Annotated in this window: 103 protein-coding genes, 2 pseudogenes and 1 riboswitch (1 of these 106 cut by a window edge); of the genes and pseudogenes, 71 read left to right on the plus strand and 34 right to left on the minus strand. The window is 72.8% G+C overall.

Annotation, left to right across the window (positions count from 1 at the left end; genetic code table 11):
- Positions 1-521: 521 nt before the first annotated feature.
- Together ACIBSW_RS14635 and ACIBSW_RS14640 are read right to left on the minus strand one after the other, a co-directional pair.
- The gene (locus ACIBSW_RS14635) at positions 522-1,190 is read right to left on the minus strand and encodes a response regulator (protein ID WP_023359837.1); all 669 of its coding nucleotides are present in this window, start codon (positions 1,188-1,190) and stop codon (positions 522-524) included.
- 7 nt (positions 1,191-1,197) lie between these two features.
- Positions 1,198-2,895, minus strand: coding sequence for a GAF domain-containing sensor histidine kinase (locus tag ACIBSW_RS14640; RefSeq protein ID WP_354717086.1), 1,698 nt, complete (start codon positions 2,893-2,895; stop codon positions 1,198-1,200).
- A gap of 634 nt (positions 2,896-3,529) precedes the next feature.
- On the opposite strand from ACIBSW_RS14640, the gene ACIBSW_RS14645 reads away from it, so the two are divergent.
- The gene (locus tag ACIBSW_RS14645; protein WP_354717084.1) at positions 3,530-3,982 is read left to right on the plus strand and encodes an SRPBCC family protein; all 453 of its coding nucleotides are present in this window, start codon (positions 3,530-3,532) and stop codon (positions 3,980-3,982) included.
- Positions 3,983-4,143: 161 nt separating this feature from the next.
- Here ACIBSW_RS14645 and ACIBSW_RS14650 read toward each other — a convergent pair whose 3' ends face one another.
- Positions 4,144-4,269, minus strand: a complete 126-nt coding sequence (locus ACIBSW_RS14650; protein ID WP_354717082.1) for a hypothetical protein — start codon at positions 4,267-4,269, stop codon at positions 4,144-4,146.
- A 1,444-nt stretch (positions 4,270-5,713) separates the two neighbouring features.
- On the opposite strand from ACIBSW_RS14650, the gene ACIBSW_RS14655 reads away from it, so the two are divergent.
- The 4 genes from ACIBSW_RS14655 to ACIBSW_RS14670 are packed head-to-tail and all read left to right on the plus strand — an operon-like array spanning position 5,714 to position 9,540.
- A complete protein-coding gene (locus tag ACIBSW_RS14655) occupies positions 5,714-6,664 on the plus strand; it encodes an ROK family glucokinase (protein ID WP_354717080.1) in 951 nt (316 codons plus the stop codon).
- Positions 6,665-6,685: 21 nt separating this feature from the next.
- Entirely contained in the window at positions 6,686-7,372 is a 687-nt protein-coding gene (locus ACIBSW_RS14660; RefSeq protein ID WP_354717077.1) for an endonuclease/exonuclease/phosphatase family protein, read from the plus strand.
- A gap of 48 nt (positions 7,373-7,420) precedes the next feature.
- Entirely contained in the window at positions 7,421-8,767 is a 1,347-nt protein-coding gene (locus ACIBSW_RS14665; protein ID WP_354717075.1) for an NAD(P)-binding domain-containing protein, read from the plus strand.
- Complete coding sequence (locus ACIBSW_RS14670) at positions 8,764-9,540, plus strand: alpha/beta fold hydrolase (RefSeq protein ID WP_354717074.1); 777 nt, start codon at positions 8,764-8,766, stop codon at positions 9,538-9,540. The genes ACIBSW_RS14665 and ACIBSW_RS14670 overlap by 4 nt, the downstream gene beginning before the upstream one ends.
- On the opposite strand, the gene ACIBSW_RS14675 is transcribed toward ACIBSW_RS14670, so the two are convergent.
- Together ACIBSW_RS14675 and ACIBSW_RS14680 are read right to left on the minus strand one after the other, a co-directional pair.
- The gene (locus ACIBSW_RS14675; protein ID WP_354717072.1) at positions 9,529-10,944 is read right to left on the minus strand and encodes a trehalose-6-phosphate synthase; all 1,416 of its coding nucleotides are present in this window, start codon (positions 10,942-10,944) and stop codon (positions 9,529-9,531) included. The two genes, ACIBSW_RS14670 and ACIBSW_RS14675, sit on opposite strands and share 12 nt — an antisense overlap.
- 59 nt (positions 10,945-11,003) lie before the next feature.
- Positions 11,004-11,846 (minus strand): DUF308 domain-containing protein, encoded by an 843-nt coding sequence (locus ACIBSW_RS14680; RefSeq protein ID WP_354717070.1) that lies wholly within the window; start codon positions 11,844-11,846, stop codon positions 11,004-11,006.
- A 201-nt stretch (positions 11,847-12,047) separates the two neighbouring features.
- Here ACIBSW_RS14680 and ACIBSW_RS14685 point away from each other — a divergent pair, with 201 nt between their 5' ends.
- Positions 12,048-12,758: a lysophospholipid acyltransferase family protein gene (locus ACIBSW_RS14685; RefSeq protein ID WP_354717068.1), complete on the plus strand. Its 711-nt coding sequence runs from the start codon at positions 12,048-12,050 to the stop codon at positions 12,756-12,758.
- A 5-nt stretch (positions 12,759-12,763) separates the two neighbouring features.
- Here ACIBSW_RS14685 and ACIBSW_RS14690 read toward each other — a convergent pair whose 3' ends face one another.
- Positions 12,764-13,456 (minus strand): Crp/Fnr family transcriptional regulator, encoded by a 693-nt coding sequence (locus ACIBSW_RS14690; protein WP_354717066.1) that lies wholly within the window; start codon positions 13,454-13,456, stop codon positions 12,764-12,766.
- A gap of 236 nt (positions 13,457-13,692) precedes the next feature.
- On the opposite strand from ACIBSW_RS14690, the gene ACIBSW_RS14695 reads away from it, so the two are divergent.
- The 4 genes from ACIBSW_RS14695 to proC all read left to right on the plus strand — a co-directional run bounded on the left by ACIBSW_RS14695 (position 13,693) and on the right by proC (position 17,237).
- Positions 13,693-14,586, plus strand: a complete 894-nt coding sequence (locus tag ACIBSW_RS14695) for a phosphotransferase (protein ID WP_354717064.1) — start codon at positions 13,693-13,695, stop codon at positions 14,584-14,586.
- A gap of 16 nt (positions 14,587-14,602) precedes the next feature.
- Positions 14,603-15,109 carry a polyadenylate-specific 3'-exoribonuclease AS gene (locus ACIBSW_RS14700; RefSeq protein WP_354717062.1) on the plus strand — a complete coding sequence of 169 codons (507 nt, stop codon included), beginning with the start codon at positions 14,603-14,605 and terminating at the stop codon, positions 15,107-15,109.
- A gap of 226 nt (positions 15,110-15,335) precedes the next feature.
- Entirely contained in the window at positions 15,336-16,364 is a 1,029-nt protein-coding gene (locus ACIBSW_RS14705) for a 6-phosphofructokinase (protein ID WP_184996571.1), read from the plus strand.
- A 69-nt stretch (positions 16,365-16,433) separates the two neighbouring features.
- Entirely contained in the window at positions 16,434-17,237 is an 804-nt protein-coding gene (proC, locus tag ACIBSW_RS14710; RefSeq protein ID WP_354717059.1) for a pyrroline-5-carboxylate reductase, read from the plus strand.
- Here proC and ACIBSW_RS14715 read toward each other — a convergent pair.
- Both ACIBSW_RS14715 and ACIBSW_RS14720 read right to left on the minus strand, forming a co-directional pair.
- Positions 17,234-17,911, minus strand: coding sequence for a DUF429 domain-containing protein (locus tag ACIBSW_RS14715; protein WP_184996569.1), 678 nt, complete (start codon positions 17,909-17,911; stop codon positions 17,234-17,236). The two genes, proC and ACIBSW_RS14715, sit on opposite strands and share 4 nt — an antisense overlap.
- Positions 17,912-17,918: 7 nt before the next feature.
- A complete protein-coding gene (locus tag ACIBSW_RS14720) occupies positions 17,919-18,389 on the minus strand; it encodes a glutathione peroxidase (RefSeq protein ID WP_354717057.1) in 471 nt (156 codons plus the stop codon).
- Positions 18,390-18,612: 223 nt separating this feature from the next.
- Here ACIBSW_RS14720 and ACIBSW_RS14725 point away from each other — a divergent pair, with 223 nt between their 5' ends.
- The 3 genes from ACIBSW_RS14725 to ACIBSW_RS14735 all read left to right on the plus strand — a co-directional run bounded on the left by ACIBSW_RS14725 (position 18,613) and on the right by ACIBSW_RS14735 (position 22,531).
- Positions 18,613-20,031 carry a glycosyl hydrolase family 18 protein gene (locus ACIBSW_RS14725; protein WP_404799359.1) on the plus strand — a complete coding sequence of 473 codons (1,419 nt, stop codon included), beginning with the start codon at positions 18,613-18,615 and terminating at the stop codon, positions 20,029-20,031.
- A gap of 81 nt (positions 20,032-20,112) precedes the next feature.
- The gene (locus ACIBSW_RS14730) at positions 20,113-21,519 is read left to right on the plus strand and encodes a class II 3-deoxy-7-phosphoheptulonate synthase (RefSeq protein ID WP_354717053.1); all 1,407 of its coding nucleotides are present in this window, start codon (positions 20,113-20,115) and stop codon (positions 21,517-21,519) included.
- A complete protein-coding gene (locus ACIBSW_RS14735) occupies positions 21,512-22,531 on the plus strand; it encodes a GntG family PLP-dependent aldolase (RefSeq protein WP_354717051.1) in 1,020 nt (339 codons plus the stop codon). Before ACIBSW_RS14730 ends, ACIBSW_RS14735 begins: the two co-directional genes overlap by 8 nt.
- Here the strand turns inward: ACIBSW_RS14735 and ACIBSW_RS14740 are convergent.
- From ACIBSW_RS14740 to ACIBSW_RS14755, 4 genes are all read right to left on the minus strand, one after another.
- Positions 22,528-23,472, minus strand: a complete 945-nt coding sequence (locus ACIBSW_RS14740) for a helix-turn-helix transcriptional regulator (protein ID WP_354717049.1) — start codon at positions 23,470-23,472, stop codon at positions 22,528-22,530. The genes ACIBSW_RS14735 and ACIBSW_RS14740 overlap by 4 nt on opposite strands.
- Positions 23,473-23,494: 22 nt before the next feature.
- Entirely contained in the window at positions 23,495-24,355 is an 861-nt protein-coding gene (locus tag ACIBSW_RS14745; protein WP_354717047.1) for a deoxyribonuclease IV, read from the minus strand.
- Complete coding sequence (pknB, locus tag ACIBSW_RS14750; RefSeq protein WP_354717045.1) at positions 24,346-26,304, minus strand: Stk1 family PASTA domain-containing Ser/Thr kinase; 1,959 nt, start codon at positions 26,302-26,304, stop codon at positions 24,346-24,348. Before pknB ends, ACIBSW_RS14745 begins: the two co-directional genes overlap by 10 nt.
- Positions 26,305-26,459: 155 nt before the next feature.
- Entirely contained in the window at positions 26,460-27,242 is a 783-nt protein-coding gene (locus ACIBSW_RS14755; protein ID WP_354717043.1) for a hypothetical protein, read from the minus strand.
- A 93-nt stretch (positions 27,243-27,335) separates the two neighbouring features.
- Between ACIBSW_RS14755 and ACIBSW_RS14760 the strand changes: the two genes are divergently transcribed.
- The 3 genes from ACIBSW_RS14760 to ACIBSW_RS14770 are packed head-to-tail and all read left to right on the plus strand — an operon-like array spanning position 27,336 to position 28,406.
- Positions 27,336-27,713 (plus strand): Rv2175c family DNA-binding protein, encoded by a 378-nt coding sequence (locus ACIBSW_RS14760; protein ID WP_354717042.1) that lies wholly within the window; start codon positions 27,336-27,338, stop codon positions 27,711-27,713.
- 7 nt (positions 27,714-27,720) lie between these two features.
- Complete coding sequence (locus ACIBSW_RS14765; protein WP_354717040.1) at positions 27,721-28,047, plus strand: lycopene cyclase domain-containing protein; 327 nt, start codon at positions 27,721-27,723, stop codon at positions 28,045-28,047.
- On the plus strand, positions 28,044-28,406 hold the full coding sequence (locus ACIBSW_RS14770; protein WP_354717038.1) for a lycopene cyclase domain-containing protein: 363 nt from the start codon (positions 28,044-28,046) through the stop codon (positions 28,404-28,406). The genes ACIBSW_RS14765 and ACIBSW_RS14770 overlap by 4 nt, the downstream gene beginning before the upstream one ends.
- 1 nt (position 28,407) lies before the next feature.
- Here ACIBSW_RS14770 and ACIBSW_RS14775 read toward each other — a convergent pair whose 3' ends face one another.
- On the minus strand, positions 28,408-29,466 hold the full coding sequence (locus ACIBSW_RS14775; RefSeq protein WP_354717291.1) for a polyprenyl synthetase family protein: 1,059 nt from the start codon (positions 29,464-29,466) through the stop codon (positions 28,408-28,410).
- Between the two features lie 63 nt (positions 29,467-29,529).
- Here ACIBSW_RS14775 and metF point away from each other — a divergent pair, with 63 nt between their 5' ends.
- From metF to ACIBSW_RS14815, 8 genes are all read left to right on the plus strand, one after another.
- Positions 29,530-30,444 carry a methylenetetrahydrofolate reductase [NAD(P)H] gene (gene metF / locus ACIBSW_RS14780; protein ID WP_354717036.1) on the plus strand — a complete coding sequence of 305 codons (915 nt, stop codon included), beginning with the start codon at positions 29,530-29,532 and terminating at the stop codon, positions 30,442-30,444.
- Positions 30,441-31,109 carry a CDP-alcohol phosphatidyltransferase family protein gene (locus ACIBSW_RS14785; RefSeq protein WP_354717034.1) on the plus strand — a complete coding sequence of 223 codons (669 nt, stop codon included), beginning with the start codon at positions 30,441-30,443 and terminating at the stop codon, positions 31,107-31,109. The genes metF and ACIBSW_RS14785 overlap by 4 nt, the downstream gene beginning before the upstream one ends.
- A gap of 223 nt (positions 31,110-31,332) precedes the next feature.
- A complete protein-coding gene (locus ACIBSW_RS14790) occupies positions 31,333-31,776 on the plus strand; it encodes an HNH endonuclease (protein ID WP_354717032.1) in 444 nt (147 codons plus the stop codon).
- A 91-nt stretch (positions 31,777-31,867) separates the two neighbouring features.
- On the plus strand, positions 31,868-32,347 hold the full coding sequence (locus ACIBSW_RS14795) for a MarR family winged helix-turn-helix transcriptional regulator (RefSeq protein ID WP_354717030.1): 480 nt from the start codon (positions 31,868-31,870) through the stop codon (positions 32,345-32,347).
- A 47-nt stretch (positions 32,348-32,394) separates the two neighbouring features.
- Positions 32,395-33,981, plus strand: coding sequence for an MFS transporter (locus ACIBSW_RS14800; protein ID WP_354717028.1), 1,587 nt, complete (start codon positions 32,395-32,397; stop codon positions 33,979-33,981).
- A gap of 96 nt (positions 33,982-34,077) precedes the next feature.
- Entirely contained in the window at positions 34,078-34,578 is a 501-nt protein-coding gene (locus ACIBSW_RS14805; RefSeq protein WP_354717026.1) for a hypothetical protein, read from the plus strand.
- A gap of 77 nt (positions 34,579-34,655) precedes the next feature.
- The gene (locus tag ACIBSW_RS14810; protein WP_354717024.1) at positions 34,656-35,879 is read left to right on the plus strand and encodes an MFS transporter; all 1,224 of its coding nucleotides are present in this window, start codon (positions 34,656-34,658) and stop codon (positions 35,877-35,879) included.
- A gap of 100 nt (positions 35,880-35,979) precedes the next feature.
- Positions 35,980-36,606 carry a TetR/AcrR family transcriptional regulator gene (locus ACIBSW_RS14815; RefSeq protein WP_354717022.1) on the plus strand — a complete coding sequence of 209 codons (627 nt, stop codon included), beginning with the start codon at positions 35,980-35,982 and terminating at the stop codon, positions 36,604-36,606.
- A 5-nt stretch (positions 36,607-36,611) separates the two neighbouring features.
- On the opposite strand, the gene ACIBSW_RS14820 is transcribed toward ACIBSW_RS14815, so the two are convergent.
- From ACIBSW_RS14820 to ACIBSW_RS14830, 3 genes are read right to left on the minus strand one after another with little or no spacing between them, the layout of a single operon-like run.
- A complete protein-coding gene (locus tag ACIBSW_RS14820; protein WP_354717020.1) occupies positions 36,612-37,355 on the minus strand; it encodes a succinate dehydrogenase/fumarate reductase iron-sulfur subunit in 744 nt (247 codons plus the stop codon).
- On the minus strand, positions 37,355-39,289 hold the full coding sequence (locus ACIBSW_RS14825) for a fumarate reductase/succinate dehydrogenase flavoprotein subunit (protein ID WP_354717019.1): 1,935 nt from the start codon (positions 39,287-39,289) through the stop codon (positions 37,355-37,357). Before ACIBSW_RS14825 ends, ACIBSW_RS14820 begins: the two co-directional genes overlap by 1 nt.
- A gap of 2 nt (positions 39,290-39,291) precedes the next feature.
- The gene (locus ACIBSW_RS14830) at positions 39,292-39,936 is read right to left on the minus strand and encodes a succinate dehydrogenase cytochrome b subunit (protein ID WP_354717289.1); all 645 of its coding nucleotides are present in this window, start codon (positions 39,934-39,936) and stop codon (positions 39,292-39,294) included.
- Between the two features lie 179 nt (positions 39,937-40,115).
- Between ACIBSW_RS14830 and ACIBSW_RS14835 the strand changes: the two genes are divergently transcribed.
- A complete protein-coding gene (locus ACIBSW_RS14835) occupies positions 40,116-41,039 on the plus strand; it encodes a LysR substrate-binding domain-containing protein (RefSeq protein WP_354717018.1) in 924 nt (307 codons plus the stop codon).
- A gap of 2 nt (positions 41,040-41,041) precedes the next feature.
- Here the strand turns inward: ACIBSW_RS14835 and ACIBSW_RS14840 are convergent, their stop codons facing one another.
- The 10 genes from ACIBSW_RS14840 to ACIBSW_RS14885 all read right to left on the minus strand — a co-directional run bounded on the left by ACIBSW_RS14840 (position 41,042) and on the right by ACIBSW_RS14885 (position 49,491).
- Positions 41,042-41,416, minus strand: coding sequence for a type II toxin-antitoxin system VapC family toxin (locus ACIBSW_RS14840; RefSeq protein WP_354717016.1), 375 nt, complete (start codon positions 41,414-41,416; stop codon positions 41,042-41,044).
- On the minus strand, positions 41,413-41,664 hold the full coding sequence (locus ACIBSW_RS14845; RefSeq protein WP_354717015.1) for a type II toxin-antitoxin system prevent-host-death family antitoxin: 252 nt from the start codon (positions 41,662-41,664) through the stop codon (positions 41,413-41,415). Before ACIBSW_RS14845 ends, ACIBSW_RS14840 begins: the two co-directional genes overlap by 4 nt.
- 25 nt (positions 41,665-41,689) lie before the next feature.
- Positions 41,690-43,150, minus strand: a complete 1,461-nt coding sequence (locus ACIBSW_RS14850) for a phytoene desaturase family protein (RefSeq protein WP_354717013.1) — start codon at positions 43,148-43,150, stop codon at positions 41,690-41,692.
- Entirely contained in the window at positions 43,147-44,241 is a 1,095-nt protein-coding gene (locus ACIBSW_RS14855; RefSeq protein ID WP_354717011.1) for a glycosyltransferase family 2 protein, read from the minus strand. The genes ACIBSW_RS14850 and ACIBSW_RS14855 overlap by 4 nt, the downstream gene beginning before the upstream one ends.
- Positions 44,238-44,987 (minus strand): carotenoid biosynthesis protein, encoded by a 750-nt coding sequence (locus ACIBSW_RS14860; protein ID WP_354717009.1) that lies wholly within the window; start codon positions 44,985-44,987, stop codon positions 44,238-44,240. The genes ACIBSW_RS14855 and ACIBSW_RS14860 overlap by 4 nt, the downstream gene beginning before the upstream one ends.
- A gap of 2 nt (positions 44,988-44,989) precedes the next feature.
- Positions 44,990-45,571, minus strand: a complete 582-nt coding sequence (locus ACIBSW_RS14865) for a GNAT family N-acetyltransferase (protein ID WP_354717007.1) — start codon at positions 45,569-45,571, stop codon at positions 44,990-44,992.
- Positions 45,568-46,269 carry a monooxygenase gene (locus ACIBSW_RS14870; protein ID WP_354717005.1) on the minus strand — a complete coding sequence of 234 codons (702 nt, stop codon included), beginning with the start codon at positions 46,267-46,269 and terminating at the stop codon, positions 45,568-45,570. The genes ACIBSW_RS14865 and ACIBSW_RS14870 overlap by 4 nt, the downstream gene beginning before the upstream one ends.
- 9 nt (positions 46,270-46,278) lie before the next feature.
- Positions 46,279-47,694, minus strand: a complete 1,416-nt coding sequence (locus ACIBSW_RS14875) for a glycosyltransferase family 39 protein (RefSeq protein WP_354717003.1) — start codon at positions 47,692-47,694, stop codon at positions 46,279-46,281.
- Between the two features lie 76 nt (positions 47,695-47,770).
- Positions 47,771-48,259: a YbaK/EbsC family protein gene (locus ACIBSW_RS14880; protein WP_354717001.1), complete on the minus strand. Its 489-nt coding sequence runs from the start codon at positions 48,257-48,259 to the stop codon at positions 47,771-47,773.
- Positions 48,260-48,687: 428 nt separating this feature from the next.
- Positions 48,688-49,491: an SDR family NAD(P)-dependent oxidoreductase gene (locus ACIBSW_RS14885; protein WP_354716999.1), complete on the minus strand. Its 804-nt coding sequence runs from the start codon at positions 49,489-49,491 to the stop codon at positions 48,688-48,690.
- An 875-nt stretch (positions 49,492-50,366) separates the two neighbouring features.
- Between ACIBSW_RS14885 and ACIBSW_RS14890 the strand changes: the two genes are divergently transcribed.
- The 11 genes and pseudogenes from ACIBSW_RS14890 (at position 50,367) to ACIBSW_RS14940 (ending at position 64,552) form a co-directional block, all read left to right on the plus strand.
- Positions 50,367-50,882 (plus strand): SAV_6107 family HEPN domain-containing protein, encoded by a 516-nt coding sequence (locus ACIBSW_RS14890; protein WP_354716997.1) that lies wholly within the window; start codon positions 50,367-50,369, stop codon positions 50,880-50,882.
- A gap of 358 nt (positions 50,883-51,240) precedes the next feature.
- Positions 51,241-51,915, plus strand: coding sequence for a hypothetical protein (locus ACIBSW_RS14895; RefSeq protein ID WP_354716995.1), 675 nt, complete (start codon positions 51,241-51,243; stop codon positions 51,913-51,915).
- 42 nt (positions 51,916-51,957) lie between these two features.
- A pseudogene (locus tag ACIBSW_RS14900) lies at positions 51,958-52,707 on the plus strand (hypothetical protein); the annotation flags it as partial.
- Between the two features lie 572 nt (positions 52,708-53,279).
- Complete coding sequence (locus ACIBSW_RS14905; RefSeq protein ID WP_354716993.1) at positions 53,280-55,358, plus strand: DNA polymerase Y family protein; 2,079 nt, start codon at positions 53,280-53,282, stop codon at positions 55,356-55,358.
- Between the two features lie 50 nt (positions 55,359-55,408).
- Positions 55,409-58,750, plus strand: coding sequence for an error-prone DNA polymerase (locus ACIBSW_RS14910; protein WP_354716991.1), 3,342 nt, complete (start codon positions 55,409-55,411; stop codon positions 58,748-58,750).
- Between the two features lie 69 nt (positions 58,751-58,819).
- Positions 58,820-59,371, plus strand: a complete 552-nt coding sequence (locus tag ACIBSW_RS14915; RefSeq protein WP_354716989.1) for an SSI family serine proteinase inhibitor — start codon at positions 58,820-58,822, stop codon at positions 59,369-59,371.
- 69 nt (positions 59,372-59,440) lie between these two features.
- Entirely contained in the window at positions 59,441-60,187 is a 747-nt protein-coding gene (locus ACIBSW_RS14920; RefSeq protein WP_354716987.1) for a methyltransferase domain-containing protein, read from the plus strand.
- Complete coding sequence (locus tag ACIBSW_RS14925) at positions 60,184-61,338, plus strand: nucleotide pyrophosphatase/phosphodiesterase family protein (protein ID WP_354716985.1); 1,155 nt, start codon at positions 60,184-60,186, stop codon at positions 61,336-61,338. The genes ACIBSW_RS14920 and ACIBSW_RS14925 overlap by 4 nt, the downstream gene beginning before the upstream one ends.
- A gap of 9 nt (positions 61,339-61,347) precedes the next feature.
- Positions 61,348-62,643 carry a DNA polymerase IV gene (locus ACIBSW_RS14930; protein WP_354716983.1) on the plus strand — a complete coding sequence of 432 codons (1,296 nt, stop codon included), beginning with the start codon at positions 61,348-61,350 and terminating at the stop codon, positions 62,641-62,643.
- Positions 62,644-62,734: 91 nt separating this feature from the next.
- Complete coding sequence (locus ACIBSW_RS14935; RefSeq protein ID WP_354716981.1) at positions 62,735-63,121, plus strand: DUF3040 domain-containing protein; 387 nt, start codon at positions 62,735-62,737, stop codon at positions 63,119-63,121.
- A gap of 381 nt (positions 63,122-63,502) precedes the next feature.
- A complete protein-coding gene (locus tag ACIBSW_RS14940; protein ID WP_354716979.1) occupies positions 63,503-64,552 on the plus strand; it encodes a tetratricopeptide repeat protein in 1,050 nt (349 codons plus the stop codon).
- 91 nt (positions 64,553-64,643) lie between these two features.
- Here ACIBSW_RS14940 and ACIBSW_RS14945 read toward each other — a convergent pair whose 3' ends face one another.
- From ACIBSW_RS14945 to ACIBSW_RS14955, 3 genes are read right to left on the minus strand one after another with little or no spacing between them, the layout of a single operon-like run.
- Complete coding sequence (locus ACIBSW_RS14945; RefSeq protein ID WP_354716977.1) at positions 64,644-67,109, minus strand: DUF3488 and transglutaminase-like domain-containing protein; 2,466 nt, start codon at positions 67,107-67,109, stop codon at positions 64,644-64,646.
- Positions 67,110-67,122: 13 nt separating this feature from the next.
- Positions 67,123-68,412 carry a DUF58 domain-containing protein gene (locus ACIBSW_RS14950; RefSeq protein ID WP_354716975.1) on the minus strand — a complete coding sequence of 430 codons (1,290 nt, stop codon included), beginning with the start codon at positions 68,410-68,412 and terminating at the stop codon, positions 67,123-67,125.
- A gap of 1 nt (position 68,413) precedes the next feature.
- The gene (locus tag ACIBSW_RS14955) at positions 68,414-69,463 is read right to left on the minus strand and encodes a MoxR family ATPase (RefSeq protein WP_354716973.1); all 1,050 of its coding nucleotides are present in this window, start codon (positions 69,461-69,463) and stop codon (positions 68,414-68,416) included.
- A 397-nt stretch (positions 69,464-69,860) separates the two neighbouring features.
- Here ACIBSW_RS14955 and leuS point away from each other — a divergent pair, with 397 nt between their 5' ends.
- The gene (leuS, locus tag ACIBSW_RS14960) at positions 69,861-72,683 is read left to right on the plus strand and encodes a leucine--tRNA ligase (protein ID WP_404799332.1); all 2,823 of its coding nucleotides are present in this window, start codon (positions 69,861-69,863) and stop codon (positions 72,681-72,683) included.
- 31 nt (positions 72,684-72,714) lie between these two features.
- Here the strand turns inward: leuS and ACIBSW_RS14965 are convergent, their stop codons facing one another.
- The 4 genes from ACIBSW_RS14965 to ACIBSW_RS14980 all read right to left on the minus strand — a co-directional run bounded on the left by ACIBSW_RS14965 (position 72,715) and on the right by ACIBSW_RS14980 (position 75,982).
- On the minus strand, positions 72,715-73,056 hold the full coding sequence (locus tag ACIBSW_RS14965; protein ID WP_404799333.1) for a hypothetical protein: 342 nt from the start codon (positions 73,054-73,056) through the stop codon (positions 72,715-72,717).
- A 176-nt stretch (positions 73,057-73,232) separates the two neighbouring features.
- Positions 73,233-73,991, minus strand: a complete 759-nt coding sequence (locus ACIBSW_RS14970) for a VTT domain-containing protein (RefSeq protein WP_354730502.1) — start codon at positions 73,989-73,991, stop codon at positions 73,233-73,235.
- 64 nt (positions 73,992-74,055) lie between these two features.
- Positions 74,056-74,772, minus strand: a complete 717-nt coding sequence (locus tag ACIBSW_RS14975) for a glutamine amidotransferase (RefSeq protein ID WP_354730500.1) — start codon at positions 74,770-74,772, stop codon at positions 74,056-74,058.
- The gene (locus ACIBSW_RS14980) at positions 74,762-75,982 is read right to left on the minus strand and encodes a MurT ligase domain-containing protein (protein WP_354730506.1); all 1,221 of its coding nucleotides are present in this window, start codon (positions 75,980-75,982) and stop codon (positions 74,762-74,764) included. Before ACIBSW_RS14980 ends, ACIBSW_RS14975 begins: the two co-directional genes overlap by 11 nt.
- A 449-nt stretch (positions 75,983-76,431) precedes the next feature.
- A riboswitch (cyclic di-AMP (ydaO/yuaA leader) is annotated at positions 76,432-76,622 on the plus strand.
- A gap of 39 nt (positions 76,623-76,661) precedes the next feature.
- Here ACIBSW_RS14980 and ACIBSW_RS14985 point away from each other — a divergent pair.
- The 27 genes and pseudogenes from ACIBSW_RS14985 (at position 76,662) to ACIBSW_RS15115 (ending at position 108,222) form a co-directional block, all read left to right on the plus strand.
- Positions 76,662-77,435: a C40 family peptidase gene (locus tag ACIBSW_RS14985; protein ID WP_354730498.1), complete on the plus strand. Its 774-nt coding sequence runs from the start codon at positions 76,662-76,664 to the stop codon at positions 77,433-77,435.
- 420 nt (positions 77,436-77,855) lie between these two features.
- Positions 77,856-78,287, plus strand: coding sequence for a division/cell wall cluster transcriptional repressor MraZ (gene mraZ, locus ACIBSW_RS14990; protein WP_184996522.1), 432 nt, complete (start codon positions 77,856-77,858; stop codon positions 78,285-78,287).
- A gap of 254 nt (positions 78,288-78,541) precedes the next feature.
- Positions 78,542-79,609 carry a 16S rRNA (cytosine(1402)-N(4))-methyltransferase RsmH gene (rsmH, locus tag ACIBSW_RS14995; protein ID WP_354730496.1) on the plus strand — a complete coding sequence of 356 codons (1,068 nt, stop codon included), beginning with the start codon at positions 78,542-78,544 and terminating at the stop codon, positions 79,607-79,609.
- Positions 79,606-80,196: a hypothetical protein gene (locus ACIBSW_RS15000; RefSeq protein WP_354730494.1), complete on the plus strand. Its 591-nt coding sequence runs from the start codon at positions 79,606-79,608 to the stop codon at positions 80,194-80,196. The genes rsmH and ACIBSW_RS15000 overlap by 4 nt, the downstream gene beginning before the upstream one ends.
- 3 nt (positions 80,197-80,199) lie before the next feature.
- The gene (locus ACIBSW_RS15005) at positions 80,200-82,611 is read left to right on the plus strand and encodes a penicillin-binding transpeptidase domain-containing protein (RefSeq protein ID WP_404799334.1); all 2,412 of its coding nucleotides are present in this window, start codon (positions 80,200-80,202) and stop codon (positions 82,609-82,611) included.
- A gap of 54 nt (positions 82,612-82,665) precedes the next feature.
- Positions 82,666-84,180 (plus strand): UDP-N-acetylmuramoyl-L-alanyl-D-glutamate--2,6-diaminopimelate ligase, encoded by a 1,515-nt coding sequence (locus tag ACIBSW_RS15010; protein ID WP_354730222.1) that lies wholly within the window; start codon positions 82,666-82,668, stop codon positions 84,178-84,180.
- On the plus strand, positions 84,177-85,574 hold the full coding sequence (gene murF / locus ACIBSW_RS15015; RefSeq protein WP_354730220.1) for a UDP-N-acetylmuramoyl-tripeptide--D-alanyl-D-alanine ligase: 1,398 nt from the start codon (positions 84,177-84,179) through the stop codon (positions 85,572-85,574). Before ACIBSW_RS15010 ends, murF begins: the two co-directional genes overlap by 4 nt.
- The gene (gene mraY / locus ACIBSW_RS15020; protein ID WP_354730218.1) at positions 85,571-86,674 is read left to right on the plus strand and encodes a phospho-N-acetylmuramoyl-pentapeptide-transferase; all 1,104 of its coding nucleotides are present in this window, start codon (positions 85,571-85,573) and stop codon (positions 86,672-86,674) included. Before murF ends, mraY begins: the two co-directional genes overlap by 4 nt.
- Positions 86,675-86,738: 64 nt before the next feature.
- Positions 86,739-88,175, plus strand: coding sequence for a putative peptidoglycan glycosyltransferase FtsW (locus ACIBSW_RS15025; RefSeq protein ID WP_354730216.1), 1,437 nt, complete (start codon positions 86,739-86,741; stop codon positions 88,173-88,175).
- Positions 88,175-89,284, plus strand: coding sequence for an undecaprenyldiphospho-muramoylpentapeptide beta-N-acetylglucosaminyltransferase (murG, locus tag ACIBSW_RS15030; RefSeq protein ID WP_354730214.1), 1,110 nt, complete (start codon positions 88,175-88,177; stop codon positions 89,282-89,284). Before ACIBSW_RS15025 ends, murG begins: the two co-directional genes overlap by 1 nt.
- Positions 89,285-89,315: 31 nt before the next feature.
- Complete coding sequence (gene murC, locus ACIBSW_RS15035; protein ID WP_354730212.1) at positions 89,316-90,734, plus strand: UDP-N-acetylmuramate--L-alanine ligase; 1,419 nt, start codon at positions 89,316-89,318, stop codon at positions 90,732-90,734.
- Positions 90,735-90,857: 123 nt separating this feature from the next.
- Positions 90,858-91,628, plus strand: coding sequence for an FtsQ-type POTRA domain-containing protein (locus ACIBSW_RS15040; protein WP_354728441.1), 771 nt, complete (start codon positions 90,858-90,860; stop codon positions 91,626-91,628).
- A 261-nt stretch (positions 91,629-91,889) separates the two neighbouring features.
- Positions 91,890-93,017, plus strand: coding sequence for a cell division protein FtsZ (gene ftsZ, locus ACIBSW_RS15045; RefSeq protein WP_354728439.1), 1,128 nt, complete (start codon positions 91,890-91,892; stop codon positions 93,015-93,017).
- Between the two features lie 7 nt (positions 93,018-93,024).
- Positions 93,025-93,750, plus strand: a complete 726-nt coding sequence (locus ACIBSW_RS15050) for a YggS family pyridoxal phosphate-dependent enzyme (protein ID WP_404799360.1) — start codon at positions 93,025-93,027, stop codon at positions 93,748-93,750.
- 268 nt (positions 93,751-94,018) lie between these two features.
- Positions 94,019-94,723, plus strand: a complete 705-nt coding sequence (locus ACIBSW_RS15055; protein ID WP_354728437.1) for a cell division protein SepF — start codon at positions 94,019-94,021, stop codon at positions 94,721-94,723.
- A gap of 23 nt (positions 94,724-94,746) precedes the next feature.
- Complete coding sequence (locus ACIBSW_RS15060) at positions 94,747-95,052, plus strand: YggT family protein (protein ID WP_354728435.1); 306 nt, start codon at positions 94,747-94,749, stop codon at positions 95,050-95,052.
- A gap of 58 nt (positions 95,053-95,110) precedes the next feature.
- A complete protein-coding gene (locus ACIBSW_RS15065; protein ID WP_184996509.1) occupies positions 95,111-95,932 on the plus strand; it encodes a DivIVA domain-containing protein in 822 nt (273 codons plus the stop codon).
- 43 nt (positions 95,933-95,975) lie between these two features.
- A pseudogene (locus ACIBSW_RS15070) lies at positions 95,976-96,170 on the plus strand (hypothetical protein); the annotation flags it as partial.
- Between the two features lie 918 nt (positions 96,171-97,088).
- Positions 97,089-97,367 (plus strand): DUF167 domain-containing protein, encoded by a 279-nt coding sequence (locus tag ACIBSW_RS15075; RefSeq protein WP_354728442.1) that lies wholly within the window; start codon positions 97,089-97,091, stop codon positions 97,365-97,367.
- Positions 97,364-98,875: a potassium/proton antiporter gene (locus ACIBSW_RS15080; protein WP_354728433.1), complete on the plus strand. Its 1,512-nt coding sequence runs from the start codon at positions 97,364-97,366 to the stop codon at positions 98,873-98,875. The genes ACIBSW_RS15075 and ACIBSW_RS15080 overlap by 4 nt, the downstream gene beginning before the upstream one ends.
- A gap of 284 nt (positions 98,876-99,159) precedes the next feature.
- Positions 99,160-99,582, plus strand: coding sequence for a TraR/DksA family transcriptional regulator (locus tag ACIBSW_RS15085; protein ID WP_354728431.1), 423 nt, complete (start codon positions 99,160-99,162; stop codon positions 99,580-99,582).
- A gap of 8 nt (positions 99,583-99,590) precedes the next feature.
- Positions 99,591-100,166, plus strand: coding sequence for a signal peptidase II (gene lspA / locus ACIBSW_RS15090; protein ID WP_354728429.1), 576 nt, complete (start codon positions 99,591-99,593; stop codon positions 100,164-100,166).
- A complete protein-coding gene (locus tag ACIBSW_RS15095) occupies positions 100,163-101,089 on the plus strand; it encodes an RluA family pseudouridine synthase (protein WP_354728427.1) in 927 nt (308 codons plus the stop codon). The genes lspA and ACIBSW_RS15095 overlap by 4 nt, the downstream gene beginning before the upstream one ends.
- Positions 101,090-101,116: 27 nt before the next feature.
- Positions 101,117-102,145, plus strand: a complete 1,029-nt coding sequence (locus ACIBSW_RS15100) for a hypothetical protein (RefSeq protein WP_354728425.1) — start codon at positions 101,117-101,119, stop codon at positions 102,143-102,145.
- Between the two features lie 202 nt (positions 102,146-102,347).
- Positions 102,348-103,826 (plus strand): AAA family ATPase, encoded by a 1,479-nt coding sequence (locus ACIBSW_RS15105; RefSeq protein ID WP_354728423.1) that lies wholly within the window; start codon positions 102,348-102,350, stop codon positions 103,824-103,826.
- A gap of 84 nt (positions 103,827-103,910) precedes the next feature.
- On the plus strand, positions 103,911-107,447 hold the full coding sequence (gene dnaE / locus ACIBSW_RS15110; protein ID WP_354728421.1) for a DNA polymerase III subunit alpha: 3,537 nt from the start codon (positions 103,911-103,913) through the stop codon (positions 107,445-107,447).
- 43 nt (positions 107,448-107,490) lie between these two features.
- Positions 107,491-108,222: a DUF2567 domain-containing protein gene (locus ACIBSW_RS15115; protein WP_354728419.1), complete on the plus strand. Its 732-nt coding sequence runs from the start codon at positions 107,491-107,493 to the stop codon at positions 108,220-108,222.
- Here the strand turns inward: ACIBSW_RS15115 and ACIBSW_RS15120 are convergent.
- Positions 108,137-108,847: an LON peptidase substrate-binding domain-containing protein gene (locus ACIBSW_RS15120; RefSeq protein ID WP_354728418.1), complete on the minus strand. Its 711-nt coding sequence runs from the start codon at positions 108,845-108,847 to the stop codon at positions 108,137-108,139. The two genes, ACIBSW_RS15115 and ACIBSW_RS15120, sit on opposite strands and share 86 nt — an antisense overlap.
- 148 nt (positions 108,848-108,995) lie before the next feature.
- Between ACIBSW_RS15120 and hisD the strand changes: the two genes are divergently transcribed.
- The 7 genes in view from hisD to priA are tightly spaced (at most 31 nt apart) and all read left to right on the plus strand, a layout consistent with a single transcriptional unit that may run on beyond the window.
- The gene (gene hisD / locus ACIBSW_RS15125) at positions 108,996-110,306 is read left to right on the plus strand and encodes a histidinol dehydrogenase (protein ID WP_354728416.1); all 1,311 of its coding nucleotides are present in this window, start codon (positions 108,996-108,998) and stop codon (positions 110,304-110,306) included.
- Positions 110,303-111,367 carry a histidinol-phosphate transaminase gene (locus ACIBSW_RS15130; protein WP_354728414.1) on the plus strand — a complete coding sequence of 355 codons (1,065 nt, stop codon included), beginning with the start codon at positions 110,303-110,305 and terminating at the stop codon, positions 111,365-111,367. The genes hisD and ACIBSW_RS15130 overlap by 4 nt, the downstream gene beginning before the upstream one ends.
- Positions 111,364-111,975 (plus strand): imidazoleglycerol-phosphate dehydratase HisB, encoded by a 612-nt coding sequence (hisB, locus tag ACIBSW_RS15135; protein WP_354728413.1) that lies wholly within the window; start codon positions 111,364-111,366, stop codon positions 111,973-111,975. Before ACIBSW_RS15130 ends, hisB begins: the two co-directional genes overlap by 4 nt.
- The gene (locus ACIBSW_RS15140; RefSeq protein ID WP_354728411.1) at positions 111,972-112,139 is read left to right on the plus strand and encodes a hypothetical protein; all 168 of its coding nucleotides are present in this window, start codon (positions 111,972-111,974) and stop codon (positions 112,137-112,139) included. Before hisB ends, ACIBSW_RS15140 begins: the two co-directional genes overlap by 4 nt.
- Complete coding sequence (gene hisH / locus ACIBSW_RS15145; RefSeq protein WP_354728409.1) at positions 112,139-112,777, plus strand: imidazole glycerol phosphate synthase subunit HisH; 639 nt, start codon at positions 112,139-112,141, stop codon at positions 112,775-112,777. The genes ACIBSW_RS15140 and hisH overlap by 1 nt, the downstream gene beginning before the upstream one ends.
- Positions 112,774-113,094, plus strand: coding sequence for a hypothetical protein (locus ACIBSW_RS15150; protein ID WP_354728408.1), 321 nt, complete (start codon positions 112,774-112,776; stop codon positions 113,092-113,094). The genes hisH and ACIBSW_RS15150 overlap by 4 nt, the downstream gene beginning before the upstream one ends.
- Positions 113,095-113,125: 31 nt before the next feature.
- On the plus strand, positions 113,126-113,812 hold the 5' portion of the coding sequence (gene priA, locus ACIBSW_RS15155) for a bifunctional 1-(5-phosphoribosyl)-5-((5-phosphoribosylamino)methylideneamino)imidazole-4-carboxamide isomerase/phosphoribosylanthranilate isomerase PriA (protein WP_354728406.1). The gene runs 39 nt beyond the window's last position; only the first 687 of its 726 coding nucleotides appear in the window; it begins with the start codon at positions 113,126-113,128; the stop codon falls past the right edge of the window.

Raw genomic sequence — 113,812 nt, forward strand, 5'->3', positions numbered from 1 at the left:
TGATGGCATGTCGTGCCTGGCGCCAGATCATCCGGCCTGAGGTCGAACGGCCGGAGACCGCGGCCAGGCCGCGCTTGATGGCATGTCGCGCCTGGCACCAGATCATCCGGCCCGAGGCCGAACGGCCGGAGACCGCGGCGAGACCGCGTTGATGGCAGGCCGCGCTTGATGGCAGGCCGCACCTAGCACCAGATCACCCGGCCCGAGGCCGAATGACCGGCGGCCCCGGCCAGGCCGCGTCTGACGGCGGGCCGCGTCTGACGGCGGGCCGCGTCTGACGGCGGGCCGTGCTTGGTGGCGGGTTGTGCTTGGTGGCGAGCTGGCTGATTCAAGGGGGGCCGTGGGGGATTTGGGTGGTGGGTGGGGTGAGTAGAGGGGCCGGTGGTGGGTGGGGGCGGTGGTGTTTCGACGGGCCTGAAATTGAGTAGGTCCAGAATCGCCCAGGATGTCGGGAGCGTGCCTGGAAAAGTGGATCCGCCCGCCGCCCCGGTGTGGGGTGACGGGCGGATGCCGGGTGGAGATCAGAACTTCGGGGCGTCCGGTGCCTCGAGCAGGCCGAGGCGGAGGGCGGTCATCAGGGCCTGTGCGCGGTTGGCCGCGCCGAGCTTCTCGTAGAGCTTCGAGATGTGGGTCTTGGCCGTGGACTCGCTGACGAACAGCTGCTTGGCGATGCCGGCGACGCTCATGCCGTCGGCCAGCAGGCGCAGGACCTGGCCCTCGCGCGGCGACAACTGTGGGCCCGAGGGCGCCAGGCGTCGCTTCATCGCCTCGGCGAGGTCGGCGGCGGTGAACGCGCTCGGTGCCGAGGCGGCGTGCCGGGCGGCGGCGACGACCTCGTCGGCGGGGGCGGTCTTGGGCACGAATGCGCTGGCCCCGGCCTCGAGGGCGCCGAAGAGCTGGTCGTCGCCCGCGTACATGGTGAGCACCACGATGCCCATGTTGGCGTTGTTCTTGCGCAGGGCGCGGGTGGCCTCGAGGCCGCTGCCGTCGGGCAGGCGCAGGTCCATGATGACCACGTCGGGCTGGAGTGCGCCGGCCTGCCGGACGGCCTCGGCGGCCGTGGCGGCTTCCCCGACGACCTCGAACTGCCGGTCCCGCTCGAACGCGTGCCGCAGCCCCTTACGGATCAGGTCGTGATCGTCGACGAGCAGCACCTTGGTGCGGGTCGTCGGCATCGGACTGGTCGACATGCTCGGGTTACTCCCCTTCTGGTGCGGAAACGCTATCCCGCACGCTATCGCGCCGAGCCGAGGTTCCGAGCACTACCGCAACGGTTGTCCCGCTGGGGTGTCGCGGTCTGATCTCCAGCCGGCCCCGGATACGTTCCGCCCTCTCGGCCATGATCGCAAGGCCGTAGCGGCCGTCTGGTCGATCATCGGCGAAGCCCTTGCCGTCGTCGGTGACCTCGATCTGCGCGTACGGCGGGTCGACCGTGCACGTCACCCAGAGGTTGGAGGCGCCGGCGTGTTTGCGGGCGTTGGTGATCGCCTCCTGGGCGATGCGCAGGAGCTCAGCCTCCGTCGCGGCGGGCAGGCGGGCGGTGGACTCGTCGAAGGTGAAGTGCACCCGCAGGCCGGCCGACGTGCCCAGGGTGCGGGCGTACTCGGCGATGGCCGCGGCGAGGCCGCCGTTGCGGTCCACCTCGGAGCGCAGCTCGAACAGGCTCAGCCGCAGCTCGGTGATCACCCGGGTCACCTCGCCGCGCAGCGTGCGCAGCTCCTCGGCCGTCTCGTCCGCGCCCTCGGGCAGGGTCGCCTGCGCGTTGTCGATGCCGTAGCCGACCATCACGAGCTCCTGGGCGACGCCGTCGTGGATCTCGCGGGCCAGCCGCTGACGTTCCTCATTGGTCGCCAGCGAGCGGACGTCGTCGAAGAGCAGCGCCGCCTCCAGCCGCAGCGCGGCCGGGCCGGTCACCTCGGTGACCCGGGCGACCACCGCCGACGGGTACGCGTTCGTGACGTCGGCCTCGAGGATCACCAGGCCGATCGTGCGCACCCCCGCGACCAGCGGCACCACCAGCGACGAGGCGTCGCCGCCGCGGTGCGACCGGGCCTGCGAGCGCGAGGCGGTCTGCGGCTGCTGCGAGGCCCAGGCGTCGGCGATCGCCGAGTCGGCGTCGAGGGTGACCTCCCAGTCGACCCGCTCCGCGCCGGTCTGCGCCAGCACGACGAGGCGCCCGCCGCCGCTCGCCGACAGCACGGCGGCGCGGTGGCCGGGTGCGACGGCGCGCAGCTCCTCGAGCAGGTGCTCGGAGATGCCGCCCGGGTCGAGGGTCGCGCCCGGCAGGGAGCGGGCGACGCTGCGTAGCTGGGTGAGCAGGCGGGTGGCCTCCGCGTAGGGCTGTGGCTTGTTCTCCACCGGGGCCATGAGTTGGCGCATCGTGTCGGCCGCGAAGGTGATGATCGCGCCGAGCACCAGCCATTGGCCGCCGGCGGCCAGGTAGCCGGGCTGGGTGATGATCTTGTCGCCGGTGGCGTCGCCGGACAGGATGCCGCCGACGACCATCGAGACGGCCGCGACCCCGAGCAGCGCGGCGCCCTCGGTCGGACGACGGCGCAGCGCCGCGGCCAGCAACGGGACTGCCAGGTAGGGCAGCACCGCCTCGGCGCCGAAGCCCGCGTCGACGGTGCCGGTCGCGTTGGCCGCGGCGGCGACCGAGCCGGCGGCCAGGCCGGTGATCGTGACCTCGGCGAACCGGCCGAGCGGCGCGAAGATGCGGTGATCCGGGCAGAAGATGGCCGGCAGGGCCGCGACCAGCAGTAGGGCGATCCAGCGCAGCTGGCCGATGTCGTGGGTGGCGATCAGGGTGAGGACGGCGACCAGGGCGAGCATGACTAGGCGGGCCGCCACCGCGAGCGGATGGATGCGCTCGGGAACGCGGGCTGAGGCTGGCACGTGACGGATCGTAGCCGCACCCTGTGACAACGGCCCACTGGCGCGGCACGCCCGGCCCTGCCGGGGCCGCGGAGATCGGGATTCGGGCCGCCGTCTTGCCGGGGTGGGGGTGTGGTGGTGGGGCGCCGTCTTGCCGGGGTGGAGGCGTGGAGGTGGGGACGCTGGCTTGCCGGGGTGGAGGCGTGGAGGTGGGACGCTGGCTTGCCGGGGTGGAGGCGTGGTGGTGGGGCGCTGGCTTGCCCGGGGTGGGGGTGTGGTGGTGGGGCGCTGGCTTGCCGGGGTCGAGGCGTGGTGATGGGGGCGCCGCCTTGCGGGGGTTGGGGTGTGGTGACCGGGCCGCCGCCTTGCCGGGTGGGGGTGTGGTGATGGGGACGCCGCCTTGCCGGGTGGGGGTGTGGTGATGGGGACGCCGCCTTGCCGAGGTGGAGGCGTGGTGATGGGGACGCCGCCTTGCCGAGGTGGAGGCGTGGTGATGGGGGCGCCGGCTTGCGGGGGTGGGGTGTGGTGATCGGGATGTCACCTCGTCCGGCTCTGGCGTATGGGTGCGGGACCGGGGCCGGGGCTGCGGATCCGACCCGGCGAACCGCGGTCCCGGTCGCCCGGATCCGGGTCCGCACCGGGTAGCCTCCCAGCCATGGCGGACAGCTCGACGCAGTCGATCCAGGTCCACGCGCCCCTCGATCAGGTGGCGGCGGTGATCTGTGACTTCCCGCGGTACCCCGAATGGGCGGACGCGATGAAGCAGGTCGAGGTCATCGAGGAGTACGAGGACGGCTACGCCGCCAAGGTCCGCTTCGTCATGGACGCGGGCCCGCTCTCCGACGACTACACCCTGGACTACGCGTACGCGGAGGATCTGTCCCGGATCGAGTGGCACCTAGTTGCGCCGTCGAAGATGCAGCGGACCCTGAACGGTTCCTATGACCTGACCGACAATGGAGACGGCACGACCACGGTGCAGTACATGCTCGAGGTAGAACTCTCCATCGGCATGCTCGGCATGTTCCGCCGCAAGGCCGAGAAAATGATCATGGACACGGCGCTGAAGGAGCTCAAGCGGCGGGTCGAGAGCCTCGCCGAGGCGTAGCCGGTCCGACGGGCCGGGCCCGTCGGCGGCCGCGAGCAGGGGGAGCAGAGATGCCAGGGACCACGGGAACGGCACGCCAGGAGGCCGAGCGGCTGGTCGCCACGGTGCTCGCGATGGTCGCGGAGAGCGGCGCGGGTGCCGCGCGGCCCGGCCGCGACGATTCATCCGGTACGGCCGGACTGGGCGACCTGCTGTCCGGCGTGGTCGGTCAGTTCCTCGGCGGCGATCGTGCTGAATCCGGCGGCGCTGAGCAGCAGAACACCGGACAGCAGAACGCCGGGCAGCATCGCGGCTGGGCCACGGGTAGCGCGGAGTGTTGCGTGTGCCCGGTGTGCCGGGCGATCGCCGGGCTGCGCAACCCGAGCGCGGAATCCGCCGAGCGGCTGGCCACCGGCGCGGGCGACGTGGCGAGCGGCCTGGCGAGGATGCTTCGCGGTCTGTCGGCGATGTCCAGCGCCGCCGGTGTCCGGCCTCGGCCGCAGCCGGCGCCCCGCCCGACGCCCACACCGGACGAGGCCTGGTCGGCGGCGACCCGCGGCGGCACCGCCCGCCCGCCGGAACGCGTCCCGACGGAGCAGGACGTCCGCGAGGGAGCCGACCCGTGGACGGCGGCGACCCGGACTCCCCGCCCCGCCCCTGAGCCGAAGCCCGCGGCGGCGGCGCCGGACGGTCCGGCCGACGCCGGTGCGGATGTGGACGATGCCGGGCCGGTCGCGGGAGCCCGGCCGGCCGGTGACCCGTGGGCGGCCGCGACCCGGGCACCGGGGCGACTCGCGCCGACCCGGCGACCCGGAGCGCCGACGCGACCCGCCGCACCCGAGCCGTCGGCGGCAGCCGGACGATCCCCGGCGCCGAAGCGGTCCGTCACCCCTGAGCCATCTGCGTCATCCGAGCGGCCTGGGACATCTGGGCGGCCCGCGGCGTCTACGCAGGCTGTGACGCCCGGGGCGGCTGCGGCTTCTGGCACGGCTGTCGTGCCTGAACGGTCTGAGGTGCCTGAGCAGGTTGTGGCACCTGGGGAGCCGGCAGTGGGGGTGGCCGAGCACCTGGTGGCGCCTGAGCCATCGGCGGTATCTGAGCGGCCTGGGACGCCTGGGCAACCTGCTGCATCCGGGCGGCGTGCGGCCTCTGGGCGGCGTGCGGCGCCTGGGAAGCCAGCGGCGCCTGCCACCGCTGTGGTATCTGAGCAGGCCGAGGCACCCGACGCGCCTGTGGCGCCTGAGCAGTCGGCGGTGCCTGAGGGCGCTGTGGTGGCTGAGGAGGCTGGGGCTGTTGTGGGGCGGCAGCGGGCTGGGGCGGCGAGGGCTCGTGGGGACGCTCCCGGCGCTGCGGCAGAGGGCGTGCCGACCGGCGTGACCGCCACCGGTGCGGCGGCCCGGCCGGCCGCGGGCCGGGAGGGAAACCCGGAGCGGGAGCAGGTCGAGGGCGCCGATGCTGCGGTTGAGGGCGCCGGTGCGCGTAAGGAAAAAGGATCGGAGGAAGTGAAGTAAGGCAGGGGTCATCGCTGTAGCTCGTTGGCAACGTGATTGGCGCCACCATGGTCATCGCTGTTGGAACCCGGCAAATAGCGACACGAGGGTTTGTACCGGTGTGGCGGAGATGCCCAGCGTGGATCATGATGTTCCGGGCACTGAGCCGGTCGCTTCGGCGGCCGAGGACCGGGGCGGTGGTGCGGGCGACGACGCCCGGCCGCGCGACCCGGTGTAAGACAACAAGAGGGGAACTGGCGGCGTGACGCTGACCATCGGGATCGACGTCGGCGGCACGAAGGTGGCCGGCGGGGTGGTGGACGAGCAGGGCGTGGTGCTGGCGCAGACCCGTCGTGAGACCCCGGCGCACGACCCGGCGGGCACCCGGGACACGATCGTGGCGGTGGCCGCCGAGCTGGCCGCCGCGCATCCCGAAGCGAAGGCCGTCGGTATCGGCGCCGCCGCCTGGATCGACGCCGCGGGGGCGACCGTGCTCTTCGCGCCGAACCTGGCGTGGCGGGACGAGCCGGTGCGCGACTACGTCTCCAAGGCCGTCGGGCTGCCGACCGTGCTGGAGAACGACGCCAACGTCGCCGCCTGGGCCGAGTTCCGCTACGGCGCCGCGCGGCAGGCCGACGACTCGATGGTGATGATCACGGTCGGCACCGGGATCGGTGGCGGGGTCGTGCTCAACGGGGCGTTGTGGCGGGGCGCGAACGGTGTCGCCGGCGAGCTGGGGCATGTTCTGTCCGTGCCCGACGGTCATCCGTGCGGGTGCGGGCGGCTCGGGTGTCTCGAGCAGTATGCGAGCGGCAACGCCCTGGTCCGCTTCGCGCGGGCCGGGGCGCGGCAGGAGCCCGGGCGGGCCGAGCTGCTGCTCGAGCTCGCCGCCGGCGACGCCGGTGCGATCAGCGGGCGTATGGTCACCGAGGCCGCGCAGCGCGGCGACGGTGTCGCCCGGGACGCGTTCGCGCAGATCGGCTACTGGCTCGGGATGGCGATGGCCGACCTGGCGCAGGTCTTCGACCCGCAGGTGCTGGTGGTCGGCGGCGGGGTCATCGACGCGGGCGACCTGCTGATGGGGCCGACCGAGCGGACCTATCGCGACCAGCTGGCCCAGCGGGGGCGGTTCCCGGTCGCCGAGATAAAGGCGGCCGAGACCGGCAACACGGCGGGCGTGCTCGGCGCCGCCGACCTGGCACGACGGATCTGAACCGACGACGAGGAGCACGACGTGTCCGGGGTCCCGCTGCGGGTGTTGAGCTACAACGTGCACGGGCTGCGCGACGACCGGGCGGCCCTGACCGGGCTGGTCCGGGACATCGACCCGGACGTCGTGATCGTGCAGGAGGCGCCGCGCCGGTTCCGCTGGCGGCACAAGTGCGCGGCGCTGGCCGACGAGCTCGGCATGGTGGTCGCCGCCGGTGGGCTGCCGTCGCTGGGCAATCTGCTGCTGGTCAGTCTGCGGGTGCGGGTGCACGAGACCTGGTGCCTGCGCTACCCGCTGACGCCCGGGCGGCACCTGCGCGGTGCGGCGTTCGCGCGCTGCTCGGTGCGGGGCGGCCGGTTCACCGTCGCCGGCTCGCACCTGGCCACCGACGCGGGTGAGCGGCCCGACCAGGCCGCCCGCTGGAAGGAGGCGCTGTCGGCCGTCGAGGGGCCGCTGATCGCGGGCGGTGACCTCAACGAGGGGCCGGGCGGCGGTGCCTGGCGCACGGTCGCGGACGGCCTCGTCGACACCGGCGGAGCCGCCTGTTCGTCGCTGACGTTCCCGGCGACGCTGCCCCGGCTGCGGCTCGACGCGTTGTTCGTATCGCCCGATATCGACGTCTCGCGGTACGAGGTCGTCGACACCGAGCGGGCCCGCCGGGCCAGTGATCATCTTCCGGTCCTGGCGGAACTCGGGCTGCCCGCTTCGTAGCTCTATCGCGCGCTTCCGAGTTGGGTTCGCGTCTGCGAGTATCTGCGGGTGCAAGACACCTCAGACATAGCGGACCGGCACGACGCGGTCTGTGTGATCGGCGCGGGCGGCAGCGGCCTTGCGGCGATCAAGAACCTGCGTGAGCAGGGATTCTCCGTCGACTGCTACGAGCGCGAGACGTCCGTCGGCGGCGCCTGGAACTGGCGGCACGACCGCAGCCCGGTGTACGCGAGCACGCACCTGATCTCCTCGCGCCCGCTCACGGAGTTCCCCGACTTCCCGATGCCGGACGACTGGCCGGACTACCCGCACCACAGCCAGATGCTGGCCTACCTGGAGCGCTACGCGCGGCACTTCGGGCTCGGCGACAGCATCTGGTTCGGCACCGAGGTCGTGTCCGTCGCGCCCGTCGGTGACGGCCGCTGGGACGTGACGACGCGCAGCACCGGCGGCGGCGCCGAGCGGATCCAGCGGTACGCGGCCGTCATCGTCGCCAACGGGCACAACTGGTCGCCGAAGCCGCTGCCGGTCGACACGTCGGCGTACCGGGGGCAGGTGATCCACGCGTCGGCGTACAAGGACCCCGCGCAGCTGCGCGGCAAGAAGGTGCTGGTCGTCGGCGGCGGCAACACCGGCTGCGACATCGCGGTCGAGGCCGCACAGCAGGCCACCACCGTCTGGCACTCGACCCGCCGCGGCTACTGGTACGCGCCCAAGTACGTGCTGGGCCGCCCCGCCGACCAGGTCAACGACAAGCTGCTCCAGCTGCGCCTGCCGCTGCGGCTGCGCCAGTGGATCTACCACCGCACGCTGCGGCTGACGGTCGGCGACATCACCCGGTTCGGGCTGCCCCGGCCCGACCACCGCCCGTACGAGAGCCACCCGGTGGTCAACAGCCAGCTCGTCTACTACCTGGGCCACGGCCGGATCACCCCGCTGCCGGACGTCACCGGGATGGACTCCTCGACTGTGGAGCTCGCCGACGGGCGGCGCGTCGAGCCCGACCTGATCATCACGGCGACGGGATACCTGCCGCGGTTCGAGTTCCTCGCCCCCGAGCTGCTCGACATCGACGAGGACGGCCGGCCGGACCTGCACCTGCACGCGTTCGCCCGCAAGCACCCCACGCTCGCCGTGATCGGCCTGCTGCAGCCCGACGCCGGGCTGTTCCCGCTCGCGCACTGGCAGAGCGTCGCCGTGGCCCGCTGGCTGCGGCTGCGGCTCGCCGATCCGGAACGGGCGGCCGCGGTGCAGCAGAAGGAGTCGACGCGGCCGGTGCGGTCGTGGTCCCAGCTGCGGGTCGTGCGGTCGTCGCGGCACTGGTTCGAGGTCAGCCACACCAGCTACCTGCGCGCCCTCGAGGGCCTGCTGAAGCAGATGGAGGGTGCGGCATGACCCCGCAGGTGCTGCGTTTCGAGGACTGGACGGCGCCGGTGCCGGCGGTCGAGCGGGAGGTGGTCGAGGCGCTGCCGGAGAGCCCGGGCGACCTGCCGCCGGTGCTCTTCGTTCCCGGGATCGGGCACGGCGCCTGGGCGTTCGCCGAGCACTGGCTCGCGCACACCGCCTCGCGGGGCTTCGCGGCGTACGCGGTGAGCCACCGGCCCGAGGGTTCGCTGCGCGCTTACGTGCACGACGTGGTCCAGGTGGCGGCGAGCCTGCCGCGCCAGGCCGTGCTGGTCGGCCACGGCGCCGGCGCGCTGCTGGTGTCGCACGCGCTGACCCGCTATCCGGCCCGGGCCGCGGTCCTGGCCGCGCCGGTGCCGCCGGGCTGGGCGGCGCTCGGCGCGGCGCTGCGGGCCAACCCGTTCGGCACGCTTCCGGCGTTGTTCGGCGCCGCGCCCCGGCTGAGCCGCCGGCAGCTGTTCGGCGCCGACCTGGCGGAGGCGGAGGACTACCGCGCGCGTCTGGTGCGGGCACCGGCCCGGATCTACCGGCAGGTGCTGTTCGCCAAGCCGGCGGGTGCGCCGGTCGGCGCGCCGCCGACCCTGGTCGTGGGCAGCCCGGACGACCGGGTGGTGCCGCGCTCGGCGCTGGACCGCGCGGCGGCCCGGTACGGCGGCGCCCCGCTGCTGTTCCCGGGCATGAGCCACGACCTGATGCTGGACACCAAGTGGCAGGAGCCGATCGACGCGATCCTGGACTGGCTCGGCAAGGAGCTAGCGGCGTAGCAGGCCGGCCGCCAGCCGGCCGGTGTGGTCGAGGGCGGTCAGGTACGCGCGGGCCCAGGCCAGGATGTCGTGGGTGGCGAGGTGTTCGCGCATCGCCGTCATCCGGCGTTCCAGGTCCGCCTGGTCGGCGTCCATCGCCTGCAGCAGCGTGGTCTTCAGCCCGTCGACGTCGTGCGGGTTGACCAGGAACGCGTCCTCGAGCTCGGCCGCCGCCCCGGCGAACTCGCTGAGCACCAGCGCGCCGGTGTTCGCCGCGCGGGCGGCGACGAACTCCTTGGCGACCAGGTTCATGCCGTCGCGCAGCGGCGTCACCACCATCACGTCCGCGGTCTGGTAGAGCGCGGCCAGCTCGGCGCGGTCGAACGACTGGTTCAGGTAGTGGATCGCGGGTTCGCCGACGCGGCCGTACTCGCCGTTGATCCGGCCGACCTCGCCCTCGATCCGGTCCCGCAGCACCCGGTAGCTGTCGACCCGCTCCCGGCTCGGGACGGCCACCTGCACCATCACCGTGTCGCGGACCTTGACCCGGCCGTCGCGCAGCAGCTCGCTGTACGCCGTCAGCCGGTGCTCGATCCCCTTTGTGTAGTCGAGCCGGTCGACGCTGAGCAGCACCCGCCGCGGCTGTCCCAGGTCGGCGCGCAGCTGCTCGGCGTGGCCGACGACGTCGGGCCGGGCGGCGAGCGCCTGCATCTCGGCCACGTCGATGGAGATCGGGAACGCGCGGGTGCGCACCACCCGGCCGTCGAGGGTGATCTGGTCGTCGGTGGTCCGGGCGCCGAACAGCTTCACGGCGAGCTGGGCGACGTTGTGTGCCGCCTGTGGTCGCTGGAAGCCGACCAGGTCCGCGCCGAGCATCCCGCGCAGCAGCTCGGAGCGGCGGGGGAGCTGCATGAACAGCTCGGGTGGCGGGAACGGCACGTGCAGGAAGAAGCCGATCAGCACGTCCGGGCGCAGCTCGCGGAGCAGCTGCGGCACGAGCTGCAGGTGGTAGTCCTGCACCCAGATCGCGGCGCCGGGCTCGGCGACCTCGGCCGCCGCCTCGGCGAAGCGGCGGTTGACGTCCCGATAGGTCTCCCACCAGCCGCGGTCGAAGACCGGCTGCTCGACGGCGTCGTGGTACAGCGGCCAGAGCGTCGAGTTGGCGAAGCCCTCGTAGTAGCCGCGCAGCTCCTCTTCGGACAGCGCGACGGGCCTGATCCGCAGGGTGCCGATGTCGGGCAGGGCGGGCGCGGTGTCGATGCCGCCGTCCCAGCCGACCCACGTCGCGGGGGTCTGCTGCAGGATCGCGTGCAGGGCGCTGGCGAGGCCGCCGGGGCTGCGCCGCCACTCGCAGGCACCGTCGGGGGCGGCGTTGTCATCCAGCGGAAGACGGTTGGCGACGACCACGAGCGAGCTCTGGCGCATCCACGAGAGGCTACGCGATGACTACCGAGCGAAACAATGATGCTGGATTATGTCGCTTTTCATACGACCGCGCCGTCATCGAAGTCATCGTCGTCGTCACCGGAGCGCAGTCGCCAGACCAGCGTCACCGCGCCGCCGACGATCGCGGTGAAGCCGATCAGCGTCACGTAGTTGCGGTCGATCGGCAGCAGCCAGGGGAAGAGGAAGAGCACGAAACCGAGGACCACGCCGAGCACGCCGGCGACGGCGTACTTGGAGATGTGCGGCAGCGGCGGCGGGGGCGGGGGCGTGTAGCGATCGTCGTCGCTGTCGTCGTCGATGCCGGTGCCGAACGTGTCCAGCCCGTCGCGCAGCGACGGCTCGTCGGTGCGGCGGCGGTTCAGCGAGATGCCGGAGATGTCGGTCGCCGACGGAAGCGTGCCGCCGGGCTGGCGCGGCCGATCGGGCCCGTCGCTCTTCGGCGGATCGGGCGCCCGGGTCGGGTCGACGCCCTCGGCGGCCGGCCACGGCGGCGCGGTCGGGTCGACGGCGGTGTGGAAGCCGGCCACGATCTTGGCCCACTCGGCGTCGACGTCGCTCTGGTCGCCGCCGGTGCGGGTGCCGGCCCGGGGCGCGGGCGGCGTAGGGTCGGCGCCGCCGGTCAGCTTGTCGAGGTGCTCGCGGGCGGTGTCGAGGTGGGTGCGGTCGACGTAGAGCCGGTCCGTGGGCCGAGCGGGGAACGTGGTCGCGCGCAGGATGGGGTTGAGATCGGCGGACGGTTGCAGGTAGGCGGCGATGCCGCCGGCCGCCAGCACGTCGAGCAGGTGTTCACCCACGCGCGGATCGACGTCGCCCGCGACCGCGTAGTCGGCCGCGTCGAGTCCGTTGTCCCGCCGCCCGCGACGGGCGCCACCCGCTGACACCCTGCTTCACTCCTCGCTCCGCGCCGTCGCGCGTCGTGTCCGCCCCATCCGGCGGAGCCGTCCGGCCGTGTTGCGCCGGCCCCGACCGTGTCTTGAATGGTGACACGACAGACGCCGGTTGCGGGAGTGCGTTGTGGCGTGCCGCTCCCGCTTCGTACGCTTTCCTCTGCCCACGACCGTGGCGCGCGGGAAAGGACTTCGGTGTTCTACTGGCTGCTCAAGTACGTGGTGCTCGGACCCGTCCTAAAATGTCTGTTCCGCCCCGATGTGAAGGGGCTCGACCACGTTCCGGCATCTGGCCCGGTGATCCTTGCCTGCAACCACCTCTCATTCTCCGACTCGATCTTCACACCGCTGCTGGTGAAACGGCGGGTGACGTTCGTCGCCAAGGCGGAGTACTTCACCGGTAAGGGCATCAAGGGCTGGCTCATGCGGCAGTTCTTCGTCAGTACGGGCACCATCCCCGTGGACCGTTCGGGTGGCAAGGCGGCCCGGGCCGCGCTGGACACCCAGTTGCGGGTGCTGCGCTCGGGCAACATCGCCGGCATCTACCCGGAGGGCACCCGCTCGCCCGACGGGCGGCTCTACCGCGGCAAGACCGGCGTCGCCCGGCTGGCGCTGGAGAGCGGCGCGCCGGTCGTGCCGGTCGCGCTGCTCAACACCGACGAGATCCAGCCGACGGGCAAGCTCATCCCCAAGATCAAGCGGGTCAAGGTCCGCTTCGGCGAGCCGCTGGACTTCTCCCGCTACGCCTCCTCACTCGGCGACCGCTTCGTCGAGCGCGCGGTGACCGACGAGATCATGTACGAGCTGATGACCCTCAGCGGCCGCGAGTACGTCGACGTCTACGCCGCCAGCCTCAAGACCGCCATCGTCGCGCCGACGCCCGCCAGGACGCCCGTGAACGACTAGACCTTTTACCGGTCAGCCATGCCCGCTCGGCGGCGCAGGGCTGAGACGTCGGTGACCACGATGCGGCGGCCCTCGGTGCGCAGCCAGCCCCGGCTCGCGAAGGAGCCGATGGCCTGGTTGACGCTCTGCCGGGAGCCGCCCGCCATCTCGGCGAGCTGGCTCTGGTTGAGCTCGATCGTGATCATCGGCGCCTGGTTCTCGCCGGCCAGCCGCACCAGCGTCTTGGCGACCCGGCCCGGCAGGTCGAGGAAGACGTGGTCGGCGTTCTGCTCGGTGAGTCGGCGGATGAGCGCGCCGACCGAGCGCATCACCGCGTCCAGGATGCGGGGGTTGGAGTGCACGAGGTCGATGAAGGCGACCCGGGAGAGGGCGAGCGCCTGGCTGTCCTCGATCGCCTCGGCCGAGGCCGAGCGGGTCAGGGCGTCCAGAAGGGACACCTCGCCGAGCACGTCGGGCGGGCGCACCACGGTCAGGACCGCGCGCTCGCCCGTCGGCGCGGTGCGGAAGACGGCGATGGCGCCGCGCCGGAGGATGATCAGGGAGTCGCCGGGGTCGTGCTCGACGAAAAGGATCTGACCCTTGCGGTAGGTCCGGGGCACTGCGGCGGCGATGACCCGCTGCCGGACGTCAGGCTCCAGGCCGGCGAACATGTCCACGCCTGTGAGCGCGTCACCCTGCTCTGCTAGGCGATGATCCACGGTAAAGTCCCTCTCCCCGGTCGGGACCACCCGTGGACGTAGTTGTCCGGCGCCGGCCCCACGACGCGAACGATCACTCTTAGCATGAAGAGCGCTGTCGACGCCATTTGATACATCCAGCAGACGCATACGATCATCCCGCGCTCATCGCTTTCTGTACACCCTCCAATCGCCTTGCGTGACTATCGCCCACGGTGTCCGTTGGCATTACGGTCTGTACCGGGATAATCGCCGCCGTGCGGGATGACGACCTTCTTCGATCGACGTTGCGCGACCGGTGGCACCTCGTGCCCGCGGACATCACGGCGCTGACCGGGGGAATCCTGTCGCGCTGCTGGGACGTGACCGCCGGCGGGGTGCGCTTCGTGGTCCGCCTGGCCGACCCGGCCGCCCGCCTGCCCGTCGAGGCGGGGCTGGCCGCCGCGGAACACCTGCGGGGCACCGGGGTCGAGGCGGGTGAGCCCGTGCGTACCCTCTCGGGTGGCCTCACGGCGGAGACGCCGGCCGGCGCGTTCGCCGTGCTCCGCAGGGCGCCGGGCCGGACCCTGGACGGCCGCGACCCGATCGACCAGCAGTTCTGGGGCGACCGTCTGGGCGCGGTGCACCGCGCGCTCCAGGGCTTCCACCACCCGGGCCTGCGCCGCTGGAACCTGCTCGACCCGGACGCCGCGCACCTGGCGATCGAGCCGTGGCTGCGCCCGGCGATCACCGACGCGGTCACGGCGATGACCCGGCTGACGGTGATGGACCGGCTCACCTACGGCGTGCTGCACGGCGATCCGGCGCCCGAGACCTTCCTGGTCGACCCGGCGACGGGCCGGGCGGGCCTGCTGGACTGCGGCGCGAGCGGCACCGGCCCGCTGCTCTACGACGTCGCGGCGGCGGTCGTCTACGCGGGCGGCACCGAGACGGCGGCGGAGCTGCTGGACGGCTACCTCGCGGCCGGCCCGGTCGACGAGGGCGAGCTGCACGCGGCGCTGCCGGTGCTGCTGCGCTTCCGCTGGGCGGTGCAGGCGGACTGGTCGGCGCGGCGCCTGGCCCGCGGCGAGTGCGACGGCGCCGGCGAGGGTGCCCGCGCGGTGCTCCTGCGGGCCAGGGAGGCCCTGGCGGAGACGACCGGTCGGCCATAGGCAAGGATGGTCGGCGATGGCCTACCGGTATTTCTATGACTGCGAATTCATCGAGGACGGCCGCGTGGTCGACCTCGTGTCGATCGGCGTCGTCGACGAGTTCGGCCGCGAGTTCTACGCGGTCTCGACCCAGTTCGACGACTCACGGGCGGTGCCCTGGGTGCGCCGCAACGTGCTCGACAAGCTCCCGTCCCCGGCGGACCCGGCCTGGCGCTCGCGCGAGCGCATCCGCGACGACCTCTACGAGTTCCTCCGCGAGCCGGTGCGGGGCCGCGACGAGCAGATCGAGCTGTGGGCCTGGTACGCGGCCTACGACCACGTGGCGCTCGCCCAGCTGTGGGGCGCGATGCCGGCGCTGCCGCGCGAGATACCCCGCTTCACCAAGGACCTGCGCCAGCTCTGGGACGAGCTGGGCCGGCCGGCGCTGCCGACGGCGCAGGGCCGCCACGACGCCCTGGTCGACGCGAAGCACAACCTCGCGCGCTGGCATGCCATGACCGAGGCCAGATCCGTCGCGAGGTGACGGGAAGTGACCGTCGGCCGGCGGCCCTCGCGGGTGCCGCCGGCACCGGAAACCCTTTGTTCGTCAGGAATATTACCCGCGAGTAACCGCGGGGCGCTTTGGTCCGGGCCAGGCCCGACGACTACAGTGCGTTTGCGGCCCGCCCCGGGACCCGGCAGTGCAGCCGGACGACCGATTCCCCAGGGAGACGGGCATCTCGCGACCCGATCAGGGAGGACGAGTAATCATGCGTATCGGCGTGCTCACCGGCGGCGGCGACTGCCCCGGTCTGAACGCGGTGATCCGGGCTGTGGTCCGTAAGGGCGTAGCCACTTACGGACACGAGTTCGTCGGATTCCGCGACGGGTGGAAGGGACCCCTCGAGGGCCTCACGAAGCCCCTCGGCATCGCCGAGGTCCGGGGAATCCTGCCGCGCGGCGGCACCATCCTGGGCTCTTCCCGTACCAACCCCTTCAAGATCGAGGGCGGTGTCGAGCGGATCAAGGCCAACCTGGCCGAGCAGGGCGTCGACGCGCTGGTCGCGATCGGCGGCGAGGACACCCTCGGCGTCGCGACCAAGCTCAACGACCTGGGCGTGAACGTCGTCGGCGTGCCGAAGACGATCGACAACGACCTCAACGCCACCGACTACACCTTCGGCTTCGACACCGCGGTCAACATCGCGATGGAGGCCATCGACCGGCTGCACACCACGGCCGAGTCGCACCACCGCACCCTGGTGGTCGAGGTCATGGGCCGGCACGCCGGCTGGATCGCGCTGCACGCCGGCCTCGCCGGCGGCGCCAACGTCATCCTGCTGCCGGAGCGCAACTTCGACGTCGACCAGGTCGCCACGTACGTGACCAAGCGCTTCCAGGTCGAGTACGCCCCGATCGTCGTGGTCGCCGAGGGCGCGCAGCCGCTCGAGGGCCAGATGGTGCTGCACAACCAGGAGCTCGACGCGTTCGGCCACGTCCGCCTCGGCGGCATCGGCCAGTGGCTGGCCCAGCAGCTGGAGGAGAAGACCGGCAAGGAGGCCCGCACGGTCGTTCTCGGTCACATCCAGCGCGGCGGCACGCCGAGCGCGTTCGACCGGGTGCTCGCCACCCGGTTCGGCCTGCAGGCGATCGACGCCGTGCACGAGGGCGACTTCGGCAAGATGATGGCGCTGCGCGGCACCGACATCGTCCGGGTCCCGCTCGCCGACGGCACCGGTGAGCTCAAGACCGTGCCGATCGAACGGTACGACGAGGCCGAAGTCTTCTTCGGCAGCTGAGTTCTGTATTCGGTGGAAAGGGCGGGCGTGACGAAACGCCCGCCCTTTCTTTCTTGATCGGGAGGACGCATGACTGTCGTCGCGGTGCTCGGCGCCGGCAAGATCGGTGAGCTGGTGCTGTCCGGCCTGCTCCGCGCGGGCTGGCCGGCGGCGAAACTGCTCGTCACCGCCCGCCGCGAGGCCCGCGCCGAGGAGCTGCGGGAGCGCTACGGCGTACGGGCGGTGGACAACGCGACCGCCGTCGCCGAGGCGGACGTGCTGGCCATCGCGGTGAAGCCGCAGGACGCGGACGCGCTGCTGAGCGAGATCGGCCCGAAGATCCCCGCGGACAAGCTGATCATCTCGCTCTGCGCGGGCCTGCCGACCGGCTTCTTCGCGGCCCGGCTGCCGGAGGGCACCCCGGTCGTGCGGGTCATGACGAACACCCCGGCGCTGGTGGACCAGGCGATGACGGCGATCTCGGCCGGCCCGCACGCGACCGGCGAGCACCTGGCCGTCGCGGAGGAGATGTTCAAGCCGCTCGGCGCGACCATCCGGGTGCCGGAGTCGCAGCAGGACGCCGTCACGGCGCTGTCCGGCTCGGGCCCGGCCTACTTCTACCTGCTGGTCGAGGCGATGATCGACGCCGGGATCCTGCTCGGGCTGCCGCGCCAGGTGGCGCACGAGCTGATCGTGCAGACCGCGATCGGCTCCGCGATCATGCTGCGCGACTCAGGTGAGCACCCGGTGAAGCTGCGCGAGGCCGTCACGTCGCCGGCGGGCACGACGATCTCGGCGATCCGCGAGCTGGAGAACCACGGCGTGCGCGCGGCCCTGCTGGCCGCGCTGGAGGCGGCGCGGGACCGCGCGCGGGAGATCGCCGCTCAGGCCTAGTACCAGATGGCGATGCGGGTGCCGTTGTTCTCCTCCGGAGGGCTCGGATGGCTCAGCGCCGCACCCGTCGCCATCCGGTGCGCGCTCCACGCCACCGCGGCGGCGTCCAGCACGTCGTCCGGCGGCGCCTGACCCGCCGGGCCGAGGTGGTCGGGCAGCACGATGCCGTGCCGGGCCAGCAGCTCCCGGCGCCGGGCCTGCCCGGTCCAGGTCTTCTTCGCGTACGCGAGCGGCTCGCCCGCCATCTGCCGGAACGACACCTCGGGGTGCGCCTCGAAGAGCAGGCCCGGGTGCCGTTCCCAGATGGCGTTGGCCTCGAGCAGCTTCGGCCGCAGCGCCCAGGACTGGCGGCTCAGCCCGGCGCCGGTCAGCTCGCGGCAGAGCCGGTTGGCGGCGGCGAAGTCGCCCTCCTGCCACACGGCCTTCGGCGGCACCCGGAAGACGCTGCTGCGCCGCGGGCCGAGCTGGTCGGCGGCGAGGGTGTCGGCCGCGCGCCAGCGGTCGGGGAGCATGCCGAGGGGGATGTCGACGCCGATCACGGCCGCGCCGGAGCTGCCCGCGACGATCTCGTAGAGCGTGGACGCCAGCATCGCCCGGCCGAAGGCACCGTCGCGCAGCTCGACGCCGACCCAGCCGAGGGCGTACGCGTCGACGCCGATCACGTGGATGCTCATCGGCAGCTCAGCGGGGGAGCAGCTTCTCGACGACGGCGACCAGCTCGCCGTCCCCTGGCTCGGTCCGTGGCCCGAAGCGGGCGGCGACCTCGCCGTCGGGTGCGACCAGGAACTTCTCGAAGTTCCAGCCGATGTCCGGGCCGTCGCCGACCAGCTCCCGGTAGAGGCGGTGCCGTCCGGGCCCGTTGACCTCGACCTTCTCGGTGATCGGGAAGGTGACGCCGTAGTTCACCTGGCAGAAGTCCTCGATCTCGGTCGCGCTGCCCGGCTCCTGGCCGCCGAACTGGTTGCAGGGGACACCGAGGACGACCAGGCCCCGGTCCGCGTACCTGCCGTAGAGATCTTCCAGGCCGGTGTACTGGGGGGTGAGTCCGCACTTGGAGGCCACATTGACCACCAGGACGACCTGGCCGCGATAGCGGTCCATATCGGCCGATCCGCCCGAGAGTGCGTCGATGTCGACGTCAAAGATGGTCATGACCGCAGACTACGCGCAGTGGCTAAGTGAGTGCACGCCGTCGCTTCCAACTCGGAAAAGTTAACGTCGCGTCGATTCCGCGTTGACCTTCTTGACTGAAGTTCATAGATATGACTACCGTCTCTTCAACTTCCCTTTGGAAGGTTTCCTAACTGTTCTTGAGGAGACTGCAGTGAAGATTTCCCTCCGCAGCGCTCTGTGCGCCGGGGCTGCCGTGGCGGTCATGACCGCCGGGCTGCCCATGGCGCAGGCGTCGGCTGCCGCTGCCTGTGCCACCCCCTGGAGCTCCACGGCGGTCTACACCAAGGACATGACCGCTTCACAGTCCGGCCATAACTACACCGCGAAGTGGTGGACCCAGAACGAGAGCCCGGCCACGCACAGCGGCCAGTGGGACGTCTGGATCGACAACGGCGCCTGCGGCGGCACCACGCCCCCGACCACGCCCCCGACCACTCCGCCCACCACGCCCCCGACCACGCCCCCCACGACTCCGCCCACCACGCCGCCGACCACGCCGCCGGGTGGCAAGGCAGTCGTCGGCTACTTCGCACAGTGGGGCGTCTACGGCCGCAACTACCACGTCAAGAACATCGTGACCAGCGGCTCGGCCTCGAAGCTGACCCACATCCTGTACGCCTTCGGCAACACCACCGGCGGCCAGTGCACGATCGGTGACTCGTACGCCGACTACGACAAGGCCTACACCGCGGCGGACAGCGTCGACGGCGTCGCCGACACGTGGGATGCCGGCGCGCTGCGCGGCTCGTTCAACCAGCTGCGCAAGCTCAAGAAGGCGTACCCGAACATCAAGGTGATCTGGTCGTTCGGCGGCTGGACCTGGTCCGCCGGCTTCACCCAGGCCGCGGCGAACCCGACCGCGTTCGCGAACTCCTGCTACAACCTGGTCAAGGACTCCCGCTGGTCCGACGTCTTCGACGGCATCGACATCGACTGGGAGTACCCGAACGCCTGCGGCCTCTCCTGCGACGCCAGCGGCCCGGCCTCCTACAACAACGTGATCAGCGCGCTGCGCACCAAGTTCGGCCAGAACTTCCTGGTCACCTCGGCGATCTCGGCCGACGGCTCGAACGGCGGCAAGCTGGACGCGGCCGACTACGCGTCGGGCATCGCGAAGCTGAACTACGTCTTCCCGATGACCTACGACTACTTCGGCGCCTTCGCACCGCAGGGCCCGACCGCGCCGCACTCGCCGCTGAACTCGTACGCCGGCATCCCGCAGCAGGGCTTCTGGTCCGACGCGGCGATCCAGAAGCTGAAGAGCAAGGGCGTACCGGCCAGCAAGATGCTCCTCGGCATCGGCTTCTACGGCCGTGGCTGGACCGGCGTCACCCAGGCCGCGCCGGGCGGCACGGCGACCGGCGCGGCGCCGGGCACCTACGAGGCGGGCATCGAGGACTACAAGGTCCTCAAGAACAGCTGCCCGTCGACCGGCACCGTCGGCGGCACCTCGTACTCCAAGTGCGGCAGCAACTGGTGGAGCTTCGACACCCCGGGCACCATCGCCGGCAAGATGACCTACGCGAAGAACCAGGGCCTCGGCGGCGCGTTCTTCTGGGAGTTCTCCGGTGACACCAGCAACGGCGAGCTCATCACCGCGATCAAGAACGGCCTCGGCTAGGTATTGATCGCCAGTTCCTAGAGAGTGGGGCGCCGGGATCCTCCCGGCGCCCTCTTTCTGTCGACGATTAGGCTTTCCGTCATGCGCCGAGAGTGGCATCAGCTCAGTCATCCCGGGGTCGGCGCCACGGCCCTGCAGACCTCCCGTCCGTCCACCGACTCCGCCGAGGACGAGGCCCTGGGCCTGGACCGGTGGCGTTCCCTGCCGCGGGTGCAGATGCCGCCGTGGCAGGACGCCGACGAGGTCGCGTCGGTCTGCCGGGTGCTCGACACCGTCCCGTCGATCGTCGCGCCCTACGAGGTCGACCAGCTGCGGCACCGCCTCGCCGAGGTGTGCGAGGGGCGGGCGTTCCTGCTGCAGGGCGGCGACTGCGCCGAGACCTTCGCGGACAACACCGAGAGCCACCTGCTCGCCAACGCGCGCACGCTGCTGCAGATGGCGGTGGTGCTGACCTACGGCGCGTCGATGCCGGTGGTGAAGGTGGCCCGGGTCGCCGGGCAGTACACCAAGCCGCGGTCGTCGCCGACGGACTCGCTCGGGCTGCCGGCGTACCGCGGCGATCTGATCAACTCACTGGAGGCCAACGAGGCCGCCCGGGTCGCCGATCCGCAGCGCATGATCCGGGCGTACGCGAACTCGGCCGCCGCGATGAACATGCTGCGGGCGTACCTGTCGGGCGGCCTGGCCGACCTGGCCGGCCTGCACGACTGGAACAAGGACTTCGTCCGGGCCTCGCCGGCCGGCGAGCGTTACGAGGCGATCGCCCGCGAGATCGACCGGGCACTCGACTTCATCCGGGCCTGCGGCATGACCGAGGACGAGGCGCTGCGCACGGTCAGCCTGTACTGCTCGCACGAGGCCCTGGCGCTGGAGTACGACCGCGCGCTCACCCGGGTCTCCGACGGCAAGGCGTACGGCCTGTCGGGTCACTTCCTGTGGATCGGCGAGCGCACCCGGCAGCTCGACCACGCGCACATCGACTTCATCAGCCGCATCGCCAACCCGATCGGCGTCAAGCTCGGCCCGGGCACCAGCCCGGAGACCGCCATCGAGCTGTGCGAGAAGCTCAACCCGGAGAACGAGCCGGGCCGGCTCACGCTGATCAGCCGGATGGGCAACGGCAAGGTCCGCGACACCCTGCCGCCGATCGTGGAGAAGGTCACCGCCAGCGGCGCCAAGGTCGTCTGGCAGTGCGACCCGATGCACGGCAACACCCACGAGTCGTCGAACGGCTACAAGACCCGGCACTTCGACCGGGTCGTCGACGAGGTGCTCGGCTACTTCGAGGTGCACCGCGGCCTCGGCACCCACCCCGGCGGCATCCACGTCGAGCTGACCGGCGAGGACGTCACCGAGTGCCTGGGTGGCGCGCAGGGCATCGAGGACCTCGATCTGCCGGACCGCTACGAGACCGCCTGCGACCCGCGGCTCAACACCCAGCAGTCGCTCGAGCTCGCGTTCCTGGTCGCGGAGATGCTCCGTGGCTGACCTGCGCTCGGACACCGTCACCCGGCCCACCGCCGGGATGCGCGCGGCGATGGCGGCCGCCGAGGTCGGCGACGACGTCTTCGGCGACGACCCGACGGTCATCGCGCTCGAGCGGCAGGTCGCCGGGCTGTTCGGGCACGAGGCGGCGCTGTTCACGCCGACCGGCACGATGGCCAACCAGATCGCGCTGCAGCTGGTCGTGCCGCGGGGCGGCGAGCTGCTCGCCGGCGGCGACGCGCACGTCGTCGCGTTCGAGCTCGGCGCGGCCGCGGCGATCGGCGGCATCTCCACCCGTACCTGGCCCGCGGTCGGCGCGGACCTCGACGTCGATCAGATCGACGCGATGATCCGGCCGGCGGGCTACCCGTCGGTGCCGACGCGGGCGATCGCCGTCGAGCAGACCCACAACGTCGGCGGCGGCACGGTGGTCGGCCTGGACGCGCTGCGCGGGCTGCGCGCGGTGGCGGACCGGACCGGCGCCGCGCTGCACTGCGACGGCGCCCGGATCTGGCACGCGCACATCGCCGACGGCGTGCCGCTCGACGTGTACGGCCGGCTCTTCGACACGCTGTCGGTGTGCCTCTCCAAGGGCCTCGGCGCGCCGGTCGGCTCGCTCGTGATCGGCAGCGCCGAGAAGGTCGCGCAGGCCAGGGTGATCCGCAAGCGGCTCGGCGGCGGGATGCGCCAGGTCGGCATCCTGGCGGCGGCCGGGCAGTACGCGCTCGATCACCACCTGTCCCGGCTCGCCGAGGACCACGCGCGGGCGTGGCGGCTGGCCAAGGCGCTCGAGCCGTACGGCGTGGTCGAGGCGGACCGGGTCCGGACCAACATGGTGCTGCTGGACCTGAGCGCGGCCGCGCTGGACGCTCCGTCGCTCGCCGCGGCGGCGGCGGAGCGCGGCGTGCTGATCGCCGCGATGCTGCCGCGCACCGCGCGCCTGATGACACACCTCGACCTCACCGACTCCGATGTGGAGCAGGCGGCGGCGGTGCTGGGCGAGCTGCTCTCCTAGTCCTTCTTGGGGTCGCCGGAGACCAGGCGCAGGCCCGGCCGTTGCCGGTCCTTTCTTTTCGGATCGGGTCGGCCAGGATCGGCGGTCAGGACCTGGCCGAACACCGCGTACCGGTGCACGCCCTGCGGTCCCGGGGTCGTCAGCCGGGCGAGCGCGGCCGAGGCCGCCAGGTCCGCGGGCAGGTAGACGACCAGCCGCTGACCGTCGTCCGCGGGCAGCTCGAGCGTCTCGTAGGCCAGGCGGATCTCGCGGGCCTCGGGGTGGTGGAAGCGCGTGACGCCGTTGGCGCGGGCCGGCCCGGACACCGTGTCGTACCGCCGGGCGAACGCGTCGCCGGCCGTGACGGTCAGCTCGTCGACCAGCGCCGCGACGTCCGGGTCCGCGTGGAACGGGCCCTGCTTCAGCGCGGCGACCAGCTCGTCCGCGACCTTCTCCCACTCGGGGTACACGGTCCGGGCCCGGGCGTCGGTGAACACGAAGCGGAGCAGGCTGGGCGGCGTGCCGTCCAGCAGCCCGGCGGCGCCGGCCACCGTCGCGTAGCTCACCGTGTGTGCCAGCGCCTCGCCCAGGTGGTTCAGCAGCACCGCCAGGGACGGCTCGAGCGTCTGCAGCAGGGCCAGTACGGCCGGCCGTATCTCCCGGGCGGGACCGGCCTTGCCGTGGCCGGCGAGACCGGCCATGCCGAGCCGGTAGAGCTCCGCCCGCTCGGCCGGGGTGAGCCGCAGCGCGTCGCCGAGCGCGCCCAGCACCGGCGCCGACGGGCGGTGGTCGCGGCCCTGCTCGAGCCGGGCCAGGCACGCCACGCTGATCCCGGCGAGCGCGGCTACTTCGGAGCGGCGCAGCCCGGGCTTGCGGCGGTCCCCGTCGGGCAGCCCGACCTCGACGGGGTCGATCGCCACCCGCCGGGCTCGCAGGAACAACCCGAGCTCGTTGCCGCTCACCTCAGGAGCCTAGCGCCTGTACCTACGGCCGGAGACCCTTGAGGACGGCGATGTCGGCCGCGTGGCCCTCGTGCTCCTTGCTCGGCGTCTCGACGATCACCGGAACGCCCGCGGTCGCCGGGTGGGCCAGCAGCTCGGCGAACGGCGCCGTGCCGATCCGGCCCGCGCCGATGGTCTCGTGGCGGTCGCGGGTCGAGCCGCACTCGTCCTTGGAGTCGTTGGCGTGTACCAGCTGGAGCCGGTCCGGGCCGACCGCCGCCACCAGGGCGTCCAGGGTCTCCGTCATGCCGCCGGGCCGGGCCAGGTCGTGCCCGGCCGCCCAGGCGTGGCAGGTGTCGAAGCAGACGCCCAGCCACGGGTGCCGCTCGACCGCGGCCAGGTACGGCCCCAGGTCCTGCACCTTCGACGCCAGGCTGCGCCCGCCGCCCGCGCTGGGTTCCACCAGCAGCCGCGGCAGGCCCCGGTCGGCCGCTGTGTCCAGCAGCGGCAGCAGCGCCTCGCGGAGCCGGTGCAGGGCCTTGCCGCCGGGGTCCTCGTCGACGGAGCTGCCCGCGTGGAAGACGACCGCCGTCGCGCCGATCGCGGCGCCCCGGTGCAGCGCGTGCTCCAGCGTCTGCACCGACCGCTCGACGGTCAGCTCGGTCGGCGAGCCGAGATTGACCAGCAGCGAGGCGTGGATGTACGCCGGCAGCCCGCGCTCGCCGCAGCCGTCCCGGAACAGGGTGTCCTGCTTCGGGTCGCCCGGCGGCAGCGCCCAGCCGCGCGAGTTCGAGACGTAGACCTGCAGCGCCTCGGAGCCGGCCGCGTCCACGTACGGCAGAGCCGCCTTGGCCAGACCACCCGATGTCTTGGTGTGCGAGCCGACCGGTCGGCTTACCGGCACGCCAGCGCCACTTCGGTCTGCGGCGGCACCGGGGTGCCGGGAGGCGGGTTCTGGCCGACGACCACGCCGTTCGGGTTGCCGTCCAGGCGGGCCCGCAGGTTCTGGCCCTGGAGCGCCTGCTGCGCCAACGGGCACAGCTGGTTGGCGAGGTTCGGGACGGCGATCCCCGGCGGGCCCTTGCTGACCTGGAGCTTGATCTCGTCGTCCTGCTCGGCGCCGCTGCCCGGCTTCGGCGACTGGCCGATGATCTGGTCGGCGGGCGCGTCGTCGTCCTTGTATTCCTCGACCACGCGGAGCCCGAGCCGCTCCGCCTCCGTGCGGGCCTCGTTGATGTTCCGGCCCTGGAAGTCCGGCACGGTGATCGGCGCGCGGCCCTTGCTGACCACCACGGTGACGGTCTGGCCGGGCTTGAGCTCCGTGCCGGCCTTCGGGTCGGTGGAGATGACCACGCCCTCCGGCACCGAGTCGCTGTACTTGCCGGTGCCCTGCTTGAACTTCAGCTTCGTGCCCTCGATGTCGCCGCGGGCCGCGGCGGTCTCCAGGCCGACGACGTCGGGCACCGGGTAACGCTCGGGGCCCAGCGAGAGCGAGACGGTGACGATGCCGCCCTTGATGATCTTCTCGGCGGGCGGCGGGTCCTGGCTCAGCACGACGTCCTTGTCGACGGTCTCGCTGAACGCGCCGGTGCCGATGCGCAGCTCGAAGCCCTCCTTCGCGGCGGCCGCCTCGGCCTGCGCCCGGGTCATGTTCACCAGCTGCGGCGCGTCGGTGTAACGGCCGAGCGTCACCCACCAGGTGCTGCCGACGACGGTGAGCACCATCACGACGACCGCGGCGAGGATCAGGATCCGGCGCCGGTCGGCGCCCACGTTGCCGACCAGGGTGCCGCCGCCGGCGGGCGGCCCGCCGGCGCGGCGCTGCCCACGGGTGCGGGGCGCCTGCTCGGGCAGGCGGGCCCAGGGTGGCCGGTCGCCGGGCAGGGCGGTGGTGACGGCGGGCACGAGCGTGGTGGCGTCGCCGGCCGGCGGGCGCGCCGGCACCTGGCGCAGCAGCGCGGTCTCCACGTTCGCCGCGCCGAGGTCGTCCCGGACCACCTGCACCTCGGCGAGCATCGCGCCCGCGTCGGTGGGCCGGGCTCCCGCGTCGCGGCGGGTGGCCCGGGTGACCAGGTCGTCGAGCACGGTCGGCAGACCCTTGACGATGCCGGACGGCGCCGGGACGTCGTTGTCGACGTGCTGCCAGGCGACCTCGACCGGCTCGCCGTCCTCGTACGGCACCCGGCCGGTGAGCATCTCGAAGAGCACGATGCCGGCCGAGTAGACGTCGGTGCGGGCGTCCGCGTGCCCGTCGGTGACCAGCTCGGGCGCGACGTACGCGACGGTCGCCATCAGCTGGCCGGCGTCGTCGCTCGAGCTCGCCTCGACGGCGCGGGCCAGGCCGAAGTCGGCCACCTTCACCACGCTGTCGACGAGGTTGGCGATGCCGCCGCTGGGCGCCTCGGCGACCAGCACGTTCTCCGGCTTCACGTCGCGGTGCACCAGGCCGGCGCGGTGCGCGGCGGCGATGGCGGCGAGCATCTGCTCCAGGATCGCCAGCGCCTCGACCGGGTTGAGCCGGCGGCGCTGGGTGAGCAGGTCGCGCAGCGTGCGGCCCTGCACGTACTCCATCACCAGGTAGGGCAGGCCCTGGTGGCGCCCCTGGTCGTACACGGCGACGACGTTGGGGTGGGTGAGCCGGGCGATCGTCTTCGCCTCTTCGGTGAAGCGATCGACGAAGTGCACGTTCGTCGCCTGCGACGGGTGAATGATCTTCAGTGCGACGGTCCGCTCGAGCCGGTCGTCCACCGCCGTGTACACGGTCGCCATGCCACCACGGGCGACCCGGCCGGTGATCCGGTAGCGCCCGTCAATCGTCGTGCCGATCAATGTGTCGGCGACAGTCGTGTCCATCGGCGTGAAGTGTATGTGTCCGTGCGGGCGTGGCAGACGAGGATCCTCACAGCTGAGACCTAACGGGTATAACGCAGGGCGTTGACCAGGGCATTCAGGAGAAAACGACGCGCGCGGCCGAGGCCCCACAAGTCGTTTTATCACTACAAATCGGATCAGTGCCTGTGTGCGCGCCGTGCTCGGCTCCGGCGCTCGCCGGTGCCGGCCGGCTCGGCGGACGTGCTCGGCGTGGCCGTCGTGGTCGGCTCCTCGGACGGCGACGCGCTGTCGGACGGCGACGCGCTCGGCGACGCGGTGGCCGACGGGCTCTGCGGCGTCGGCACCGGCGCGGTCGGCGTCGGCACCGGCGGGATCAGGCAGCACTCGGTCGGCGGGGTCGCCGGCGTGACGCCGACCACCGTCGTCCGCGGCCGCGGTGGCGTCGCCGGCCGCCGCGCCGCCACGGCACCGGCCTGCGGCGGGATCCGGACCGTGCCCGGCGCCGCCGTCGCCGGCGCCGGCCCGTCGGGCGCGCCCGGCACGACGCCGCGGCCGAGCCCCGAGTGGGACTGGTCGTCGGAGCGGGCGCCCGGCGGCTCCCCGGCCGCCAGCGGGTACGGCTCCGCGCCCGCCGGCCGGTCGGCGACCAGCGCGTCGATCCCGGTGACGACGGCGTAGTAGCTGCCCGCGGCGCCCGCGACGGCGAGGGCGCCGAACGCCGCCACCGCGGCCAGTCGGCGCGACCTCGGCACGACCTCATCGCCGTACGAGGTACGCAGCCCGCCGGTGCCGAGGCCACCGAACGTGCTCATCCCGGTCGAGGTCACGTCCTGGTAGCCGGCGCCGGAGTCCGGTACCGGGGCCGCCTTCCCCGTGTCCGGGCCCCGCCGGCCCAGGTCGTAGCGCACCGAGCGCCAGGCGCCGGCCACCTCGTTGCGGGCTCTCCGCCACAGGGTCATCGGGACACTTCTCCGATCTCGAGCAGCCGGGGCGTTCCCGGTTCCGCATGCTCCGCTTGGTCAGCCGCGGAGCGGGCATGGCACGCTGGTCGGGTGACCGATTCAGTAAGCGTGGGTGACGCGGCGGTGCCGCAGCCCGCCGGCCCGACCGAGTGGATCAACCTGCCCGACGTGGCGGACAGGCTCGGCTTGTCGATCAGCAAGGTGCACCAGATGATCCGCGACGGCGCGCTGCTCGCGGTCCGGCGCGACGGCATCCGTGTGGTGCCGGCGGAACTGGTGGCCAACAGCACCGTGCTCAAGCACCTCCCCGGCGTCATCACCTTGCTTCGCGATAACGGGTACAACGACGAAGAAGCGCTCCGGTGGCTCTATGAGCCGGACGCGACGGTCGACGGCTGCGGCGCCAAGGGCCTCGGCGGCGACCGCGCCCGCGAGGTCAAGCGGCGCGCGCAGGCGCTCGGCTTCTGACGACCGCATGGGGCATCTTGCGTACCTGGCGGTGCTCGCGGGATGCCTGGCGGCGGCCCTGTGGCTGGAGCCGGTGCTGAAGGTCAACGTGTTACGCCGGTGGCGGCGGCTGCTGCTCACGCTGCTGCCGGTGGTGGTCGTCTTCGTGCTCTGGGACCTGGCGGCGATCGCGGCCGGGCACTGGAGCTTCGACCCGGAGCAGATCACCGGCGTGCTGCTGCCCGGCGGGCTGCCGATCGACGAGGTGCTGTTCTTCCTGGCGGTGCCGACCTGCGCGATCCTCGGCTTCGAGGCGACCCGGGCCGTGCTGCGCCGTCCGGCGGGTGACGAATGACCTACACGGCCGCCGCGGTGCTCGGCGTGCTCGGCGCGCTGGCCGTCGACCTGTTCGTGCTGCGTACCCGGCTGGTGACCCGGGTCGTGTTCTGGGCGACGTACCCGATCATCATCGCGTTCCAGCTGCTGTCGAACGGGATCCTCACCGGCCGCCGCATCGTGATCTACAACCCGGACGCGATCCTCGGCCTGCGGCTGGTGTACGCGCCGGTCGAGGACCTGCTGTTCGGCTTCGCGATGGTGTTGCTGACGCTCTCGGTCTGGGTGTGGCTGGGCCGGCGCGGCGTGCAGCGCACCCCGGCGGCGGGCGAGGGCAGCGGGCTGCTGCGCCGGCTGCGCGACCGCGCCGGCGCCTGATTCACACCGCGCGCCGGGTGGCCGCGTCCGCGAGTTCGAGCAGCACGGCCCGGGCCTCGGCGTCGAGCTCCTCGGTGCGGGTGAGCGCGGCGAGGGCCTGCCCGGTCAGCGACGAGATCCGCTCCTCGGTCCGGTCCAGCGCCCCGCTGTCGCGGATGATCGCGCGCAGGCGCTCGACGCCCGCGTCGTCCAGCTCCGGGTCGCCGAGCCGGGACTCCAGCTCGGCGCGCTCCGCCGGCCCCAGCGCCGCGTGCGCCGCCGCGACCAGATATGTCCGCTTTCCCTCGCGCAGGTCGTCGCCGGCCGGCTTGCCGGTCTGCGCCGGGTCGCCGAAGACGCCGAGGACGTCGTCGCGCAGCTGGAACGCCTCGCCCAGCGGCAGCCCGTACCCGGAATAGGCCGCCGAGACCGGCTCCGGCGCGCCGGCCAGGGCCGCGCCGAGCAGCAGCGGCCGCTCGACGGTGTACTTCGCCGACTTGTACCGGGCCACCTTGCCCGCCCGCTCCAGCGACGTGTCCCCGGTGGCCTGGGTCAGCACGTCCAGGTACTGGCCGACGGTCACCTCCGTGCGCATCGCGTCGAAGACCGGCCGTGCCCGGGCGAGGTCGGCCAGCTCGACGCCCGAGGAGTGCAGCAGCTCGTCCGACCAGACCAGCGCCAGGTCGCCCAGCAGGACGGCCGCGTTGTCGCCGAAGCCCGCGGCGTCGCCGCCCCAGCCCGCCTCCGCGTGCCGCGCCGCGAAGCGGCGGTGCACCGACGGCTCGCCGCGGCGGGTGTCGGAGCGGTCCATCAGGTCGTCGTGGATCAGGGCGCTCGCCTGCACCAGCTCCAGCGCCGAGACCGCCGTCACCACCTGGTCGGAGTCGACGCCGCCGGCGCCGCGGTAACCCCAGTACGCGAACGCCGGGCGCAGCCGCTTGCCGCCGCGCAGCACGAACTCCTCCAGGGCGTCGGCGACGTCGGCCAGCACCGCGTCGATCGTCAGGAGCCGGACACGCCGGTCGGCGAGGAAGGCGGCGAGGGCTTTGTCGACGCGCGGCCGCAGGCCGGCGCGTTCCAGCGGGGAGCTCACGGGGCAAACCTAGCGGGTCGGTACGCCGGCGCCAGCCGGTACAGTCTTGGTGTGTCTCTCGGACTTCCTTCGCGGCTACCGACGTCTCCGGCGATCGGTGAGCTCATCCGTCGTCCGGATCCGACGTTCTCCTTCGAGTTCATGCCGCCCAAGACGCGCGAGGGCGAGCAGCTGCTCTGGCAGACGATCCGGGAGCTGGAGACGCTGCGCCCGGACTTCGTCTCGATCACCTACGGCGCCGGCGGCAGCACCCGGGACACCACCGTCGCGGTGACCGAGCGGGTCGCGACCGAGACGACGCTGCTGCCCATGGCGCACCTGACCGCGGTCGGCCACTCCGTCGCCGAGCTGCGCAACGTCATCGGGCGGCTGGCCGGCGCCGGCATCCGCAACGTGCTCGCGGTCCGGGGCGACCCGCCCGGCGACCCGATGGGCGAGTGGGTGCGCCACCCCGACGGCGTGCTCTACGCCGAGGACCTGGTGCGGCTGCTGCGCGAGTCCGGCGACTTCAGCGTCGGGGTCGCGGCCTTCCCCTACAAGCACCCGCGCTCCGCCGACGTCGAGACGGACACCCGCAACTTCATCCGCAAGTGCCGGGCCGGCGCCGACTTCGCCATCACCCAGATGTTCTTCGAGGCCGACGAGTACCTGCGGCTGCGCGACCGGGTGGCCGCGGCGGGCTGCGACACGCCCATCGTGCCCGGTGTGATGCCCGTCCTGAGAATGGCGACCATCACTCGGGCCGCGCAGCTCTCCGGCGCCCCGTTCCCGCGGGCCCTGCAGGCCCGCTTCGAGCGCATCGCGGACGACGCGGACGGCGTACGCCGGCTCGGCATCGACCTGTGCGGCGAGATGTGCCAGCGGCTGCTCGACGAGGGCGTGCCCGGCATCCACTTCATCACCATGAACCGCTCGACGGCGACCCGCGAGGTGTGGCAGCGGCTGGCCGCCAACGTCCCGGTGTGACCTGGCAGGAGTTCGCCACGGCCTGGTCCGGGCTGCACGGCGGCTTCGACCCGGACCGCGCCACCCCGCTGGTACGCGGCTGGATCCGGCTGGCCTACCGCGGCGGCGTCCTGCTCGCCCGGCTCGGCGTCGGCCCGTCGGCCGTCACCGCGTCCGGGCTGGCGCTCTGCCTCGGCGTGCCCGCCGCCGCCCTGCTCGGCCCCGCCGGGCTGCTCCTCGGCGCCCTGCTGGTGCTGCTCGCGGCCGGCGCCGACGGCCTCGACGGCGCCGTCGCCGTGGTCACCGGCCGTACCTCCCGCCTCGGATTCGTCTACGACTCGGTGGCCGACCGCCTCGGCGAGCTGGCCTGGCTCACCGCGTTCTGGATCGCGGGCGCGCCGGGCTGGCTGGTCGTGGCCGGCGGCGCGGTGAGCTGGCTGCACGAGTACATCAGGGCCCGGGCCGCCGCCGGCGGCATGCCGGGCCTGGGCGTGGTGACGCTGGGCGAGCGGCCCACCCGGGTGTCGGTGGCGGCGTGCGGCCTGCTGATCGCCGGCCTCGCCGGCCTCGCGCACCCGGCATGGGCGCCGACGGTGATCGTCGCGGCGGCCGTCGCCTGGGCCGCGCTGGGTCTGGCCGGCCTCGCGCAGCTGACTGCCGCGGTACGCGCCGAGCTGTCCCGCTGACCGATCTTTATTCAGTTGTCCACGATGGCCACCGCACCTACCTTCTTCACCAACGACGTGTTCCGGATCACCGGAACCAAGGGAGATCACGTGACGGCCGACCGGTACGGGAATGGGGCAGCGGGCCCCGGCTGACGCCTTGCGCGCACGCCGGTCGCCGCTCGTCTCCATGCTCGGAGGCGGGCGGCTTTCGCGTGTACGGGAACAGGGGGAGGTGGCCGCGATGAGTGTGGTCCTGGTTCTCAACGCCGACTTCGGGCCGCTGCACCGGGTCAGCGTCCGGCACGCCATCCGCATGCTGTTCCGCGAGGTGGCGGTCGTCGAGGAGGCGCGGCCGGACGCCAGCATCGGCGTCTTCCCGATCCCGACCGTCGTCCGGCTGGTCAGCTACGTGGTGACCCGCTGGCGGCACAGCCGCGGCCCGGCCTGGTCCCGCGGCGGCGTGCTGACCCGCGACGGCCGCACCTGCGCCTACTGCGGCGGCGCGGCGTCCACCATCGACCACGTCCTGCCGCGCTCGCCTGGCGGTGGCAACACGTGGCTCAACACCGTCGCGGCCTGCGGGCGCTGCAACCAGCGCAAGGGTGACCGCACGCCGGCGGAGGCGCGGATGCCGCTGCGCCGGGCGCCGACTGCGCCCGGCTGGGCGGCGCTGGCCGCGCGCTGAGGACGACGGCCGGCGGGTTCACACGGGGGTCCGTCGGTCGTCCATCAGCGAAACCATCCGGTACGGGATGATCCCGCGCTATCGTTCGGGCATGTCCTCCGCCGCGCCCGAGCGCACCGTCCGCGACCTGACCGGCCTGCTCAACATGGCCGGCCACGCCCTGTCCAACCGGCTGGCCGCCGCGCTCGCCGACGTCGATCTGACCCCCCGCATGCAGTGCGTCCTCCTGCACGCGCTGGAGGAGGAGCGGACCCAGATCCAGCTCGCGGCCCTCTCCGATCTCGACAAGACGACGATGGTCGGCACCGTCGACGACCTGGAGCGGCGCGGGCTGGCCGAGCGCCGCCCGTCCGCGACCGATCGCCGGGCCCGGATCATCGCGGTGACCGAGGCGGGCCGGGCGGCGGCGCTGCAGGGGCAGCGGATCGTCGACCGGGTGCATGCCGAGGCGCTGGGCGCCCTGCCCGAGTCGGAGCGGGACGCCTTCGTGGCGGCGCTGGTCCGGCTGGTCGGCGAGGGCGCCGATCCTGGGCCCCGGCCGGTGCGCCGCGCCCGGCAGCCCGCCCAGTAGGTGGCAAGTAGATAGTCTGCAAGCGGACTATCTGCTACGGTCGGATCATGGCTGCTTCCGTACCGTCTCGTGACCGCCGGCGCGCCGCCGCGCTCGCCGTGCTCTGCGCGATGGCGCTGATGATCGTGCTGGACAGCACGATCGTTGCCGTCGCCGTGCCCGCCATCCAGGCCGACCTGGGCTTCTCGCCGACGGGCGTCGCCTGGGTCGTCAACGGCTACCTGATCGGCTTCGCCGGGCTGCTGCTGCTCGCCGGGCGCCTCGGCGACCTCTTCGGCGCCCGCCGGGTGTTCCTCGTCGGGCTGGTCGTCTTCACCGCGGCGAGCCTGCTCTGCGGCCTCGCCACCACCGCGCCGCTGCTGGTCGGCGGCCGCTTCGTGCAGGGCGTCGGCGGCGCGCTCGCGTCCGCGGTGATCTTCTCGCTGATCGTCGGGCTCTACCCGGAGCCCACCGCGCAGGCGCGGGCGATCGGGGTGTTCAGCTTCACCCAGGCCGGCGGCGCCGCCCTCGGCTTCGTCGCGGGCGGCCTGCTGACCGATGCCGCCGGCTGGCCGTGGATCTTCCTGGTCAACGTGCCGATCGGTGTGGCCGTGCTGGTCGCGGCGCTGCGGGTGGTGCCCGGCGCGGCGGGGTCCGGCCCGCGCGGCGGCCTGGACGCAAGCGGCGCGGCGCTGATCACGCTGGGCCTGTCGCTCGGCGTGTACGCCATCGTGGACGGTGGCCTCTGGTACGGCGTGGCCGCGCTGCTCCTGGTCGCGGGCTTCCTCGTCCGCCAGCGGTACGCCCGCAGCCCGCTCGTCCCGCTGCGGATCCTGCGCCGCCGTCGGCTGCTGGGCACCACCGCGGCGGTGGTGCTGATCTTCGCGACCGGCATCGGCTTCCAGTTCGTGAACGCGCTGTTCCTGCAGCGGGTACTCGGCCTGGACTCGATCGGCACCGGCCTGGCGTTCCTGCCCACCCCGATCGTGATCGGCGTGCTGTCGCTGTTCGTGGCGCCCCGGGTGATCGCCCGGTTCGGCGCCCGCCCGGTGCTGCTGGCCGGGCTCGGCGTGCTGGCCGCGGGCCTGGCGTTGCTGGCCCGAGCGCCGGCCGACGCTCGGTACGCGACCGACGTGCTGCCGTCGCTGATCATCATGGGCCTGGGCATCGGCGTGGTCATCCCGGCGATCATCATGCTGGCGATGGCCGGTGCGGAGCCGCGCGAGACCGGGCTGGTCTCCGGGCTCACCAACACCGCGCAGCAGGCCGGCGGCGCGCTGGGCCTGGCGGTGCTGGCGGTCGTCGCGGCCCGGGTCACGGACGCGAGCCTGGCGTCCGGGTCGGGCGAGGTCGCCGCCCTGCGCGACGGCTACAGCCGGGCCTACCTCACCGCCGCGGCATTCGTGGCCGCCGCAACCGTCATCACCGCCCTGCTGCGGTCGCGCCCGCCGTCGCCAGTGGACGCGATCCCAGGCGGAGGCCCGGGAACGGCGCCGGATGTTCAACCGCCCACCGCCGCTGCGGAGGCCGCTGGCGCTGAGGCCGCTCGCGCAGAGCCCGCTGGTCTGGAGGCGGCGGGCGCGGAGGCTGCTGGCGCGGGACGGGTGCCCGCCGCGACGCTGTCCAAGGCCGCGTGCGAGACAGGCGCCCGATAGCGCGGGCCCGCCTCGACGCCCGTCAACAGCGCGCGGGATTGAAGCCCGGGATAGCGCGGCCCGCATCCTCGGTCATGTCAACGTACTGTTGACGCCGTGACCGAGGATGCGCCGCCGGCTCCGGACCTCGGGCGGCTCGCGGAGATCGGCGCCGCGCGGGCCCGCCTCGACGAGCGCGAGCTCGAGCTGATCGACCGGGCCCGCCAGGCGGGCGCGACGTGGGTCCAGGTCGCCGCCGCGCTCGGCCTGGCCAGCCGCCAGGCCGCCGAGCAGCGCCGCCAGCGCCTGATCGCGGCCGCCCGCTCGCGCCGCCACGACCAGGACCTCCGGTACGCACACAGCATCGTGATCCTCCGCGTCGCGGTCGGCGACCTGCACCGCGGCATCGCCGCCGACCGCCGCTGGGACGCCCGCTTCACCCGCGCCGCCCTGGTGCGCGCGACGGTCGCGACGGCGCTCGACGCCCCGCCCGGCGGACTCTTCGCCCTCGCCGAGCAGGCCGCCGCCGACCTGGACCGGGTGGCGGCGGACCGGTTGCCCGGACACGTCCGCGTCGCCCTCGACGGCCTCCGGCAGGCACTGTCAACGGATCATTGACAAAACGTCCGGCTCTTGCAGCCGGATTCGCTCAACTTCCAGGATGTGAGTCACTTCGACTCAATCCTGGGGGCGGAATGCGGCGCAACGCGGTCCTGTTCGTGGCGATCTCCCTGCTGTCCGGCTTCGGCAGCAGCGCGATGTCCCTGGTCGCGGGCATCTGGATCCTCGACCTCACCGGGTCGGCGAGCCTCGCCGCGCTGGCCGGGCTCTGCGTCTACGCCCCGACTCTGGCCGGGCCGTGGCTCGGCGGGCTGCTCGACCGGGTGCCGTGCCGCCCGCTGATGGTCGCCACCAACCTGCTGCTCGCCGCGGCGCTGCTGAGCCTGTTCGCGGTCCGCTCGCCCGCGCAGACCTGGCTGATCTTCGGCGTCTCCACCGCGTACGGGATCAGCTATGTCCTGCTGGATGCCGGCGAGTCGGCGCTGCTGCCGTCCGCGCTGCCGCCGGGTGAGCTCGGCGACGTCAACGGCTGGCGCTCGAGCGCGCAGGAGGGCATGAAGCTGATCGCCCCGCTCGCGGGCGCGGGCCTCTACGCCTGGCGCGGCGGCCCGGCGGTCGCGGCGCTGAGCGCGGCGATGCCGGTCCTGGTCGCCGCCCTGTACGCGGCCCTGCGGCTGCGGTCGGCGCCGGTGATCGCCGGTGCGCCGCGCGAGCGCGGTGTCCGCGCCGGGCTGGCGGTGCTGGCGGGCACCCCGCTGCTGCGCTGGACCGTCGCCCTGGCCGCGGTCGCGATCGCGACGTCGGGCTTCGCGACCGCCGCGCAGTTCCAGGTGGTGACGGCGGACCTGGGCCTGGCGGCCACGTTCCTCGGGGTGCTGCTCAGCGCGCAGGGCGCCGGGTCCATCGTGGCGGGTCTGGTGGCCGGCCGGGTGATCGCCCGGCGCGGGGTGGTGTTCGTCGCGGTGGCCGGCGCGGCGCTGTTCGCGGCCGGCCTGCTGGCCCGGTGCCTGCCCTGGTGGCCGGCGCTGGTGGTGGGCGCGGTGATCGGCGGCATCGGCCTGCCGTGGACGCTGATCGCGGCGGTGACCGCGGTGCAGACCCACACGCCACGGGAGATGCTGGGCCGGGTGTCGGCGACGGCGAACACCGCGATGTTCGGCCCGATCGCCCTGGCGACCCCGCTCGGCGCGGCCGCCGTCCACCTCGGCGCCCGCCCCGCCCTGCTGATCGGCGCCGCCGGCTGCCTGGCCGCAGCGATCTTCGTCGCCCGCCGCCGGATCCCGTCCGGCGTGCCCTTCCCTGGATCCGAGCCGAACCGGGCCGCCGAGCCGGACCGGGATGCCGAGCCCGCGCGGTGATCTGGAATTCAACCGAGGCCCGGAGCTGCCGGTCGCGCCACGTCGAAAGGCTCCGTGAACGGCCGGCTGATAGCCTCCGGCGAGAGCTGAGGAGGGCCGGATGGCGGCGGGTGCGGGGGTGCGCCGGGAGCGGGCCGCGCAGACCGAGGCCGAGCTCAAGGCCGCCGCGGTGCGGGTCTTCGACCGGCTCGGTTACCTGAACGCGAAGATCACCGACATCACCGCCGAGGCAGGCCGCGCGGCGGGGTCGTTCTACAACCACTTCGCCAACAAGGAGGCCCTGCTCGAGGCGCTGCTGACCGACCTGCTCGCCCAGGGCGACGCGGCCGCGGCCGACGCTCGGCACGGCGACGACTTCAGCGACCGCGACGCGGTGCGTTACCACGTGGCGAGCTACTGGCACTTCTACTCCGAGCACCGCACGCTGCTCGGTGCCCTGCAGCAGGCCGCCACCGTCGACGAGTCCTTCGCCGAGCGGGCCCGGGCCCTGGTCGAACCCGACATCCACCACATCGCCGACCACCTGGTCCGCGCGCGGGAGGCCGGCCTGCGGCTGCCCGGCGATCCGGTGGTGGTGGCGACGGCCTTCACCACGCTGATGCCGGCCTTCGCCGCGATGTGGCAGTCGGGACAGGGCTCGGCGCTCGGTCGCGACCTCTCCGACGCCGAGGCGATCGAGACGCTGACGTCCCTCTTCTACTCGGCGATCGGCGGGGTCGATTCGTAGCCGGCCTACTTCTTGCCGAGGCTCTTGCGGTAGTCGTTGTTGAGGCGGCCGATCAGCGTCAGCGGAATGCCCTTGGGGCAGACCGTCGTGCACTCGCCGGCGTTGGTGCAGCCGCCGAAGCCCGCGTCGTCGTGCGCCTCGATCATGTCGATCACGCGGCTCGCCCGCTCCGGCTGACCCTGGGGGAGCAGGCCGAGGTGCGCGACCTTGGCCGCGGTGAACAGCATTGCGGAGCCGTTGGGGCAGGCCGCGACGCAGGCGCCGCAGCCGATGCAGGTGGCCGCCTCGAACGCCGCGTCCGCGTCCGGCTTGGGCACCGGGGTGGCGTGCGCGTCCGGCGCCGTTCCGGTCGGCGCGGAGATGTAGCCGCCGGCCTGAATGATCTTGTCGAACGCGGTCCGGTCCACCACCAGGTCCTTGATGACCGGGAACGCCGCCGCCCGCCACGGCTCGACGTCGATCGTGTCGCCGTCGGCGAAGTGGCGCATGTGCAGCTGGCAGGTGGTGGTGGCCTTCTCCGGGCCGTGCGCCACGCCGTCGATCACCATGCTGCACGCGCCGCAGATGCCCTCGCGGCAGTCGTGGTCGAAGGCCACCGGGTCGTCGCCGTCGAGGATCAGCTTCTCGTTGAGGACGTCGAGCATCTCCAGGAAGCTGGCGTCCGGCGAGATGTCCTTGACGTCGTAGCTGACCATGCGGCCCTTGTCGTCGGGGCCCTGCTGGCGCCACACGCGCACCTGGATGTCCATTACTTGTAGCTCCGTGTGCTCGGGTGGACGTACTCGAAGTTGAGCTGCTCCTTGTGCAGCGTGGGCGACTCGTCGCCGTACTCCCAGGCCGCGACGTAGCTGAACTCGTCGTCCTGGCGCATGGCCTCGCCGTCCGGGGTCTGGCTCTCGGCGCGGAAGTGGCCGCCGGCCGACTCGGCGCGGTGCAGGGCGTCGATGCACATCAGCTCGCCGAGCTCGAAGAAGTCGGCGACGCGGCCGGCCTTCTCCAGGTTCTGGTTGAGCTGCTCGCCGGTGCCGGGCACCTTCACCCGGGTCCAGAACTCGTCGCGCAGGCCGCGGATGAGCCCGATGGCCTTGGTCAGGCCCTCCTCGGTGCGCTCCATGCCGCAGTACTCCCACATGATGTGGCCGAGTTCGCGGTGGAACGAGTCGACGGTGCGGTCGCCGTTCACCGCGAGCAGCTTCGCCAGCCGGTCCTCGACCTGGCTGCGCGCCGCCACGACCTCCTCGTGGCTCTCGTCGATCTTCTCGAACGGGCCGGCGGCGAGGTAGTTGTTGATGGTGTTCGGCAGCACGAAGTAGCCGTCCGCGAGGCCCTGCATCAGCGCGGACGCGCCGAGCCGGTTGGCGCCGTGGTCGGAGAAGTTCGCCTCGCCGATCACGAACAGGCCCGGGATCGTCGACTGCAGGTTGTAGTCGACCCAGAGGCCGCCCATCGTGTAGTGCACGGCGGGGTAGATGCGCATCGGCACCTCGTACGGGTCCTCGCCGGTGATGCGCTGGTACATCTCGAAGAGGTTGCCGTACTTGGCCTCGACGGCCTTGCGGCCCAGCCGGTCGATCGCGTCGGCGAAGTCCAGGTAGACGCCGAGCCCGCCGGGGCCGACGCCGCGGCCCTCGTCGCAGACGTTCTTGGCCGCGCGCGACGCGATGTCGCGGGGTACCAGGTTGCCGAACGACGGGTAGATCCGCTCCAGGTAGTAGTCGCGGTCGTCCTCGGCGATCTCGGCGGCCGGCTTGCCGCAGTCCTCGCGGCGCTTGGGCACCCAGACCCGGCCGTCGTTGCGCAGCGACTCACTCATCAGGGTGAGCTTGCTCTGGTGGCTGCCGGACTCGGGGATGCAGGTCGGGTGGATCTGCGTGTAGCAGGGGTTCGCGAACAGCGCGCCCTTGCGGTGCGCCCGCCAGCTCGCCGTGACGTTGCAGCCCTTGGCGTTGGTGGACAGGAAGAAGACGTTGCCGTACCCGCCGGAGGCGAGCACGACGGCGTCCGCGAGGTCCGTGGTGATCTCGCCGGTGACCAGGTCGCGGACGACGACGCCGCGGGCCTTGCCGTCGACGATGACCAGCTCGAGCATCTCGTGCCGGGCGAACATCTCGATGTTGCCGAGCCCGATCTGGCGCTCCATCGCCTGGTACGCGCCGAGCAGCAGCTGCTGGCCCGTCTGGCCCCGGGCGTAGAACGTGCGCGACACCTGGGTGCCGCCGAACGAGCGGTTGTCGAGCAGGCCGCCGTACTCGCGGGCGAACGGCACGCCCTGCGCCACGCACTGGTCGATGATGTTCACGCTGACCTGGGCGAGCCGGTACACGTTGGACTCGCGGGCGCGGAAGTCGCCGCCCTTGACCGTGTCGTAGAAGAGCCGGTGGATCGAGTCGCCGTCGTTGCGGTAGTTCTTGGCGGCGTTGATGCCGCCCTGCGCGGCGATCGAGTGCGCCCGCCGCGGGCTGTCCTGGTAGCAGTAGGAGCGCACCCGGTAGCCGGCCTCGGCGAGGGTCGCCGCGGCCGAGCCGCCGGCCAGGCCGGTGCCGATGACGATGACGCTCAGCTTGCGCCGGTTGGCCGGGTTGACCAGCTTGCCGGCGAACTTGTGACGCTCCCAGCGGGTCTCGATCGGTCCGTCGGGCGCGGCGGTGTCGGCGATGTCCTCGCCGTCGTTCCAGAACGTCATGATCAGTCCACCAATCCGGTGAGCACGGCGAACGGCACCGAGAGGTAGCCGACCACCAGGACGACGGAGAGCAGCAGGGCGGCGCCGCGGGCGATGCGCTCGCCGCGGGCGGTGCGCTGGCCGAGGGTGCGGACCGCGCTGAACAGGCCGTGCCGCAGGTGGAAGCCGACGGCCACGATGGCGAGCGTGTAGAAGAGCGTCACGTACCAGCGGTCGGGCGCGAAGTCGGCGACCACGTTGGCGTGCGGGTGCTGCCGGTCGCCGACCGGGTTCAGCGTCCCGGTGGTCAGGTCGAGGATGTGGAAGATGACGAACAGCAGGATGATCACGCCACCCCAGCGCATGGTCCGGGCGGCGTAGCTGCCCTGGATCTTGGGGCGGTGCGCGTAGCGGACCGGGCGCGCCTTGCGGGCCCGGCGGGCCAGGACGGTCGCGGCGGCGATGTGCGCGACCACGGCGAAGGTGAGCCCGCCGCGCTGGAGCCAGAGGTACCAGTCCTGCGGCAGCAGCGGGGTGCCGATGGTGCGCAGCCAGTGCGCGTAGTGGTCGAACGTCTCGGCGCCGAAGAAGATCTTCAGGTTGCCGATCATGTGGGCGTACAGGAAGCCCACGAGCAGCAGGCCGGTGACGGCCATGAGGATCTTCAGCGCGATCGAGGACCGTGCGCCGCCGCGACGGGCCCCGGCGGCCGGCGTCGCCTTCTTCGCCGGTCGCAACGTCACCTTTGGAGTTGGAGTGCTGATGTCTACCGCCACACCTGGGACGGTAAGAAGCATTGGGTGATTCGTCTAATGCATGATTGAGCGACTCGTCATAGCTGTAGGCTATGGAAGTGCAGCTCCAGCAGCTCCGATACTTCCTAGCAGTAGTAGAAACCCGGCATTTCACCCATGCTGCGGATTCCTTGGGCGTCTCACAGCCGACTTTAAGTAAGCAGATTCACACCCTCGAGGAGTCGCTCGGCGCGCCGCTCTTCGAGCGCGCCCGCGGCGCTGTCGGGCTCACCGCCGCCGGCGAGACCCTGCTGCCCCTCGCGCGCCGGATGGTCGCCGACGCGGACGCCGCCCGGGACGCGGTGCAGGAGATCGTCGGCCTGCGCCGCGGGCGGGTCCGGGTCGGCGCGACGCCCAGCCTCTGCTCGTCGCTGGTACCCACGGTGCTGTACCGGTTCCGCGCCGAGCATCCGGACATCGAGCTGCACGTCAACGAGGGCAGCTCGCAGGACCTGATCGCCGACCTGCTCGCCCGCGACCTCGACCTGGCCCTGATCGTCCAGCCGGAACACGGCGTCGACGAGTCCCTGCACACCGCGCCGCTGCTGCAGGAGAGCCTGGTCGTCGCGTCGGTCCGCGCCGGCCCGCCGCCGACGCCGCGGGTGCAGCTCGAGCTGGACGAGCTGCGGGACCAGCCGCTGGTGATGTTCCGGCCCGGCTACGACCTGCGGGACGTGACGCTCGAGGCGTGCCGGCGCGCCGGCTTCACGCCCCGGTTCGCGGTCGAGGGCGGCGAGATGGACGCGGTGCTGGCGTTCGTCGAGGCCGGGCTGGGCATGGCGCTGGTGCCGAGCATGGTGCTGGTGAACCGGCCCTTGCTACGGGCGACGCCGCTCGCGCCGCCGGGGATGCGCCGGACGATCGCGCTGGCACACCGGCGCCGGGCGGTGCTCCCGCACGCGGCCGAGGCGCTGCGCGCGACCCTGCTGGACCACATCGCCACCGGCGAACTCCCGATCGGCGTCCAGCCCCTCTAGCGTCACACCTTGAGAATGTCCACGTCGTACAGCGCGATCGACTCGTCCCGGGAGACGAGCGTGAAGCCTTCGGTGATCGCCTGCGCCACCAGCATCCGGTCGAACGGATCACGATGATGAGGTGGGAGCCGGCCGGCCGCGATCGCGTGGACGTGGGACACGGGTAGTTCACTGAAGCCCATGTCCCGCACCTGCTCGGCGAGACCGGCCGGGCCGGCGAGCTTCCCGGTCGCCTGCTTGATGGTGATCTCCCACAGGCTGACCGGAGAAAGGAAGATGTCCGGGTCGTGGCGTAGCCGGTCGAGGAACTCCTCGCCGAGGGCGGCGTCGCCGGTGATGGCCCACAGTGCGATGTGGGTGTCGAGCAGCAGAGTCATTCGCCGAGGCCGAAGTCCGCGGCGATCTCGGCGTTGGTGCGCGGTGAATCCCAGTCGCCCGACAGGTCCAGCCGCCCGGCAAGGGAGCCGACGGCAGTCCGGTTGACCCGGCGCACCAGTGGCACGACGCGTGCCACGGGAATGCCGGCCCGGTCGATGACGATCTCTTCGCCCCGTTCCACCCGCTCGATGATGCGGGACAGGTGAGTCTTGGCATCATGCATGTTGTAGTGAACCGCCTCTGACATCGCTCCGTCCCCCTTAGCTAACAGCTTAGCCGCTACCGTCAGGCGATGCCCGGTCGATCGCATCGGCGACGATTTTTGCGGACAGGGTGACCATCGGGAGGCCGCCGCCGGGGTGGGTCGAGCCGCCGACCAGGTACAGGCCGTCGACCGGGCCGCGGTTCCCCGGGCGCAGCAGCCCGCCGGCGGTCCCGTAGATCGTCCCGCCCGGTGCGCCCGCCGCCTCCTGCAGGTCGGCCGGGGTCCGCGTCTCGGCGAACAGCAGCCGGTCGCGGACGTCCAGGCCGCGCCCCGCCAGCACGTCGAGAATGTGCGCCGCGTACGCCGAGGACAGCCCCGGCCGCCGCCAGTCGACCGCGCCGTACGCCGTGCCGTGCCGGGGCGCGTTCACCAGCACGAACCACGCCTCCGTGCCCGGCGGGCGCACCGCCGGATCCTCGGCGCGGGTCACGAAGATCGTCGGGTCCGAGGCGGGCCGGGCGCGGGCGCCGGTCGCCGGTGCGCCGAAGACCGCGTCGAACTCGGCGTCGTAGTTCCGGGGGAAGAACACCGTGTGGTGCGCCAGCTCCGGCGTCCGCCCGCGCACGCCGAGCAGCAGCACGAAGCCCGCCAGGCTGCGGTCGGCGAGGGCGCCGAGGCGGGCCGGCGCCGGCAGCAGGTCCCGGTACACCGTCAGGGCGTCGGCATTGGACACCACGAAGTCGGCTGGCACGACCTCGCCCGTGCCGAGGCGGATCCCGGTCACCCGCCCGGCGGACGTGCGAATGCCCGCGACCGGCGACGAGGTCGTGATCTCCACGCCGAGTTCGCGGCAGCGGGCGAGCAGCGCCGCCGACAGGACGCCGAGGCCGCCCGGCAGGTACCAGCCGCCGAAGGCCAGCTCCGCGTACGGGATCGCGGCCAGCGCCGCCGGTGCGCGGCGCGGATCGGCGCCCGTGTAGGTCGCGTACCGGTCGAGCAGCATCCGCAGCCGGGGGTCGCGCAGGTAGCGCCGGCCCAGCCCGCGCAGCGAGCGCCACGGTGCGATCGCGGCCAGGTCGCCGACCCGCCAGGACAGCGCGGCGAGCGTCGCCGGCGTGACCTCGCGTTGCAGCACCGAGCGCCAGGACGCGCGCCAGATCCGCTCGGCCCGGACCCAGAAGCGTGCCCAGTCGGCGCCCGCCGCCGCGCCGAACGCCTCCTCGATCCGGGACCGGAAGACCTCCGGATCGGAGCTCGAGTCCAATACCGAGCCGTCCGGGAAGACGTGCCGCACCACCGGATCCAGCGCCGTCGGCGATAGGCGGAGCCCCAGGTCCGCGAAGACCCCGGGCAGGGTCAGCAGGCTCGGGCCGGTGTCGAAGCGGAAGCCGTCGCGCTCGTAGCTCCCGAGCTTGCCGCCGACGGCCGGCGCGCGTTCGTGCACGGCCACCCGGTGCCCGGCCGCGGCCAGCCGCGCGGCCGCGGCCAGCCCGCCGACCCCCGCGCCGATCACCGCGATCCGGCTCATACCGGCCTGCCGCGCCAGGTCAGCAGCCCGCGCCGGCGCAGCGCGAACGAACGCGCGACCAGCCACCCGAAGATCAACACCGAGATCGGATGCGCCAGCGCGTCGGGCCAGGCCCGCCCGCCGGTCGCCCTCGCCGCGACCACCCGGCCCAGAACACCCATCCCGTACGCGCACAGGCTTGCCGCCGCGAGCCAGGTGGCACCGGCTCCCGCCGCCAGCAGGGCGGCAAGCGGCGGTGCCGCGTACAGGATGAGGAGCAGGACCACGACGGCGGCCGCGCCGGCGGGTGAGCCGAAGGACGCGTGCAACGACTTGCTGTAGCCGTCCCGCAGGTCCCGCCACGTCGGGTACATCAGGCAGTCGGCGAACGCCGAGGCGTCCGCGAGCGCGATGCGGCCGCCGGACCGCTTGACCGCGCGGGCCAGCCCGATGTCCTCCAGCACGTCGCCGGCCACGGCCGCGTGCCCGCCGGCCCGCTCGTAGCCGGCCCGGTCCGCGACCAGCCACTGCCCGCCGGCCGCCGCCAGCGACGGCCGCGGCGAGCGTTCCATCGCGCGCAGCGGCAGGAACGTCAGCCAGGACCACTGCAGCAGCGGCTGCACGAGCCGGCCCGCCCCGACGATCCGCGGGTACGGCGACAGCAGGTCGACCCCGCAGCCGCGCAGCAGTGCGACGCCGCCGGCGATCGCGTCCGGCGCGAGCACGACGTCCGCGTCGACGAAGACCAGCACGTCGGCGTCGCCGGCGGCCTCGGCCAGCCGGGCGCAGGCGTACGGCTTGCCGAGCCAGCCGTCCGGCGGCGGCGCGCCCGTCAGCAGCCGCACCCGGTCGCCGGCGACGGCGCGGACCACGTCCGCGGTGCCGTCGGACGAGCCGTCGTCCAGCACGACGATGTCCAGGTTCGGCACGCCGGCCTGGCGCAGCAGGGCACGCAGGCACGGCGTCACCCGCGCGGCCTCGTCGCGCAGCGGCAGCAGCACGGCGACGCGTTCCGTGGTGGTCTGCCCGGCGGCGGGGCGCCGCAGCAGGGCCGCGTTCACGATCGTGTGCGCGGTCAGCGCCGCCGGCGCCAGCAGGGCGAGCCAGATCACCGGCGGGACAGCCGTACCAGAAGGGGCAGCACGACCGCGCCCATCAGGACGCCGCCCCACAGCGCCGAGGCCGGCAGGCCGAGGAAGACCGCGTGGGCGAGCACGCTGGAAGCGTACGTCCAGATCCAGAGGGCGAGCAGCGGCGCGTCGCCGTCCGCGGCGACGGCGGCCCGCGGGCCCGCCGCGGCGGCGAACACGGCCATGAGCAGCAGCGCGAAGCCGAGCCAGCCCAGGTAGTTGCCGATCGGGATGCCCGGAACGCCGGGCAGCGCGGGCGTCGGCGAGCGCCAGGTCCAATAGCCCTCGGCGACCATCTGCGGGTCCAGGAACAGGTCCCAGGCCGCCAGCCCGGCGCCGGCGACCGCGATCCGGGCGATCCGGGACCGGGCCACCCGCAGCGCCGCCAGCCAGGCCGGCCAGGCCATCCAGGTCCAGGCCAGCGGGATGATCAGCGGCACGCCGAGCAGCTTGGGCCCGAGCCGGCCCGAGTAGTCGTAGATGCCGAACGGGAAGCCCGTCGCGACGCCGAGCGCCTCCACCGCGAAGCCGCACAGGGTCGTCGTGGCGATCAGCGCGCCCGCCGTCCGCACACCCCGGGTGAGCAGCGCGTGCGAGACCGACAGCAGGTAGCCGAGCACGACGGTCAGCACGGTCAGCGCGGCCCGGCTGCCGCCGCCGGTCAGCGGGTAGCAGATCTGGGTCAGGATCAGGGCGCCGAGCAGCGCCCAGGGTATGGCCCTGGCCACCGTCAAATGCCGACGGTTCCGGGCGCGTCCTCGGTCGCCGGACGGCTCGCGAGCGGCAGCTCCCGGCCGAGGATCGCGAACGCGCGCTCGTCGCCGGGGAAGATGAAGTCGCGCAGCACGTCCACGAAGCCGAACCGGCGGTACAGCCGCCAGGCCCGGGACCGCTCCTCGTCCGCCTCGGGCGTGGACAGCAGCACGGTCGAGCCGTCGGCCATCGACAGCAGCGCCCGCAGCTGCCGGGCGCCGATGCCGTGGCCCTGCGCGCTCGGCCGGACGTGCAGCTCGACCACCTCGAAGCAGCTGCCGAGCCAGTACCGCCGGGCCGGCTCGTCGAGGGCGGAGCGGACCTGGTCGTGCCACCACTGGCCCGGCCCGGAGACGTAGCCGTAGCCGAAGCCCGCGAGGTGCCCGTCGGTGGTCAGGGTGGCGACGGCCCGGAATCCGGCCCGCCGCACGTGCGCGCCGATGTAGCCGCGGCGGGTCTGCAGCAGCTCGGCGCGGTAACCCATCGCCTCGCCGTAGACGCTCACCACGTCGTCCAGCCGCCGGAGCATGTCGTCCGGCTGCCAGGGAACGAGCCTCATCGCTCTCCTTCCTGCCAGCCCAGCACGGCCCTGTCGCCGCTGATGCCGCGCACCGCGAACCGGGCGAACAGCTCCTCGGCGTACCACCGGGCGGCCGGCGTGCGTGCGATCACCGCGCGGTGCTCCGGCTGACGGTACGCGAAGGCGGTCAGATCCGTCTCGCTGCGCCAGAGGCTGACGGTGCCCTGCCAGCCGATCGGCGCCTCGCCGATGCCGAAACGGGCGAGCAGGCCCGGCGCCGCGGCCAGCTCCCCGGCCACCGGCGCGATCGCCCGCCAGAACGTCAGGGCCCTGGCCGGGCGCAGCCGGGCCCGGGTCAGCGCGAGCACCGGTCCGTCGGCGCGGCCGCCGCGCGGGTCGCCGAACGGCGCCCGGCCGGACCAGCGGCCGCGGCTGGCCAGCGGGGTCAGGTCGACCCGGGCGGCCTGCTCCGCGAGCCGGTCCCACCCGGCCCCGACCGGCCCCAGGTCGCCGCCGGCCGGACTGTCCCAGGCCAGCACGGCCGCGTACCGGGTCAGGTCGGCGTCGCCCGGTCCGAAGCTCGTCCCGGTGGCCGTGCCGAGCAGCTTGCCGAAGCGCACGCCCGGCAGCGCCCGCAGCCGACCGCGATCGCCCGCCATCCGCAGCAGCGCGCCGCCGAGCGCGCGCCGCGGCACCCGCCACACGTGCAGCGTGACCAGCGGCGGTACGGCGCTCATCAGGCCAGGCTACGGAGCGCTCTTGAGCCGGAGCTCGGTGACCCTGATCCGGGGGAACGCGGTCTCGCCGATCTTTTCGTAGCGGGCCTCGATCACCGGGCCCTGTTCCGGCGGCAGCAACACGCTCAGCGAAGGCCCCCGCGGATCGGTCGAGACGACCCAGATCCGGGTGATGCCCGCCAGGCAGGCGGCCGGGTCCCGGCAGGACCGCTGCCGCCACGACCAGGCTGGTGTCCGCGACGGATCGATGAGCGCCTCCCGCGGCCGCCGCTCGGGCGGCAGGTCACGCCACTCGTAGCGGAAGCCGCGGTACGCGTACTGGTAGCCGGCGAAGACGACGGCGTCGCCCGGCTGCTGGTGCGCCCGGATGAACGCGGCCGCCGGGCGGAACCCGAACTCGGTCAGAATCCCGTCGCCGCGGATCAGCACCTGCTGGTCCCAGCTCACGAACGTCAGCCCGGCCAGCGTCGCCGCCAGCACGGCCGCGCCGGCACCGCGGGCGCCGGCCTCGGCGGTCAGGCGCCGCAGCGCGTACGCGGCGGCCAGCACCCAGGCCGGAATCGTGAAGAGCAGGTAGCGCGGGTAGAAGAACGAGAACTCGTGGAACGTGTAGTACGCGAGCACCGCCGGGAGCAGCGCCCAGACGGCCAGCAGCGCGGCGAAGACGCGGGCCTTGAAGGCCAGCCCGGCCAGCGCGGCGAGGCCGAGCACCAGGAAGAAGCCGGCCGCGGCCGGGCTCATGAACAGGTCGGCGGGGAACAGCTGCACGCGCTCCCAGGTCGGGTCGGGTACCCAGCTGATCTGGCCGCCCTGCCGCCGCCCGACGAGCACCAGCGGCGAGCTGACGAGCACGGCGGACCCGGCCGCGACCGCCCAGCCGATCAGGATCCGCCGCCGCCGCTCGCGGTCCGCCCGGGCCGCCGCCACGACGGCGATCAGGTGTGCGGCCAGCGCCATCAGCGCGACGAGGTGGCTGGCGGCGACGAGTGCGACGGCCAGGCCGTAGTAGAGCCAGCGCAACGCGGACGGGCGCTCCAGCGCGCGGAGCAGCAGCAGGACCGCGGCGACCGAGGCGAGCACGGCCATCGCGTACGGGCGGGCCTCCTGGCCGTAGCGGGTGACCGCCGGGACGGCCGCCAGCAGCAGGCCGGCGAAGAGCCCCGCGGTCGCGTCGAACAGCCGCCGCCCGACCAGGGCGGTCAGGGCGGCGGCGCCGGCGATGCACAGCGCGGAGGGCAGCCGGAGCGCGACGGCCGAGTCGCCGAACACGGCGACCCACCCGTGCAGCACGACGTAGTACGGCACCAGCACGAAGTCGACGGTCTCGGCGAACCTCCACAGGTCGGGCAGCGACAGCGAGGCCGCCCACCAGGTGGCGTGCTCGTCGCGCCAGAGCTGCCGCTCCCCGATCCCGATCAACGTCACGATCAGCGTGACCACGAACGGCGCGGCGGCGAGCGTCAGCGTCTCCCGCCGCCCCCTTATGTCGGTGTCGATGGCGCTACGCCACGTCTATCGCGGTGCCGCCGGTGACGCGGAGCAGCTCGGCGTACGTGATCGGGAAGACCACCTGGGGCACCCCGCCCGCGGCCCAGATCTCCGGGTAGCCCGCGAGGGCGGTGTCGACAAGGGTGCGCACCGGCTTCGGATGCCCGAGCGGCGCGACGCCGCCGATCGGCTGTCCGGTGTGCAGCCGGACGAACTCCGGCGTGGCCCGCCCCAGCTTCGCCAGCCCCAGCGCGGCCGCGACTTTCCGGGTGTCGACCCGGTGCGCACCGGAGGTGAGCACCAGCAACGGCTCGCCGTCCGCGTCGAAGATCAGCGAGTTGGCAATCTGTCCTACCTCGACGCCGAGCGCGGCGGCCGCCGCCGGCGCCGTGTGCACGCCCTCGTCGAAGACGGTCATCCGCGGCGAACCGCCGTCGGCGGTGCGGGCGTCCGCGTTGACCAGCGCGGCCTCGACGGCCTGCACGTTGGGGTGGCTCTCCATCGGACCATTGTGCCCGGTGCGATGGGCGATTTTGGACCCAGCCCGATTGCCGCCGCGAGATTCGCGCCGAGCGCTCGTCCGGGAAGAGCGCCCACCAACTCCCTAGACCCTTTTTCCCTTACGCGGGCCGGGGTCGACAACCGCAGCAGCGGCGTCCTCGACCCACTCACGGTCCGAACTCCGCCTGCGGTGCGCGGAGGTCCGGGCCGGGCACCGGTGGCGGCGCCCGGCGGTCGGCGCGCTCCCTGCCGCACTCACGCTGGCTGCGCCGACGGCTGTGCGTCACCTGGGCTGGGGAGAGAATCTCGACAGCCGGTCCCTGGTGGCTTTCTTCGACGAGGCGTCGTTCAAGGCACAAAGCACCGTCTTCTGGGCGGCCTGAGCGCGATGGTCAATGGGCGATCATCGCGGCCCGCCGCCTCGCGGTGTCACACGCCGACGGCGGTGGCGCTGGCGTCCCAGAGCCGGGCGGCGAGCTCCGGGTCGGCGGCCCGGCGGTCCGGCGCGGTCACCCGGTGCCCGACGTAGTAGGCGCCGTCGGTGACCTCCGCGGTCGTCAGCCAGCAGAGCAGCGCTCCGGCCTTCTCGGAGCTGGTGAGGAACGGCGCGAACCGGTAGAAGAACCTCATCACCGCGCCGGTGCCGAAGTTGCTGCGCACGATGCCCGGGTGGAACGACACCGAGGTGATGTCGGGCCAGCGTCGGGCCGCCTCCGCGGCGAAGAGGATGTTCGCGGCCTTGCTGGCCCCGTACGCCTGCCACATGCTGTGGCCCTGCGCCGACCCGGTGAAGTCATCCGGATTCGCCCGCCCACCGCGATGCGCCTGCGACGCGGTGTTCACCACCCGGCCGCCGCGCAGCGCGTCGCGCAGCAGGTTGGTGAGCAGGAACGGAGCCAGGTGGTTGCCCTGCATCGTGGACTCGAAGCCGTCCGCGGTGCGGACATAGGACCCCGGCATGCCGCCGGCATTGTTCGCCAGGACGTCGATCGACGGGTACGCCGCCAGCACCTTCGCCGCCAGCTCACGCACCTCGTCGAGCGACTCGAAGTCGGCGCGGAACTCGTCCGGCTCCGGCCCCGTCGCGGCGGCCCGGATCTGCGCCATCGCGGCACCCAGCCGGCTCGGGTTGCGGCCGACCACGATCACCTGGTCGCCCTGCGCGGCAAGCTGCTCGGCCGCGGCCAGGCCGACACCCGAGCTGGCCCCGGTGATCACGACGGTGCGCGGCATTCCGTACTCCCTTGGTCGTCGGTGCGGCAGCCGCACCACCGAGCATTCTGGCACCGGTCTCACAAAAAGGATCGACAACATGCCATCCACGGCGGCCGGACGCCCCAGCGCGCCCGCCGCCGCCTCATGCCGGCCGCGCAGCACGCCTGCCCGATCTGAGCCTGGTCCAAGTCTGGTCCGCTTCGAGCCCTCGACCCGGGTCCGACCCGAGTCCGCTCCGGGCTCGGGCTGAGTCCGGTCCAAGCTTGGTCTGAGTCCGGTGCGAGCCCGGTCCGCGCCGGCTCGAGGTGGTTGCCTTCTTCGGCGCGACCGACGCTTTGAGCCCCGGTCCAGGCCGTGCCCCACCGAGCCCGGGCCCGAGCCCGGCCGGGCTCGGCCGTGCGGATCCGGTGGGCGTGCGGCGTCGCCGAGGTTTCCCCGCCCGTGACCTGCGGATCTCCGGCCGTCGGCCCGGCCCGTCGTAGATGATCTCCGGCCGTTCCGGCCGTCGCCGCGTGTGTTGCTTTTTTGTCGGACCCACGGTGTACTCTCATCCGTAGTTAGAACGAGTGTTCGATTGGTTCGAACTCCTGTGCCAGGCGATCGCTCGGGCTGACTGACCAAGGAGCCACGTTTCGCGGCGGGCTCCCGCGTGCGACGCCCGCGAAGCGCCGCACGCTAGGTCCGGGCATTCGCGGGCCCGGACCGGCACGAGGCAGGACCGCCGTTCGCCGCCCTCGACCCCCGGGCGGCGGGCGGCGGACCCGCCGGCAAGCCCGGCCGGGTGTGGTGTGGGGAAGCTTCACACCCGGCCGGCTGCCACAACCGCTGTGCCTTCCTCCGCAGCGGGATCGGTTCGACCAGCACGTCGGATGCGACACACGCGAGGAGAGACCATGGTGAGCAACCCGGCTTACCCGGTGCCAAGGCAACCGAGCCCAGGCCTGCTGGCGCACGCACACGCGCCAACGGCCGCGGCCCAGGCGGCGCCGACGGTTCCGGCCAACCTGCTGCCGAGCCGCACGCCCGCCCAGCTGCTCGCCATCGCCCGCCAGGGCCTGGCGGAAGCGGCACGCACCCGTCCTGACGGCCTGCGCTACGCGGCGGCACACCTGGCGGCGCTACGCGCGGCGGCGGCGGTGCTCGCGGCCCGGGCCAGGCCGGCGGCGCCGACCAAGCGCGGCCGGGTGACCAGCGCCTGGTCCCTCCTGGTCCTGGTGGCACCGGAGTTCAGCGACTGGGCGAGCTATTTCGCACTGGGCGCCGCCAAGCGCTCGGCCGCCGAAGCGGGCATCCCCCGGGTGGTCACCGAACGCGAGGCAGACGACCTGCTGCGCGCGGCGGAGCACTTCGTCTCGCTGGTCGAATCGGTGCTGGGCCTGGCCTACCAGCCGACCCTCGAGGCCGCCTGACCACCCGGCCCCGGCCGTCGCCCCCCGATCACCGGATCGGGCCGACCCGCCGCGCAGCCAAGTCGGCAACGCCGATGTCGAGCCGTCCGACCCACCCGGACCGGGACGACCATCGCCTCGCAGCACCGCGCGAGCGCAACCGGCCCCGCTACGTCGAGGACGCACCGGATCGGCGGCCTGCCGCCCGCGCACGCAGGTCTCACACGGCGCCGAATACGACCCGGATGTGCTTCCGCAGCCAGCACGGCCCCAGGCCGCGCGCTTGGCGGGACTCCCAGGATCCACCTGCGGGTCCTCAACCCGGTCGCCGGCCGCTCCACCCAGAGCCACCGCGACGCTCCCCAGAAGCGAGCCACTCATGACACAGCCGCCGCCGACCCGGACGCCGCCGACGTCGTCGACCCGGACGCCGCCGCCGTCGTCGACCCCGGCGACGCCGAGCTGGACGCCGACGACGCCAACCCCGCCGCCGACCCGGATGCCGCAGCCGACGTCGTCGACCCGGATGCCGCCGCTGTCGGTGTCCTGGACCGCGCCGCCGTCGTCGATCCGGATGCCGCCGCTGTCGACCCCGGCGACGCCGAGCTGGACGCCGACGACGCCAACCCCGCCGCCGACCCGGACGCCGCAGCCGACGACGTCGACCCAGATGCCGCAGCCGACGACGTCGACCCGGATACCGCAGCCGACGACCTCGGCGATGCCGAGCTGGATGCCGACGACGCCAACCCCGTCGTCGGCCCGGATGCCGCCGCCGTCGTCGACCCGGATGCCGCCGTCGTCGACCTCGGCGACGCCGACCCGGACGACGGCGACGCGGTCCAGGACGCCGACGCCGACCCCGCCGCCGTCGTCGACCCGGATTACGCGGCCGTCACGCCCGTCGGTCTCGTCGGTCCGTGCCCGTGCCCGTGCGACGCCGACGGTGGGGTGTCGGTTTGGCCTGGTCGGTCGGTTTGGCCGGTTTGGCCTGGTCGGCCGGGTCGGCTGGTTTGGTGTTCGGACTTATGTCGTGGCCCCGGGTGGGCCGTGACCTTGAAGATCAACTTCGATGGATGTAAGGCGGGGCGGGGAAATGGCCGGGCGCATGATCAACGGTGCTGCGGCCCTTGCTGACCTGATCCGTCCGGTCGGCGAGGCGGACGGTTTCGGGACCCACCGGGTGCTGCCGGTGTTGCCGGAACTGAGTGGCCTGCTTCCGAGCCGGAGCCTCCGCCGGGGTACCACCATCGCCGTCGCCACCGGCCGTTCCTCCGAACTCGATGGATTCGCGCACGGGGCGCGCCGCAACTCATCGAGGTCCTTGGTGGGGAGTACCTCGCTGTTGCTGGCATTGATCTCGGCGGCGTCCCGCGCCGGATCGTGGTGCGCGGTTGTCGGCGTTCCCGCGCTGGGCGCGCTTGCCGCTGCCGAGAGCGGGATCGCCCTGGACCGGCTCGCGCTGGTGCCCGACCCCGGTCCTGAGTGGCCCACCGTGGTCGCCGCCCTCATCGACGGGGTGGACGTGGTGGTCATCGCCGTGCCCGGGCAACTCTCCCCGTCGATCACCAGCCGGCTCGTGGCCCGGGCGCGGCAGCGCGGCTGCGTGCTGGTGCCCTACGGGCGGTGGGACGGCGCCGATGTGACGTTGCAGGTCACGCACGGACAGTGGGAAGGACTCGGCGCAGGCCACGGCAGGCTGCGCCGCCGCAAGGTCACCGTCGTCGCCCGTGGCCGGGGCGCGGCCGCCCGGCCCAAGGAGATCACCATCTGGATGCCGGGAGTCACCGCCTCACCCCCGAACGACCCGGACCCCACCTCCGGCATCCCACCCCGCCGCCCCACCACCATCTCCCCGACCTCGCCTCCAGCCGCCGATGACGGCCCGGCCCCCACAGGGACGGCCGGAGAGGGCCGAGTTTCCGCGATGGCCGCGGGGGTGAGCCGGGTTCGTGTGGGGGTGGCCGGCGAGGGTCGGTTCTCCACGGGAGTGGCCGGGGAGGACCGGGCTTCTGCGAGGTTCGCGGGGGAGGGGCGAGTTTCTGCGGGGGTGAGTCGGGTCTCTGTGGAGACGGTTGGGGAGGGCCGGGCTTCTGCGGGGTTCGCGGCGGAGGAGCGGGCTTCTGCGGGGGTGGCTGAGGAAGGTCGGGTCTCTGTAGGGGTGGCTGGGGAGGGCCGGGCTTCTGTGGGGGTGGGGAATGAGGACCGGGTCTCCGCACGCTCCGGACGGCTTGCCTCTGTTACGCGTATCTCGCCTGCGGCGGCGTCTTCGGCGGGTGCTGCCGAGCTGGGTTCGCCGGGGGCTGCGGATGGGTGGGGCGACGGCGGGCAGGCGGAGCTGTTCTCGGTGGGTTTCGGGTGAGTGGGGGCAGCGCCGGAGTGCGGACCCTGCTCGTCTGGTGTCCGGACTGGCCGGTCATGGCCGCCGAGATCGTGGATGGGGTTCCCGCCTCCGAGGCCGTTGTCGTGCTGCGGGGGAATCGGGTTCTTGCGTGTTCCGAGGCCGCGCGCGCCGAGGGGGTGCGGCGCGGGCTTCGGCGGCGGGAGGCGCAGAGCCGGTGTCCTCACCTTGTCGTGGTCGAGCACGATCCTGGGCGGGACGCTCGGGCGTTCGAGCCGGTCGTCGCCGCGGTCGAGGAGGTTGCGGTCGGGGTCGAGGTCATTCGGCCCGGGGCCTGTGCGCTTGCCGCGCGTGGGCCGGCCCGGTACTTCGGTGGCGAGTTGGCGGCCGCTGAGCGGATCGTCGAGCAGGTGGCTCAGGCCTGTTCCGTGGAGAGCCAGGTCGGGATCGCGGACGGGGTCTTCGCCGCCGGGCTTGCGGCGCGGGCGGGGCAGGTCGTTGCTGTTGGGCGTACCCGGGAGTTCTTGGCGGGGGTGCCCGTCGAGGCGCTGGAGCGGCCCGATCTGGCCGACCTGCTGCGGCGGTTGGGGATCAAGAGCCTGGGGGACTTCGCGGCGTTGCCGGCCTCCGATGTGCTGACCCGCTTCGGGTTCGACGGGGCGCTTGCGCATCGGCTGGCCGGCGGGCTCGACTATCGGCCGCTGGCGGTGCGGCGGCCGCCGCCGGACCTGGACGTCCAGGACACCTATGACGAGCCGCTCGAGCGGGTCGACGTGGCCGCGTTCGCCGGGCGCGTGCTGGCCGAGCGGCTGCACGACCGGCTCGCCGCGCACGGGCTCGCCTGCACGCGGCTCGGCATCGAGGCGGTCACCGCCGACGGGCAGGAACTGCACCGGGTCTGGCGGCACGACGGCATGCTCACGGCCGCGGCCATCGCCGAACGCGTACGGTGGCAGCTCGACGGCTGGCTCACCGGCGCCCGGCGCGGCGCACCCAACCGGCCGACCGCGGGGCTGGTTCGGCTGCGGCTCGTGCCAGAAGGGGTGCTCGTCCACCTCGGGCTGCAGCCCGGGCTCTGGGGCGACGCCGGCTCCGAACGGGAACGAGCCCATCGCGCCCTGAGCCGCATCCAGGGTCTGCTCGGCCCGGAGGCCGTGGTCACCGCCGTGCTCGGCGGCGGGCGGTCCGCGGACGACCAGGTTCGCCTGGTGCCCTGGGGCGACGAGCGCGAGCCCGCGCGGCCCGGCGGTGACCTGGTCACGCCGCTGCCGGCGTCCGGCGCGGTCGCGGTATCGCCGGCCGAGCCGCCCGGTCTCGTCGCGCTGGCATCCGCCCCACCGTCGGTCGACGGCTTCACCCGGCCGCCGGCCGATGGTCATTTCTCACCGGCCGTTGAGGACCTTGCCCCGCAACCGGCCGGCGGTTCCGCTTTGCCGTCGGCTAGGGGCTCGGTCCCACCGGAGGGCCTCGACCCCTCGCCGGCCGGAGGTGGGGAGCGGGGGAAGGCGCGGCGTGGGCTGAAGGTGGTGCCCGATGCCGCCCCGCTGGAGATCTCGCGCGATGTCGAAGAGGCAGGCCCAGCGACCGCGGAACGGGATGCGCGGGAAGTAGGCGCGACGTCGCCGAGGAGCGTTGGGCGGTCCGATGCCGCACAGGACGAGGCACGGAAGACGGTCCAGGGGAGCGCGGCCCAAGCAGCGGCGGAAGCGGACGAGGGGCCGGAGCAAGGAGCGGGGCCAGCGGAGAAGGCAGGGGGCGGGCAGGGAGTGGGGGGTGGGAGGGGGCGGGGGGTTAAGCGGGTTGTGCCGTTGGCGCCGTGGCCTGGGCGGGTGCCTCGTCCTGCGCCTGCGTTGGTTCTTCCGCAGCCGCTGCCTGCCGTGGTGCTGGACGCCGGTGGGCAGCCGGTCGGGGTCAGTGCTCGGCTCGAGCTCTCCGGTGAACCCGCGTTTCTGCTGATTGAGGACGGCGGTTCGGCCGGGGACGGCGGGCGGGTGGAGATCGTCGGGTGGGCCGGGCCCTGGCCGGTCGACGAGCGTTGGTGGGCGCCCGTCGAGGCGCGGCGCCGGGCCCGTTTCCAGATCGCCGTCGTCGACGGCCGGGCGTTTCTGCTCTCCCTGGTCTCCGGGCACTGGGCCGTGGAGGCCATCTATGACTAGTGCGGTTTCGTGCCGCCGTCCTTCGAGAGCTGATCGGCGGGTTGTTCGCGATGGGGTTTCATAATCCGCGGATGCCGTGGTCCGCGCTCGAGGGCACGCTCTCCGGCAAGCGGCATCTGCACGTCGTCGACCCGCTCGCCGTCGACGCGGACGGTGGGGACTCGCCCGCCTGGAGCCGGAAGCGGCAGCCCTATCAGGCACCCGCGCTGCTCCGGACCCACAGCCCGGACCGGTACGCCGAGCTGCACTGCCACACCAACTTCAGCTTCCTGGACGGGGCCAGCCATCCCGAGGAGCTTGCCGAGGAGGCCGCCCGGCTCGGGCTCACCGGGCTCGCGGTCACCGACCACGACGGCTTCTACGGGGTGGTGCGGTTCTCGCAGGCCGCGCGGGAGCTCGGCCTGCCGACCATCTTCGGCTCCGAGCTCTCCCTCGACCTCACCAGGCCGCAGAACGGCGAGGCCGATCCCGAGGGCCGTCACCTGCTGGCCCTCGCGCACGGCCCCGAGGGGTACGCCCGCCTCGCGCGCACCGTCTCCCGCGGTCAGCTCGACGGCGCGGAGAAGGGCAAGCCGGCGTACGGCGAGCTGGAGGACGTCGCCGCGGTCCTGCGTGATCACGTGCTGGTGCTCACCGGATGCCGCAAGGGCAGCGTTCCCCGGGCGCTCGCGCGGGGCGGCGTCCCGGCCGCGGCGTACGAGCTGGATCGGCTCGTCGATCTCTTCGGGCGCGGCAACGTCGCGGTGGAGCTCACCGATCACGGCGACCCCTACGACGACGACCGGAACGACGCGCTTCACGAGCTCGCGCTCGGGCGGCGGCTGCACATCGTGGCCACCAACAACGTGCACTACGCGACCCCGGCCCGGCGCAGGCTCGCCACCGCGCTCGCCGCGGTCCGGGCGCGGCGCAGCCTGGACGACATGGACGGGTGGCTGCCCGCCGCCGGCACCGCCCATCTGCGCAGCGGTACCGAGATGAAGCGGCGGTTCGCCGCCTATCCCGGTGCGGTCGAGAACGCCGCGATGTTCGGCGAGGATCTCGCGTTCGACCTCAATCTGGTCGCGCCGAGGCTTCCCGACTTTCCCATTCCGGAGGCCGGGCACAGCGAGATGAGCTGGCTGCGGGAGCTGACCATGCGCGGCGCGCGGGAGCGGTACGGGCCGCCGCAGGCACACCCCAAGGCGTACGCGCAGATCGAGCACGAGTTGCGGATGATCGAGGAGCTCGATTTCCCGGGGTACTTCCTGGTCGTCTACGACATCGTGAAGTTCTGCCGCGACCAGAACATCTACTGCCAGGGCCGGGGGTCGGCGGCCAACTCCGCGGTCTGTTACGCGCTGCGGATCACCAACGTGGACGCCGTCGAGTACGACCTGCTCTTCGAGCGGTTCCTCGCCCCCGAGCGGGACGGGCCGCCCGACATCGACGTGGACATCGAGTCGGACCGCCGTGAGGAGGTCATCCAGTACGTCTACCGGCAGTACGGGCGGGAGCACACCGCGCAGGTCGCCAACGTCATCTCCTATCGGCCGCGTTCCGCCGTACGGGATATGGCCAAGGCCTTCGGGTTCTCGCCCGGGCAGCAGGATGCGTGGAGCAAGCAGATCGACCGGTGGGGCAGCGTCGCGTCGGTCGACGTCGACGAGATCCCCGAGCAGGTTCTCGCGTTCGCCAACGAGGTGCAGAGCTTTCCGCGGCATCTGGGCATCCACTCCGGCGGCATGGTCATCTGCGATCGGCCGATCATCGAGGTGTGCCCGGTGGAGTGGGGGCGGATGCCGGGGCGCACGGTGCTGCAGTGGGACAAGGACGACTGTGCGGCGATCGAGTTGGTCAAGTTCGACCTGCTGGGGCTGGGGATGCTCTCGGCGCTGCACTACGCGTACGACATGATCGAGTCCGACCTGGACATCAGCACGATGCGGTTGGACGACGACGAGGTCTACCGGATGCTGTGCCGGGCCGATTCCGTCGGGGTCTTCCAGGTGGAGAGCCGCGCGCAGATGGCCACGCTGCCCCGGCTCAAGCCGGACAAGTTCTACGACCTGGTGGTGGAGGTCGCCCTGATCCGGCCGGGGCCGATCCAGGGCGGGTCGGTGCACCCGTACATCCGGCGCAAGAACGGGCTCGAGGAGCCGACCGTGCCGCACCCGCTGATGGCCAACGCGCTGGCCAAGACCCTCGGCGTGCCGCTGTTCCAGGAGCAGCTCATGCAGCTGGCGATCGACGTGGCCGGCTTCGATCCGGCCGAGGCCGACCAGTTGCGCCGCGCGATGGGCTCGAAGCGGTCGGTGGAGAAGATGGAGCGGATCAAGGCCCGGCTCTACCAGGGCATGGCCGAGCGTGGCATCACCGGGGAACTCGCCGACGACCTGTTCGTGAAGCTGTCCGCGTTCGCCAGCTACGGCTTCCCGGAGAGCCACGCGATGAGCTTCGCGTATCTCGTCTACGCCAGCGCCTGGCTCAAGCGCTACCACCCGGCGGCCTTCTGCGCCGCGCTGCTCAACGCGCAGCCGATGGGCTTCTACTCGCCGCAGTCGCTGGTGGACGACGCCCGCCGGCACGGGGTCGAGGTGCGCCGGCCGGACATCAACGCGAGCGACGCCGCGGCGGTGCTGGAGTCGACCGCGCGGACCCGCTGGTGCAGCGAGCGCGACGAGCCGCCGCACGCCTGGGGGCTCGGCGGTCCGGCCGTGCGGATGGGGCTGGCCAGCGTCCGCCGGCTCGGCGACGATCTGGCGCACGCCATCGAGGACGAGCGGCGCGCGCACGGCCCGTACCGGGACATGGCCGATCTCGCGCGCCGGACCGGATGCACGACCGCCCACCTGGAGGCCCTCGCGACCGCCGACGCCTTCGCGGGTTTCGGTCTCTCGCGGCGCGAGGCGCTGTGGGCGGCGGGTGCCGCCGCCCAGGACCGGCCGGACCGCCTTCCGGGTACGGTCACCGGCACCGAGGCGCCCACCCTGCCGGGCATGGCCGACGTGGACAAGCTCGTCGCGGACGTCTGGGCCACCGGGCTGTCGCCGGACGCGCACCCGGCGCAGTTCATCCGGGGCGAGTTCGAGCGCGCCGGGGCGCTGCCGATCGCGCGGCTGGGCCGGGTCGAGGCCGGCACCCGGATCCGGGTCGGCGGCATCGTCACCCACCGGCAGCGGCCGGCGACGGCGGGCGGGGTCACCTTCATCAACCTCGAGGACGAGACGGGGATGCTCAACGTCACGTGTTCGCCGGGGCTGTGGCAGCGCTACCGGAAGGTGGCCCGGACCAGCGCGGCGCTGATCGTGCGGGGGCGGCTGGAGAAGGCCGAGGGGGTGCTCAACCTGGTGGCGGACCGGCTGGAGGCCGTCGCCCCGCCGGTCACCCCGGCGTCCCGCGACTTCCGGTGAGTGGGCGCTATATTTCCCGTTTTGCGCGCTTTTAAGTGTGATGCACGTATTCATCAGGGGGAGTTCGTCATGATTCGCGCCGTCGCCGCATTGGCCGCCGCAGCACTCCTGCTCACGGCCGATCCCGCCGCCGCCGCGGCGGCGATCGGCGGCCGGGTCGCCGCGGGGACCGGCAGCCCGGGAGCGGCGGCGATCAGCGCGGCGGCCGGGACGAAGGCCACAGCCAGGAAGAACGCCGCGGCCGCCGGCCGAGCCGTGGCCGAGGGCCTGGCCGCGGCCGGGAGCGCCGCTGCGGCCGGGAGTGGCGCCACGGCGGCGCGGAGGAAGACCGAGCTGACCCTGAGCTACATGGCCTTCAACGGGTACGCGACCGCGGTCGTGCTGCGCTGCCACCCGGCCGGCGGCACCCACCCGAAGAAGGCCAAGGCCTGCCGCCTGCTGACGAAGGTCGACGGCGACCCGGGCCGGCTCAAGCCCGCCGCGACGATGTGCACGCTGGAGTACGCGCCGGTCACCGCGCAGGTCAAGGGCGTCTGGCAGGGCCGTCCGGTCGACTGGTCGCGGAAGTTCGGCAACCGCTGCGAGATGAACCGGACCACCCGCGTGCTCATGGCGTTCTGACCGGCGCCTCGCCGAGTGGCGGGCCGCCGCTCCCGCCCCACGGCGGCACGCGGCCGATACGCTGCGCAGGTGGACACCGCATCGACGCGTACCCCCCGATCTCCCGTCACCGTGCGTACCGCAGCCGTCTGGGCGGTGCTGCGGCGTGAACTAGAGCGCAGCGCCGGACGGTCGCTGACCGTGCTCGACGTCGGCGGCGGGACGGGCGGGTTCGCCGTACCGCTCGCCGAGGCCGGACACTCCGTCACCGTCGTCGACGCCAGCCCCGACGCGCTCGCCGCCCTGACCCGCCGCGCCGCCGACGCGGGCGTGGCCGACCGGGTCCGGGCGGTGCAGGGCGACGGTGACGCGCTCGCCGGCCTGGTCGCGCCGGCCAGCGCCGACCTGATCCTGTGCCACGCGGTGCTCGAGGTCGTCGACGACCCGGCCGAGGTGGTCGCCGCCATCGCGACCGCCCTGCGCCCGGGCGGCGCGCTCAGCCTGCTCGTCGCCGGGCGGGCCGCGGCGGTGCTGGGCCGCGCGGTCAACGGCCACCTCGGTGCGGCGTCGGCGCTGGTCGACGACCCGGCGGGCCGCGCGGGCAACCGGGACACCCTGCGTCGGCGCTACGACGCCGAGACCGCGTCGGCGCTGCTCGCCGCGGCCGGCCTCACGATCGAGGAGATCCACGGGGTACGCGTGCTGGCGGACCTCGTGCCGGCGGCGGTGGTGGAGGCCGACCCGGAGGCGATGCTCAACCTCGAGCTGGCGCTCTCGGCCCGGCCGCCGTTCCGCGACATCGCCTCCCAGCTGCACCTCTTCGCGCGGCGCCCGTGACCGATCTGCTGCCGCCGGAGGCGTTCGAGCCGGTGCGCCCGGCGTACGGGGGCGGCAGCCTGGCCGACCTGCTGCCCAGCGTGTGCGCGCTGCTCGGGGTGCCCGGCACGGCGGACGTGCTGGGGCTGGGGCCCCAACTCGAGGGCGTCGACCGGATCGCGGTGCTCCTGGTCGACGGGCTGGGCAGCTACCAGTTGCCGCTCGTGGCCGCGTACGCCCCGATCCTGAAGGATCTCCCGGGCCGGGACCTGACCGTGGGTTTTCCGTCCACGACCCCGGTCAGCCTGGTCACGCTCGGCACGGGCGCGGCGCCGGGCGCGCACGGGATCCTGGGCTTCACGCTGCGCCTGCCGGACGGCGGCATCCTCAACCACATCCAGTGGGGCACCGACCCGGACCCGGCGCAGTGGCAGCCGGTGCCGACCTGCTTCGAGCGGGCGGCCGCGGCCGGCGTGAGCGTCACCCAGGTGACCCGCCCGCAGTTCGAGGGCACGGGCCTGTCGGTCGCGGCGAACCGGGGAGCCCGGTTCGTCGGCGCGGCGAACCCGGACGAGCTGGCGGCGGGCATGCTGGCCGCGCTGACCCGGCCCGGGCTCGTCTACGGCTACCACCCGGACCTGGACCACGAGGGGCACGCGGCGGGCGTCGACTCGCCGCCGTGGCGCACGGCCGCGGCGGAGGTGGGGCGGCTGGTCTCCCGGCTGGTCGACGGGCTGCCGGCCGGTGCCGCGCTGCTGGTCACGGCCGATCACGGGCAGCTCAACGTGCCCGCCGAGGGGCGCATCGACCTGGACCGGGACCCGGCGCTCTCGGCCGGGATCGTCGCGGTCTCCGGCGAGCCGCGGGTCCGTTACCTGTACGCGGCGGACGGGGCGCTCGATGACGTCATCGCGGCGTGGCGCGGGGTGCTGGGGCCGTCGGCCTGGGTGCTGCCGCGCGAGGAGGCGATCGCCGGCGGCTGGTTCGGTCCGGTGTCGCCGGCGCACCTGAACCGGATCGGCGACGTCGTGGTGATCTGCCAGGGGCGGAGCGTGGTGCTGGCGAGCGGGCGGGAGCCGGCCACGGTGGGGCGGCTGGTCGCGTACCACGGGTCGGTGACGGCGGCCGAGATGACGATTCCGCTGCTGAGTTCTGTCGTACCCGGCCGATAGCCTCCGGTCGTGGGACGAAGTCAGGCCATCGGGCGGGGGCGCGATCCGCGGTTCGGGCCGGACGCCGACGACGCGGGGTGCACGATCCTGCACGTCGACATGGACGCGTTCTTCGCCGCCGTCGAGGTCCGCCGCCGCCCCGAGCTGCGCGGCAGGCCGGTCGTGGTCGGCGGCGCCGGCCCGCGCGGCGTGGTCAGCTCGGCCAGCTACGAGGCCCGGCGCTACGGGGTCCGCAGCGCGATGCCCGGCGCCCGCGCCCGCGCGCTCTGCCCGCACGCCGTGTTCCTGCCGCCCGACTTCACCGCATACTCGGCCGCCTCCGACGCGGTCATGCGGATCTTCCGGGACGTGTCCCCGCTGGTCGAGCCGCTCTCGCTGGACGAGGCGTTCATCGACGTCGCCGGCGCGCAGCGGCTGCTGGGCCGCCCCGCGGTGATCGCCCGCGACATCCGCGCGCGGGTCGCCGAGGAGCAGCGGCTGACCTGCTCGGTCGGGGTCGCGCCGAGCAAGTTCGTGGCCAAGCTCGGCTCGACCCGGGCCAAGCCGGACGGCATGATCGTCGTGCCGGCCGGCCAGGTGCTCGACTTCCTGCACCCGCTGCCGGTCGGCGCGCTGTGGGGCGTGGGTGAGCGGGCCGCCGAGACGCTGCACCGGCTCGGCCTGATGACGGTCGGCGACCTGGCCGCGGCGCCGACCCGGATGCTGCGCGGCGCGCTCGGCGAGTCGTCCGCCGCGCACCTGCACGAGCTGGCCTGGGGCCGCGACCCCCGCCGGGTCGTGCCCGAGCAGGCCGAGAAGTCGATCGGCGCCGAGATGACCTACGACACCGACGTCACCGACCCGGCCATGATCCGCCGCAGTCTGCTCGCCCTGGCCGACAAGGTGGGTGTCCGGCTGCGGGCCGGCGGCCATGTGGGCCGCACGGTCACCATCAAGATCCGCGTGACGGACTTCCGCACGGTCAACCGGTCGCGCACGATGCAGACGGGCACCGATGTGGCACGCGAGATTTTCGAGACCTCCTGGGCGCTGTTCGAGGCGCTCCGCCCCGCCGAGGCCATCCGGCTCGTCGGCGTCCGGGTCGAGGGGCTCGCCCCGGCGGCGGGCGCGTCTCGCCAGCTCAGCCTGGGTGAGCCGGACCGCGGCTGGCGCGAGGCGGAGGCCGCGACGGACGCCGCGACGGCCCGCTTCGGGCGCTCCATCGTCGTACCGGCCAGTCTTTTGGGACAAACCGATCTGCGTCGAACCGAAAATCACCCGCACTCAACGGTCGTCCCGCTTTCCGACCCGCCACCGCCCTCGTAGACTGCGATTAGGCAGCCGGACGGCTGTCTCGCACCATCGGCCCGCCTGCACCACCGCCGGGGGGCCGGACATGCGCCCGGGGAGGAATGCCGTGCCGCTCTCGGAGCACGAGCAGCGGCTGTTCGACCAGATCGAGCAGTCGCTTGCCGAGGACCCCAAATTCGCTTCCGCAGTGCGGGCCAGCGACCCGCGTTTCCACGCCCGGCGCCGACTCGTCATCGCCGCGTTCGTGATCGTCGCTGGACTGGCACTGGTTGTCTACGGCACGGTGAGCAGCAATACGCCGCTCGGCGTGGCCGGATTCGTGGTCATGCTGGCCGCCGCCGCGTTCGCGATGCAGAGCCGCCGGAAGGGGCAGGCACCCGACCTGCACGCCGTCGGTGGCACCGCGACCCGCCGCACCAGGCAGACCCGGAAGGCGGGCTTCATCGATCGGCTCGAGGACCGCTGGCGTCAGCGTCCCGAGGGCCACCGCTAGCCGGCGACCGACGACGACGAAATGGCGGCCCCCGGCCGCCATCGCCGTATCCGCGCGGCTCATCACGACGGTGAGCCGCCGAACACCCGAGCGGTGTCCCGGACCAAGGGACGCCGCTCATTGCTATGCCCGCGCCAGGGCCGCGGTCATTCGCGCTCGGTGTCAGATCATGGTCGTTGGCATCGACCGGGTCGGCGTCGGTCGTATCCTGCTGGCCGTTGTGTAGGGCTTCCGGCCAGGGTGACCGGTGCCGGAGATCGCGGTTGCGGGCAGGATGGTGCCGGTTTGACGGATGGCCAAGGCTCGGCGGCAGACGGTCGGCGGGCCGGGGGTCGGGAACCAAGGGTTCGCCACGGGTCGGCGGTCGCGGTCGTCCGTTGGGTGGAGGTGCATCGGCTGGCGGTCGCCGGCAGGGTGCCCGAGATCGCCCGGGTGGTCGGGGACCGGGTGGCGAGGGTGTGGCTGCCCAGGTCCCGGTTCGCGGACGTGGCGGCGCTGGCGACCGCGACCCTGACGCTCGGCCCGGACGCCGGTTCCTACTACGACCTGGGCTGGGCCCAGTCCTCCACCGGGCAGCCCCGACAGGCTCTGGCCAACTACGAGCAGGCGCTGCACCGGTATCGCGAGGCCGGCGACCGCGCCAACGAAGGCGCCACCCTCAACAACATCGGCCTCGTGTACAGAAGGCTCGGGGACCGGCAGCGGGCCCTGGACTACTACCGGCAGGCCCTGCCCATTCGGCGGGAGGTCCGCGACCGTGGCGGCGAGGCCACCACCCTCACCAACATCGGCGCCGTCTACCACGAGCTCGGGGACCGGCAGCAGGCCCTGGACTACTACCGGCAGGCCCTGCCCATCCGGCGGGAGGTCGGCGACCGTGCGGGCGAGGCGGCCACCCTCAACAACATCGGCCTCGTGTACAGCAGGCTCGGGGGCCGCCAGCAGGCCCTGGACTACTTTCGGCAGGCCCTGCCCATCACTCGGGAATTCGGCGACCGCGCCGGGGAGGCCACCACCCTCAACAACATCGGCGCCGTGTACTACGGGCTCGGGGAGCGGCAGCGGGCCTTGGACTACTCCCAGCGGGCGCTGTCCATTCGGCGGGAGGTCGGCGACCGTGCCGGCGAGGCCGCCACGCTCACCAACATCGGCGCCGTCTACCACGGGCTGGAGGACCGGCAGCAGGCCCTGGACTACTACCGGCGGGCCCTGCCCATCCTGCGGGAGGTCGGCGACCGCGCCGTTGAGGCCGTCGCCCGGTACCGCATCGCGATGATCTACCGGGCGGATCGCGATCTCGACCGGGCGGTCGGCGAGCTCGAAATCGTCGTCGACCTCGACCGCCAGGTCGAATCCCCGGACCTCGAAGCCGACACCTCCATGCTCGAACAGGTACGCCGGGAACGGGCAGAGGCGCGGAGCGCGACCTGATCACAGGTGGGTCAGAGCCGGCGAGGTCGGATATGCGAAACGCCGCCCGGCGGGTGGTGCCCGGGCGGCGTTCGCGGAGCGGGTGCGGGGTTCAGCGGGTGCGGCTCGCCAGGAGGCGCCGAGGGCTGAAGCGGACCAGCCGGTCCCGCCCGTTGCTGAAGAGACCCACCCAGCGGGCCGACACGTCCGCGAGCCCCATCCGCCAGCGCAGCATCACCGACGGCGGCAGCAGCAGTGCCACGATCCGGGTCCGCTTCGTCGCCGTCCTGGCCATGCTCTTGCGGACCTGGCCGAGCGCCACCGTCAGCTCCCCGCCCTGCAGCGGCTGCCGCGCATAACGGGCCTGCTCCTCGGCCCGCCCGAGCAGCACCGCCGACTCGGCCGGGGCGTCGGTCAGCTCGGCCTCCCGGACCAGGCGCTGCGCGGTGTGCCGGGGTGTCTCGGTCGGGTCGACGGGCACCCGGTAGTCGATCATGGTGTCGATCAACTCGTCCCAGGCCGCGTGGGCGTCCTCGCGGGCCCGGACCGACTCGGTGGTCACCACGATGTCGCGGGTGCCCGGCGGGGCCGGGCCCGTCGCCACCGTCGCCGTCTTCGGAACCGTCGCGGAGTGGCGGCGCCTGCGTACCAGGATCCGGCGCAGGGCCGGCACCGCCAGCAGGACCAGGAGCACCGCGACGAGCGCGATCGTCAGCATGGTCGCCGTGGAGATCGTCGCCTGGATGCCGGCGCCCGGCGAGTCCAGGGCACCGTCGTCCACGTCCCGGTCCGGGCGCTGCGCGGCGCCCGGCGCCGACGACGGGTCCGTGCCCGGCGCGGCCGATGCCGTCGAGGACGCCGACGGGGTGGCCACCGCGTCCGTGTCGTCGGCCCAGGCGGAGCGGGTCGAGCCGACCACGGCCGCCGCCGGGGTGGCGTCGAACGGCACCCAGCCGAAGCCGTCCAGGTAGACCTCGGTCCACGCGTGCAGGTTGCGGTTCGTGAGCACGTACGCGTCACCGTCGCGGGTGCTGCCCCGGGTGAAGCCGAAGGCCACCCGGGCGGGGATGCCCGCCTCGCGGACCATCCAGGCCATCGCCGCCGCGTACTGCTGGCAGAAGCCGGCCTTGCCCTCCAGGAACGTCGCGATCGCGGACTTGCCGGGCTGCGGCTCCGGGGTCTGCAGGCTGTAGGTGAAGCCGTTGTCCCGGGAGAAGTAGCGGTAGATCGCCGAGACCCTGTCGTAATCGGTGCGCTGGTTCTTGACCAGGCCGGCCACCAGCACCTGGACCTTGGGGTCGTTCGGCACGGCGGTGAACTGGGTGCGCAGCGGGTCGTCGCTGGCGAGCGCCTCGGCCGTCCGCAGCTGGGCGGGGGTGTACTTGGCGCGGACGTAGTCGAACGAGTACTTCTTGCCCTTGGTGGTCGTGCGGTTGGAGAAGACCACCTGGCTGTTCGGGTCGTACAGCCAGGCGCCGTCGAGGCCGTCAGTGTCGGTGATGGTCGAGTAGATCGGCGCCAGGGTCTGGCCGAAGTCGTTCGTGATCTCCACTTCCGCGCGGTACTGGGTGTACTCCACCCCCGCGGTGGCGCCGCTCTGGCGCGGGTCGTCCACGCCGCGCGACAGCGGCCGGCCGGTCGGCGTCCGGTTGGAGACGGCCTCTTCGGTGATCACGTCGGCCACGCCGAGGCGCAGGTAGAACGGGTCGGGCTCGTTCGTGGTGACCCGGACGTAGTTGGTGATCTGCGCCTGGTTGAGCTGGCCGCTCAGCAGCGCGAAGAGGTTGACCCGCCCGTTGCCGCCGGTGCCGTTGCCGCCGACGCCGCCGCCCGCGCCCGACTGGGTGAGGCTGTTCAGCAGGCCGGCGTTGACGCCCGGCACGACCAGCGGCAGCAGCACGGCGACGGCCATCCCGATCACCGCGAGCCGGCGCCCGGCCGCGGCCAGCGGCGACGGCTCCCACACGTCGACGTCGCGGCCGTCGCCGGTGAACCTGCGGCCGAAGCGGCGGACCCGGTCGACGTTGTCCGCGACCAGCAGCCAGAGGAAGCCGGTCGCGCCGACGACGAACGTGAGCATCGGGACGCTGTCCAGGTACACCGCGACCGGTACCGAGTAGATCGCCAGCATCGGCAGGCCGGCGAGGGCCGGCTTGCGGGCGACGACGGCGAGCATGTCCACCACGATGGCGACCGTGCCGATGCCGAGCACCGCGATGAAGAGCAGGCCGTCGCGGTCCGGCACCGGTACGCCGTACGAGCGGGTGTCGGTGCCGGCCTCGGCGAAGAGCTCGCCGAAGTGGTTGAACGTGGCCGGCGAAGGTATCAGCGACAGCAGCTCGTCACCGCTGGGGAACATCCAGGTCAGCGTCAGCAGCAGGACCGCGACCATGGCGATCGCCTGCGCCCAGGTGGGGAACCGCAGCGTACGGGTGAGCACCGCCGCGCCGGCGACGAGGCCGACCGCGAGGATGCACTGCAGCAGCCACGTCCAGGTGTCGAAGATCGCCGAGAGGGGCGCGGCCGCCAGCAGGGTCGAGGCCGCCGCCACGAGTCCAAGTCGTCGTCGCCCGGTCACCGCAGAACTCCCGTCATCGTCCCACCGTCTCCGCCATCGCCGCCCGGTAGGCGAATCCCTGCGAGCCGCGGCCGGCCGCCGGCCAGAGCGCGGCGAGCGAGTCGCCGTGCGCGACCGGCACCGAGCGCCAGCCGCTGCGGATCAGCGCCATGGCCGAGGCACCGTGCGCCCGGTCGGCCTCGCTGCGGTCGCCGGGGATCAGGTTCACCCAGGTGGAGCTGTCGATCGCGAACCCGATGCAGGTCGCGCCGTTGCCGCGCAGCCCGGTCAGCACCTCGGCCTCGGCGACGCTGAGCGTGCCGAACAGGCCGATGACCAGGCCGCCGTCGGAGCGGCGCCGCACCTGCTCGACCAGCACCGAGATGTCGCCGGCGGTGCTGAGCTTCACGTCGGCGAGGGTGTCCAGGACCGCGCTCTCGCCGCCGATCTCGTTGGCGTCCACGTCCACGCCGGTGCCGGTCACCAGCCGCAGCTTGTAGCCGGCGTGGCGCAGGTGCACCGCGATGCTCGCGGCCGCCGACACCGCCCACTCGAAGCTCGCGGTCGGGCCCTCGCCGCGGTGCGCGGCCTGCCGGGTGTCGAGCACGATGGTGGCGCGGCTCTCCCACGGCTGCTCCTCGCGACGGACCATCAGCTCGCCCGTGCGCGCGGTGGAGCGCCAGTGCACCCGGCGCAGGTCGTCGCCGCGGCGGTACTCGCGGGTGGCCGCGTCGTCCTCGCCGTGCACGGCGACCGACCGCGCGCGGCTGTCGCCGGTGCCCGCGTACTCGCCGGCGAGGCGGATGGCCGGCAGCGAGACGACCTGCGGGATGACCGTGAGCCGGTCGACGCTCGGGAACGAGCGGGTCAGCTCGCAGAGCCCGAACGGATCGGTCAGCCGGATCACCAGCGGGCCGACCGGGTAGCGGCCGCGCACGTCGGCGCGGACCGTGTACGCCACCGAGCTGGCCTGGTGCGCGCCGAGGCGCTCGAGCACCACCCGCGGCCGGCTGCCGAGGGCGTACGGCAGCCGGTCCTCGAGCAGCAGCGTCCCGGTCGGCAGCCGGGACATGTTCTGCAGGCGCAGGATCACCCGCGCGCTGGAGCCGACCGGCGCGCGGCCGGGCTCCAGCGAGCGGGTGCACGCCAGCTTGTAGCGGCTGCGGCCGACATACGCCGCGGCGAGCAGCGGCAGCGCCGCCAGCAGGACCGCGACGCGCAGCAGGTCCTTCTCGCCGAGAACGAGGGCGGATACCCCGGCGGCCGCGGCCGCGGCGAGGAACGAGCGGCCGCGGGTGGTCATTCCCCGCATAGCCTCCCGCATGTCAGCGCCCCCGCGCCTCGTACTGCCCGGTCACGCCGCCGGTGGCGCGGGTGTCGTAGGGCGAGCGGTTGCGGTCGTGCGGCAGCGGGAGCCGGTGCACGATCTCGGCCACGATGGCGTCGGTCGTGCGCCTGTTCAGCTGCGCGTCGGCCGTGGGGATGATGCGGTGCGCCAGCACCGGAACCGCAAGGGTCTGCAGGTCGTCGGGCAGGACGTAGTCGCGGCCCTCGAGCGCCGCGACGGCCTTGGCGGTGCGGATGAGCTGCAGGGTGGAGCGGGGCGACGCGCCGAGCCGGATCTCCGGTGCCTCGCGGGTGGCCGTGACGAGCGCGATCGCGTACTGCTGCACGGCCTCGGACGCGTGCACGTCGCGCGCGGTCGCGATGAGCCGGCGCACGAGCGTGGCGTCGGCGACGGCGCGCAGGTCGTTGAGCGGGTCGTGCGCGCCGTGGCCGTTGAGCATCGCCATCTCCGCCCGGGGGTCCGGGTAGCCCATCGCGATGCGGGCGGTGAAGCGGTCGCGCTGCGCCTCGGGGAGGGGGTAGGTGCCCTCCATCTCGATCGGGTTCTGGGTCGCGATGACCATGAACGGCGCCTGCAGCTCGTAGGTGGTGCCGTCGACCGTGACCTGCCGCTCCTCCATGCACTCCAGCAGGGCGGACTGGGTCTTGGGCGAGGCCCGGTTGATCTCGTCGCCGACCACCAGGTTGGCGAAGACCGCGCCGGGCTTGAACTCGAAGTCGCGCGTCTCCTGGTTGTAGACGCTGACCCCGGTCACGTCGCTGGGCAGCAGGTCGGGGGTGAACTGGATGCGCCGTACCGAGCAGTCGATCGAGCGGGCGAGCGCCTTGGCGAGCTTGGTCTTGCCGACGCCCGGCACGTCCTCGATCAGCAGGTGGCCCTCGGCGAGCAGCACCGCGAGGGCCAGCCGGATGGTGGCGCTCTTGCCCTCGATGACCTGCTCGATGTTCGTCACGATGGCGCCGCTGGCGGCGAGGAACTCATCGCTCGGCAGGGGACCGCCGGGCTGGTCCCAGGTTGGCGTTGTCACGGGCCTCCTCCATGTCGTTCAAGCCCCTCGCCACGTGCTTTCGTGGTGAGGAACCGAAGGTTCGCGGGCGGCCGGCGGTCCGTGGGCCTCCGGCGCTCGCCGCCCGTTCAACACAGATTAGCCCGGTCGATGCAACCTGCCGAGTGGGGCGCTAGCGCCCATCACGGCACGTGGTCAACCAGACACGCATATCGGATGCATTAAGAATCGTCCCGGGCGATACCGGTCGCCACCGTCATATCGCGCCCGGTACTATGCATGGATGGCTCGGTCTTTCCTGCTTCTTAGCCGGCCGTGCTGATCTCCTAGCAGAGAACAGCGCGGCGCCCCCTCCTGCGAGAGGGGCTTTTTTATGCCCTGAAGCAGGCGACCCTGTCGACTGACCTCACAGAACGAGATGGTGACGATGAGCGAGTCCGAGACCAACGCGGACGTCCCGCCGTACCGCTATACCGCGGCGATGGCCGCGGAGATCGAGCCACGCTGGCAGGCGCACTGGGCCGACAACGGCACGTTCCACGCGCCGAACCCGACCGGCGACCTGGCCGATGCCACCCACCCGCGCGCGGGTGCGCCCAAGCTGCACGTGCAGGACATGTTCCCGTACCCGTCCGGCGCCGGGCTGCACGTCGGGCACCCGCTGGGGTACATCGGCACCGACTCCTACACCCGCTACAAGCGGATGGCGGGCTTCAACGTCCTGCACCCGATGGGCTTCGACGCGTTCGGGCTGCCCGCCGAGCAGTACGCGGTGCAGACCGGCACCCACCCGCGCACCACCACCGAGGCGAACGTCGAGCGCTACCGCGGCCAGCTGCGCCGCCTGGGCCTGGCCTACGACGACCGCCGCTCGTTCTCCACCACGGACCCGTCGTACTACCGCTGGACCCAGTGGATCTTCCTGCAGGTCTTCAACTCCTGGTTCGACCCGTCGCTGCGCAAGGCGCGCCCGATCTCCACGCTGGTCGACGAGTTCGTCGCGGGCACCCGCACGGTCGACGGCCAGGCCTGGGCGGACCTGTCGCCGGTCGAGCGGCGCGCGGCGATCAACGACCACCGGCTGGCGTACGTCAGCGAGGCGCCGGTCAACTGGTGCCCCGGGCTGGGCACGGTGCTGGCCAACGAGGAGGTCACCCCCGAGGGCCGCAGCGAGCGCGGCAACTTCCCGGTCTTCCAGCGCAGCCTGAAGCAGTGGAAGATGCGGATCACCGCGTACGGCGACCGCCTGGTCGAGGACCTGGACAGCCTGGACTGGCCGGAGCCGGTCAAGCTGATGCAGCGCAACTGGATCGGCCGCTCCCGCGGCGCGCACGTCGACTTCCCGATCGACGGCTTCACGATCTCGGTCTTCACCACCCGGCCCGACACCCTGTTCGGCGCGACCTACATGGTGCTGGCGCCGGAGCACTCCCTGGTCGACTCGCTGGTGCCGGCCGCCTGGCCGGATGGCACGAAGGACGCCTGGACCGGCGGGCACGCCACGCCCGCGGCGGCCGTCGCCGCGTACCGGACCGCGGCCGCCGCCAAGACCGAGCAGGAGCGCACCGCCGACGCCAAGGTCAAGACGGGCGTCTTCACCGGCGCGTACGCGACCAACCCGGTCAACGGCGCACGCGTTCCGGTCTTCATCGCCGACTACGTGCTGGCCGGCTACGGCACCGGCGCGATCATGGCGGTCCCCGGCCAGGACGAGCGGGACTGGGCGTTCGCCGAGGTCTTCGACCTGCCGATCATCCGTACGGTGCAGGCGCCGCCCGACTTCGAGGGCGCGTACACCGGCGAGGGCCCGGCGGTGAACAGCGACTGGCTGAACGGCATGGGCGTCGTCGACGCGAAGGCTTCGATGATCTCCTGGCTGGAGGAGAAGGGCCACGGCCGCGGCGCGACGACGTTCCGGCTGCGGGACTGGCTGTTCAGCCGCCAGCGCTACTGGGGCGAGCCGTTCCCGATCGTCTACGACGAGCACGGCCTGCCGATCGCGCTGCCCGACTCGATGCTGCCCGTCGAGCTGCCCGACGTCGACGACTTCTCGCCGCGCACCTTCGACCCGCAGGACGCCGCGAGCGAGCCGGAGACGCCGCTGTCGCGCAAGAAGGACTGGGTCCACGTCGAGCTGGACCTGGGCGACGGCCCGAAGCAGTACGTCCGCGAGACCAACACGATGCCGCAGTGGGCCGGCTCCTGCTGGTACGAGCTGCGCTACCTGGACCCGCACAACGACAAGGTGCTGGTCGGTTCGGAGAACGAGGCCTACTGGATGGGCCCGCAGAGCCCCGGCGACCCGGGCGGCGTCGACCTGTACGTCGGCGGCGTCGAGCACGCCGTGCTGCACCTGCTGTACGCCCGCTTCTGGCACAAGGTCCTGTTCGACCTGGGCCACGTCTCGTCCTTCGAGCCGTTCCGCAAGCTGTTCAACCAGGGCTACATCCAGGCGTACGCGTTCCGCGACGCGCGCGGGGTCATCGTGCCCGCCGAGGAGGTCGTCGAGCGCGACGGCAAGTGGTTCCACGGCGACCAGGAGGCCCACCGCGAGTACGGCAAGATGGGCAAGTCCCTGAAGAACGTCGTCACCCCGGACGAGATGTGCGAGCAGTACGGCGCCGACACGTTCCGCGTCTACGAGATGGCGATGGGCCCGCTGGACGTCTCGCGCCCGTGGGAGACCCGCGCGGTCGTCGGCTCGCAACGCTTCCTGCAGCGCGTCTGGCGCCTGGTCGTGGACGAGACAACGGGCGCGGTCCGGGTCACCGACGACCCGCTGGACGCCAAGACCCGCCGCGTCCTGCACCGCATCATCGACGGCGTCCGCGGCGACATGGACGAACTGCGCTTCAACACGGCCATCGCGAAGCTGATCGAGCTGACCAACACGCTGACCCCGCTGCCGACGGCGTCACGCGAGGCGATCGAGCCGCTGGTGCTGATGATGTCGCCGTTCGCGCCGCACCTGGCCGAGGAGCTGTGGCGCAAGCTGGGCCACGAAGACACCCTGGCCTACGCGGACTTCCCGGTGGCCGATCCGGCCCAGCTGGTCGCGGAGTCGATCACCTACCCGGTGCAGGTGAACGGCAAGGTCCGCGGCCGGGTCGAGGTAGCACCCGACACAACCGAAGATTCCGTACGCACGGCTGCGCTGGCCGAGGTCGCCGAAGCACTGGCCGGCCGCGAACCCCGCAAGGTGATCGTGGTCCCCGGCCGCCTGGTCAGCATCGTCGTCTGACCCCAACCCTCCCCGAACGGCCCGCCGCGAATCACTCGCGGCGGGCCGTTTGCCGGGCAGGCGCCCGCAGCCGGCGCACCAGGGCCGCAATGCCTTTCAGGGCGGCGATGTTCAGCAGCGCACCTACGAGAACGGGCACCGTCCACGACCACAGACCATCCCAGGACGGCCACCACCACTCGAGGAGCAGCGACGTCGGCGCGGTCAGGAACAGGGCGGGCGCGGTCGCGAGCACCGGATACGTGCCGTGCACGTAGGCCTCCCGTTCGACCCACGCGAGCAACTCCCACGCGGCGAACGCCGCCGCGACAGAAACCACCGCCAGGTAGATCCGGGAAGGCCGGCCACCCGCAAACCAACGCACGATCACCATGCGCCAATGGTGACTGTTTCAGCAGGTCAACGTCGTGGGCCGGACTACCGAGCCGCGCCGACGACCACCCGAGTACACCCCCACGGTTCAGCCTCAGGCCCTTCCCGAACGGCTGACCAGCCGAAGGCGCTCCGGTTCTGGATAAGCGCCGGGCCGGGCCGGCAGGCCCCGGAGGGTCAGGCGGCGGGTGCGGCCTGGGCTGCCGCGGTGGCGGCGTCGCGGCGGGCGGCGAGGCGCCAGCGGAGGACGATCGTGGTGGTCAGGGCCATGCCGATCGCGGCCGGGGCGAGGGTGAGCGGGTTCATCGAGCCCGGCGAGGTGACTGCCGCGCCGATCACCGCGTACGAGATTGCGGACGGGACCGCCGCCAGCGTGGTGCCGAGCAGGTAGCGGACCCGGCAGACCGACGTCGTGCCGTACGCGTAGCCGATCAGGCCGTAGGGGGCGAGGGGCAGGAAGCGGACCAGCAGCACCGCGGCGAGGCCGCGGCGGTTCAGCCAGCCGTCGAGGCGGTCGAGGCGGCCACCGGCGCGGGCGCGGAGTACGCCCCGGCCGGCCCAGCGGCCCGCGTAGTAGGTGGCGGCGGCGGCGATGACGGCCGCGGCCAGCGCGGTGACCGCGCCCGTCGCCGGGCCGAGGAGGGCGCCGCAGGCGAGGGTGATCGCCGTACGCGGCACGAGCACCGAGAGCAGCAGGCCGCCGACCACGGCGATCGCCACGGCGGCCGCGGGGCCGAGGGCGACGACCGAGTCCGCGATGGCGTGCAGGGGCAGGACCGCGGCGGCGACGCCGAGTGACGCCACCGCCGTCGCGAGGACGCCGAAGCGGACCAGCCGCCGGCGCCAGCCGATCGGGGTGTCCTGGTGCTGCGTGCTGGCCTGAGGGTCCGTGGCGGGGTTTTCGATGCCCCGCGGGGCGATCAGGGTGTCAGTCATGCAGGCGTACCGCCCCAACTTCTCGTCGGTCCAGGACTGGTCGTGCCGGGCTGGCGTCAGTCGGTCATACGGCGCCCGCTGCCGCGAGCCGCTCGCCTCGTAGCCGGTCGGCCCAGGAGTCGTCGAGCGGTTGAAGGCTATCCGCGCCGATGGCCCAACGCAGTAGCAGATCGGCTATAGCTGGGTTGCGAGCCAAGGCCGGGCCGTGTGCGTAGGTGCCGAGGATCTTCCCGTGCCAGGCTCCCTCGGTCTGGCCGTCGTTGCCGACGCCGGCGGTCACCCGGGCGAGCGGCGCCACGCCGGGGCCGAGCAGGGTGCGGCCGCCGTGGTTCTCGAAGCCGGTCAGCGGCGGAAGCCCCAGCCGTGGGTCGATGTCGCCGCGAACCTCACCGACGGCGCGGGTCTCGCCCCGGTCGGAAGTGAGGTCGAGTAGGTCCAGTCCGGCGCATTTGGCGCCCTTCGCGTAGAACGAGCCACCGAGGAGCTGGTAACCCGCGCAGACGGCCAGCACGGCCGCGCCCTGCTGCACGGCCCGGTGCAGGCCGCCGTCGGCGATCAGCCGCTGCGCCGCGAGCGCCTGCGGGCCGTCCTCGCCGCCGCCGATCAGGTAGATGTCGGCGGTGGTGGGCAGCGCCTGGTCGGTGCGGACCTCGTAGGTCTCCACCGGGATGCCGCGCACGGCCGCCCGGCGGCGCAGGATCAGCATGTTGCCCCGGTCGCCGTACGTCGACAGCAGGTCGGGGTAGACCCAGACGATCCGCAGCGTGCTCTCAGTTGACACGGTCCAACTCCGCTCGGATGTCCTGGAACGCGGTGTAGTTCGCGATCACCTCGAGGCGGCCCGGCGGGCTGGCCCGTACCGCCTCGTCGAAGGTATGCACGTGCCGGAAGGCCACATCGTTCACTTCCAGTCGCACGGCGAGGTCGTAGGCGCGGTCGCCGGTGATCAGGACCTGCCGCCCGCGCAGCGGGGAGAAGTCGACGTCGTACAGCCACGACGTGTCGAAGCCGTCGGGGTCGCGGGCGTTGATGGAGAGCAGCGTCGGCGCCACCTCGGCCATGTCGAACGCCTCCAGCCAGCTGGCCGGGTTCTTGGCCAGCAGCAGCCGGATGTTGCGCCCGTCGCGGTCGACCTGCGCGTAGCGGCCGGCCACCGAGGCGACGCCGGCGAGCCGGGGCGCGGCCTCTATCGGCCGGATGCCGAACTCGGCGGCGACGGCCAGCGCGGTGGCCGCGTTGCCGAGGTTGACCTTGCCCGGTAGCTGCAGCTTGACCAGGTGCCAGTCGCCCCGGGGGTCGACGACGCCGTCGTCCTCGACGGTCCACTGCGCCCGGGGGCGGCGCAGCGGGCAGCCGGTGCACCACCAGTCGCCGTTGGCGCGCTCGATGGACGAGCCGCACTCGGGGCAGACGAACGAGTCGTCGAGCCACCGCTGTCCGGCGCTGAACCACACGACGTGCTGCGTGTCGATCGCGGCCCAGACGACCATCGGGTCGTCGGCGTTGGCGACCACGTGCACGTCGGGGTGGGCGGCCAGGGCCGTGCGCCACATCTGCGCCATCATCGCCACCTCCTTCGCCCGGTCGAGCTGGTCGCGGGACAGGTTCAGCAAGGCGACCACACGCGGGGTGGTCTCGTCGATCACCCGGGCGAGGTAGTGCTCGTCGACCTCGAGCACCGCGAACGGGGTCGCGCCGGCCTTGGCCAGGGCCGAGGTGTGCCCGGTCGGCATGTTGGCGCCGAACGAGTTGGTGGCGACCGGGCCGAGCACGCCGACCGCGGCCGCGGCGAACCGCGTCGTGGTCGTCTTGCCGTTGGTGCCCGACACCAGCGCGATCGCGCGGCCGGCGGCCAGGTTTCTGAGCAGGTCAGGATCGATCTTGAGACCGATCCACCCGCCGATCACCGAGCCGTCACCGCGTCCCGCGGCGCGTGAGAGCGCCGCAGCGGTTCGCGACACCGAAGTCGCGACCTTGGCCCGTAGGGGCAATTTCCCGTCCGTCACGGCGACGAGGGTACCGGAAACGGACACTACGTCGAGTGGCCCCGGGGCCCGCGGCCTGCGGTGGACCGGGGTCGGCCGAACGGATGATCTCTACCCCGCCGCTCGGTGCCGCGTTTGGGCCGGTGGGGGCGTTTAGGCCGACATTCTCCCGATCTTGGCGACGTCCATGATCCACCGAGGTGCGGCTTTTTATGTGTCGTGTTTCACCCGTAACCTTCGGCGCTGGGTAAGTGATCCACTACGCCTCGTGTCGGCATTTGTCACGGCGCGGTTACAAACCGGACAGCTTCAGATGTGCCAAATACTCTGAGTGACCAATTGGGCCCCGACGGTCCCGGCGGAAATCGGGTAGCAAGGTTGGGCCGGTGAGCATCCGCTCGCCGTTCGTGTCGCATCGGACCACGCCGAGCCCTGCCCCGGTCCGGGCGGCATGACCACTGAGGTAGCTACAACCAACACAGGCATACGGGGGCAGGGACGGGGGACCCAGATTCGGTCCATCCGGCGGTCACGTCGCTTCGGCGGCGCGTACCGCCCGGACCTTGGGGTGAAGTCGTTAGCGCGACCGGGCAACCTTCCCGCCCGAACCCGACAGCTAACCTCGCAGGCGTGCCGGAGGGATATCTCTACCGTGCACGAACGCAGTTCGAGCCGGAACCGCCGCATGGCTGGAACCGGCACCATCGCACTGTCCCTGGGTCTCTGCCTCTGTGCCGGCCAGCTGGTCGCCACACCGGCGGCGACCGCCGCTCCCGCCGCCGAGGCGGCGTCCGCGGCATCGGTGATCAAGCCGAAGATCTCGAACTCCGCGGCCCGCTCCGTCGCGTGGGGCAAGAAGATCAAGGTCACCGCCAAGGTCATCGACCCGAAGACCGGCAAGGTCGTCACCAAGGGCTCGGTCCGCCTGCAGGCCAAGCGGAACGGCAAGTGGAGCACCTGGGTGACCCGCAAGCTGTCCGCCAAGGGCACGGTGACCCTGTCCGCGGAGCCGCACATCACCGGCTACTTCCGGACGCAGTACACCGGCGCCGCCGGCATCAAGTCGGTGACCAGCCCGGGCATCAAGGTCACCGTGCGCAGCAGCGGCGCGAAGGTCCTCGCCGAGGCGAGGAAGCACAAGGGCGCGCTCTACAAGTTCGGCGCCTCGGGTCCCAAGCGCTTCGACTGCTCGGGCTACACCCAGTACGTCTTCCGCAAGACGACGGGCAAGAAGCTCCCGCACAAGGCGAACGCCCAGCAGAAGTACGGCAAGAAGATCAGCAAGAGCAACCGGCGGGTCGGCGACCTGATCGTGTTCCGGTCGGGCTCGTACGGCACGCACGCCGGCATCTACGCGGGCAACGGCTACATGTGGGACTCGCCGCACTCGGGCGCCCGGGTGGGCAAGCACAAGATCTGGGGCAAGAACTACGTCGTTCGGCGCCTCGTCGCCGCCTGACGCTAGTAAGTACAGTGCCGCAGAGTTAAGAAGCAGTAGGACAGTTCAGTGGGGCGCGACCCGGTTCGGGTCGCGCCCCACTGTCGTGCACGCTCCACTTTCTCCTCCACTTTGCTCCACGCGCCGGTGCCTAACGGCGGTGAAAGCCCGATTTCGGGGGACTTTCATGCCCGCGTGGGCGGCATGTCGGAAAGTGGACCATGGCGCGGACGCCGATCTCCTCCACCTCGGCTCCACCGGCTCTGACGTGCGCATTCACTTGCGAATCTGACTCGCAGGCCGCGTCATTCCGGTTGCGGGTGGAGGGAAGTGGAGTAGAGTGGAGCGCAGTGGCAGGGCCTGAGGAGCTGACTCCGAAGGGGTTGCCGGCCCAGACGACAGGCGGTCCGCGAAACCGCCCAGGGGCAGGGGGTTGGGCCGATGTTTCTCGGCACGCACACCCCGCGCCTCGACGACAAGGGACGGCTGATCCTTCCGGCGAGGTTCCGCGACGAGCTGGCGGGAGGTGTCGTGATCACCAAGGGGCAGGAGCGTTGCCTTTACGTCTTCCCGATGCCTGAGTTCCAGCGCATCGCGGGCCAGCTGCGTGAGGCACCGGTCACCAACAAGGCGGCCCGGGCCTACAGCCGGGTGTTCTTCGCCAGTGCGCACGACGAGATCCCCGACAAGCAGGGCCGGGTCACCATCCCGGCGCACCTGCGGGGGTATGCGGCGCTCGACCGCGAGTTGGTCGTGATCGGCGCGAGCACGCGGGTGGAGATCTGGGACAAGCAGTCCTGGGAGCAGTACCTCTCGGCGAGCGAGGACGAGTTCGCCGACATCGAGGAGGGGGTGCTGCCCGGCGGACTGTGAGGCGTGGCACCTGTGGGCCGCCGACACGGTCCGGACGTCGCCTCGGCCGTACTGCGAGATCTCCAGCCGCTCCCGCTCCTGGCGCCTCTTCCCCGGCGCCAGGCGTGTGTCCGGTCGGGCGCGCCCGAAGGCAACGGGCACGAGCGGATGGGGATCTGGCGGTACGGACGGACGACCGGGCACGTAGGCGCCGAACGCCCCGGTTGGGGCGGCCGGTATCGGGTTAGGCCGGGTGAGCGCGGAAAGAGCGGGCAATGGGGGTCGTCATGGGGGAGCTTCGCGGCACGCACGTGCCGGTGCTGCTCGAGCGCTGCCTCGAGCTGCTCGCCCCGGCCCTCGGCCTTCCGGGCGCGGTGCACGTCGACTTCACGCTGGGCCTGGGCGGGCACGCCGAGGCGGTGCTGGAGCGCCACCCCGACGTGGTCCTCATCGGACTCGACCGGGACACCGAGGCGCTCGCGCACTCCCGGCACCGGCTGGCCCGCTTCGGCGACCGGGTGCACTTCGTACACGCGGTCTACGACGAGCTGCCCGAGGTGCTCGCCAGGCTCGGCCGGCCGGCGTTCCACAGTGGGCTGTTCGATCTCGGCGTCTCCTCGCTGCAGCTCGACGAGCCGGACCGGGGCTTCGCCTACTCGCGGGACGCGCCGCTGGACATGCGGATGGACCAGTCGCGGGGCATCACCGCGGAGGATGTCGTCAACGGCTACGAGCCGGGCGAGCTCGTCCGCATCCTGCGGGTGTACGGCGAGGAGAAGTTCGCGCCCCGCGTCGTCTCGGCGATCGTCCGGGAGCGGGCGAAGGCGCGGATCGTCTCCTCGGCGCACCTGGCGGAACTGGTCAAGGACGCCATCCCGCAGGCCGGCCGGCGTACGGGTGGAAATCCCGCGAAAAGAACGTTTCAGGCGTTGCGCATCGAGGTAAATGCCGAGCTTGCGGCGGTCGAGGCGGCAGTGCCGGCCGCACTGGATCTGCTGGCCCCGAAGGGGCGCCTTGTCGTGATGTCGTACCAATCGCTGGAGGACCGGATCGTCAAGCGCGCCTTCGCCGAGCGGGCGCGCAGCACCGGGCCGATCGAACTGCCGGTCGAACTGCCCGGCACGGGTCCTTCGGTGCGGCTGCTGACCCGCGGGTCGGAGCCGCCGAGCGAGGAGGAAGTGGCGGAGAACCCGCGGGCGGCCTCGGTGAAGCTGCGCGCGGTGGAACGGATCGACCAGCACGAACAGGCATCGGGTGCCGCCCGCGAACGGCCCCGGATGTCTGCGCACGGGGGACAAGGGCGGACACGCCCGGGGGCACGCAAGGAGGGGGAGGGGCATTGAGCGAGCGCAGGACTGCGCCGCGGTCGGGGGGCCGGACCGCGGAGCAGATTGGCAGGGACCGGCGCAAGCCGGCCGCCGCGACTACGGGCACCACGAAGGGTGGTGGCGGCCGGGGGGCGCGTCAGCACCCGGCGGTCGGCGCCACCCAGGGCAGCACCGCCCTGAAGCTGACGGCCGAGCAGCAGGGCGGCAACGCCACCGCGCCCCGGCTGCGGGTCGCGCCGCCGGCGCCGATCAACGCGCCCCGGGCGCCGTTCATCGCGCTGGTGGTGGCGGTCGTCGTGGCCGGTGTGATCGGCATCCTGCTGATCAACACCAAGACCGCGGAGAACTCGTTCCGCATCGACACGCTGCAGAAGCAGCAGAAGAAGCTGGACACCCAGCAGCAGGAGCTGGAGAACGAGATCGCCGCCAACAACAGCCCGGGCAGCCTGGACGCGGCCGCCCGCCGGCTGGGCCTGGTCAAGGCGGAGAACCCGGCGTACATCCGGCTGCCGGACGGCGTGATCGTCCTGGTGCCGCGGCCGGCGACCGGCGACGTGGCCGTCACGGCGCAGGACTCCGCCGCGACGGCGACCGGACGGTAGAGCATGTCGCCGCGCGCCGACGAGACGCCGCGCCGGGGCCGGGAGCCCCGGCGCGGCGCTTCGCGTGACCTGCCGCCGGCCGACGAGCCCGGGCGCGAGGACGACCGGACCCGCGGCTTCGGCGGCATCGGCGACGCGCGGGCGTACACGCCGCGTGGGCGTACGGTGCGCGAGGGCGACCAGCGCACCCGTTCGCCGCGCGCCGGCCGGGACACCGACCCGTTCCGCCCGGCGCTGCAGGTCCTCGACGGCGGCCGGCCGGCCCGCACCCGCCGCCGGGAGCCCGAGGAGGCGCCGCCGCCACCGCAGCGCCGCGCCCGCGAGGAGCGGGAGACCCGCGAGCCAAAGGGCCGCGCGGCGCGCGGTACGACCCGCGCGGCGCCGGCCGAGGACGACGAGTGGGACGACGCGCCGCGCCGGCCGGGCCGGACCACGGCGGGCGCCGCGCGTACCCGATCGACGGCGAACCCGCGCCGGGGCGCCGCCGCGCGCACCGAGCCGGGCGCGCGTACCGGCCGGGAGCGTAAGGTCGCCGCGCCGCCCGGGCCGCGGCGCGGCACCGCTGGGCGCGCCGCCAAGGCCGCGCCGCCCTCCCGGCCCGCCTCCCGGCCCGCCTCCCGGCGGCCCGCGCCGCCGGTGCCGGCCGAGCCGCCGAAGCTGGCCAACAGCACCCGGCGGCTGCGGCTGGGCACCGTGCTGGCGCTCGCGCTGTTCGTGACGATCGGGGTACGGCTGGTCGTGCTCCAGGTCGTCGAGACGCCCGCGTCCGCGCAGAGCCTGGCGGAGCAGCGGCAGAACCGGCTCACCGACGTGACCCTGCCCGCGCCGCGCGGCAGCATCCTGGACAGCTCGGGCGCGGTGCTCGCGCACAGCGTCGAGGCGCGCTACATCTACGCCGACCCCGAGCTGGTCACCAACGCGCCCGCGACCGCGGCGAAGCTGTCCCCGCTGCTCGGCGTCCCGTCGTCGCGGCTGGTCGCGCTGATGGCGAAGAAGAAGCGCCCCGGCGGCGGCGCGTCCCGCTTCGAGTACCTCGCCCGCGGCATCGACATCGCGGTGGCGGACCGGATCACCGGGATGAAGCTGCCCGGCATCGGCGCGGACCGCGACGAGCGCCGCGACGTGCCCGGCGCCGACCTGGCGGCGAACCTGATCGGCTTCACCGGCGAGGACCACTTCGGCCTGGAGGGCATCGAGGCCCGCTACGACGACCTGCTGCGCGGCACCGACGGCAAGCGGGTCTTCGAGCGCGGCAACCCGGACGTCAAGAACGGCATGCTGGCCAAGGAGATCCCGGGCGGCTACAGCTCGTACCGGCCGGCCGCGCCCGGCTCGTCGATCCAGCTGACCATCGAGCGCGACCTGCAGTTCGAGGTGCAGCGCATCCTGAGCCGGCAGATGGAGCGGGTGAACGCCACCATCGGCGCCGCCGTCGTCCTCGACGTGCGCACCGGCGAGGTGCTGGCGCAGGCCAGCTACCCGCCGTACAACGCGGCGAAGCCGTTCGACTTCAAGCCGACCGAGCGCGAGGACGTGGCGAGCAGCGTCATCGCCGACCCGGGCTCGACGCACAAGGCCTTCACCATCGGCGCCGCCCTGCAGGAGGGAGTCATCAAGCCCGACTCCACCGTCACGGTCGGCCCAGGCATGATCCTGGGCGGCAAAGGGTTCACCGACACGCACCGGTTCGACGCCGGCACCAAGCTGACCATCCCCGGCGTGCTCGCCTACTCGTCGAACATCGGCACCATCCGCATCGGCCAGAAGCTGGGCAAGGAGAAGCTGTACGAGTACCAGCGCCGGTTCGGCCTCGGCGAGGCCACGAACGAGGGTATGCCGGGCGAGGCGAGCGGCCGGCTGCTGACCCCGAATGAGTGGAGTGGCTCGGCGTGGGGCTCGGTGCCGATCGGCATGAGCGTCGACGCCACGCTGATCCAGATGGCCGCCGGCTACGCGGCGATCGCGAACGACGGCACCTACATCCAGCCGCGGCTCATCAAGGCCACCATCTCCGGCAAGGACGGCTCGGTCACTCCGGCTCCGGCGCCGGTGACCCGCGAGGTGCTCAGCCCCGAGGTGGCGAGCCAGCTGCGCACGATGATGGAGTCCGTCGTCGATTCCAAGGGCGGCACCGGCGGCAAGGCCGCGGTCGCGGGCTACCGGGTCTCCGGCAAGACCGGAACCGGAAAGATGCTGGTCGAGGGGCAGTACACCAAGCACAACGCGGGCTCGTTCATCGGCATGGCGCCGGCCGACAACCCGCGCTTCGTGATCGGCGTGTTCGCCGACGTGCCCGACGGCACCGGCGGCGACGTGGCCGCGCCGGCCTTCAGCGAGATGATGGCCTCCGCGCTGCGCCACCACCTGGTGCCCCCCTCGGGTACCGAGCCGCCGACCTTCAAGCTCAAGCAGTAGCCGCACCGATGGCGTTCGCAGCAGGACCGCGGCCACCGGGTAGGGTCTGACGCCGTGTCCGGCATTCCCCGTCCCCAGACCGTCCGTCCCCGCGGACTGGCCGACCTCGCCACCCTGATCGGTGCTCGGCTGACCGGCGCGGATGTCGAGGTCACCGGCGTGACCCACGCCAGCAACGAGGTCCGCCCCGGCGATCTCTACGCCGCGCTGCCGGGTGCCCGGCGCCACGGCGCCGAGTTCGTCGCGAGCGCCGCCGAGGCGGGCGCGGTCGCCGTGCTGACCGACCCCGCCGGCCACGACGCCGCCGTCGCGGCCGGGCTGCCGGTGCTCGTCGTCGACGACCCCCGCGAGGTGCTCGGCGTGGCCGCCTCGCGGATCTACGGCGACCCCACCGAGCGGCTCACCGTCATCGGCCTCACCGGTACGGCGGGCAAGACCTCGACGGCGTACCTGGTCGAGTCCGGGCTGCGGGCCGCCGGGCTGACCACCGGCCTGATCGGCACGGTCGAGACCCGCCTCGGCGACCTGGTCGTGCAGAGCGTGCGGACCACGCCGGAGGCCACCGACCTGCACGCGATCCTGGCCGCCGCGCTCGAGCGTGGGGTCACCGCGGTCGTGATGGAGGTGTCCAGCCACGCGCTGGCCATGGGCCGCGTCGGCGGCGTCCGCTTCGCCGTCGGCGGCTACACCAACTTCGGCCTGGACCACCTCGACTTCCACGCCGACGCCGAGGACTACTTCGCGGCGAAGGCGAAGCTCTTCGACGGCCGCTGCCGCGTCGAGGTGCTCAACGCCGACGAGCCGGCGCTCGCGCCGCTGCGCCGGCCCGCCACCGTCACCTACTCCGCGGCCGGCGACCGGGCGGCGACCTGGTCCGCCGCCGACGTCGCCGGCGACGCGTTCGGCCAGCGCTTCACCGCGCACGGCCCCGCCGGCCCGGTGCGGGCGGGCGTGGCGCTGCCCGGCCGGCACAACATCGCCAACGCGCTGCTCGCCCTGGCCTCGCTGGTCGCGGCCGGCATCGACCCGCAGGTGGCGGCCGACGGCATCGCCGCCTGCAACGGCGTGCCCGGCCGGCTCGAGCGGGTCGACTCGCCGGGCGAGGTGTTCGGCGTCGTCGACTACGCGCACAAGCCGGACGCGATCGTCGCCGCCCTGGCCGCCCTGCGCGAGCTGGCCACCGCCCGCGGCGGTCATCTGCTCTGCGTCATCGGCGCCGGCGGCGACCGCGACCGCGGCAAGCGCCCGCTGATGGGCGCGGCCGCCGCCCGCGGCTCCGACCTGGTCGTCGTCACCGACGACAACCCGCGCACGGAGGACCCGGCCGGGATCCGCGCGGCGGTCCGGCAGGGCGCCGAGCAGGCGGCCACGCCGGCGAAGATCATTGAGGTGGCGGGCCGCCGGGCCGCCATCGACGAGGCGGTACGGCTGGCCGGCCCCGGCGACGTCGTCGCGGTACTGGGCAAGGGACACGAGCGGGGCCAGGAGGTGAACGGCCAGGTGCTGCCGTTCGACGACCGGATCGAACTGACCGCGGCGCTGGCCGCACGCCCGGGCGGTGCCGCTTGATCCGCATGACCCTGGACGAGATCGCCGCGATCACCGGCGGGCGGCTCGTCAACGCCGACCCGGCCGCGGTCGTCACCGGGCCGGTCGAGTACGACAACCGCGCGCTGCTTCCCGGCGGGCTCTTCGTGGCCTTCGCCGGCGAGAAGGTGGACGGGCACGACTTCGCCGGCGCCGCGGTCGAGGCCGGCGCCGTCGGGGTGCTCGGCACCCGGGACACCGGACGGCCCGGCATCGTCGTCGAGGACCCGCTGCGCGCGCTGGCCGCGCTGGCGAGCGTGGTGGTGAGCCGGCTGCCGGAGCTGACCATCGTCGGGCTGACCGGCTCGTCCGGCAAGACCACGACCAAGGACTACATCGGGCAGCTGCTCGGCCGCCTCGGCGAGACCGTCGCGCCGGCCGGCTCGCTCAACAACGAGCTCGGCTTCCCGTACACGGTGCTGAAGGCGACCACCGCGACCCGGTTCCTGGTGCTCGAGATGGGCGCCCGCGGTATCGGGCACATCCGCTACCTCACCGACATGGCCGGCCCGCGGATCGGCGTGGTGCTCAACGTCGGCGCCGCGCACATCGGCGAGTTCGGCTCGGTCGAGGGCACCGCGCGGGCCAAGGGCGAGCTGGTCGAGGCGCTGAGCGAGGACGGCGTCGCGGTGCTCAACGCCGACGACCCGCTGGTCGCCGCGATGGCCGCGCGCACCTCGGCCCGGGTGGTGCGGGTCGGCGAGGCGCCCGAGGCGAGCGTGCGGGCCGTCGACGTGACGCTGGACGAGCGCGGGCGGGCGGCGTACACGCTGGTCACGCCCGCCGGGTCGGCGCCGGTGCGGCTCGCGGTGACCGGCCGCCACCAGGTCGGCAACACCCTCGCCGCCGCGGCCGTCGCGCTCGAGGCCGGGATGGCGCCCGCCGCCGTCGCCGCCGCGCTCGGCGAGGTCGGCATCGTCTCCGGCCGCCGGATGGACGTTTTCGACCGCGCCGACGGCGTGACGGTCATCGACGACTCCTACAACGCGAACCCGTCCTCGACCGCCGCGGCGCTGCACGCGCTGGCGGCGCTGGGTCAGGGGCGGCGCACCGTCGCCGTGCTCGGCTACATGGCCGAGCTCGGCGAGCACGACGCCGCCGGCCACCAGGAGGTCGGCCGGCTCGCCGCCGAACTCGGCGTCGGCCGGCTGATCGCGGTCGCGGGCAACGCCGCCCCGATCCTCGACGGCGCGGCAACGGTGCCCGCCTGGAAGGGCGAGGCCGTGCTCGCGGCAGATCAGGCCGAGGCCGTCGCGGCGCTGCGCGGCGACCTGCGGCCGGGCGACGTGGTGCTGGTCAAGGGTTCGCGGTACCGGACGTGGGAGGTGGCCGACGCGCTCCGCGCGGATGCGGCCGGCGAGGAGGTAGGCCCGTGAGGGCAGTCATCGTCGCGGCCGCGGTCGCGTTCATCATCTCGCTGTTCGGCACCCCGGTCGCCATCCGCGTGTTCACCGCGCTGAAGGCCGGGCAGCCGATCCGCTCCCTCGGTCCGGCCAGCCACCAGGGCAAGAAGGGCACGCCGACGATGGGTGGCGTGGCGTTCATCGTCGCGACCGTCCTGGCGTACGTCGCCGGGCACATCGCCCTGACCACGCTGCCGACCGAGCAGATCGCCCAGGTGCAGCCGACGATGACGGCACTGGTCCTGCTCGGGCTCTTCGTCTTCTGTGGCGCGGTCGGCTTCCTCGACGACTTCCTCAAGGTCCGCAAGCGTCACTCCGGCGGCCTGAGCGCCAAGGGCAAGCTGCTCGGCCAGCTGCTGGTCGGCGGCGGCCTGGGCGTCGCCGCCCTGTACGTGCCGAGCACCAACGGGCAGACCGTGGCGAGCGAGCACATCTCGTTCATCCGCGACATCAGCTTCCTCGACGTCGGCAAGGTCGGCTCGGTGCTGATCTTCGTCTTCGTCATCATGTCGATGTCGAACGGCGTCAACCTGACCGACGGCCTCGACGGGCTGGCGACCGGCGCCTCGATCCTGGTGCTCGGCGCCTACTCGCTGATCGGGTTCTGGCAGTACCGGCACTGGTGCGGCGACGACACCTACGCCAGGACCGCGGACTACTGCTACCAGGTGCGCGATCCGCTCGAGGTGGCGCTGATCGCGGCCGCGGCGGCCGGCGCCTGCGTCGGCTTCCTCTGGTGGAACACCTCGCCGGCCCGGATCTTCATGGGCGACACCGGTGCGCTCGGCCTCGGCGGCCTGATCGGCGGCCTCGCCATGGCGACCCGCACGACGCTGCTGTCGATCATCATCGGCGGCCTGTTCGTCATCATCACGATGTCGGTGGTCATTCAGATCATCTCGTTCAAGACCACCGGCAAGCGGGTCTTCCGGATGTCGCCGCTGCAGCACCACTTCGAGCTGGCGGGCTGGAGCGAGGTCAACATCGTGGTCCGGTTCTGGATCGTCGCCGGCATCTGCACCGCCATCGGCCTCGGCCTGTTCTACAGCGACTTCCTCGCGGTGATGGGATAGATCTCTCGCGACACGCCAGCGCCGCATCCCGGGGCAGGCGTGTCGCGCCACCATGATGGTGCACATGGGGGAGGAGAAGCCCGAAGCCCGGCCCACGGTCACCGTGTCGCCGGCCGCGACCGCGCCCGCGGCCCGGCCGCGATCGCTCAGCCAGCAGCTGCTGCCGGCGGTGCACGGGCTGCTGGCCCGGCCGCTCTCCTCCTACTACCTGCTGATCGCCAGCTCCGGCCTGCTGCTGCTGATCGGCCTGACCATGGTCTTCTCGGCGACCAGCGTCAAGGCGTACGCGGAGGACGGCAACGCCTTCTCGGCGATCCGCAACCAGCTGTTCTTCGCCGCCCTCGGTCTGTTCGGCTTCTGGGTCTGCCAGCGCCTGCCCTCCGGCACGCTGCGCTTCCTCGGCAAGTACGTGCTGGGCCTGGCCATCCTGCTGCTCGCCGTCCTCGACCTGCTGATGGCGCTCGAGGCGGTCGAACTGATCAAGCTGCCGCTCGGCCCGCTCGACGCCGAACTGCTCTGGCTCTACGTCGGCCCGGTCGGCGTGCAGCCGTCGGAGTTCGCGAAGCTCGGCGTGGTGCTCTGGGGCGCCGACATCATCGCCCGCAAGGGCGCCTCCCTCGGCCACTGGCGCGAGCTGGCCATGCCGCTGTTCCCGATCGTCGGCCTGCTCTTCGTGCTGGTCGGATACAACGACCTCGGCACCATGCTGGTGGTGCTCGCACTGATCATCGGCCTGCTCTGGGCGGCCGGGGTGCGGCTGCGGGTCTTCGCGGCGCTGGGCGTGCTCGGCATCTCCGGCATCGGGCTGCTGGTCGCCGCCGCGTCCCGCGGCGCCGGGTCCGGCGCGGAGGGCGAGGAGAACTACCGGCTGCTGCGCCTGACGACGTTCCTGCGGCCGCCGGAGGAGTGCTCGCTCGGACCCTGCTACCAGCTGCTGCAGGGCCGCTCGGCGATCCACGAGGGCGGCTGGTTCGGCGTCGGGCTCGGCAAGGGCGCCCTGAAGTGGAACTGGCTGCCCGAGGCGGACAACGACTTCATCTACGCCGTGGTCGCCGAGGAACTGGGCGTCGTCGGCTGCGTGGTCATCCTGGCGCTGTTCGCGGTGCTGGCGTACACCGGCTTCCGGATCGCGCGCCGGGTGCAGGACCCGTTCCGCCGGCTGGCCGCCACCGCGATCACCACGTGGCTGGTGGCGCAGGCGGTCATCAACATCGGCGGCGTGGTCGGGCTGCTGCCGATCACCGGCCTGCCGCTGCCGTTCATCTCGGCCGGCGGCAGTGCGCTGGTCGTGACGCTCTCCGCCATCGGCATCCTCGCCTCCTTCGCCCGCGCGGAGCCCGACGCGGCCCGAGCCCTGCATGCCCGTCCGCCCGCTCGGTGGGTACGGCTAGTCTGGGCCCCGCTGCCGCCGCTCCCCCCGCCGCGGCGGCCATCGCGTCCCGCCGCCCAGAAGAAGGGTGGCCGGGCACCTGTGAGCGCGGGGGGCGAGAGGAGAAGGTGATGGGTCTGCTGCGGTCGGTCGTGCTCGCCGGAGGAGGCACCGGCGGTCACATCTACCCGCTGCTCGCCTTCGCCGACGCCCTGCGCCGCCACTTCCCCGAGGTGCGGATTACCACTCTGGGCAGCCCGAAGGGCATGGAGAACGAGCTGATCCCGCCGGCGGGCTACGACCTGCGGGTCATACCGGCGTTCCAGCTGCCCCGGTCGGTCAATCTGAACCTGCTGCGTACCCCGGACCGGATGTACAAGTCCGCGCACGCCGCGGGGAAGATCCTCGACGAGGTCGAGGCGGACGTCGTGGTCGGCTTCGGCGGATATGTCTCGGTGCCGGCGTACCTGGCGGCCTGGCGGCGCGAGCTGCCGATCGTCATCCACGAGGTCAACGTGCCGCCGGGCGTGGCCAACCGGATGGGCATGAAGTTCACCAAGCACGTCGCGGTGGGCTTCCCGACCCAGCCGCAGCAGGCCGAGTCGCTGCGCGACGCCCGGGTCGTCGGCGTGCCGCTGCGCACGTCCATCGCCCGGATGGACCGCCCGGCGCTGCGCCCGCACGCCCTGGCCCACTTCGGGCTGCGCCCCGACCTGCCGGTGCTCTTCGTCTCCGGCGGCTCCTCGGGCGCCCGCACGATCAACCTCGCGGTGGCCGGCGCCGCGAAGAAGCTGGCGCACGCCGGCGTCCAGGTGCTGCACGTGCAGGGCGGGCGCAACGAGCCGTTCGAGGTGCCCAGCGACCTGCCGACGCCGTACGTGGTGGTGCCGTACCTGTCCGACATGCAGCTCGGTTACGCGGCCGCCGACCTGATGCTGTGCCGCGGCGGCGCGATCACCGTCGCCGAGACGACGGCGATCGGCATGCCCGCGATCTACGTGCCGTACCCGCACAGCAACCAGGAGCAGAAGCGCAACGCGCTGCCCGTCGTCGAGGCCGGCGGCGGCCTGCTGGTGGACAACGCCGAGCTCACGCCCGAATGGATCGAGCGCACGATCGTGCCGCTCGCCCGTGACCGGCACCGGCTGGCCACCATGGGCGCCGCGGCCGGCGCGTACGGCCGGCGCGACGGCGACGAGGCGCTGCTCGACTTCGTCTGCGAAGCCGTGGCCGGCCGATGACCCTTTCACCCACGACCGCTGGAGTGCCGCTGTGAACACCGCTGAGCTGACGCCGGCCGGTGAGTTGACCGCCGAGGATCTGGGCACCGTCCACCTCATCGGCATCGGTGGGGTCGGCATGGGTGGCCTGGCCCGGCTGCTGCTCACCCGTGGCGTGCCGGTCACCGGCAGCGAGCTGCGGGAGTGGCCGGCGCTGGCCGCGCTGCGCGCGCTGGGCGGCACCGTGCACATGGCGCACGAGGCGTCCAACCTGGACGGCGTCGACACCGTCGTCTACTCGACCGCCATCCCGCAGGACCACGTGGAGATCGTCGAGGCGCGCCGCCGCGGCCTGCGGGTGCTGCACCGCTCCGAGGCCCTGGCCGCCGCGATGACCGGGCGCCGCACGATCGCGGTCGCCGGCACGCACGGCAAGACGACCACCACCTCGATCATGACGGTGATCCTGCAGCACGCGGGCGAGGACCCGTCGTTCGTGATCGGCGGCGAGATCTCCGCGGCCGGCTCGAACGGCCACCACGGTTCCGGCAGCTACTTCGTGGCCGAGGCGGACGAGAGCGACAAGTCGTTCCTCATCTACCGCCCGCACGTCGCGATCATCACCAACATCGAGGGCGACCACCTCAACAACTGGGGCGACCTGCCCGGGCTCAAGGCGGGCTTCCTCGAGTTCGCCGAGTTCGCCGACGCCGACGGCTTCGTGGTGACCTGCGCCGACGACGAGGGCGTGCAGGAGCTGATCGCGGGCCTGCGCGCCGCCGGCCGCACGGTGTACACCTACGGCGAGTCCGAGGGCGCCGACCTGCGGCTCGCCGACGTGACCTCGTCCGCGCAGGGCGTGCGTTACCAGGCCACGCTCGACGGCAAGCCGCTCGGCGAGGTCGCGCTGGCGCTGCCCGGGCGGCACATGGGGCTCAACAGCGCGGCGGCCGTGCTGACCGCGATGCGTCTCGGCATCCCGCTGCAGAAGATCACCGAGGCGCTCGCGTCGTTCCCCGGCGTCCGGCGCCGCTTCGAGCGCAAGGGCACTGTCGCGGGCATCCGGGTCTACGACGAGTACGCGTACCACCCGACCTCGGTGAAGGCGGCGCTGCGCACGCTGCGCGAGGTGGCCGGCGACGGCCGGCTCGTCGTGGTGTTCCAGCCGTACCGCGTCTACCGGACCCGTGACCTGCAGGCCGAGCTGGCCGAGGGCCTGGCCATCGCCGACGAGGTGATCGTCATGGAGGTCTTCGGGCCCGGCGAGCAGCGCGGGCCCGGCGAGGGCGGCGTCGCGCTGACCGCGGCCGTCGGCCTGCCCGCCGAGCACAAGATCTTCGTACCGTCCTGGGAGGACGTGCCCGCCGAGGTGGTCCGGCGCAGCCGTCCCGGCGACGTCGTGGTCACCATGGGCGCGCCGCCGATCTCGCTGATGGGCGACGAGCTGCTGGCCGCGCTGGCCGAGGCCTGACCCGCATGAGCGCCTGCACCGAGCGCAGCGAGGGCCGGAAGCGCATGCGAAAGGTCGGCACTGCATGAGCGCCTGCACCGAGCGCAGCGAGGGCCGGAAGCGCATGCGAAAGGTCGGCACCGCATGAGCGAGGGCGGGGGCGGGCGTAGCTGGCGGCTGGTGCGGGCGGACACGGACGCCGTCCCGACCTCCGTGCGGCGGTTCATGGCCCGCGCCCGCCGGCGCCGGCTCCGCGCGGCGCTGCCGTGGGCGGTCGCCGCGGGGGCCGCGCTGGTCGTGGGCGCGCTCGCCTGGACCGTGTACGGGACGTCGGTGCTCGGCGTGCGCGCCATCGACGTCGTCGGCGCGGACTCGCTCGCGCCGCTGGACATCGAGCAGGCCGCGGCCGTACGGATGAACCAGCCGCTCGCCGGCGTCGACCTGGACCGGATCCGCGGCCGGGTCGAGGCGATGCCCGCGGTGGACCGCGCGATCGTCTCCCGGAGCTGGCCCTCGACGGTGGTCATCGAGGTGGTGGAACGCACGCCGGTCATCGCGGTGCCCGCCGGCGAGGGTTTCACGCTGATCGACGCCGAGGGTGTCGCGTACCGGACGGTGCCGAGCCGGCCGGGCGGGCTGCCGCTGGCCCGGCTCGCCGCGCCGGGCCCGGAGGACATCAACACCCGCGCGGCCCTGACGGTGCTCTCGGCGCTGACCGCGGAGCTGCGCGACCAGCTGGTCTCGATCTCGGTGTTGCGGCCGGCGCAGGTCAGTCTCGAGCTGCGCCGGGGCCGGACGGTGGTCTGGGGCGACGACACCCAGAGCGAGAACAAGGCCCGGGTGGCCACCGCGCTGCTCGAACGCAAGGGCGACACGATCGACGTGAGCGCCCCGGACGTGGTCACGATCCGTTAACCGGACGAAAAGGACCGAACGGCGCATTCCGTCACAGGTTACGGCTCAGTCGGATAGTCGCCATGTAAGCGGACGCCGACACGCCGCGTCGGTCCTTGGATGTCGCCTGAGGTCCGCTTACGTTGCCCACGAGAGGTTGAGTAGTTGACATAACACTAAGCCTCTAGTAGAGGGTGAGGGTTTCCTCGCCCTCCCTTGTACGGAGCGGATGTCGATGGCGGCCCTCGACACCTAGAACCCTGGAAGGGAAGGCTGAGCCCGATGACACCTCCGCACAACTACCTCGCGGTCATCAAGGTCGTCGGCATCGGTGGCGGCGGCGTCAACGCCGTGAACCGCATGATCGAGGTTGGGCTCAAGGGAGTCGAATTCATCGCGATCAACACCGATGCCCAGGCGCTGCTGATGAGCGACGCCGACGTGAAGCTCGACGTCGGCCGGGAGCTGACCCGGGGCCTCGGCGCCGGCGCGCAGCCGGACGTCGGCAAGAACGCCGCCGAGGATCACCGCGACGAGATCGAAGAGGTGCTCAAGGGCGCCGACATGGTCTTCGTGACCTGCGGCGAGGGCGGTGGCACCGGCACCGGCGGCGCGCCCGTCGTCGCGAACATCGCCCGCAAGCTGGGCGCCCTGACCATCGGCGTGGTCACCCGGCCGTTCTCCTTCGAGGGCAAGCGCCGCCAGGTGCAGGCCGAGGCGGGCATCGACGAGCTGCGCAACCAGTGCGACACGCTCATCGTCATCCCGAACGACCGGCTGCTGGCGCTCGGTGACCGCGGCATCAGCATGATGGACGCCTTCCGCCAGGCCGACCAGGTGCTGCTCTCCGGCGTGCAGGGCATCACCGACCTGATCACCACGCCGGGTCTGATCAACCTGGACTTCGCCGACGTCAAGAGCGTGATGAGCGGCGCGGGCAGCGCGCTCATGGGCATCGGCAGCGCGCGCGGTGACAACCGCGCCGTCGAGGCCGCCGAGAAGGCCATCTCCAGCCCGCTGCTGGAGCAGAGCATGGACGGCGCGCGCGGCGTGCTGCTCTCCATCGCCGGCGGTTCCGACCTCGGCCTGTTCGAGATCAACGACGCGGCGCAGCTGGTCACCGACGCGGCCCACCCGGACGCCAACATCATCTTCGGCGCCGTCATCGACGACGCGCTCGGCGACGAGGTCCGGGTCACCGTCATCGCGGCCGGCTTCGACGGCGGCACGCCGTCCTACAAGCCGGCCGAGCCGACGCGCAAGGTGCCGCAGCCCGCGGCCCCGCCCGCGGTCGCGCCGGCCGCGCCGGCCACGGTCAGCCCGGCCGCGACGCCGGCCGCCGCCCCGCCGCCGCGCCGGGTGCTCTTCGACGACGTCGACGTGCCGGACTTCCTGAAGAACGGCTCCTGAGCGGTTGATCGCCCAGGCACGCCGCGACCTGCTGGCGGCCTCGCTGGACGAGGTGCATCAGCGGATCGGGCGTGCCTGCGCGGCGGCCGGCCGCGACCCGGGCTCGGTGTCCCTGGTCGCGGTGACCAAGACCTACCCGGCGAGCGATGTGGTGCTGCTCGCCGGGCTCGGCGTCACCGACGTCGGCGAGAACAAGGACCAGGAGGCGGCCGCGAAGTCGGCGGCCGTCCGGGAGCAGGGCGTCGCGGTGCGCTGGCACTTCGTCGGGCAGTTGCAGCGCAACAAGTCCAAGTCGGTCGTCACGTACGCCGACGTGGTGGAGTCGGTCGACTCGATGCGCCTGGCCGGTGCGCTGTCCACCGCCGCCGCGCGGCTGCGTGAGCGTCCGCTCGACGTGCTCGTGCAGGTGAGCATCGACGGTGATCCGTCCCGCGGCGGCGCGATCGCCGGTGCCGCGGAGGCCGACCGCGACCTGTGGCGGGTGGCGGCGGCGGTGAACGACGCCGAAGGGCTGCGGCTCGGCGGCGTGATGGCGGTGGCGCCGCTGGACTGGGAGCCGGAGCGGGCCTTCGCGGAGCTGGCCGCGCTGACCGCGCGGCTGCGCGCGGAACACCCGGGCGCGACGGCCGTCTCGGCGGGCATGAGCGGCGATCTCGAGCAGGCCGTTCGGCACGGCGCGACACACGTACGGATCGGCACTTCTTTGCTCGGGATGCGAAACACGCTGCGGTAGCCTTGCGGCGGGCAGCAAACTACATAGGTGTTGTTTACGCGCGACGTGCCTCGGCCGACGCGCCCGACGACGCAGCGTCGAGGCGGGTCCCGGTCGATGTTTGACGATTGGGTATCCGTGCAAGGGGGGACGCGGCACGCCGAGGGGGCGCGGGCCGCACAGCGGACGGAGGTGGGGGCATGGACGAGCGGTTCGGCGCCGAGCAGGGGGCTGGGGGTAACCACATGAGCGAGTCAACAGCTCAGTGCCCGCCGGTGGGGGTGATGGCATGAGCGCGCTGCGTAAGGCGGGGGTCTGGCTCGGCCTCGTCGAAGAGGACGACCAGTACGACGATCGCTACCGCGACGGCCACTACCGCGACCGGGACCGCGACCGGGACCGCGATTCCGGCTACCGCTACGCCGACGAGTTCGCCGACGACGAGGACGACGTCGACGAGGCGCCGGCGCTGCCGCGTGCCCGTCAGGAGCGCAGCGGCCGCCTCGAGCGCGCCGCCGCCCGCATCGACCTCGAGCGTGACGACCACCACGATCGCCCCGAGCGCCAGGAGCGGGCCAGCGTCCGCTCGATCACCCGGCCGTCGGCGCCCGTCGCCGAGACGTCCGGGTCGCTCGGCTACGCCACCCGCGACAACCTGGCACTCGCACCGCAGGCGCAGCCACAGCCGCACCAGCGGATCGTCGAGGAGGACCAGCGCTACCAGATCACCACGCTGCACCCGACGACGTACCGGGAGGCGCGCACGATCGGGGAGCACTTCCGCGACGGCGTACCGGTGATCATCAATCTCACCGAGATGGACGAGAGCGACGCCCGTCGACTGGTCGACTTCGCGGCCGGGCTGGCTTTCGGGCTGCGCGGTACGATCGAGCGCGTGACCAACCGGGTATTCCTGCTCTCACCGGCCAACGTCCAGGTCACCGCTGAGGACAAGGCCAAGATCGCTGAGGGCGGGTTCTTCAACCAGAGTTGACCCTAACGAGGGATCCGCCTGACGTGCTGTCGATCGTGTTCCAGATCATTTACCTGTTTCTCTACGTGTTCTTCCTGACCTTGTTGGCCCGGTTCGTCCTGGGTGCGGTGCTGCAGTACGGGCGTCGGTGGCAGCCGGGGCGTGGGGCGTCGGCGGCACTCGAATCGGTGTGGAGCGTCACTGATCCACCCCTCAAGGCGTTGAGGCGTGTGATCCCACCGCTTCGAATTGGTACCGTGAGTTTGGACCTGGCGTCCCTGGTCCTGCTGGTTATCCTGTTCGTGCTTTTGAACTTCGTGTTAGCGCGTTTGATCATTCGGTTCGCGTGACAGCGTCCGCCCTGATCGACCGCGCCCCACGCGGCCGCAACTGACCCGAGGAGTTTCGATGCCGCTGACCCCGGCCGACGTGCACAACGTCGCCTTCAAGAAACCCCCTATCGGCAAGCGGGGGTATGACGAGGAGGAGGTCGACGCCTTCCTGGACGAGGTCGAGCGCGAGCTCGCCCGTCTCATCGAGGAGAACAACGAGCTGCGTGCCCAGGTGGAGCGCGGCGGTCGGGGTGGCGCACCAGCCGGTCCGAGTGCCGACCCGCGGCTGGCCGCCGAGCTCAACGACATGAAGGCCCAGCTCGACCGGGTGCAGCGCGACAAGTCTGCCGCTGAGCAGGCCGCTCGCCAGATGCAGGCCGAGCTCGAGCAGGTCCGGGCGCAGGGCCCGGTCGGCGCCGGAGCCGGCGCCGCCGGTGGCGCCGACGGCGAGCAGCAGGCGCTGCGCGTCCTCATGATGGCCCAGCGCACGGCCGACGACCACGTGTCCGACGCCCGGCGGGAGGCCGACAAGCTTCTCTCCGACGCCCGTTCCAAGGCGGAGGAGGTCACCCGCGAGGCCCGCGCCAAGGCGGATGCCCTCGAGCGCGACGCGCGTCAGCGGCACCAGGAGGCCATGGGCGGCCTGGACGCCAAGCGCTCCGCGCTGCAGAAGCACATCGAGGAGCTCAAGCAGTTCGAGCGTGAGTACCGCACCCGGCTCAAGGCGTACCTCGAGAGCCAGCTGCGCGACCTCGACGGCCGCGGACAGGGGTTGGAGGCGGAGATGTCCCGCGCCGACGCCAACCGTTCGGTCGGCGGCTCGGGCGGTCTCGCCGCCGCGGGCCTCGCCGGCTCGTACGGCGGCAGCCGCGCCGGTTCCATCGAGACCGGCCGCTGAGCCTCGGCTTGCGGATCGGTTCCCACTGCGGCGGGGATGAGCCATGATCGTTGCTAGTTTGCTGCTCATCCTCGTCGCCGTGACGCTTCTCGTCCTCGGCCTCGCCGGTGGATCGAGCTCTCTGCTGATCAGTTCCATCGTCGCCAGCCTGCTGGCCGCGGTGGCGCTGGTCGTCGGCGCCCGCCAGGCCTCCGCCGCCCGGCGCGCGGTGCGGTCCCCGGGCGGCGACCCGGCCGGCGAGCCGGTCCGCACGCACCCGGGCGCGGCCCGCGGCGCGGACCATCCGGCCGGCGACCCGTACCCGGAGTTCGGCGATGTCCAGGACGGCGGTGCGGCCTACGCCGCCGGCCGCCGCGACGCGGACGAGTACCACTCGGCACCGGACGTGACCCAGCGGGTGCACCCGGACGCGGACCTCTACGACGACGCCACCGCCGGCCGGACTTCCTCGGGTCAGTCCGCCGGCGCGGCCCCGCGCGCGGAGGACCCCGACTACGACCGGGCGGCCACGGTCATCGGCGGTGCCCGCGCCGACGCCCCGGACGGGGACGCCTGGCGTGGTGAGCCGGCGCCCGCGGACGCCGCACCGGCGGACGGCCCCGCCTACGCCGAGGCGCCGCCCGCGCCCGACCTGTCGTTCGCCGCCGGGCCGGAGGGCTCCGGACCGGACTACGCCGGGTCGGCGGACGAGTTCGACGAGCCCGACCCGGACGACCCGGACGACGAACCGTTGCCGCAGGCCGTCCGCCCGGCGGACGCGGTCAAGGTGGCCCGGCTCGACGCCGAGGTGCTGGTCGTGGACGGCCGGCCGCGCTATCACCTGCCGGACTGCCCGCACCTGATCGGGCGCATGACCGAGGGGCTGCCGGTCGCGGAGGCGGTCGAGCTGGGCTTCAGCCCGTGCGGCCTGTGCCGTCCGGTGGATCGCCTGGTCGCGGCGACCGCCCGGTACTGACCGCGCCGTCGCCCGCAGTGGTGGCCCTCGGCCCGCACGCGGATAGTCGTCGATGATCACCGGGCGTCGCGAGGCGACCCCGGTGGGGCACGGGATCGAAGATCGGCACAATGGGGCATGGCCAAGCGGCGTGTTCCCCCGAGCGACCCGGCCATCGCGCCCAGCGCGGCACAAACCGACCGGTCCGGGCGGCCCGCGGACGTGCGATCCGTCGCCGTGCGGGTCCGGCCCGGCGCCGGGCGGACCCGGGTCGGCGGACGCTACGACGGGCCGCACGGCCCGGCGCTGATCGTCGCGGTCGGCGCGCCCGCGGTCGACGGCCGGGCCACCGAGGCGGTGCGGCGCGCCCTGGCCGGCGCGCTCGGGCTCCGGCCCGGCGACGTCGAGCTGAAGATCGGTGCCACCAGCCGCGACAAGGTCTTCACCGTCGCCGGGGACGTCGGCGAGCGCCTGGCGGCGCTGCGTGACGGCAGCACATGACCGGCGGGCTCGATCTCGCGCTGCTCATCGGGGCGGCCGTGCTGCTCGTCGCGGTGGCCGCCGTGCGGCTCTCCACCCGGCTCGGGCTGCCGAGTCTGCTCGTGTACCTGTTCATCGGCATGCTCATCGGGGAGGCCGGTTTCGGCATCCGCTTCGACGACGTCGGCCTCACCCGTACCCTCGGCTTCTGCGCCCTGATCATGATCATCGCCGAGGGTGGGCTGACCGCCCGCTGGACCACCCTGCGGCCGGTGCTCGGGCTCTCCGCGGTGCTGGCCACCGTCGGGGTCGCCGTGAGCGTCGCGGTCGTCGGCGTCGTCGTGCACCTGGTCCTCGGTTTCGACTGGCGGCTCTCGCTGCTCTACGGCGCGGTGCTCTCCTCGACCGACGCCGCCGCGGTCTTCTCGACCCTGCGGGTGCTGCGGCTGCCGCCGCGGCTGGTCGCCACGCTCGAGGCCGAGTCCGGCATGAACGACGCCCCGGTGGTCCTGCTGGTCATCCTGCTCTCGTCGGTCGGCGGCCCGGAGCACCCCTGGTGGTACGAGTTGCTGCTGGTCGGCTACGAGCTGGCCGCCGGCGCCGCGATCGGGCTCGCCGTCGGGGTGGCCGGGCGCTGGCTGCTGCGGCACGCCGCCCTGCCCGCCGCGGGGCTGTACCCGATCGCGGCCGTCGCGCTCACCTTCCTCGCGTACGCCGCCGGGGCGGCCGCGCACGCGTCCGGCTTCCTCGCCGTCTACGTGGCCGGCGTCGTGCTCGGCAACAGCCGCATGCCGCACCGCCGGGCCATCCTCGGCTTCGCCGACGGGCTGGCCTGGGTCGCGCAGATCGGGCTCTTCGTGTTGCTCGGGTTGCTGGTCTCGCCCAGCCGGCTGGGCGACGCGGTGGTGCCGGCTCTGGTCGTCGGCTTCGTGCTCGTGCTGCTCGCCCGCCCGCTCTCGGTCTGGGTCTCGGCGCTGGTCGTTCGCGGCGGCCGCCGGCTCGCCTGGCGCAGCAAGGCCTTCCTGTCCTGGGCCGGGCTGCGCGGCGCCGTGCCGATCGTGCTCGCGACGATCCCGCTCTCGCTGCGGACCGACGGCTCCGACGGGCTGTTCGACGCGGTGTTCGTGCTCGTGATCATCTTCACCCTGCTGCAGGCCGGCACGCTCGGGCCGGTGGCACGCCGGCTCGGGATCACCGCGCCGGCCGAGGCGGTGGAGATCCACGTGGAGGCCGCGCCGCTGGAGCGGATGCACGCCGACGTGCTGCAGATCGAGATCGAGCCGGGCTCGCGGCTGGCCGGGGTGCACATCGACGAGCTGCGGCTGCCCGTCGGCGCGGTGGTGACGCTGGTGGTGCGCGACGGCGCGAACTTCGTGCCGGGGCCGGACACCCGGCTGCGGACCGGGGACGACCTGCTGATCGTCACCACCGCCGCGGCCCGGGACGTCGCCGAACGGCGCCTGCGGGCGGTGAGCCGGCGCGGCCGGCTGGCCCGCTGGCACGGCGAGGACGGCCACGAGAAGCGCTGAAGGCCGGGCGTCGGGTATCCGACGCAGATGTTCGGTAGGGTTCGTCCCGGTTGGTAGTCACCCGGGACGGTGTGCCGTGTTGTCGCTTACCTTCACGTTCCGTATCCTTGCCAGCCTCTGGGGTGCGCGGCATTGCTGGCCGCGCCGTTTGTGCACGTGGGGGTGCACGAGCCGCGTGGGGGCGCGGCAGGAGCATCGACCGGGGCGGGTGGGCGAGCGCGCCCCTTCATGACCGCTGAAAGACCGCCGATTCGCCGCGCCGAGCGCGGCTCAGGGGAGCGACGATGGCCAAGGCAACCGAGACCCGGTCCGCGTCGGCCGCGAAGGCCGCGCCGCGGAAGGCGCGCAGCGCGGCGGAGACCGAGAAGATCCGGGTCGCGCTCGAGGAGCGCCGCGAGGAACTGCAGGCGGAGTACGACCGGTCGCTCACCGAGATCACCGAGCTTCAGCGCGAGCGCCTCGCCGATTCCGCCGGGGACGATCAGGCCGATACCGGGACGAAGACTTTCGAACGCGAGCAGGAGATCACTCTCGCCAACAATCTTCTCGAGCGCATCACACAGGTGGAGCGCGCCATCGACCGTCTCGGCGAGGGCCACTACGGTTGGTGTGAGCGATGCGGCAACGCCATCCCCGTCGAGCGGCTGGCGGCGTTCCCCGTCGCGACTCTCTGTGTTTCCTGTAAGCAGTTGGAGGAACGACGCTGAACGCCGACATGGAGCCCGGACCGGGGACCAGGCCCGGCTTCTCGGGCCGGGCGGTGCTCGTGCTCGCCATCACCGCCCTGGTCGCCGTCGGACTCGACCAGCTGGTGAAGGAGCTCAGCACCAAGGGCCTGACCGAGGGCGAGCCCGTGAAGATCCTGGGCGGGCTCATCTACCTCTCGCTGCTGCGCAACAGCGGTGCGGCGTTCAGCCTCGGCAGCGGCTACACCTGGGTGTTCCCGCTGGTCACGCTGACCGTGATCGGCTGGATCACCTGGATGGCGCTGCGGCTGCGGTCGGTGCCGTGGGCGATCGCCCTCGGCCTGGTCCTCGGCGGCGCGCTCGGCAACCTGGGCGACCGGATTTTCCGGGCGCCGAGCCCGTTCCAGGGGCACGTGGTCGACATGGTCAGCCTGTTCGGCCCCTACGCCGAGTACTTCGCCGTCTTCAACGTCGCGGACGCCTGCCTCTCCGTCGGTGTGGTCCTCGCCGTGCTGCTCGAGCTGACCGGCCGCCAGCGCGACGGATCGCGGATGGTGCGGGCCGCAAAGCCCGGCAAGACCGAGAAGGCCGAGAAGACCGCATGACCGCGCGCTCCCTGCCCGTACCCGACGGCCTCGACGGAATGCGGCTCGACCAGGCCGTTTCGCGACTCTTCGGCCTGTCCCGCACGGCGGCCGCGACCCTGGTCGAGGCCGGCGACGCGCTCGTCGACGGCATTCCCCGCCCGAAGTCCGACAAGGTCAGCGCCGGCGCGTGGCTCGAGGTCACGCTGCCCGCGCCGGTGACCGCGCCGACGCTGGTGGCGACGCCGGTGCACGGCATGAAGATCGTCTACAGCGACGACGACATCGTGGTGGTGGACAAGCCGGTCGGCGTCGCCGCCCACCCGAGCCCGGGCTGGACCGGCCCGACCGTGATCGGCGGGCTCGCCGCGATGGGACAGACCGTCGCGACCAGCGGCGCCGCCGAACGCCAGGGCGTCGTGCACCGCCTCGACGTCGGCACCACCGGGCTGATGGCGGTCGCCAAGAGCGAGATGGCATACAGCGCGCTGAAGCGGGCCTTCAAGGAGCGCGAGGTCGACAAGCGCTACCACGCGGTCGTGCAGGGCCACCTCGACCCGCTGCGCGGCACCATCGACGCGCCGATCGACCGGCACCCCACCGCCGACTACCGGTTCGCGGTGATGACCGAGGGCAAGCCCAGCGTCACCCACTACGACACGATCGAGGCGTTCCGCTCGGCGAGCCTCGTCGACGTCAAGCTGGAGACCGGGCGTACACACCAGATCCGGGTGCACTTCTCCGCGATGCGGCACCCGTGCGTCGGCGACGTCACCTACGGCGCCGACCCGACCCTGGCCGCCCGGCTCGGCCTGCACCGCCAGTGGCTGCACGCGCGCGAACTCGCCTTCCTGCATCCCCGCACGCTGGACGAGGTCCGTTTTGTCAGCGACTACCCTGAGGACCTGGGGCACGCGCTGGACGTGCTCCGCGACGCCAGCTGACATCGACCTTGCGAGGGGGATCACCTCATGAGGCCCGGGGACCGGATGCTGCCGCCGCTGAACCATGGCCTGCCGCGCATCGGCATGTCCCCGGCGCGGGTGCGCCTGCTGTCCGGCCTGGCGCTGGCGGCGGCCGCCGCGCTGCTCGTCACCGTGGTGTGGGCCGCCGACCGCGGGCCCGAGCTGGAGCGGCCGGCCGGCGACGTGGTCCGGGTCGGTGTCGTGGAAGGACAGTCGGTCGGCGGCTACCTGCGGTCCAGCCGCGGTGAGCTGGCCGCGCTGCTGCCCTCGGCGGGATCCCCGGCGGCGGGGGAGACCTGGGCCCTGGTGAGCCTGACGGAGTACCTGGCGCCGGACCGCCTGCAGGCGGCGTTCGAGGGCGTGCCGGTCGCCCAGGTCTACGTGCGCGCCCCGATCGCGGGCGTGCGCACCCAGGTCGTGAAGGTCCCGGTGTACCGGATGCCGCAGGACGTGGTCGCCGGGATGCTCAACGCGGCGCTGGCCCGCGACCAGGAACAGGCCGACTACCGCAAGCTCGGCGCCGAGCTGCATGGCGAGGGCGTCAACGAGCTCCGGCTGCGCCGGGCGTACGACACCGCGGCGCGCACCGCGGCGTCGGAGGCGGCCGCATACCGGGCGCACTGCGCCTGCGCCTTCGCGGCCGTGGTGCGCGCCGACCCGGTCGTGCTCGACCGGCTCGCGGACCGCCCGGAGGTGCGGGCGGTCGACCCCGCGCCGGAGGTACGCAGCCTCGACCGCACCGAATTCCGTCCCGTGCTGCCCGAACAGACCGTCCTGGTGCCCGACGACGATCCGGCGCTGGAGGGCGTGCCATCGCGGTCCCGGACTGTTGCCCCGGCAACCCCCGCGCCACTACCCTCATCCCCCGGGGTGGCTGTGACATCTGCCTCACCCGACAACCCCGCAGTGGGGTCCGGCCACTCAGCCGCGGCAGTTCAGGAGAGCGCTGCCGTTACCTCCGTACGGTCCGGGGACCTGGGCCCCGACTCGCCGATCACTGCTCCAGGAGCATCTTGGGGCGCCTCCGGGCGTTGAATGCGGGGGCGGCGCGTGCCGCCGTCGGTACGGGTTGGACGAACGTGCACGAGCTTGACGCCGACGGGCAATCAAGACCGCCGCACAATTGCGGGCATTGGGTGTGGCCTGAATAGGGTTGGCGTCCGTAGCCTGTCTAGGGCAACGGGGGTCCGTGGGAGTGTCGAGCAGGCACATCGAGCAATCGCTGGGAGGACGAGCCGTGGATGGGACCGAGACCGGCTGGGGCCGGCCTGCGGAACCAGCCCCGCGTTGGCGGGTGCTGCTCGACCGTGCCCGCCATGGTTCCCGGGCCGCCGAGGAGCACTCCGACGCCGAGGGCAACCAGGACACCTCCCGCCGCCAGGCGGGCGGCCCGCCGTCGCCCCGCCCCTCCGGGCGCCCCTTCAACCCCCTCGATCCACGGCAGAGCGAGCAGGCCCGCGGCGGCCAGGAGCCGCGCCAGCCGGAGCGCCGCCCGCTCAACCCGCTCGACCGTCGTCCCGGCCGGGCCGGCCTGGGTGAGCGGCTGGGCCAGTCCGAGCCGCTCGCGCCGCCGGTCCCGCCCGTCGAGCCCCGACAGCCCGACGGCCGCCCGGTCAACCCGCTCGCCGAGTCCCGCCGGCAGTCCCGCATCGGCGAGGGCTTCCAGGCCCGGCCCGCCTCCGGCGAGGAGCCGCACAGCTTCTTCAACCCGGCGCGGGGCTCCGCGGCCCCGTCGATCGGCCGGGTCTCGCCCGTCTCCGCGCCGCCGACCAGCCGGGGCGCCGCCGCGGTCGCCTCGGCCTCGGTGATGCCGCCGCCGACCCTCGCGCCACGCCAGCCGGCCGTCGCCGCGCCGGCGCCGACCTCGCCCGCGCCGGCCCGGATCGAGTGGCGCCAGGCCCGGCCCGAGCAGGAGGACCGCGCGGTCGCGCTGCTGCGCCGCAAGCTCGGCAAGCCGCGCGTGATGGCGTTCGCCAACCCCAAGGGCGGCGTGCACAAGACCACCGCCACCGTGCTGGCCGCCGCCACCATCGGCAGCGTCCGCGGCCGCGGCGTGCTGGCCTGGGACGACAACGAGCTGCGCGGCACGCTGGGCCTGCGGGCCGGCAGCGCCCGGCACGCCCGGACGATCCGGCACCTGGTCGGCGAGCTTCTCGAGATCGAGAACCTGCACGGCGAGGGGCTGATGTCGCACCTCGACGACTTCCTGCGGCACGCCTCCGACGGCTCCTACGACGTCCTCGCCGGCGAGGAGAACCCGCGCTTCGCGCAGCGCCTCGACCAGGGCACGGTGCGCCGGGTGATGGACCTGCTGCGCCGCACCCACGACGTGATCTGCGTGGACACCGGCAACAACGTCGAGAGCGTCAACTGGCAGACGGTAATGCGCAGCGCCGACCAGCTGGTCGTCACGACGGTGCCGCGCGAGGACGCGGCGTTCACCGCCGACTGGATGCTGGACGTGCTCAACGAGACCGGCATGGAGGATCTCGTCTCCAACGCCGTGACGTTGATCTCCTGCCCGTCGCCGGGCAAGCTGCCGCTGCTCGACGATCTGACCAAGCATTTCGCCACCCGTACCCGGGCGGTCGCGGTCGTGCCCTACGACCCGGCGCTCGAGGTCGGGTCGTCGATCGAGTACAGCGTGCTGCAGCCCGAGACCCGCCAGGCCTGGATGCGCGCCGCCGCCGCGATGATCGAGCCATTCGCCGAATAGGGCGGGTGTCCCCGGTGCCACCGGGCCCGGGTCGGGACTAGGCTCTCGAAGGCTGGATTCGCCAGCGGGAAAAGGGGGCCCTGGGTGTCTGACTCGTTCGTGCATCTCCACGTGCACACCGAGTATTCGATGCTCGACGGCGCCGCCCGGCTGAAGGATCTGTTCGCCGAGGCCAAGCGCCTCGGCATGCCGGCGGTGGCGATCACCGACCACGGCAACATGCACGGCGCCTACGACTTCTACCGGCAGGCGACCGCGGCCGGCATCACGCCGGTCATCGGTGTCGAGGCCTACGTCGCCCCCGAGTCACGGCTGACCAAGCAGCGGATCAAGTGGGGCCGCCCCGAGCAGAAGAGCGACGACGTCTCCGGCTCCGGCGGCTACACCCACATGACCATGTGGGCCCGCAACGCGGTCGGCCTCAAGAACCTGTTCCGGCTCAACTCCCGGGCCTCCATCGAGGGCCAGCTCGGCAAGTGGCCCCGGATGGACATGGACATCATCGCCGAGCACGGCGAGGGCATCATGGGCACCACCGGCTGCCCGTCCGGCGCGGTGCAGACCCGGCTGCGGCTCGGCCAGTTCGACGAGGCGCTCAAGTCCGCCGCGGCCTACCAGGACATCCTGGGCAAGGAGCACTACTTCCTCGAGATCATGGACCACGGTCTCGACATCGAGCGCAAGGTCCGCGACGGCCTGCTGGAGATCGGCCGCAAGCTCAACATCCCGCCGCTGGTCACCAACGACTCGCACTACACGCACGAGGCGCAGGCCGAGGCGCACGACGTGCTGCTCTGCGTGCAGACCGGCAGCAACATCGCCGACCCCAACCGGTTCAAGTTCGGCGGCAGCGGCTACTTCGTCAAGTCCGCCGACCAGATGCGCGCCGTCGACTCCTCCGACGCCTGGCAGGAGGGCTGCCGCAACACCCTGCTGGTGGCCGAGCGGGTCGACACCGAGGGCATGTTCACCTTCAAGAACCTGATGCCCCGGTTCCCGGTGCCCGAGGGCGAGACCGAGGAGTCCTGGTTCCGCAAGGAGGCGTTCGAGGGCCTCAAGCGGCGCTTCCCGGGCGGCGTACCGGAGACACACGTCAAGCAGGCGGAGTACGAGCTCGGGATCATCAACCAGATGGGCTTCCCGTCCTACTTCCTCGTGGTCGCGGACTTCATCCAGTGGTCGAAGCGGCAGGGCATCGCGGTGGGGCCGGGCCGCGGCTCGGCGGCGGGCTCGCTGGTCGCGTACGCGATGGGCATCACCGACCTGGATCCGCTGCCGCACGGCCTGATCTTCGAGCGGTTCCTCAACCCCGAGCGCGTCTCGATGCCCGACGTCGACATCGACTTCGACGAGCGCCGGCGCGGCGAGGTCATCCGCTATGTCACCGAGCGGTGGGGCGAGGACAAAGTTGCGCAGATCGCGACTTTCGGCACGATCAAGGCGAAGGCTGCGATCAAAGACTCGGCGCGGGTGCTCGGTTACCCGTACGCGGTGGGCGACCGGATCACCAAGGCCATGCCGCCGGCCGTGATGGGCAAGGACATCCCGCTCGCCGGCATCTTCGACCCCGACCACAAGCGCTACGGCGAGGCCGGCGAGATGCGCACGCTGTACGACACCGACCCCGACGTCAAGAAGGTCATCGACACGGCCCGGGGCATCGAGGGCCTGATCCGGCAGACGGGTGTGCACGCGGCCGGCGTCATCATGTCCGCCGAGCCGATCATCGACCACATCCCGCTGATGCGCCGCGACGCCGACGGGGCGATCATCACGCAGTTCGACTACCCGACCTGCGAGACGCTCGGCCTGCTCAAGATGGACTTCCTGGGCCTGCGGAACCTGACGATCATCGACGACGCGGTCAAGAACATCGAGCTCAACCACGGCCGCAAGCTCGACCTGCTGGCGCTCGCGCTGGACGACAAGCCGACCTACGACCTGCTCGCCCGCGGCGACACCCTCGGCGTGTTCCAGCTCGACGGCGGGCCGATGCGCTCGCTGCTGCGGCTGATGAAGCCCGACAACTTCGAGGACATCTCCGCGGTGCTGGCGCTGTACCGGCCCGGCCCGATGGGCGCGAACTCGCACACCAACTACGCGCTGCGCAAGAACAAGCAGCAGGAGATCATCCCGATCCACCCGGAGCTGGAGAAGCCCCTGGAGGAGATCCTCGGCCCGACCTACGGCCTGATCGTCTACCAGGAGCAGGTGCAGCGCGCCGCGCAGAAGCTGGCCGGCTACTCGCTGGGCCAGGCCGACCTGCTGCGCCGGGCCATGGGTAAGAAGAAGAAAGAGGTCCTGGACAAGGAGTTCGTGCCGTTCAGCGACGGCATGAAGGCCAACGGCTACTCGCCCGAGGCGATCAAGGCCATCTGGGACATCCTGGTGCCGTTCGCCGACTACGCCTTCAACAAGGCGCACACGGCGGGCTACGGCCTGGTGTCGTACTGGACCGGCTACCTCAAGGCGAACTACCCGGCCGAGTACATGGCGGGCCTGCTGACCAGCGTCGGCGACGACAAGGACAAGATGGCGATGTACCTGGCCGAGTGCCGGCGCATGGGCATCCAGGTCCTGCCGCCGGACGTCAACCAGTCCGCCGGGCCGTTCACGCCGGTCGGCAAGGACATCCGCTTCGGCCTGGCCGCGGTCCGCAACGTGGGCAACAACGTGGTCGAGGCGATCGCCCGATGCCGCAAGGAGAAGGGCGACTATCAGGACTTCTACGACTTCCTGTCCAAGGTCGACGCCGTCGCCTGCAACAAGAAGACCGTGGAATCCCTGATCAAGGCCGGCGCCTTCGACTCGATGGGGCACAGCCGCAAGGGCCTGCTCGCGGTGCACGCCGAGGCGATCGACGCGTACGCGGACGTCAAGAAGAACGAGGCGGCCGGGCAGTTCGACCTGTTCGCCTCGTTCGGCGACGACTCCGGCGCGGGCAGCGCGGCGACGGTCGCGATGCCGACCATCGGCGACGGCGAGTGGGACAAGCGCGACAAGCTCGCGTTCGAGCGGGAGATGCTCGGCCTCTACGTCTCCGACCACCCGCTCGCCGGCCTCGAGCAGCTCCTGCACAACTCGGCCGACACGACGATCGCCGCGCTCAACGAGGACGGCTCGGTACCGGACGGGCAGGTCGTCACGCTCGCCGGCATCCTCACCGGAGTGCAGCGGCGCATCACCAAGCAGGGCCGGGCCTGGGCGTCGGCCACCCTCGAGGACCTGGCCGGCGGCGTCGAGGCGCTCTTCTTCCCGAACACCTACGAGGTGATCGGGCAGTACATCGCCGAGGACGCGATCGTCGTCGTCAAGGGCCGGGTCGACCGGCGCGACGACACCCCGCGGATCATGGCGATGGACATGTCGATGCCGGACGTGTCGCACAACCCGGACAGCAAGCCCATCACCCTGACCATGCCGATCACCCGCTGCACGCCGCCCCTGGTCGACGAGCTCAAGGAGATCCTGGTCAGCCACCCCGGCGACGCCGAGGTGCACGTGCACCTGCAGAACGGCAGCCGCACCACGATCTTCCGGCTGGGCGCCGTGCGGGTCGCGCCGACGCCCGCGCTGCGCGCCGACCTCAAGACGATCCTCGGCCCGTCGGCGGTGCTTTGATGCTCCGCGCGGGCGCCGCGGGCGGACCTGGCAGGATCGAGGGGTGAACCCCAGCCAGGAGCCGGCCCCACCGCAGTACGACACGCCGCCGGCCTACCCGTTCGGCCCGCCCCCGGAGGCGATGGCCTGGGAGCAGCCGCGCCCGCCGCGCCGGTCGCTGCGGCGCACGGTGTCGGTCGTGGCGGCGGTGACGGCAGGGCTGGCAGTGGCCGGAGCGCCGCTCGGCCTGCTCTGGTCGTGGCTCGCACCCGCGGTGCCGGTGATCAACGCGGGGCGCAACGGCATCGTGGTCAACGACCCGTCGCCGGAGGAGTACGTCGCGGCGGACGCCTGGTTCACCATGCTCGGCTTCGGCTTCGGCCTGATCGCCGCCGTGCTGATCTGGATGCTGCTGCGCCGCGATCGCGGACCCGCCCTGGTGCTCGGTGTCACGTTCGGCGGCCTCGCCTGCGCGGTCGTCGCCTGGCAGGTCGGCCGCCTGGTCGGGCTGAGCGCCTGGGACGAATGGCAGCAGACCTCGGCGCCGGGCGACACCTACGCCCGGCCACCGGACCTGCGCACGCACGGCGCGCTGCTGGTGGTCGCGTTCGCCGCGGTGATCGTCACGACGCTGCTGGCCGGCTGGTCCAACGACCCGGACCTGGACCAGCCCGGCGCGAAGCCGGGCTACGGCCACGACCTGACGGACGCTAGTTCGGACTCACCGGCCGAGCCAGATCCGACAGGGGTACCGGCACCGCCCGCACCTTGGCCAGCAGACCCGCCTCGCGGTTGAGCAGCCGCAGCTCGGTGCGCAGCCGGGTGGCCGTGTCGGGCGCGGCCAGCAGCTCCTGGCGTTCCTCGGTGGTGAGCTGCGCGGTCGCCGCGATCAGGTGTGACAGCACGGTCGGGTCGTCCGGCACCTGGTCGAGCACCTCGGAGTCGGGCCGCAGCAGATCCAGGTAGGTGCGGAACGCGGCGAGCGCCCGCGGCGCGAGCAGCGTCGCGGCCGCGCCGGCGCCGTCCTCGTCCGGCAGCCACTCGACCTCGGCGGTCACGTAGGGATGCGTCTCCGCCGCGATCGCGACCACCCGGAAGCGCCGCCGGCCGACCGTGACGATGTCGAAGCGGCCGTCGGGCAGCTCGGTCACCTGCCGCAGCTCGGCGGTGCAGCCGGTGTCGTAGAGCTGCTCGACCGTGACCGCCAGCTCGTCCGCCGGGCGCTCGGCGTCGCCGTCCGGCGCCGCGACCTCCCAGCCGTACTTCAGCGTCACCACGCCGAACTCGTGCGGCTCGTCGTCGGTCGCCGAGACCAGGTCGCGCACCAGCGTGCGATACCGCTCCTCGAAGATGTGCAGGGGCAGCACCAGGCCGGGGAAGAGCACCGTGCCCAGCGGGAAGACCGGGATAATCGCGCCCACGGTGCGAGCGTATCGGCCTGATCGCGGTCCGCGCGCCTCCCGCCCCGGCGATCTTCGGATCCGGTACGCGCAAAAGCGGCGAAAGCTGTGTTCCCACTGCCTGGAACGGCGGCGGGAGGCTGTCGGAGGCGCCGCCTAGACTTGGCCCGTGCTGAACCGGATTGACCTGCGCGGCTCCCGCCGGGACCCGCGCGGCCTGCTGCCCCGTGCCCAGCTCGACGTCTCCGTGGCCGTCGAGAAGATCCGCCCCGTCGTGGCGGCGGTCCGGGAGCATGGCTTCTCGGCGATCCAGGAGGCGACCCATCGCTTCGACGGCGTCCGGCTCGACCGCCTGCGGGTGCCGCGGGAGGCGATCTCCGCCGCGGTGGAGCAGCTCGACCCGCAGGTCCGCGCCGCCCTGCTCGTCGTCATCGAGCGGGCCCGCAAGGTGCACGGCGACCAGCGGCGCACCGACGTCACCACCCAGGTGGTCCCCGGCGGCACGGTGACCGAGCGGCACGTGCCGGTCTCCCGGGTCGGCCTCTACGTGCCCGGCGGCCTGGCCGTCTACCCGTCCACCGTGGTGATGAACGTGGTGCCGGCCCAGATCGCCGGCGTCGAGTCGCTGGTCGTGGCCAGCCCGCCGCAGCAGGACAACGGCGGCCTGCCGGACGCCCGGGTGCTCGCCGCGTGCGCGCTGCTCGGCGTCGACGAGATCTACGCGGTCGGCGGCGCACAGGCCATCGCCATGCTCGGCTACGGCGCGGACGGCGCGGACGAGGCCGACCGCTGCGAGCCGGTCGACGTCATCACCGGCCCCGGCAACATCTGGGTGACGGCCGCCAAGCGCCTGCTGCAGGGCACGGTCGGCATCGACGCCGAGGCCGGCCCCACCGAGATCGCCGTCCTGGCCGACGACAGCGCCGACCCGGTGCACGTCGCCGCCGACCTGATCAGCCAGGCCGAGCACGACCCGCTGGCCGCCAGCGTGCTGGTCACCGACTCGCCGGCGCTGGCCGACGCCGTCGACGAGCAGCTCGCCGCGCAGGTGCCGGCCACCAAGCACGAGGCCCGGGTGCGCGAGGCCCTCGGCGGCGCGCAGTCCGGCGTCGTCCTGGTCGACGACCTCGAGCAGGGCCTGCGCGTGGTCGACGCCTACGCGGCCGAGCACCTCGAGATACAGACCCGGGACGCCCGCGCCCTGGCCATGCGGGTGCGCAACGCCGGCGCCGTCTTCGTCGGCGCGTACTCGCCGGTCTCGCTCGGCGACTACGCCGCCGGCTCCAACCACGTGCTGCCGACCGCGGGCTGCGCCCGGCACTCGTCCGGCCTGTCGGTGCAGTCGTTCCTGCGCGGCATCCACGTCATCGAGTACGACGAGGCGGCGCTGCGCGACGTCGCGCCGCACGTGGTGGCCCTGGCCAACGCCGAGGACCTGCCGGCGCACGGCCAGGCCGTGACGGCGAGGTTCGGTTCGTGACCGCCATCGACGACCTGCCCGTCCGCGCCGACCTGCGCGGCCGCTCGCCGTACGGTGCGCCGCAGCTCGACGTGGCCGTGCGGCTGAACACCAACGAGAACTCGTACCCGGTGCCCGACGCCGTGGTGGACGCGATCGGCAAGGCCGTGCAGGCCGAGCTGCGCGACCTCAACCGCTACCCCGACCGGGACGCGGTGGCGCTGCGCACCGACCTCGCCGACTACCTGGGCCACGGCCTGACCGCGGCGAACGTGTGGGCGGCCAACGGCTCCAACGAGGTGCAGCAGCAGCTGCTCCAGGCGTTCGCGGGCCCGGGACGCTCCGCGCTCGGCTTCGGTCCGTCCTATTCGATGCATCCGCTGCTCGCCGCCGGCACCGGCACGCGCTGGATTCCCGCGCTGCGCGACGCCGACTTCGGCCTCACGCCGTTCTCGGCGGTGGAGCAGATCGCCCGGCACGCACCGGACCTGGTCTTCCTCTGCTCGCCCAACAACCCGACCGGCACCGCGCTCGACCCGGCGGTGGTCGACGCGGTGCTGCGCGCGGCGCCGGGCATGGTCGTGGTCGACGAGGCGTACGCCGAGTTCGCCCGGTCCGGCACGCCCAGCGCGCTCTCGGCCCTGCCGGGGCACCCGCGGCTCGTCGTCACCCGCACCATGAGCAAGGCGTTCGGCTTCGCCGGCGGCCGGCTCGGCTATCTCGCCGCCGACCCCGCCGTGGTCGACGCCGTTCAGCTGGTCCGCCTGCCCTACCACCTCTCGGCGCTGACGCAGGCCGCGGCCCGGGCCGCGCTCGCGCAGCGCGAGGCGTTGCTCTCGACCGTCGACGCGATCAAGGAACAGCGCGACCGCATCGTCGCGACCCTGCGCGCCCGCGGCGTGCGGGTGGCCGACAGCGACGCCAACTTCGTGCTCTTCGAGGTCGGCGGCGATCAGCACGCCGCGTGGCAGCGCCTGTTGGACCGTGGTGTGCTCGTCCGCGACGTCGGCCTGGCCGGCTGGCTGCGGGTGACCGCGGGAACAGAATCCGAAACTGACGCCTTCCTGGGAGCCCTGCTTTGACTCGCACCGCGCGCATCGAGCGCGTCACCAAAGAGACCAAGGTGCTCGTCGAGATCGACCTCGACGGCACCGGCAAGGCCGAGCTCTCCACGGGCGTGGGGTTCTACGACCACATGCTCAACCAGCTCGCCAAGCACGGCGGCTTCGACCTGACCGTGCGCACCGAGGGCGACCTCGAGATCGACGCGCACCACACCATGGAGGACACGGCCATCGCGTTGGGCGAGGCGTTCGCGCGGGCGCTCGGCGACAAGGCCGGCATCCGGCGCTACGGCTCCGCGACGATCCCGATGGACGAGGTGCTGGTGCGCGCCGCCGTCGACCTGTCCGGCCGGCCGTACGTGGTGCACGACGAGCCCGAGCTGGCGCCGTACATCGGGCCGGTCTATCCGACCAGCATGACCCGGCACATCTTCGAGTCGTTCGGGCACGCCGCCAAGGTGACCCTGCACGTCAGCGTGCTGCGCGCGGCCCGCGACGGCGGCCGGCCCGACGCGCACCACGTCGTGGAGACCCAGTTCAAGGCGTTCTCCCGGGCGCTGCGCGCGGCCGTCGAGATCGACCCGCGCAACGCGGGCGCGCTCCCGTCGACGAAGGGCGTGCTGTGAGCCTCGTACCGATCCTGCTGCTCGGCCTGTGCGGCATCCTGGTCGGCGGGGTCATCTCGCTGGCTCGGCAGGGCGCCTCGAAGTTCAGCATCGGCCTGGTCGCGGTGCTCGCCCTGCTGGCGCTCGCCGGCGGCGTCGCCTGGATGATGCCCGGGGACAGCTGATGACCGAGGTGGTGATCCTGGACTACGGCTCCGGGAACCTGCGGTCGGCCGAGCGCGCCGTCGCGCGTACCGGTGCCTCCGTGACGGTGACCGATGACCTGACCGCCGCGGCGGCCGCGGACGGCCTGGTGGTGCCCGGGGTGGGTGCCTACGCGGCGTGCATGGCCGGCATCGAGAAGCTCGGCGCCGGCCCGGTCATCGCCGGGCGGGTCGCGGCGGGCCGGCCGGTGCTGGGCATCTGCGTCGGCATGCAGATCCTCTTCGAGTCCGGCGTCGAGCACGGCGTCGAGACCCGCGGGCTCGGGCTGCTGCCGGGCGCCGTGACCCGGCTGACCGCCCGGCGCATTCCGCACATGGGATGGAACACCGTGTCCGCGCCGGCCGGGTCGGTGCTGCTGGACGGGCTGCCCGCCGGCGCGCGGTTCTACTTCGTCCACTCGTACGCGGCCGGCGACCTGGCCGCGCTCGAGGCCGTCGGCGCCCGGGTCACGACGGCCGCGCACGACCTGCCGTTCGCCGCCGTGGTGGAGCGCGGCCCGCTGTCCGCGGCCCAGTTCCACCCGGAGAAGTCCGCCGACGCCGGCTTCGCGTTGCTGAGCAACTGGGTGGCGGGCCTGCCCGCGCAGTCCGCCCGGTGAGCAAGGAACGCGCGAGGCGGCGGGCCGAGCGGCTCGTCGTTCTCGAGAAGGAGAAGGCCAAGCGGGCCCGCCGCTCGGCCCGGCGGCAGCGTCGCCGCGCCCTGGTCGCCTCGCTGAAGCTCCGCCGGCGCCCGAGCTCCGGCCGGCTGTACCGGCGCAGCCGCGCACAGCGCACCGGCATCGTCGTCGTGCCGCTGATCGTGGCGGCCGTGGTGTGGTTCCTGGTGCCCGAGCTCGCGCTCCGCCTGGTGCTGATCGCCATGATCGTTCTTGTCCTGCCGGCCCTGGTCGTCGTCGTCCTGGGCCGCCGTTCCTGATCCGCCCGTTCTCTCTGATCGGAGTTTTTCTGTGACCCTGACGCTGCTGCCCGCTGTTGATGTCGCCGACGGCCAGGCGGTCCGCCTCGTACAGGGCGCCGCGGGCTCGGAGACCGGCTACGGCGACCCGCTCGAGGCCGCACTCGCCTGGCAGAACGACGGCGCGGAATGGGTGCACCTCGTCGACCTCGACGCGGCGTTCGGCCGGGGCTCGAACGCCGCGCTGCTCGCCGAGGTCGTCAGCCGCCTCGACGTGAAGGTCGAGCTCTCCGGCGGCATCCGCGACGACGCGTCCCTGCGCGCGGCGCTCGCCACGGGCGCCGCCCGGGTCAACATCGGCACGGCGGCCCTCGAGGACCCGGAGTGGTGCGACCGCATCTGCGGCGAGTACGGCGACCGGGTGGCGATCGGCCTCGACGTCCGCGGCCGCACCCTGGCGGCCCGCGGCTGGACCCGCGACGGCGGCGACCTGTTCGAGGTGCTGGAGCGCCTCGACAAGGCCGGCGCCGCGCGCTACGTGGTCACGGACATCACCAAGGACGGCACGATGCGCGGCCCGAACCTGGACCTGCTCCGGGAGGTCTGCGCCCGCACCGACCGCCCGGTGATCGCCAGCGGCGGGGTGTCCAAGCTGGACGACCTGCGCGCCCTCGCGACGCTGGAACACCTCGGCGTCGAGGGCGTGATCGCGGGCAAGGCGCTCTACGCGGGCGCGTTC

The organism is Actinoplanes sp. NPDC049668, from assembly GCF_044465445.1.
In the GTDB taxonomy this organism is placed as follows: Bacteria; Actinomycetota; Actinomycetes; order Mycobacteriales; family Micromonosporaceae; genus Actinoplanes.

Bases quoted from the DNA above. Each gene is read 5' to 3' on its own strand.
- ACIBSW_RS14635 (WP_023359837.1), bottom strand. From the start codon at position 1,190: ATGTCGACCAGTCCGATGCCGACGACCCGCACCAAGGTGCTGCTCGTC.
- ACIBSW_RS14645 (WP_354717084.1), top strand. From the start codon at position 3,530: ATGGCGGACAGCTCGACGCAGTCGATCCAGGTCCACGCGCCCCTCGAT.
- ACIBSW_RS14650 (WP_354717082.1), bottom strand. From the start codon at position 4,269: ATGCTGCCCGGCGTTCTGCTGTCCGGTGTTCTGCTGCTCAGCGCCGCC.
- ACIBSW_RS14670 (WP_354717074.1), top strand. From the start codon at position 8,764: ATGACCCCGCAGGTGCTGCGTTTCGAGGACTGGACGGCGCCGGTGCCG.
- ACIBSW_RS14675 (WP_354717072.1), bottom strand. From the start codon at position 10,944: ATGCGCCAGAGCTCGCTCGTGGTCGTCGCCAACCGTCTTCCGCTGGAT.
- ACIBSW_RS14700 (WP_354717062.1), top strand. From the start codon at position 14,603: ATGGCCTACCGGTATTTCTATGACTGCGAATTCATCGAGGACGGCCGC.
- ACIBSW_RS14705 (WP_184996571.1), top strand. From the start codon at position 15,336: ATGCGTATCGGCGTGCTCACCGGCGGCGGCGACTGCCCCGGTCTGAAC.
- proC (WP_354717059.1), top strand. From the start codon at position 16,434: ATGACTGTCGTCGCGGTGCTCGGCGCCGGCAAGATCGGTGAGCTGGTG.
- ACIBSW_RS14715 (WP_184996569.1), bottom strand. From the start codon at position 17,911: ATGAGCATCCACGTGATCGGCGTCGACGCGTACGCCCTCGGCTGGGTC.
- ACIBSW_RS14720 (WP_354717057.1), bottom strand. From the start codon at position 18,389: ATGACCATCTTTGACGTCGACATCGACGCACTCTCGGGCGGATCGGCC.
- ACIBSW_RS14725 (WP_404799359.1), top strand. From the start codon at position 18,613: ATGACCGCCGGGCTGCCCATGGCGCAGGCGTCGGCTGCCGCTGCCTGT.
- ACIBSW_RS14730 (WP_354717053.1), top strand. From the start codon at position 20,113: ATGCGCCGAGAGTGGCATCAGCTCAGTCATCCCGGGGTCGGCGCCACG.
- pknB (WP_354717045.1), bottom strand. From the start codon at position 26,304: ATGGACACGACTGTCGCCGACACATTGATCGGCACGACGATTGACGGG.
- ACIBSW_RS14755 (WP_354717043.1), bottom strand. From the start codon at position 27,242: ATGACCCTGTGGCGGAGAGCCCGCAACGAGGTGGCCGGCGCCTGGCGC.
- ACIBSW_RS14765 (WP_354717040.1), top strand. From the start codon at position 27,721: ATGGGGCATCTTGCGTACCTGGCGGTGCTCGCGGGATGCCTGGCGGCG.
- ACIBSW_RS14770 (WP_354717038.1), top strand. From the start codon at position 28,044: ATGACCTACACGGCCGCCGCGGTGCTCGGCGTGCTCGGCGCGCTGGCC.
- ACIBSW_RS14790 (WP_354717032.1), top strand. From the start codon at position 31,333: ATGAGTGTGGTCCTGGTTCTCAACGCCGACTTCGGGCCGCTGCACCGG.
- ACIBSW_RS14795 (WP_354717030.1), top strand. From the start codon at position 31,868: ATGTCCTCCGCCGCGCCCGAGCGCACCGTCCGCGACCTGACCGGCCTG.
- ACIBSW_RS14800 (WP_354717028.1), top strand. From the start codon at position 32,395: ATGGCTGCTTCCGTACCGTCTCGTGACCGCCGGCGCGCCGCCGCGCTC.
- ACIBSW_RS14810 (WP_354717024.1), top strand. From the start codon at position 34,656: ATGCGGCGCAACGCGGTCCTGTTCGTGGCGATCTCCCTGCTGTCCGGC.
- ACIBSW_RS14815 (WP_354717022.1), top strand. From the start codon at position 35,980: ATGGCGGCGGGTGCGGGGGTGCGCCGGGAGCGGGCCGCGCAGACCGAG.
- ACIBSW_RS14820 (WP_354717020.1), bottom strand. From the start codon at position 37,355: ATGGACATCCAGGTGCGCGTGTGGCGCCAGCAGGGCCCCGACGACAAG.
- ACIBSW_RS14825 (WP_354717019.1), bottom strand. From the start codon at position 39,289: ATGACGTTCTGGAACGACGGCGAGGACATCGCCGACACCGCCGCGCCC.
- ACIBSW_RS14835 (WP_354717018.1), top strand. From the start codon at position 40,116: ATGGAAGTGCAGCTCCAGCAGCTCCGATACTTCCTAGCAGTAGTAGAA.
- ACIBSW_RS14840 (WP_354717016.1), bottom strand. From the start codon at position 41,416: ATGACTCTGCTGCTCGACACCCACATCGCACTGTGGGCCATCACCGGC.
- ACIBSW_RS14845 (WP_354717015.1), bottom strand. From the start codon at position 41,664: ATGTCAGAGGCGGTTCACTACAACATGCATGATGCCAAGACTCACCTG.
- ACIBSW_RS14850 (WP_354717013.1), bottom strand. From the start codon at position 43,150: ATGAGCCGGATCGCGGTGATCGGCGCGGGGGTCGGCGGGCTGGCCGCG.
- ACIBSW_RS14865 (WP_354717007.1), bottom strand. From the start codon at position 45,571: ATGAGGCTCGTTCCCTGGCAGCCGGACGACATGCTCCGGCGGCTGGAC.
- ACIBSW_RS14870 (WP_354717005.1), bottom strand. From the start codon at position 46,269: ATGAGCGCCGTACCGCCGCTGGTCACGCTGCACGTGTGGCGGGTGCCG.
- ACIBSW_RS14880 (WP_354717001.1), bottom strand. From the start codon at position 48,259: ATGGAGAGCCACCCCAACGTGCAGGCCGTCGAGGCCGCGCTGGTCAAC.
- ACIBSW_RS14885 (WP_354716999.1), bottom strand. From the start codon at position 49,491: ATGCCGCGCACCGTCGTGATCACCGGGGCCAGCTCGGGTGTCGGCCTG.
- ACIBSW_RS14890 (WP_354716997.1), top strand. From the start codon at position 50,367: ATGGTGAGCAACCCGGCTTACCCGGTGCCAAGGCAACCGAGCCCAGGC.
- ACIBSW_RS14895 (WP_354716995.1), top strand. From the start codon at position 51,241: ATGACACAGCCGCCGCCGACCCGGACGCCGCCGACGTCGTCGACCCGG.
- ACIBSW_RS14905 (WP_354716993.1), top strand. From the start codon at position 53,280: ATGGCCGCCGAGATCGTGGATGGGGTTCCCGCCTCCGAGGCCGTTGTC.
- ACIBSW_RS14910 (WP_354716991.1), top strand. From the start codon at position 55,409: ATGGGGTTTCATAATCCGCGGATGCCGTGGTCCGCGCTCGAGGGCACG.
- ACIBSW_RS14915 (WP_354716989.1), top strand. From the start codon at position 58,820: ATGATTCGCGCCGTCGCCGCATTGGCCGCCGCAGCACTCCTGCTCACG.
- ACIBSW_RS14950 (WP_354716975.1), bottom strand. From the start codon at position 68,412: ATGCGGGAGGCTATGCGGGGAATGACCACCCGCGGCCGCTCGTTCCTC.
- leuS (WP_404799332.1), top strand. From the start codon at position 69,861: ATGGTGACGATGAGCGAGTCCGAGACCAACGCGGACGTCCCGCCGTAC.
- ACIBSW_RS14965 (WP_404799333.1), bottom strand. From the start codon at position 73,056: ATGGTGATCGTGCGTTGGTTTGCGGGTGGCCGGCCTTCCCGGATCTAC.
- ACIBSW_RS14970 (WP_354730502.1), bottom strand. From the start codon at position 73,991: ATGACTGACACCCTGATCGCCCCGCGGGGCATCGAAAACCCCGCCACG.
- ACIBSW_RS14985 (WP_354730498.1), top strand. From the start codon at position 76,662: ATGGCTGGAACCGGCACCATCGCACTGTCCCTGGGTCTCTGCCTCTGT.
- mraZ (WP_184996522.1), top strand. From the start codon at position 77,856: ATGTTTCTCGGCACGCACACCCCGCGCCTCGACGACAAGGGACGGCTG.
- rsmH (WP_354730496.1), top strand. From the start codon at position 78,542: ATGGGGGTCGTCATGGGGGAGCTTCGCGGCACGCACGTGCCGGTGCTG.
- ACIBSW_RS15005 (WP_404799334.1), top strand. From the start codon at position 80,200: ATGTCGCCGCGCGCCGACGAGACGCCGCGCCGGGGCCGGGAGCCCCGG.
- ACIBSW_RS15025 (WP_354730216.1), top strand. From the start codon at position 86,739: ATGGGGGAGGAGAAGCCCGAAGCCCGGCCCACGGTCACCGTGTCGCCG.
- murG (WP_354730214.1), top strand. From the start codon at position 88,175: ATGGGTCTGCTGCGGTCGGTCGTGCTCGCCGGAGGAGGCACCGGCGGT.
- ACIBSW_RS15040 (WP_354728441.1), top strand. From the start codon at position 90,858: ATGAGCGAGGGCGGGGGCGGGCGTAGCTGGCGGCTGGTGCGGGCGGAC.
- ftsZ (WP_354728439.1), top strand. From the start codon at position 91,890: ATGACACCTCCGCACAACTACCTCGCGGTCATCAAGGTCGTCGGCATC.
- ACIBSW_RS15055 (WP_354728437.1), top strand. From the start codon at position 94,019: ATGAGCGCGCTGCGTAAGGCGGGGGTCTGGCTCGGCCTCGTCGAAGAG.
- ACIBSW_RS15065 (WP_184996509.1), top strand. From the start codon at position 95,111: ATGCCGCTGACCCCGGCCGACGTGCACAACGTCGCCTTCAAGAAACCC.
- ACIBSW_RS15080 (WP_354728433.1), top strand. From the start codon at position 97,364: ATGACCGGCGGGCTCGATCTCGCGCTGCTCATCGGGGCGGCCGTGCTG.
- ACIBSW_RS15085 (WP_354728431.1), top strand. From the start codon at position 99,160: ATGGCCAAGGCAACCGAGACCCGGTCCGCGTCGGCCGCGAAGGCCGCG.
- lspA (WP_354728429.1), top strand. From the start codon at position 99,591: ATGGAGCCCGGACCGGGGACCAGGCCCGGCTTCTCGGGCCGGGCGGTG.
- ACIBSW_RS15095 (WP_354728427.1), top strand. From the start codon at position 100,163: ATGACCGCGCGCTCCCTGCCCGTACCCGACGGCCTCGACGGAATGCGG.
- ACIBSW_RS15100 (WP_354728425.1), top strand. From the start codon at position 101,117: ATGAGGCCCGGGGACCGGATGCTGCCGCCGCTGAACCATGGCCTGCCG.
- hisH (WP_354728409.1), top strand. From the start codon at position 112,139: ATGACCGAGGTGGTGATCCTGGACTACGGCTCCGGGAACCTGCGGTCG.